Here is a 112,877-nt window from a genome sequence, read left to right as displayed (position 1 = left end):
GCCAAGCAGGCGGTCATGCGTGCTGGCCAGTACGCATACCGCGATCGCCGCAACAAGAAGCGCGTGTTCCGCGCTCTCTGGATTGCGCGTATCAATGCTGCTTCGCGTGAGCATGGCATGACCTACAGCGTGTTCATGAACGGCCTGAAGCGGGCTTCGATTGAGCTGGACCGCAAGGTGCTGTCGGACATGGCTATTCATGACAAGCCTGCCTTTGCCGCCATCGTCAACCAGGTGAAAGCCACCGTTGCCTGATGCCGGCTCCGGGGTGCCACGCTAGTGTCTAGTGTGGTTTCCCGGGCAAGCACCGACCGCAAGGTCGACAGCATTTCCGCCAAATTTGCCTGAGCAGCGCTTGTCGCCGCGATGGCGATTCGGCCGGACATGCAGAAACGGGGCTCCTCACCGAGCCCCGTTTTCATTTCGGATACCGTTTCGCGCGCCGTTCCTGGTTCGATGCAAGACGACATCCGAAACGAAGCCCGCCACGCCCCCCGGTGCCGCGCGGGCTCTGCACCTACATCGCACTTAGTGCCAACCCACGCCCGGGCCCAGCGTGACCCGGACGCCAAATTTATCGCCGACCGCCGCCATGTCTCTGGATCCGGATCAAATCGTCGCCGACGCCCAGGCCGCCTTCGCTGCAGCCAACGACAACGCCACGCTGGAAAACGAAAAAGCCCGCTTTCTCGGCAAGACCGGTGCGCTCACCGAGCTGCTCAAGAGCCTCGGCAAGCTCGACCCGGAAACGCGCAAGAGCGAAGGCGCGCGCATCAACCAGGCCAAGCAGCAGGTCGAGGCCGCGCTGCAGGCACGCCGCCAGGCGCTGGCCGATGCGCTGATGAACGCGCGGCTGGCCGCCGAAGCCATCGACGTCACGCTGCCGGGCCGCGCGGTTGCCCGTGGCAGCCTGCACCCGGTGATGCGCACCTGGGAGCGCGTCGAGCAGATCTTCGGCTCGGTGGGCTTCGATGTGGCCGATGGCCCCGAAATCGAAACGGACTGGATGAACTTCACCGCGTTGAACAACCCGGACAACCATCCGGCCCGTTCGATGCAGGACACCTTCTATGTGGACGGCCGTGATAGCGACGGCAAGCTGCTGCTGCTGCGTACCCACACCAGCCCGATGCAGGTGCGCTACGCGCGCATGCACGTGGAGAAGTACAAGGGCCGCGAGATGCCGCCGATCAAGGTGATCTGCCCCGGCCGTACTTACCGCGTCGACAGCGACGCCACGCACTCGCCGATGTTCAACCAGGTCGAAGGCCTGTGGATCGGTGATGACGTGAGCTTTGCTGACCTCAAGGGCGTGTACACGGACTTCCTGCGCAAGTTCTTCGAGCGCGATGACATCCAGGTGCGTTTCCGCCCCTCGTACTTCCCGTTCACCGAACCGTCGGCGGAAATCGACATGGCCTTCGGCAACGGCAAGTGGCTGGAGATTTCCGGCTCGGGCCAGGTGCACCCCAATGTGCTGCGCAATATGGGCCTGGACCCCGAGCGCTATATCGGCTTTGCCTTCGGTTCCGGCCTTGAACGCCTGACCATGCTCCGCTACGGCATCAACGATCTGCGCCTGTTCTTCGAAGGCGACGCGCGTTTCCTGCGCCAGTTCGCCTGAGGCGCGTATCCGCGCCAGAGCACATCGTCACCGACACCCCAGAACAGAATACTTACCGGATCAGAAGCGCCATGCAATTCTCGGAATCCTGGCTTCGCAGTTTCGTCAATCCCGACAAGATTTCCACCGATGCGCTCTCGCACAGCCTGACCATGGCCGGGCTGGAAGTGGAAGAGGTCGGCCCGGTCGCGCCGCCTTTCAACAAGGTGGTGGTGGCGCGCGTGCTTTCCACCGAGCGCCATCCCAACGCGGACCGTCTCAACGTTTGCCAGGTCGATGCCGGCACCGGCGAGACCCTGCAGATCGTTTGCGGCGCGCCCAATGTGGCGCCCGGCGTCCTGGTGCCTTGCGCGCTGGTCGGCGCGGTGCTGCCGCCGTCCGAGGCGGGCGGCAAGCCGTTCGAGATCAAGGTGGGCAAGCTGCGCGGCGTGGACAGCTTCGGCATGCTCTGCTCGGCGCGCGAGCTCAAGCTGTCGGAGGACCACGGCGGCCTGATGCTCCTGCCCGAAGATGCCAAGATCGGCATGGACATTCGGGAGTACCTGGACCTGGACGACCAGGTCTTCGTCATCAAGCTCACCCCCAACAAGGCCGACTGCCTGTCGATCCACGGCGTGGCGCGCGAAGTCGCCGCGCTGACCGGTGCCGCGCTGCGCCTGCCGGAGATGAAGCCGGTTGCCGTGACGCTGGCCGACAAGCTGCCGGTGAAGATTTCCGCCCCTGACCTGTGCGGCCGTTTCTCGGGCCGTGTGATCCGCGGCGTGAACGCGCACGCGGCCACGCCGGCATGGATGGTGCAACGCCTGGAGCGGGCAGGGCAGCGCAGCATCTCCGCGCTGGTCGACATCTCCAACTACGTGATGCTTGAGCTCGGCCGTCCCTCGCACGTCTTCGACCTGGACAAGATCCACGGCGGGCTGGATGTGCGCTGGGGCCGCAAGGGCGAACAGCTCAAGCTGCTCAACGGCAATACCGTGGAGCTCGACGAGCAGGTCGGCGTGATCGCCGACGACAAGGAGATCGAGAGCCTGGCCGGCATCATGGGCGGCGACAGCACCGCCGTGACGCTCGACACCACCAACATCTACCTCGAAGCCGCCTTCTGGTGGCCGGAAGCCATCCAGGGCCGCTCGCGCCGCTTCAACTTCTCGACCGATGCCGGGCACCGCTTCGAGCGTGGCGTGGACTACGCCACCACGGTTGAGCATATCGAGCGCATCAGCGCGCTGATCCTCGATATCTGCGGTGGCCAGGCCGGCCCGGTCGACGACCTGATTGTCAACCTGCCGCAACGCAAGCCGGTGCAACTGCGCGTGGCGCGCGCCGAGCGCGTGCTTGGCATCGAGCTGTCGCCTGCAGTCATCGCCGACGTGTTCCAGCGCCTGCAGCTGCCGTTTACCCGCGAGCAAGGCGCGGACGGCGAAGTGTTCGTGGTTACGCCGCCGAGCTATCGCTTCGATATCGAGATCGAGGAAGACCTGATCGAGGAAGTGGCCCGCATCTACGGCTTCGAGCGCATTCCGGCACGTCCGCCGATCGCCGAAAGCGAGATGCGCCCGACCGACGAAGCACGCCGCTCGACCCACGCTGTGCGCCACGCGATTGCCGCGCGCGATTACCAGGAGGTGATCAACTTCGCCTTCGTTGAAGAGAAGTGGGAGCGCGATTTTGCCAGTAACGACAACCCGATCCGCCTGCTGAACCCGATCGCCAGCCAGTTGGCGGTGATGCGTTCCACGCTGATCGGTGGCCTGCTCGACAAGGTGCGCTACAACCTCAACCGCAAGGCATCGCGCGTGCGGATGTTCGAAGTGGGCCGCGTGTTCCATCGCGACGCCTCGGTTGCTGATGGCGGCCTGACGGTGGCCGGCTATCGCCAGCCGATGGTTGCAGGCGGCATTGCCTACGGCCCGGCCTTCGAGGAGCAGTGGGGCATCGCCACCCGCCCGGTGGACTTCTTCGACGTCAAGGGCGATGTCGAGGCCTTGCTGTTCCCGCGCATTGCGCGCTTCGAGCCGGTATCGCATCCCGCGCTGCATCCAGGCCGTGCCGCGCAAGTGGTGATCGACGGCAAGGTGGCCGGCGTGATCGGCGAACTGCATCCGCGCTGGCTGCAGGAGTACGAACTGACGCAAGCGCCGGTCGTGTTCGAGCTGGACCTGCAGGCGTTGCGTGAAGTGGGCCTGCCCGGCTACACCGAAATCTCCAAGTTCCCGGCCGCCGTACGCGACCTGGCGCTGGTGGTAAAGCAGTCGGTGCGCGTGCAGGACCTGCTCGACGCCATGCGCGAAGCCCTGGAAAAACAGGGCTCCGCCCGCTATTGCCAGAGCCTGGTGCTGTTCGACGAGTTCCGTCCCAAGGCGGCTTCGGCGGCCATTGGCGCGGACGAGAAAAGCCTTGCGTTCCGCATGACCTTGCAAGATACTGGGGCGACCCTCCAGGACGAAACCGTCGACAGCGCGGTGCGTTGCATGGTCGAAGCCGCCAGCGCTGCATTCCAGGCGCGGATGCGCGGCTGATCCACCAGCTGACATGACAATGGAGCGCCCGGACTTCCGCATCCGGGCGGATCGCCACACCGAATGACAATGAACGATCGACACGCGTATCTCATGGCCTCTGCAATGGGTGAAGCAGGCGACCGCCAGGCAGCCTCGCTCGACGACGATACGTCCGACGCTCGCGCCGCTGAGGTGCCGACCCTCACGAAGGCCGAGCTCGCTGAAATGCTGTTCGACCAGGTTGGTCTCAACAAGCGCGAGTCCAAGGACATGGTCGAAGCTTTCTTCGACGTGATTCGCGAAGCGCTGGAACAGGGCGACAGCGTCAAGCTCTCCGGCTTCGGCAATTTCCAGCTGCGCGACAAGCCGCAACGTCCCGGCCGCAATCCCAAGACGGGCGAAATCATTCCTATCACGGCACGACGCGTGGTGACGTTCCATGCCAGCCAGAAGCTCAAGGGCCTGGTGGAAGAGCGTGCCGGCCTGGTAGCAGTGCCCGGCTGATGGTTTGCCAGCAGCGTGACGACTCGTTATCCTGCTGAATCCGTGTATCACGCTTGTTTGCGCGCTAGCCCGCGCGAGCACCACAACCTCTCCCGGCACGGCCTGAAGCCCGCCCATTCACCGTATGTCGGAAAGATCCAGCGAACGCATCTTGTTGCCGCCGATTCCCGCCAAACGCTACTTCACCATTGGGGAAGTCAGCGAGCTTTGCGCCGTCAAGCCGCATGTGCTGCGCTACTGGGAGCAGGAGTTCACGCAGCTCAAGCCCGTCAAGCGACGCGGCAACCGGCGCTACTACCAGCATCATGAAGTCCTGCTGATCCGGCGCATCCGCGACCTGCTGTATGAGCAGGGCTTCACGATCAACGGTGCTCGCAATCGCCTCGACGAAGGGCGGCAGCACAGCCATGCCGCCACCGAGGACGAACAAGCGCTGGCAGCAGAAGCCGCCGGTGAAGCGCCGGTTTTCTCGCTCGACCTCAACAACCTGCGCAACGAACTGGTAGAAGTGCAGCACCTGCTCGCGCAGCTTCAACAGATCGCGAAGCACGAATAAAAAGTGCACTAATGACTAGCCATTTTTAAAAAGCTTCTGATATAATCTTTTTCTTTCGGGGCGTAGCGCAGCCTGGTAGCGTACCTGCATGGGGTGCAGGTGGTCGGAGGTTCAAATCCTCTCGCCCCGACCAGTATTAAGAAAAACCCGCACAGCATTTGTTGTGCGGGTTTTTTGTTGCCTGTTCAAAACGCCAACATTTAGCCCGACAAAAACACGCGGCAACAAGCATCATCGAATTCGCCTTAATCTCTTCGAATCGACGCAGCCTCCGCTGTCGCGCAGTCACCCCTTCCCTAAATCGCCGGCGAGTCACGCCAGGCCGATGAAGCTGCCTTGCCCCACGTGGCCCAATACGGATCGGCCGGCTCTTCGCGAGTGGCATAGTGGCGCTCGCCCCGTGTGCGCACGCGTAACGATCTCGCATCGAGAAAGTCGATGCCTTCCGCTAGTGCGAAGCGCAGCCGTGCCCCATCGTGCTCGATCACCAGGCTGTCGATAGGACGGGGCAGGGCCTTGAGTGCGGCGGTGTCGATGCCCATCAGATAGAGCGTTGCACCGGCGGCCTGCGCGGCGGCCTCGGCTTCCGGGTTCCAGGTATCCGCCGTGAGCAGTGGGTCGTCCACGGTCAGGGTCTGGCACGCGATGGCCGCGCCGTGGGTGTTGCCGGTGTTGCGGGTGTAGAGATAGATGACGCCAGGATCGCAGGTGAACATAGCTTCACTCAGAAAACACTGTATGGATATACAGTATAGCTGGGCTGTTGGCGTCCGGCTAGGCCGTCCGTGGCCCGTGCTAACGTAGCGGCGTCCAGACTATCCGGCGAGTGAGAATGGGTGGGTTTCTAGCTTTTCTAGGAGCACAGGTTGCTGACGCCGTAGTCAATTACATTGGCTACACGCGGAGCTGGGCGAAGCATCTCTACTTCCGGATATCTGGACTGATCATCCTCGCCTGCCTTGCCGCGCTAGTGGTGGCACGCGGGTAGCGCTAAGCGGACTAATGCATCTGTCCGATGCTCTTGCCGGCAAGATGTTTCACCATTGGATGATGGCTGCCGCTGGCGATCCCAGCGGGGGCTGAGCAGCTCCTTACAGCACGGAGCTCGCTCCACAGTGGAGAGCGCCATGATGCCACCCGTGAAAACCAAGCACACCAACCTCGTGGTCGGCGAGCCCCTTGACTGGGATGCAGCCAGGGACGGGGAATTCTCGGGGCTGCCGGTGCACCTCGATGCGGCGCATGGCGTGATGCACTCTTTCTGGCAGCCCACGGAGCAGGACATTGCCAACATACTGGCAGGCATGCCCATTCGCTTGTCCGTGTTCGGTGAGGTGCACCCGCCCGTTGCGGTCGCGGTGACCAATGACGTGGTGGGTTAGCGAAGCCTTTTTCCGATCAATCAGGTCAATCTGGTTTGTCGTGAAGGGGCGGCGGACTCTACAATCAAACCATCGACCGTGCGGTGTGCATGTCTTTTCAGGCAGACGTTTGCGATGCGCAGGGTCCCGGGGGCACTGGTTTGGCCGGATGCCGTTTACCGCGTGGAACGCATAGGATAGGAGTAGGGGATGGCCAAGCGCGAACGTGCTGCCAGGGCCTTGCAAGACGAGGTGAGCCGGCGCATCCAGCGTATTGATGACATTGTGGAGGACGGCGCGAAGATCCGGGTGCCGGCACCGCAAGCGCATGCGCGCGATGCGCGCGGGCGCAACTGGGATATGAAGGCCTTCGGCAATGCCGCGGGTTATGAAAGGAGTATCCGGGCCGTGGTGGACAAGGCGCGTGACGAGTTCGACCTGACCGAGGTGCCGGGCCAGCAGAGCGCTGATCCCTTTGGCACTCCGCCCTCGCTGGAGTGAGCGTTTTGTTGGAGTAAGGCATGCACGCTTGCGATCTCTGCCATCTTCTCGTTGGTGCGCCGACCACGGTGGAGCCGCATGAGAACCTGGCCGCATCGGGTGCGGCCGCACTTGGCATGGACATCAACTCGCGCTGGGTGGACCGGCCCTGGCGCTGCACGGTCTGCGGCGCCTGGATGTTCCAGAATGCCGCCCACGGCGAGCCGCCCAATGTCTGGCGCATGGGGCGCCGCCCACAGGATCGCCCGCAGGACCGGACCTAGGCCCGGCAGCCCCTTGCCCCGGCTGGCCGGACGCTGCGCTGCGGCATGCTACGATGGCCGGCAAAGGGAGACGCAATGAATGAATCCAGAACACAGCATTACCGAGGCTACGTGATTTTGATCTCGGTACAGCAGCATGAGCGCGGATGCCTGGTGAGTGCCTCGATCGTCCAGGAGGCCAAAGGCGCGGTGCGCAATCCGTCGCCGCTACAGTCGTGGGTGGGGCATGAGCAGGGCGAACTCATGGAAGTCGCTGACCGGGCGCAGGCGCGCGCTTGCCGGCTGATCGATGCGACGGTCGACCATGTTGCCTATGCCGCGGGCTGACTGATTGATCCTGGTGGCCTGGCAGGCCGTCCTGGCCATGCATTGGCTCGGGCAGAAGTTTCTCCGGCCAGCCTACATGGCGCGGGATCGCTGTCGTTAATCCGGGTATGAACTCATTCGATGCTTCCGAAGAATGCGCCGCAAATGCCGATGCCATGGGGTGGGGTTCGTCATCGCCCCATGTGCTGGCCGCGGTGCTAAACACCGCCCTGGCCGCCGAGGACCTGAGCGGCTTTGCCGCGCTGCTGTCCGACATGGCCCGCGATCGCGGCCTCAAAGGTGCGCGTGGCTCGCACCAGTCCATCTACGACATGCCCTATGCCAGCTTGTTGCCGCGCCAGCAGCATCTGCTGGCGGATGCGTTCGAGCTGCTCATCCGCCTGGGCCTGGAGTTGCAGCCGCGCAGGCCGCGCATGCTCGGCGACAGCCCAGGGAGCCTGCTGGCGCACGGCAGCCACGAGATCCCTGTCGACTAGATACCCCACGATCGGAGCAGTAGTGCGCCATGGCGGACACGGCGGCGAGGCTGCGTGCTAGCATCTCGCGATCAACCAGATCGCCGCACCGACGGCGACGTATCACCCGGCCCGACGCCGATCCCGACCGGGCGATGATGCTGACACGGCACGCGCGCGCACTGCCGTGGTGTTCGAGGGGAGCGATCGCGTGTTGTGGAGGTTGCAATGAACGAAGACGAGCCTTTCGGGGTAGTGTTCGAGGATTTTCGCGTCATCTGGGTGGCCGAGCGTTTGCAGGATGGCTCATGGACGGCGCGCTATTGCTGGAGTCCGGGCACGTCGGAGGCATCCGGCAAGGCGCTCCAGGCGGCAGTGCTCAGCGGCAAGTCCAAGCGGCTGCTGGGCGATTTCAAGACCGAAGAGGAGACCATCGACGCCATCAAGGCGGCGGTGCTGCTCGAGGCGAAATGGGGCCGGTGAATCCTGGCATCAAAGCCTAAGGTCCAAAAGGGGCCTAAGGTCCAAAAGAGGCCTTAGGCCAAATATGGCCTAAGGCTTGGAAAGCTCCGGCAGCACGACGCTGCTCCATTTCCACGTCCATATGCCTTGGCGCGTCAGGCCAATGAGAATGCGGTCGCCATTGTCCTTGGTGGCCGAGGCTTCCACGGTGTTCAGCGCGCGATAGGACAAACTGTACTTGAGCGCGTCCTTGGCGGCTTCCTCCTTGGCGGGCCCGGCCGGTTCGCCCTTGTTTTCCGCAGGTGCGGGGGCAGGGCGCACGCGGGGTGCTGGCTGCGGCGCCGTGGCGGGCTTCTCGCCGGCCATGAGCGCCATGACGCCGGCGGGCGACACCATGGTGTCGATCATGGTGTTGATGACCGCCAGGCCGATTGCCTGCCCGATGCCGGCAAAGGGCATGTTCTGCAAGGCGGGCGTGCCGAGCTTTTGCTGCAGGGACAACGTCAGCTGCGCCTTCAGGCTTTCCCGCAGGGCCGGATAGTCGACATAGCGGGAGAACTTGTCGGCATCGCGCATTTCGATGGCAGCGCGCATCTGGTAGAGCGTCCAGTAGGGGCTGGCGTAGCTGGTGGCAGCGACGACGATCGCCGCAGCAATCGCGGCTTTGACGGGTTTGTTCATCGGGGGTCCGGTGCAAGCGCGCTGGCTAAGGCCCCCATTGTCGCCAATCGGCCGTGCCTGCGTCTACCCGGCTTGCTGGCTGCGTTCCAGCAAGCCGATTTCCCGCACCGCCACCGACAGCATCGACAAGCCGGCCGCACCCGATGCACGCTGATCCGCCAGCATGCGCGAGAAACGCTCGATCTGCGCCTGGCGCCCGCCGCGCCATGCCTCGATCAGTTGTGCCGGCGTATCCAGTGCCTGTGGCTGCGCCAGCACGCTGACCGTGAGCGCGCGCTTGAGGCGGCCGAGGTCTTCGAGTGTCGTGGTGCGCGCCAGCAGGTCCCAATGGCTGTCGGCTGGCAAAGCCAGGGCGCGTTCGCGCAGCCAGCCAAAACTGAACTCCGTATCGAGCGCGAAATAGACACCTGCCACCAGCGCCAGGCTGCGCTGCGTGGCCGCCGCCACCTCGGCGATATCCAGTGCCGCCGCGGAGATTTCTCCCGCAGCCACGCGCAGGGCCAGTTCATCGTCCACGCCGGACTGAGTCAGGTCTTGCCGCCATTGCGCCAGCGCGGTGGCCTCTGGCCCGGCCAGCAGTGCGGGTAGCTGCGGTGTGAGCCAGGCCGCGGCTTCGGCGTAGCGCGCACTGTCGCCATCGGTGGGGCCGCCCGCGTGCGGATGCCGCAGGAACCACAGGCTGGCGTGGTCCAGCAGGCGTCCCACGGCGACGAACATGCGCGCCTGCACGTCATCGTCGACCTGGTTGTCCAGCGCGTCGATGCGCAGCCAGAGCGGGTCAAGGCCGAATACGTCGCGCGCAATCAGGCAGGCGCGTACGATGTCCGCGGGCCGCGCATCGGTTTCTTCCTGCATGCGGTGGACAAAGGTGGCGCCGATGCGGTTGACCAGCGTGTTGGTGAGGTGCGTGGCCAGGATCTCCCGGCGCAGCGGATGGCGCAGCATGGTGTCGGCGTGCCGCTCACGCAGCGGCTGCGGGAAATAGGCGGGCAGGAGGCCGGCCACCAGTGGGTCCTCTGGCAGCGCCGACGTGAGCAACTCGTCGTACAGCCACATCTTGCTGTAGGCCAGCAGCACCGCCCGTTCGGGCGAGGTGAGGCCCAGCCCGGCGGCCTTGCGCTCACCCAGTTCATCCTCGCTCGGGAGGAATTCCAGCGCGCGCTTGAGGCGGCCGGCGCGCTCCAGCCACCGGATCAGCCGGCCCTCCGCATCAAGCAGCGCGGCGGCGTTGCGCCCGGCAACCGACAGCGCCTGGCTTTGGTAGTAGTTGTCCTCGAGCACCAGCAAGCCGACTTCGTCAGTCATTTCCGCGAGCAGCTTGTTGCGTTGCTTCTCGGTCATCTCGCCGTCCGCCACCACCAGCCCCAGGAGGATCTTGATATTGACCTCATGGTCGGAGCAATCGACGCCGGCAGAGTTGTCGATCGCATCGGTGTTGATGCGCCCGCCATTGAGTGCGAACTCGATGCGGCCAAGCTGCGTGAAGCCAAGGTTGCCGCCTTCGCCCACCACCTTGCAGCGCAGCTCGGCGCCGTTGACGCGCACCGCGTCGTTGGCGCGATCGCCCACTTGCAGATGGCTCTCGCGGCTGGATTTGACATAGGTGCCGATGCCGCCGTTATAGAGCAGGTCGACCGGCGCCAACAGGATCGCGTGGACCAGTTCGGCGGGCGAGAGCACGCTCGCGCTGATGCCAAGGCTCGCCTGCACCTCCGGCGTGATCGCGATGGTCTTGGCGGAGCGCGGAAACAGCCCGCCGCCGGCGGAGACCAGGCTCATGTCGTAGTCCGCCCAGCTCGAGCGCGGCAACTCGAACATGCGCTGGCGCTCGCGCAAGCTGGCGGCGGGGTCGGGGTTGGGGTCGAGGAAGATATGGCGATGGTCGAACGCGGCCACCAGCTTGATATGGGGCGACAGCAGCATGCCGTTGCCGAACACGTCGCCCGACATGTCGCCGATGCCGGCGACGGTGAAGTCCGCGGATTGGATGTCGACGCCCATCTCGCGGAAATGGCGCTTGACCGATTCCCAGGCGCCGCGCGCCGTGATGGCCATCTTCTTGTGGTCATAGCCGACCGAGCCGCCCGAGGCAAACGCGTCGCTGAGCCAGAAGCCGTACTCCGCGGAGATCGCGTTTGCGTAGTCGGAGAAGCTGGCCGTGCCCTTGTCGGCGGCGACCACCAGATAGGGGTCGTCGCCATCTTCACGCACCACTTCCGGCGGCGGCACCAAGGTGCCGGCGACGCGGTTGTCGGTGACATCGAGCAGGCCGCGCAGGAAGGTCTGGTAGCAGGCAATGCCTTCCTGCAGGAAGGCGTCGCGGTCGTTCGCTGGCGGCGGGCGCTTGACCACGAACCCGCCCTTGCTGCCCACCGGCACGATCACCGTGTTCTTCACCATCTGGGCCTTCATCAGCCCCAGCACCTCGGTGCGGAAATCCTCGCGCCGGTCGGACCAGCGCAGGCCGCCACGCGCCACCGGGCCGCCGCGCAGGTGCACGCCTTCCACGCGCGGGGAGTAGACCCAGATCTCGAACATCGGGCGCGGCTCGGGCAGGCCGGGCACCAGCGCGGGGTTGAACTTGAACGACAGGTAAGGGCGCGGCCCGCCGTCGGGGCCGTGGCGAAAATAGTTGGTGCGCACCGTGGCGTTGATCACGCCCAGGAACAGGCGCAGGATGCGGTCTTCGTCGAGGTTGGGCACCTGGTCCAGCTCCGTGCCGATGGCTTGCTGCAGGCGCGCGCAGCGCGCGGCGCGGGCGCTTTCCGTGGCGGGGTCGAAGCGCGCGACGAACAGTTCCACGAAGCGCGAGGCGATAGCCGGGTTGCCGGTCAGCGCCCGCTCGATATAGGCATCGCTGAAGGTCGACCCGACCTGGCGAAGGTAGCGGGCATAGGCGCGCAGGATGGTCACGTCGCGCGCGGCGAGCTCGGCGCGCAGCACCAGGCGGTTGAAGTCGTCGTTCTCGATCTCACCGTTCCAGGCGCGCGCGAAGGCGTCCTCGAACAGCGCCTTGATGCGCGCTATATCGGCGCCAAGGTCGATGCCGGCCGCGACCCCATCGGCCATTTCCAGTCCGAAATCATGGACCCACACCGGTGCCGCGCCGTTGGGCTCGATCAGGTAGGGACGCTCTTCGTCCACGCGCACGCCAAGGTGCTCCAGCATCGGCAGGCTGAGCGACAACGCGATCGGCTCGCGGGCGCGGTAGACCTTGAAGCGGAATGCGCCGGGCGCGGCTTCGATGGGCCGGTACAGGTTCATGGCGATGCCGCCGGTGGCCTGTGCCGCCTCCATCAGCTCGATGTCGCGCACGGCGATGCGGGCCGGGTAGTCCTCGCGGTAGCCGGCCGGGAAGGAGTCCCCGTAGCGGCGCAGCAGGCGGTTGCCTTGCTCCTCGCCGGTGCTGTCGAGCAGGGCGGCGGCAAGGTCGTCCTGCCAGCGGCGGGCGGCTTGCACGATGCGCTCTTCCAGCTCGTCCGGGTTGACCTCGGGCATGGTGCCAGGCTCGCCGCGCACGATCAGCTGGATGCGCGCGAGCGGTGACTCGGAGAGTTGCGGCGTGAACTCGCAGCTGTTGCCGCAAAAGGCGGTCATCAGCAGCTTCTGGATGCGCTGGCGCAGATCCGTGTTGTACTTGTCGCGCGGCACGAACACCAGGCAGGAGACGAAGCGGTCGAAGCGGTCGCGTCGCACGAACAGGCGGATGCGCTGATGTTCCTGCAGGCGCAGGATGCCCAGCGTGATGTGGAACAGTTCGTCTTCCTCGGCCTGGAACAGTTCGTCGCGCGGGTATTGCTCAATGATGGTCACCAGCGACTTGTAGAGATGACCCTTGGTCAGGAAGCCCGCGCGCGCCAGGATGTTGCCGAACTTGCGCCGCACCAGCGGGATGTCCTCGCACGACATCATGTAGGTGGTGGAGGTGTAGAGGCCCACGAAGCGCCGCTCGCCAAAGAGCTTGCCGTTGGCGTCCGTCAGCTTGATGCCGACGTAGTCCAGGTAGCCGGGCCGGTGCACGGTGGAGCGCGAATTGGCTTTGGTCACGAAGATCGGCGACCTGTCTTCGATGACCGAGGTGGCCGCCGCGGGCAGCTCGGTCAGTGTGTCCTCCTCGGGCGGGTGCAGGCTTTCGCTCAGGATGCCGGTGCCGGAGCCGGGCACGCCGCGCAGGAAGAAGCGGTCGTCCTGGGTGACCAGTTCATAGTCGCGCTGGCCGAGGAAGGTGAAATGCTCGTCCAGCATCCACTGCAGGAAGGCGCAGGCCTCCTGTGTATCGGGCCGGTTGCCATCCGGGCCCTGCGCCAGCGTGTCGATGGTGGCGCGGGTGATGGCGGTCATCGCCGGCCAGTCCTGCACCGCGGCGCGCACGTCGCCCAGCACGCGGGCGATGCCGTTGCGCAAGGCCTCCTGCGTGGCGGTGTCGCCGCAGCGGTCCACTTCGAAATGGATGAAGGATTCGAGCCGGGGACCGCCGGCGGGCTCGCTCGCCGTGGTGTCGCCCTCGCCACCCAGGCCCACCTTGGCGATGGTGCCATCCGCGTTGCGCCAGACCCGGAAGACCGGGTGGATCGCGGAATGCAGGGCCAGCCCCAGCCGGTTGATCTCCATGGTGACGGAGTCCACCAGGAACGGCATGTCGTCGTTGACGATCTCCACCACCGAGTGGTCGGAGTGCCAGCCGTGCTGCTCGAGGTTGGGGTTGTAGACGCGCAGCCGCGCATTGCCCGGGACAAAGCGCTGGGCGGTCTGCCAGTGCGCCATGACCGCGCCATAGAGATCGGCCACGTTGCGCTTGAGCAGGTCTTCGGCGTCGGCCAGGTCGTAGTAGTGCCGCAGGAATGGCTCGGCCTGGACGAACACGTCGCCGGGCAGGCGGCCCTGGGCGAACTGCATCAGGTCGGCCAGCAACTGGGCCTGTCGCGCTTCGCTTTCCGCCAGCATGGTGTCTCTCCCCCAGACGGCTGTTTTGGCAGTCCGTTGCCGCCACAGGCACCGCGCGACGCGCGTCGTGTGTTGCCTGCGTCCTGGCAGCATGACCGTGCTAACTACTGTAGAGCATAAAGGGCGGCACCGCGCACAATGTGCGCGGGCTGGCTTTGCCCGCTCCGGCCTGGCGCGGGCGTTGGGATGTATGAGATTTACGACTGGTTTTCATGATTTTATATCGCCGCAGGAATGTGCCTGCCGTGGCTACACTGCCTATCTGCGCCTTACCCGCCGGTAGGAAGCGCGAGCCGAACTGGGCGCCTGGCCTTGTCGCGGCGCGCGGCGCGGCCTCACGGGCCGGGACGGGCATCATGGAGACATAAGATGTACAAGGAACGTATCCGGCTGGCCAGCCTGCTCGACAAGGTCATGCCGGCCGAGGCCGCGGCGGCGATGATCCGGGACGGCATGACCGTAGGCATGAGCGGCTTCACCCGCGCCGGCGACTGCAAGGCGGTGCCGCAGGCGCTGGCAAGGCGCGCGGCGCACGAGCCGCTGCGCATCACGCTGATGACCGGCGCCTCGCTGGGCAACGATACCGACAAGATGCTGGCCGAGGCCAATGTGCTGGCGCGGCGCCTGCCGTTCCAGGTGGATGCCACCTTGCGGCGCAAGATCAACGCGGGCGAGGTGATGTTCATCGACCAGCATCTGTCCGAAACCGTGGAACAACTGCGCGGGCGCCAGATCGCGCCGGTAGACGTGGCAGTGGTGGAAGCGGTCGCGATCACCGAATCCGGCGGCATCGTGCCGTCGACTTCGGTCGGCAACTCCGCGAGCTTCGCGATGCTGGCGCAGAAGGTGATCGTCGAGATCAATCTCAGTATGCCGGCCGGCCTGGAAGGCCTGCACGACATCTACCTGCCGACGGCGCGGCCACATCGCCAGCCCATTCCGCTGGTCTCGGTGGACCAGCGCATCGGCTTGCCCTTTATTCCGGTGGACCCCGCGAAGATCGCCGCCATCGTGATCACGCAAAAGGACGATAGCCCGTCCAATGCGCTGCCGCCCGACCAGGAAACGCGCCAGATCGCCGGGCACCTGAACGATTTCCTGTCGCATGAAGTACGCTCAGGCCGGCTGGCACCTTCGCTGCAGCCGCTGCAGGCCGGCATCGGCACGATCGCCAACGCCGTGCTGCATGGCCTGATCGATTCCCCGTTCCGCGATCTCACGATGTATTCGGAAGTGCTGCAGGACAGCACGATCGAGTTGCTGGACGCCGGGCGGCTGCGCTTTGCCTCTGCGTCATCGGTGACGCTGACCAGCGCCGTCTACGCGCGCTTCCTGGCAGACCTGGATCGGTACAAGGAGCGTGTGATCCTGCGCCCGCAGGAGATCAGCAACCATCCGGAGCTGCTGCGCAGGCTCGGGCTGATCACCATCAACACGGCGCTGGAGTGCGATATCTACGGCAACGTGAACTCCACGCACGTGGGTGGCACACACATGATGAACGGCATCGGCGGGTCGGGAGACTTCGCGCGCCATGCGCATTTGTCGGTGTTCGTCACCAAGTCGATGGCAAAGGCCGGCGCCATCTCCAGCATCGTGCCGATGGTGTCTCACGTGGATCACACCGAGCATGATGTCGACATCATTGTGACCGAGCATGGCCTGGCCGATCTGCGCGGCCTGGCGCCGCGCGAGCGCGCGCAGCAGATCATCGCCAACTGCGCGGATCCGTTGTATCGGGAGTTGCTGCGTGATTACGTGACGCGCGCCACGCGCCGCGGCGGGCATACCCCGCACCTCATCGAGGAGGCGCTGGCCTGGCACGTGCGCTTGCGCGAGGAAGGCACGATGGGCGGCACGAAGGCGGCCCTGGCCGCAGCCTGAAGCGGCTTGCGCTTGGACCTTCCCTGTTGTCTTCCGGCCTTCATCCCTTTTCGGTATCCCTTATCCCTTGAAGATGAGCACGGCCAGCACCAGGGAGGAAGCCATTAGGATCAGCAGGTCTAGCATGATGGTCTCCGAAAGGGAGAGGTCCGGGATCGCGAAAGGGTAAGCCTGCGCTACGGTTCACGCTGTAGGCGGCCTTCCGAATCCATTCTCGGACATTTCTCACATTTCCACATGCGGTGCCATCTGGCTCAGATGGCGTTTCAAGCGGGCGTTGGGCATTGCCGTGTTCGATCCCGCTGGCTGATCTTGCCTGTTCCCTGCGGCCCGGATGGTGCGCTGGCGCACCATCCGGCGGGACAGGCTGCTTGCTGCCTGCCGCTTCCGCTTATTGTTTGGCCTTGGCGCCGTCGGTATAGGGATCGAACTTGCCGGCCTTGGCGCCGTCCGTGTACGGATCGGGCTTGCCAGCCTTGGCCCCGTCCGTATAGGGATCGGCCTTCTTCTTGGCGCCGGAAGCGTTCAGGTTCGACTTGGTCGATTTCTTCGCGCCATCCGTGTACGGATCGAACTTGCCGGACTTGGCGGCGCTCTTGTTCGGGTCCGTCTTGTTGGTATGGGCGCCGCCATAAAGGTCGCCGCCATCGGTGTAGTTCTTCTGGGCGTGCGCCAGCTGCACGCCGCCAAAGGCGGTGAGGGCGGCGATGATCAGGGCGGGTACGGTCTTGTTGCGCATTTTCATCCTCGTGAGTAAAGCTTGGGTAGTGCGAGAGCAATGGCCACGGGCAGGGGGCATGGCCGCAAAAATGGTCGTCAGACCAGGGTGACTCTACCGACTTGGGATGACCCTGCGAAGTTAATCTTTCTTCCCACTGTATTGAACCGCTTATTGGCCTGGCCGGCTATGCGCCAGATCAAGGCAAGCGTTGTTTTTGGGGAGGGGCTTATGGAAGGGAGGGGGGCGGGTTTGCCGAAGGCGCGAGCCCTGGCAAGGCCCGGCTGCAGGCAGCCGGGCCGTTGCGACGTTACTCGTTACTGGTCGCCGGTTACTCGAGCGTAATGTTCTGGTCGCGCGCGATCTTCTTGCGCATTTCCAGCTCGCGCTTGATCTGCGCGGCGTATTGCTGCGGCGTGTTGCCGTCAGGGTAGGCGCCGCTTTCCGCCAGGCGGCGTTTCACGTTCGGGTCCTGCAAGGTCTTCACGGCAGCGTCATGCACCTTGGCGATGATCGCGGCAGGCGTGCCGGCGGGTGCCACCAGGCCGTACCAGGCCATGTTGTTCATGTCCTTCATGCCGGCTTCGGCAAAGGTCGGCACGTCGGGCAAGCCATCCACGCGCTTGGGCGCCGCTACCGCGAGGGCGCGCAGCTTGCCGGCCTGGATGTGCGGCATGGATGAGGGCAGGTTGTCGAACTGGCCGCTCACCTGGCCCGCCAGCGTGTCGTTCAGGGCGGGGCCCGATCCACGGTAGGGGATGTGGACCATGTCGGTCTTGGTCAGGAACTTGAACAGTTCGCCGTCGAGGTGGGAGATGCTGCCTTTGCCTGCCGACGCATAGCTGTACTTGCCGGGGTTGGCCTTGACCAGCGCGATGAACTCCTGCAGGTTCTTGGCCGGCACCTTGGGGTTGATCGTCAGCACGTTCGGCACATTGACCAGGTTGGTAATGGGCGCGAAGTCCTTGATCGGATCGTAGGGGTTGCGGGCGTTGGTGGCGGGGTTGGTCGCCATGGTGCTGACCGTCGCAATGCCCAGCGTGTAGCCATCGGGCGCGGATTTGGCCAGCGCATCGGCGCCGATCGCGCCGCCGCCGCCGCCGCGGTTCTCCACCACCACGACCTGGCCAAGCTCACGGCCGATGCCGTCGGCCACCGCGCGGCCCACGATGTCCGTGGTGCCGCCCGCGGCGAACGGCACGATCAGGCGGATCGGCTTGGTCGGGTAGGTTTGTGCAAAGGCGCTGTGGCACAGGCCAAGAAGGGCCAGGCAAGCTGCGCTGCCGACATTCAATACTGCTTTCAAGAGAGGCTCCCGAGGGTTCTAGGTCTAATGACGGCCCGGGCGGGCGCGGGTTGGGGCACGGCGATCTGCGTCGCGCTGCTGCCCTTGTTCCTGCTTGCCGCGGGACGCTGGAGATGTCGGATGGGTTCCGTGATGCGGAACCATGTTCCGCATTATGCTCCAGGCGCAATTCAACCGTGAAAGCGTAGCCGGCGGAATTGGTATCAACCCGCGTATGCGCCGTTGTGTGGGAGGAGGTTGGCCCAGGGTTGCCACGCCCACGGAGAGACCCAGCAGGGTTGGCGCGCCAATGGAAAAAGCCGGAAGCATTGCTGCTTCCGGCTTTTAGAATTCGCTGGTGGGGCGTGAGTGACTCGAACACTCGACCTACGGATTAAGAGTCCGCTGCTCTACCAACTGAGCTAACGCCCCAACGAAGTCCAAGATTATAGAGGACGATTTTTGACTTTGCAATAGCTGTTTTGCTTTTGGATTTTAGATATGTGCCTCCGGTCCGAGCGCGAATTTGCGGCAGTGTTCGAGGTAGCCCACCTCATGGCTGGCGATCAGGTCCAGCACGCTGGTCCATAGCCAGGACGGCGCATCCAGTTGCCTGGAGCGATTGCGCGCCAGCTCGCCAAGCCAGCTGCGCTGGGTGGCCAGGTCCATCTGGCGCGCATGGGCGTTGCCGACCACCTCACCCAGGTACCTCGCGACGCGGCTGGCTTCTTCCTGTGGCAGCGTATCGATCTCCAGTTTCAGGTCCTGCGGCAGCAGCTCGCGGATGAAGACCGCCTTGTCGAGCAGCTGCGCAGAAAGAATGCGATCGCCCAGTGCCGGCGAGAGATGGCGGGCGCCTTCCACTACCCGCTCGCCATTGCCGCGTGGCATGTTCACCTTGGGGTAGCCCGGCGCCGCAGCGTTTACCGCTTCTTTGATATCGATCAGGCAGATTTCGGGATCGGGGCTGTCATTGCTGCCAACGGACAGCAATACGGCGAAGCGCAATCGTCCCAGCGAGCTGCAGCCCTTGACCCAGTAGGCGGCGTCCATCACCTCCACGCGCGCGCCTTCGTCACGGGAGGTCAGCAGCGTGGCGAGGTGGGCGATCTCGCGCCGCTCGAAGAGGGCGCCGATTGCGCGCCGCTCGTCCGCGGCGAGCCGCCAGAACCGTTTGCCGAGTGGAATGGAGGGGGCGGTGTCCCGCAGGCGTTCGTGGGCGAGATGCTTCCATTGGCGCCCCAGGGCCTGGCGCATCACGGTACGTACCGCGGCAGGCCGGCGCGAAGTCAGGCCGGCCGCGGCCTCGGGATTATCGAAAGCGCTTTCATAGCCCACCATCAGGCTTTCCAGCATGCGCGCGGTAATCACGCCGGGCAGGTCCGAGCCGCGCGCTGCGGTGGCCAGCGACAGCGCCAGGCGGATCAGGTCGTGCGCCGGGTTGCCGATCACGGTCTGGTCAAGGTCGCGGATCTGGATGTCGACGTGGCCCTGGATATCGGCGATCGGACCAAGGTTGCCCACATGACAGTCGCCGCAGATCCAGATCGCCGGGCCCTCGGGCAGGGCGTGCGGTTGCTTGGCCTCCAGCCATTCGTAGAACTTGCGCGTGTTGCCGCGCACGTATGCGTGGGCGGAGCGCGCCATCTTCAGGTTCCGGCACCGCATCAGTGCATCCTGGCGTTTTGCCGGGCCGGGCGGGCGGGGTTCGCCGCCATGCTTTGCACCGCGCTTCGTGACGGGCTTCTTGCTGCTTGTCTTCGTGGCCATGGAAGTCGGAGCGCCGGGCGCTGGCAGGATATCGAGGTGGGCCGGGTCGCCATCGGCCGGCAACTGATGCCAGCGTACTCCATGTCGCCTGAAGAGACTGTCAGCGCGACACGGATTTCGTGCGCCTTGCCAGCGGCTACAATGCGCTCGTCTTCCCAGGCGCGGAATGTCGCTTCCGCGCTGAATCCAACGCCCGAATCCGGAGCCCGTCATGCACGCCAGAGTCCTGCGCTACCTCGATGAGGTGGTGAGCCGCGGATCGATCCGCCAGGCCGCGCTGCATCTGCACGTGGCGCCGAGCGCAATCAACCGGCAGATCCTGGACCTGGAGACGGAACTGGGCGCGCCCTTGTTCGAGCGCATCAACAAACGCCTGCGCCTGACCCCGCTGGGCGAAATGGTGCTGGCGCACGTGCGCCAGACGCTGCGCGAGCACGAACTGCTGCGCAGCCGTATCGAAGCCGTGAAGGGTGTGCGCCAGGGCGAAGTCACCGTGGCGACCACGGCCGGCCTCGCCGGCTCGCTGATGCCGTCGCTGGTGCATGCCTTTCGCCAGCAGTACCCGGGCATTCTGGTGCGCCTGCTGGATCTGCCCGTGGCCGACATCGTCAGCGCTGTCGAGCGCGGCGATGTCGATCTCGGCCTTGCCTACGACCTGCCCGATATCGCTGCCTTCCGCATCCTGGCCAGCAACGACTGGCATATCGGCGCGGTGGTGCCGCCCGGGCATGCGCTGGCCGCGCAGCCGTCGACGCTGCTCAGCGAGTGCCTGGCCTGCCCGGTGATCCTGCCCGCGCCGTCGATGTCGATCCGCGCCATCCTCGATGAGGCCTTCGCGCGAGCCGCGGTCGCGGTGTCGCCGGTCACCGAGACCACTTCGACCGCGCTGATGCGCCGCCTGGTCATGCTTGGGGCCGGCATCGCCTTCCTGAATCCGCTCGACGTGCTGGAGGAGCGGGAGCGCGGGGCGCTGGCCTGGGTGCCGCTGCGCGACGGCCAGCTGCCGTGTCAGACGCTGCGGCTGGTCGCGCGCGCGCGCAATCCGCTGAGCGCTGCGGCGGAACTGATGGCCGAGCGGATTGGCGAGGGCCTGGTGGTGTTGTTTGCTGGCGTGCGTTAGCGGCGCAGTGCTTGGTTGTGCTGTTTTTGCGTACACCGTCGGTGGAAATCGATGCTTTGCCAAGGCCTGCCGGCGTCTTAGACTGTGTGGGCCTGGCCGCATGACGTGCCGGGTATTTTCGCCACCAACCTGAAGATCCTGCCATGCCCCTCATCCTGATCAATGCCGACATCCTGGTGACCATGGATGCGCAACGCCGCGAGATCCCGGATGGCGCGCTGGTGGCGCAAGGCCCGACGATCGAATGGGTGGGCGCCACCACCGAGCTGCCGCCGCCATACCGCCGGCTGATCGACGAGGGCGGCGCCGAGGTGATCGATATGCGTGGCAAGGTGGTGATCCCCGGGCTGGTCAACACGCACCACCACATGTACCAGAGCCTGACCCGCGCCGTGCCGGCGGCGCAGGACGCCGAGCTGTTCACCTGGCTCACCAACCTCTATATGTTGTGGTCGCACCTGACGCCGGAAATGATCGACGTGTCGACCCGTACCGCGATGGCTGAGTTGATGCTGTCCGGCTGCACTACCACCAGCGATCACCTGTACCTGTATCCCAATGGCTCGCGCCTGGACGATTCCATTGAAGCCGCGGCGGCAATGGGCATGCGGTTCCATGCCGCGCGCGGATCGATGAGCGTGGGCCGCAGCAAGGGTGGCCTGCCGCCCGATTCGGTGGTGGAGGAGGAGCACGCCATTCTGAAGGACAGCCAGCGGCTGATCGAGCGGTACCACGACGCTTCGCGCCACGCGATGCTGCGGGTGGTGGTGGCGCCGTGTTCGCCGTTCTCCGTCTCGCGCGACCTGATGCGCGAGTCGGCACTGCTGGCACGCAACTATGGCGTGTCGATGCACACCCACCTGGCCGAGAACGACAACGACATCGCCTACTCGCGCGAGAAGTTCGGCCTCACGCCGGCCCAGTACGCCGAAGAACTCGGCTGGGTCGGCCCCGATGTGTGGCACGCCCACTGCGTCAAGCTGGATGATGAAGGTATTGCGCTGTTTGCCCGCACGGGCACGGGCGTTGCCCATTGCCCTTGCTCGAACATGCGCCTGGCGTCAGGCATTGCGCCGGTGCGCACAATGCGCGATGCCGGCGTGCCGGTCGGGCTGGGTGTGGATGGCAGCGCGTCGAACGATGGCGCGCATATGCTGGGGGAGGTGCGCCAGGCCATGCTGCTGCAGCGCGTGGGCTACGGGCCCGCCGCCATGAGCGCGCGCGAGGCGCTGGAGATCGCTACGCTGGGCGGGGCGCGCGTGCTGGGGCGCGACGATATCGGTGCGCTTGAGCCTGGCATGTCGGCCGATTTCGTGTCGTTCGACATGGCGCAGGTGGGCTACGCCGGTGCAGGCCACGATCCGGTGGCGGCGCTGGTGTTCTGCACGCCGGGCAATGTCGCCGCCAGCGTGATCAACGGCAAGGTGGTGGTGCGCGATGGCGAGTTGCAGACGGTGGAGTTGCCGCGCGTCCTTGCGCAGCATCGCGGGCTCGCGCGTGAACTGTTCGAGCGCGCCAGGCAAGGGTGAGGCAACAATGGAATGTGCCGCGCGTGCGACCCCTCTGGAGAGGGGTCGCGGCATGTCTGTAATGTATTCACACTAGGCCTCGGGTCGTTCCCTGAACGCCCCTGACCCTTCCCCAGCCCGCCATCGATAGCGGGCTTTTTTTTGTGCGTGTTTTTCGACGGATGGATCGCCGCAGACGTAGGGCGGGCGACGACAGACCTGGAGAGCCAATGGAAAAAGCCGGAAGCATTGCTGCTTCCGGCTTTTAGAATTCGCTGGTGGGGCGTGAGTGACTCGAACACTCGACCTACGGATTAAGAGTCCGCTGCTCTACCAACTGAGCTAACGCCCCAACGAAGAAAAAGATTGTATCATGGTTTTTGAGTTTGTCAAACACCCTGCGTAATTTTTCCCGCATGAGGGTGCTCTGGAAATGCCGTGTGCGATTTCGCCGTCGTACGTGCAATTCCCGGGCAGCCTTATTCCTTCTCCTTGCACCGAACTCAGGCACTCACGCCGTGGGAACTCGCCCGGGGTTTCGGCAGTCTTGCTTGGGGTGAGCGGAGCGTAGGCCTTTGCGGACGAGTCGGGCCGACCCATGTTAGGATGATTCTTCACTTGCAATGGAGGGCTGTACCGATGGATATCAAGTTCCAAGAGCAAGAGCGTTACGATATCAACAATGAAGGCTTGCTATTTCACGCCGTTGTCGACGGCCAACCAGTCACTTGCGTGGTGACCCGTGAAGCGCTGTGGGAAGGCTTCAGTGCCGACCAGGTGTTATCGCTGGAAGAGGCATTCCGCGCCGGACGTGAAACCATCGAGCGTGCTGCGGTGGTGCTGATCGAGCAGGGCGCCGCCCAGCCAGTGGTAGTCAAGCGCGCCCATGTGGCGCCGCTCTGAAGCGGATCCCAGTCCGGGCCGGTCATCGGTCCGATCCCGGGCTACCGCTTCAAGTCGTTGCGGCTTCTCGCCGCCTGACGCCGGTTTCCCGCCGGCGTTTCTCTTTTTAATTCCCCGCGCTCATCACTGAGCTTCCCGATCGCACCGATCGTGCCGATCACGTTGATCGCGCTCAAGCCGGTTTTGCCGGGTAGCCTGGCCCGCCAGGGCGGCTAGCGCATTCTTCGAAGATGCGTGCCTGGCATTGCGCACAGCCTGCGGGATCGAGGCGCGCAATGATGGTGTGCAGCGCCTGCCGCTTGGTGGAAAAGATGTGCCCTTCGCCCAGCTTCAGCGCGAAGCCGGTCTGGTCCCACGTCTGCAGCACCTGCGTGCGCGGACGATGGAAATACAGGTCGCCGCCGGTGGCGCGCCGCTCGCTCAGCTCGCTTTCCCACATCTCAGCGCCGGCCAGGTCGATGAAGTTCATGCTCTTGGTCATGGCCAGCAGATGGATCTGGCCGGGATGGGCGTTGCGTGCTTCGTGCAGGCGGTCCGTCACGTACTGGACCGCGCCGAAGTAGATCGCGCCTTCCATGCGCAGCAGCTTGAGCTGGGGGCATTCCGGTTGCGGGCGATGCAGTTCGTCGAGCGGCGTAAAGCGCCGGTCGGGGTCGTCGGCGTCTGGCACCAGGCTGCGCACCGCCGGCCGCGAGGTGCGATAGAGATAGGCCACCAGTGACAGGATGGTGCCGAGCAAGACCGCCATCTCCAGGCGGATGGCCAGCGTGGCGACAAAGGTGCTGATGGCGATGGCGAATTCCGTGCGGCTCAGGCTGGCGATGCGGCGCAGCCGGCCGAAATCGAACAGGCCCCAGGCCACCAGCAGCAACATCGCGGCGATGGAGGCCAGCGGGATCTGCGCCAGCAGCGAGGCGCTGGCCGTGACCAGCACCACCAGCAGCAAGGCCGAAAAAATGCTGGCCAGCGGCGTCTGCGCGCCGGCCTCGTAGTTAGGCATGGAGCGGTTCAGCGAGCCACAGGAGATATAGGCGGAGAACAAGCCACCTGCGATGTTCGACAGGCCCTGCCCGATGAATTCGCGGTTGGCATCGATATGCTGGCCCGAGCGCAGCGCCACCGCCTTGGCGATCGAGATCGACTGGCCGAGTGCCACGATGGTCAGCGCGGCGGCGATGCCAAGCAGGTCGGGGATCGCCTGCCAGGAAATATTCGGCAGGTGGAAGGGCGGGATGGCCGACGGGATCGGCCCGACCACATTGACGTGGTGCGCGCCTGCGCTCCAGCCCGGCGCGTTGAGCAGCAGGGCGACGCCGTAGCCCGCCAGCAGGCCGATCAGCATGAAGGGCAGGCGGCGCGAGACGCGCTTCACCGCGATGGTCACCGCCAGCGTGATCGCCGCTACCGTGAACGCGCTCCAGTTGATGCCGTCGGCATTGTCCAGCAAAAAGCGCACCACACCGAAGGCGCTCGTACCCGTCGGCACGGCCAGCCCGAACAAGTCCTTGAGCGCATAGAGGCCGATCAGCATTGCCGCGCCGCAGGTGAAGCCAAGCAGCACCGAGGGCGAGATGAAGTTGGCCAGCGTGCCAAGGCGCAAGGTGCCCACGGCAAGCTGCAGCAAGCCAACCATGATGGTGACGGCGAGCGCCAGATTGATGTACTCGGGACTGCCGGCAAATGCCACCGGGCTCAGCATGGCGAACAGCGCCAGCGAATTGGCGTTGGTCGGGCCGGACATCACATGCCAGCTGGAGCCGAACAAGGCCGCCACGATGCAGGGAATCACGGCCGCGTAGATGCCGTATTGCGGCGGCAGGCCGGCTAGCGTGGCAAAGGCCACGCCCTGCGGCAGCACCAGCACCGCGCCAAGCAGGCCCGCGACCAGGTCCGCACGCAAGGAGGCGCGGCTCACGCGGTGACGCCATGCCGGCAACAGGCGCCCGAGCATCCGGCCGGTTGTGCCCTGCGCAACCGGAGCGGTCATGCTTGCGGGTCTCGTTCGCTGAGGCTCACCAGCAATTCGTCGATCGCGCCATAGACCTTGCCCAGCCGCTCCGCGCCGATCATCTGCTCGAGCTCCTCATAGCGGCGGTCGATCAGCGGCTCCATCTCGGCGATCAGGGCACGGCATTTGTCGGTCAGCGAGATCAGCTGGCGGCGCTGGTCCGTGGTGGAGCGCGAGCGCAGGATCAGGCCCGCTTCCTCCATGCTCGACAGCATGCGGGTAAGGCTCGGGCTCAGGATCAGGCAGGCATCGGCGAGCTGGTTAGGCTCCATCTCGCCTTGCTCGTTGAGGGTGCGCACCACGCGCCATTGCTGCTCGGTCATGCCGTGCTGGCGCAGGATGGGCCGGAAGCCCGCCATCAGCGTTTCGCGGGCTTGCAGCAGCAGGTGGGGGAGGTTGCGGTGGCGGAAGGTAGCCGGTTTCATGCCCGCAAGTGTAGCCGTGCAGACGCCCGGACGCGAGCCGGTGGCTACCCGGATATGCCGACCGCCGGCTTGGTGGCCGGCGCCCTGGCGCAACGCCTCAGCCCAGGTCGAGCGTGGCCACCACCGGCGTGTGGTCCGAGGGCTGCTCCCAGGTGCGCGGCACGCGATCGATCACGCAGGCGCCGCACGCCTCGCGCAGGGCCGGCGACAGCAGGATGTGGTCGATGCGCAGGCCGGCGTTGCGGCGAAACGCAAACATGCGGTAGTCCCACCAGGAGAAGCTCTTCTCCGGCTGCTCGAACATGCGGAATGCGTCGGTCAGCCCAAGTGCCTCCAGCGCCCGGAACGCATCGCGCTCCGGCGGCGACACCAGGTTCTGCCCCTCCCACTTCTTGGGATCGTGCACATCCCGGTCTTCGGGTGCGATATTGAAGTCGCCCAGCAGCGCGAGCTTCGGGTACTTCACCATTTCCTCCTGCAGCCACGCGGTGATCGCCTGCAGCCAGCCCAGCTTGTAGGTGAACTTGTCGGAGTCCGGCGCCTGCCCGTTGGGGAAGTACGCGCATACCAGGCGCACGTCGCCATAGGTCGCCGCCACCACGCGCTGCTGGGGGTCGTCGAAGCCAGGGATATTTCGCACCACGTCGGTGGGCGTCGCCATGGTGGCATTGCGCGCCAGGATCGCCACGCCGTTGTATGTCTTCTGGCCGGTGAACACGCTGTGGAAGCCCGCGCTTTCCAGTTCGGCCAGCGGGTACTTGTCGTCCGGCATCTTCAGCTCCTGCAGGCACAGGGCATCGATCGGCGTATCGGCCTTTTCCTGCTCGCTCAACCAGTCCAGTACCTGCGGTAGCCGGACCTTCAGCGAGTTGACGTTCCAGGTTGCGATTCTCATGTTCAAATGGCTTGTTGATTGACGGTTGCCTGGGCGACATTGGAATTCGTCCCGGTGTCACCCTGGTTTGCCTGCACATTATGAACGACCGCTGCGGCCACAGGCACGTCGGGAGGCAGGTGTCCTCAGGCCCAGGTCTCATGCAAGTGTCGCCAAGTGACAAGCGCATCGTTCCCAGTCACGAACAGCGCCGAGGCACGCCGCTCGGAAGCGCCCGCGTTCCAGGCCTGCGTCTCCCGGTAGCTGACCGTGGCCGAGCGCGCGTCCTCATGCACGAGCGTCAACTCATCGATCCTGATTTGCAGCCCGGGCCGGGCGCCGCGCAGTCGTGCGAACAGCGCGGGAAAGCCGCCTGCCTCCATGCGCGCACCGGTTGGCGAGATCATGCTGAAGTCCGGACCAAACCGTTGCAGCAGCGTTTCCAGTACGGCTTCCGGGCAAGCGGGGTTCGACAGCCATTGCTCGATCAGCACATGGGTGTCGGCGATTTCACGCAGGCAAAGCGCGGCGATGTCAGGCATGGATGGTGTTTCCTTCAGGAGTTGGCAGGGCGGGTTGCCCCGGAGTTAGGGAAGCGTTGTCGATGCTGCCGGCTGGCGATCATGCCGGTCGTCCAGACGCCAGACGACAAGCAGCGGCACGAGGGTGCATAAGCCGGCGACGAGAAAACACCCATGGAACACCTGCGTCACGATCGTGGTGTCGCGCGCGAGGGCAAGGTCGGCCATGCCTTGCCGGGCCAGCCACTGGCCCAGTAAAAGACTGGCCATGGCGACGCCAGCGCAAAACGACAACTGACGATTCAGATTCCATATTGCGCTGACGGGGCCCATTCCCGCTGGGGACACATTCAGCAGCGCCAGGGTTTGCGCAACGCTCGAGCAGATGCCGCCGCCGGCTCCCATCAGCAAGAAGGCGGCCACCATGCCCGGCCATTCGCCAGGTTCGCTCACGGTCGCCAGCATGGCGATGCCGGTCGCGTGCACCGTCATGGCCGGCAGCAGCAGGGCGCGGGGCCCCAGCCGGTTGAAGAGGCGCCCGGCCAGCGTCATGCCCGCAGCGGCGGCCAGGGCGTAGGGAATCATCAGCGCCCCCGCGCTGACGGCCTTCAGGCCTAGCACGCTGCGCAGGAAGAACATATTGAGCAGGCTGACGCCGGTAAACACGCCGGGCACGAACAGGTAGACGACCATGGCTGCCCGAAGCAGCGGATCCCGCAGAACGCGGAAATCCAGGACTGGATGCTCCCGCCGGCGTACATGCCGCAAAAGCAGCAAGCCCGCGGCGACGCCGCTTGTGACAAGGGCGGCGCCCACGCGGGTCTGCCCGGTGTGCTCGAACCGGGACAAGCCGATCAGCAGCAGCGCAAGCGCCAGGCTGACCAGCCCGATGCCGGCAACGTCCGGCCTGTGTCCCCGGGTGGTTTCGCCGGAGCGCAGCCAAAGCACGGCAAGCACGAGCGCAACCAAGGCCAGCGGGATGTTGAGCCAGAATACCCAGCGCCATCCCAGGCTGTCCACGACGTAGCCGCCCATCAGTGGCGACAGCGCCGGCGCGAGCAGCGCGCAGGCCATCACGATCACTGACAGTTGCGCGCGCTCGTCCTGCGAGTAGAGACGATAGGTCATGGCTTGCCCGACGGGAATCAAAAGCCCACCCCCCAGGCCTTGCAGCAGGCGCCAGGCGATCAGCGCCTCAATGCTGCCGGCGAATCCGGCGCCGGCCGCGGCTGCGGAAAAAATCCCCAGCGATGCCACGAAGATCGCTTTGTCTCCGTAGCGGCCGGCCAGCCAGGTGCTTGCCGGAATGACCAGCGTCAGCCCCAGCGTGTAGGCACTGGCCACCCATGCAACGGTCCCCACGGACGCCTGCAGTGACTGGCCGATATCGGGGAACGCGACCGATGCCATGAACATATTGACCAGGTCGATAAATAAGCCGAGGAGGTAGACCGACGCAACGCGTGATTTGTAGGGCATGGAAAGTCGAGCAATGGCGGCAAGCGCCATGCAGGTGCAGGCTGGAAGACGGCATTCTAGAAACCATGGAGGAATAAGAAAACAGCCTAGTGGCCGATATACTGTTCTCTGATTTTTGACAATGGAGCGCTGAGAACGTGATCAATCTGAACCGTCTGGCCATGTTCGTGGCCGTGGTGGAGTGTGGCTCGTTCACGGCGGCAGCCGGCACGCTGGGCACCACCAAGGCCGTGGTCAGCTTCAACGTGAAGCAGCTGGAGCAAGATCTATCGGTGGCATTGCTCACGCGCAGCACGCGGCGCCTGGCACTGACGGAGGCGGGCGAGCGGTTCTATCGCGACTGCTCGGTCTTGCTGCGGCAGGCTGAATCGGCCGTGGAGCAGGTCCGGTCTGGTCATGCGTCCTTCTCGGGCAGCTTGCGCGTCACGGCATCGGTGGATTACGGCAACCTCGTCGTCGCTCCCGCGCTGGCCGGGTTTGCCCGCCTGCATCCCGATCTGCGGGTGAGCTACCAGGCCAGCTCGACCCACGCGGACCTGATCGCAGAGCGGCTGGACGTAGCCATCCGGGTGGGGCCGCTGGAGGACTCGCGGCACCGCGCTAAGCCGATCGGGCATTTCAACCTGGTGATCGTGGCAAGCCCGGCGCTGCTGAGTGCAACCGGCGCGCCCGATTCGCTGCAGGCGATGGCGGCGCTGCCGTGGCTTGCCAATCGCGCGGGGCAGGGCGGGCAATGGACCCTGGCTGACCCACACGGCAAGCCGCACACGATCCGGGTCCGCAACGTGGCCCACGCGGATACGGCCTCGGCCTTGCTAGCGTTTGTGCTGGCCGGCTGTGGCGTCGCAGCGCTGCCCGAGTGGCTGCTTGACGACCATCTCAAGGGCGGACGGCTTCAGGTCCTGATGCCGGACCATGTCTTGCCAAGGGCCGAGGTCTTTGCGGTCTATCCGGATACGCGGCACGTCAGCGCCAAGGTCCGCGGGTTTATCGACCATCTGCGCGCATTGCGGCCCGGCCGTGCCTAGGGCTTGAACGAGCCCTCGATGGTATAGCGCGACCCCGGATGCACCAGCCGTGCCAGCGTGATCGGCGAGCCCTGGCTTTCGGTGCGGCGGATCACGATCAGGCAGGGCTCGCTCGGCTTGACGCCCAGCAGCTCGGCCTCCTGCTCGGTGGGCAACTGCGCCTCGATGGAGTATTGCGCTTCCCATAGCGGTGCCACAGTCAGCAGGTAATTGGTAGGCGTGGTCTTGGTGAAGTCCACGTCGAGATAGTCAGGCGCGCGGGCGGGGTTGACGTAGCGGTCCTCGCACAGCAGCGGCACGCCGTTCTCGCTATGCACGATCAAGGTGTGGAAGACCTCGCTGCCGACGGGCAACCCGATGCGCGGCGCCAATGCCTCGGTGACGACTTCGGCGCGCGCCATGTGCACGTCGGAGCGGTGGCGGTGGCCCCGCTCCGTGATCTCGTCGTGCAGGTCGCGGATGGTCAGCGTGGACGACGCACGATAGGGCTGGGTGGCGAACGTGCCGACGCCCTGCACACGCTCCACCAGGCCTTCGGCCTGCAGTTCCCGCACCGCCCGGTTGGCGGTCATGCGGCTGACGCGGAACTGGGTGACCAGCTCGGATTCCGACGGCATCAGCGTGCCAGGCGGCCAGCGTCCGGCGCTGAGTCCGTCCTTCAGGTAGTTCTTGATGTGTGCGTAGGCGGCGGCGGGTGGCAGGTAGGTCATGGCACGCAGTTTACTTGACCGCGCTTGTCTAGCCAATTTCCATTGGTAGCGATTTTTCGTTTCAAGGTCGGCATCCGCCAGAAAAAAGGGGGCGGGTTTTGGCTTCGGGTGTGGCTCCGATCAGGGTAATCCCGGCTCGCTGATTTGTTGTCTTATCTTGTATATACAAGAATATGTGCCGCAATCGATGATTCCAGGATGCTGGAATCGCGGGCGGGCAGGCGAGAGGGCGACCGGAGACAACATGGCAAAGGTGAGCGCAAGGGGGAATGCGGGGATGAACATATTCCCGGGCTGGTATGTGGTTGGCGCGACGCACGTGCTGCTGGCGCTGATATTTGGCGCCGCGTACTCGTTTGGCGCATTTTTCGCGAGCATCCAGGAAGGCTTCGGGGTGGGCAGTTCGTCGGCGGCTTCCGTGTTCTCGTTCACCGCGCTGATTTACTACGTGGTGGGCGTATTCTCCGGGTCCCTGGCCGACCGGATCTCCACCCGCCGGGTCATTGCGATGGGCATTGTCTCGCTGGCGCTGGGATTTGCCATCGCCAGCGTCGTCACGGATTCGCTGGCGGGGTTCCTGGTGGCCTTCTGCTCGCTGGTGGGCCTGGGTGTAGGCCTGGTCTACGTGCCGGCGGTGACGGCGGTGCAGCGCTGGTTCGTCAGGCATCGCAGCCGGGCGTCGGGCCTTGCGCTGGCGGGCACCGGGCTTGGCACGTTCATCGGACCGGTGGTGGCGGGCCTGCTGATGGAGCATATGAGCTGGCAGGCGACAATGCGTTGCTTCGCGCTGGCCATCGCCGTGGTCGGGTTGGCAATGGCAATGCTGCTAAAGGGGCGCCCGGAAGAGGCCGGCCTGTATCCCGATGGCGCGCCTGCGGCGCCTGGCGTTGCCCATTCTCCCCCGCCATCCGGGCTCAGCCTGGCGCAGGCCGTGCGCGGCGGGCGATTCTGGTGGTACTTCGGCGCCATCCTGCTGGGCTCGGTTGGCCTGTTCGCCGCGCTGGTCCATATCCATCCGTACGCGCGGCAGCATGGCTTGTCTTCCACGGCCGGGAATCTGCTGATCGGGCTGGTGGGCGCCGGCAATATCCTGGGGCGCCTGTTGCTGGGCGGGCTCGGCGACAGGCTGGGTCCCGGGCGGCTGCTCATGTGCCTGACGCTGATGCTCGCGCTGCTCAACGGCGTGTGGCTTGGGGCCACAAGCTTCCCGGCGCTGGCGCTGTTTGCTGTCCTGTTCGGTGCGGCCAACGGCGGTTGCATCTCCTTGTACCCGGCGCTCGCTGCGACCTGGTTCGGCACGGCAAACCTCGGGGCGATCCTTGGGGGGTTGTACATCGCGGTGGGCATTGCCGCGATGGCGGGCGGCAGCCTCGCCGGCTGGCTCTTCGATGCCTACGGCAGTTACTCGGTGGCGATTGCGGTGAGCGGGGGCTGCGCGTTGCTGTCGACCACCTGCATTGCACGCGCGAGCCGCCATGAAAAAAGCGGCTCAGACCGAGCCGCTTAACCTCTTCTATTCTTCTATTAACGACGTGCTGCGTTAAGCCACCGCCATGCCGCCGTGCCGCAGCAGTGCGTCAATCTGCGGCGCGCGGCCGCGGAACGCGGTGAACGATTCCATGGCCGGGCGGCTGCCGCCCACCGACAGGATTTCCCTGCGGTAGCGTGCGCCGGTCTCGGCGTCGAGCACGGTGCCGGAGAGCTTCGCGGCTTCCTCGAAGGCCGCATAGACGTCGGCGGACAGCACTTCGGCCCACTTGTAGCTGTAGTAGCCCGCCGCATAGCCGCCGGCAAAGATATGGCTGAAGGTGTTCGGCCAGCGTGACAGCGGGTGCTGCGGCACCACATGGGCGCGATCGTTGATCTCCCTGGACAGCGCCAGCACGGACTTCTCGCCCGCGGGGTCGAAGCTGGTGTGCAGGTGCATGTCGAACGACGAGAACACGATCTGGCGCAGCGTCATCATGCCGTTCTGGAAGTTCTTTGCGGCCAGCATGCGCTCGAACAGCTCGCGCGGCAGCGGCTCGCCGGTGTCGACGTGCGCGGTCATGTCGGCCAGCACTTCGTACTCCCAGCAGAAGTTCTCCATGAACTGCGAGGGCAGCTCAACGGCATCCCATTCCACGCCATTGATGCCGGACACGCCCAGCTCGCCCACCTGGGTGAGCATATGGTGCAGGCCGTGTCCGAACTCGTGGAACAGCGTGATCACTTCGTCGTGGGTGAAGACCGCGGGCTTGCCGCCCACCGGCGCCGTGAAGTTGCAGGTCAGGTAGGCCACCGGGGTTTGCACGCGCCCGTCGTCCAGCAGCTTGCGGCCTCGGGCATCATCCATCCACGCGCCGCCGCGCTTGCCTTCGCGGGCGTAAAGGTCGATGTAGAACTGCGCCAGCAGCTCGCCCTCGGGCGATACCACGCGAAAGAAGCGCGCGTCTTCGTGCCACGTCTGGGCCTGGTCGGCTTCGATGCGCACCGAGAACAGCTTCTCCACCACGCTGAACAAGCCCTTGAGCACCTGCGGCTCGGGGAAGTATTGCTTTACCTCCTGCTCGGAGAAGGCGTAGCGCTGCTCGCGCAGCTTTTCCGACGCGTAGGCCACGTCCCAGGGCGAAAGGTCGCTCAGGCCCAGCTCGCTTGCGGTGAATGCCTTGAGCTCGTCCCAGTCCTTCTCGGCATACGGACGCGCTTTGGCGGCCAGTTCGTCCAGGAAGCGCAGCACTTCGGCCGGGGATTCTGCCATCTTGGGCACCAGCGAGACCTCGCCGAAGGAGGCGTAGCCGAGCAACTGCGCTTCTTCGCGGCGCAGCGCGAGCTGCTCGCGCATATTGGCCGTGTTGTCCCACTCGGCCTTGCCCTGGCCGTACTGCTCAGCCAGTTCCGAGGCGCGGGTGACGCTGGCCTCGTACATGGTCTGGCGCAGCGCGCGGTCGTCCGCGTATTGCAGCACCGGGAAGTAGGAGGGGAAGTGCAGGGTGAATTTCCAGCCCGGCTTGCCGTCCTTTTCAGCGGCATGGCGCGCGGCTTCCAGCGCGTCTTCAGGGATGCCGCTCAGGCGGCTTTCGTCCTCGATCAGCAGCGCGTAGGCATTGGTGGCATCGAGCACGTGGTCGGAGAAGGCCTTGGACAACTGGGCCTGCTGCTCCTGGATCGCGGCAAAGCGGGGCTTCTTGTCTTCGGGCAGTTCCGCGCCGCCCAGGCGGAAACCGCGCAACTCGTTTTCCATCAGTTGGCGCCGAGCCGCGCTCATGGTGGCGAATTCGGGGCTCGCGGCGATTGCCTTGTACTTGTCATAGAGCGCCAGGCTCTGGCCCAGCGACGACCAGAACTCGGTCATGCGCGGCAGGTTGTCGCTATGCGCCTGGCGCAAGGGCGGCGTATCCGCCACCGCGCTCAGGTGACCCACCACGCCCCAGGCGCGTCCCAGCGGCTCGGTGGCGGCTTCCAGCGCTTCCACGGCATTGGCCCACGTGGCTTCGGTGGCCGGGTCTTCGGCACGGTCGACGGCGGCTTGCGCGGTCGCCAGCAGCACGTCCAGCGCCGGGCCGATGTGCTCGGGGCGGATCTCGGAGAAACGCGGCAGGTCGGTGAAATCCAGCAGCGGATTGTCGCCGTTTGCGTGATTTGCAGCGTTGGCTTGGTTGGCGGCTTGGTCCATGACGTCTCTCTTGGCAGGGCCAGTAAGGGCAATGCCCCGCACATTGGGGCGGGGCAGCGGGATTTCCAGTGCCAGGCAGCACCCGGCGCGCAAGGCGCCGGCGCTGTCCGCGGCAGGCCGATACGACGTTCAGCCGGCCGCGCGCTCGGCGGCTTCCAGCGTATTGATCAGCAGCATCGTAATGGTCATCGGGCCAACGCCGCCCGGCACAGGGGTGATGTAGCCGGCCACTTCCTTGACGCCGTTGAAGTCGACATCGCCGCACAGCTTGCCATTGTCGTCGCGGTTCATGCCCACGTCGATCACGGCCGCGCCGGGCTTGACCATGTCAGCGGTGATGATGTTGCGCCGGCCCACGGCGGCCACGATCACGTCCGCGTCGCGCGTATGGGCGCCCAGGTCACGCGTCTTGCTGTTGCAGATGGTGACGGTGGCGCCGGCCTGCAGCAGCAGCATCGCCATCGGCTTGCCGACGATATTGGAGGCGCCGACCACCACCGCGCGGGCGCCGCGCAGCGGGAAATCGACCGATTCCAGCATCTTCATGCAGCCATAGGGCGTGCACGGGCGGAACAGCGGGGCGCCGGTCATCAGGGCGCCGGCATTGGCCACGTGGAAGCCGTCCACGTCTTTTTCCGGGGCGATCGCTTCGAGCACTTTGTGGCTGTCGATATGCTTGGGCAGCGGCAACTGCACCAGGATGCCGTGGATGTGCGGGTCGCGGTTCAGGGCGTCGATGCGGGCCAGCAGGTCGGCCTCGGACAGGTCGGCGGGGTAGCGGTCGAGCGAGGAATGGAAGCCATTGTCGTCGCAGGCCTTGACCTTGTTGCGCACATAAACCTGGCTAGCCTGGTCTTCGCCCACCAGGACCACGGCCAGGCCGGGCCGGTGGCCGCGTTCGGTCAGGCGGGCGGCGCGCTGGGCGGCTTCGGTGCGGAGTTGCTTGGCAAGGGCGTTGCCGTCGATGAGTTGGGCTGGCATGGGGATGGGCGCTGGAGAGCTGGAGGTGGTCAAAGCGGAATTATAAAGGTTGACGCAACCCGGGGCGCAGGAGAGTAGGGCGCTGGTAGCATGGCCGCATGGATGCCCCGAACCCTTTCGCCATGGCCGCCGCGGCCGAACCAGCTGTCCTCATCGTGCTCAGCCTGGCCGCCATGGCCTGGGCGCTGAGCCGCCGGCCTTGGCAACTGCTGCAGCGCGACGATTTGCAGCACGGCTGGCTGGGCGCGCTGGTGCTGCTGGCGCTGCTATGGACGGCCCGTGCGACGCTGCCGGGCGGGCTGGCGATCCAGCTGTTCGGCGCCACCCTGATGGTGACCCTGTTCGGGCTGCCGCTGGCCCTGCTGTCGCTGTTCGTGGTGGATCTGGTGTCGTTCCTGGGGCTGGGCTACCTGGCTGGCGACACCTGGGCCCGGCTGGACTGGGCGGCGCTATGGCCGCGCTATGTCTGGATGGGGTTGTTGCCCGCCTTGTTGTCGGCCGCGCTGCAGGGGGCCATGCGCCGGCTGCTGCCGCGCCATCCCTTTGTGTTCATCCTCGGCCATGGCTACTTTGCCGCTGGGCTGGCCGCCCTGGGCGCGGGGGCGGCGCGCGCGGTCTGGCGTAGCTACAGCGTGGGCGACGGGGTGCTGTCGCTGCCCGATACGCTGACCGCCGTGCTGATCCTGGCGTTTGGCGAGGCCTTTCTCACGGGCATGCTGGTGGCGGTGTTCGTGGTCTACAAGCCGCAATGGGTTGTGACCTTTCGCGACGAGGAGTACCTCGGGCGTTGAGCTGGCACCCCCCCGCAAGCTCGGCGGGGGGCTTCGGCGCCGGCTCGGCTGTTTCGGCTGTTGCTTCAGCTGTTTTTGGACAGGGCCAGGCGCAGCAGGTCGGCCACGGTGTTGACGTTGAGCTTTTCCATGATGTTGGCGCGGTGCGCCTCCACGGTCTTGATGGAAATGCCCAGGTCGTCGGCAATCTGCTTGTTCAGCCGGCCGGCCACGATGCGCTCCAGCACCTGCTGCTCGCGCGTGGTGAGCTTGCCCAGCAGGTCCTTGGCGGCGCGCTGCTCGCGGGCGGCGGAATGGTCGGTGCGGGCCTTTTGCAGCATGCGCTCCACCAGCGATCGCAGTTCGGACTCATCGAACGGCTTTTCGATGAAGTCGATTGCGCCCTTCTTCATGGTGGAGACTGCCATCGGCACGTCGCCGTGGCCGGTGATGAAGACGATCGGGATATTGATGTTCTCCGCGATCATGCGTTCCTGCAGCTCGGGCCCGCTCATGCCCGGCATCCGCACGTCCAGGATCAGGCAGGAGACCTGGCCCGAGTCGTAGGCGGAAAGGAACTGTTCGGCGCTGGTAAAGCTGCGAACCTGGTAGCCATTGCCCTCCAGCAGCCAGGTCAGCGAGTCGCGCATGGCTTCATCGTCGTCGACGATGAAGACGGTCTCGCCGCGGTGGGAGGTGGGGTTTGGCGTTACGGTCATGAAGTCTCCTGGGACATCAAAGTCATTTGCCGCCAAGTGTAACCGGGCCGGGCGGCAAGCGACAGGGGCGGCCCTGGCGCGCCTGATCCTGTCTTGGCAATGCCGGGCGGCCCGCCCGGCGCCTTATTGGTCGGTTATTGGTCGATCAGCGCCGGCTGCAGCGGCAGCATGATCTTGAACGTGCAGCCGATGCCGTCGGCATTGTTCTCTACCCACAGGCGCCCCTGGTGGGACTCGATGATGGAGCGGCAGATATTCAAGCCCATGCCCATGCCGTCGGACTTGGTGCTGAAGAACGGTTCAAACAGGCGTTCTTTCGTGGCTTCGTCAACGCCAGGGCCCTGGTCGATCACGTCGATGCGCATGTTCGGGCCGATCTCGCCCGGCTCGATGCGCGCGTGCAGGCGCACCACGCCGGTGGCGCGCAGCGCCGGCAGCCCGGCCATGGCCTCGACGGCGTTCTTAAGCAGGTTGACCAGCACCTGCTCGATCAGCACCGGATCGACGAACAGCACCACCGGCGGCGCCGGCAGCCGGGTCAGGATGGTGACGCGGCGGCGGGTGGCCTCCAGGTCGGCCAGCCCGACCGCGTCGGCCACGATGTCGTGCAGGGCGGCTTCGCGGCGCTGGGGCTGGCTTCGCTTCACGAAGCCCCGGATGCGGCTGATGATGGTGCCGGCGCGCACGGCCTGCGCCGAGGTCTTCTCCAGGATCGGGATCAGGTCCTCGGCAGTGCTGCGCCCGGAGCGCAGCCGGGCCACCGCGCCCATGCAGTAGTTGTTGATGGCCGCCAGCGGCTGGTTCAGCTCGTGCGCGAGCGACGACGCCATCTCGCCCATGGTGGTCAGGCGGCTGGTGAACTGCAGCCGTTCCTCATGCTGGCGCGCCATTTCCTCGGCGGCCTTGCGCACCGTGATATCGGTGGCGATCTGCATCTGCGCCAGATGGCCGTCGACCCACTGAATGTAGCGGCGGCGCACTTCGAACCATTTCTGCATGTCGGGCACGAAGACTTCCCGCGCGTCCGAGGAGTAGGGCATCAGCTCCGAGGCTGGCAGGCCGGCGTAGGCGTCGACGAAGTCGGTGGCGTCGCTGGAGACCTGCTCCTTGTCGACCTCGCCGCCGGCCAGCTTCAGGTGGCCCTCGGCTTCCCAGCCGAACAGCTGGCGGTAATAGCGGTTGGCGAACAGCAGCTCGGGCTTGTCGGTGGCCAGCACGGACACCGCGGCGTCCAGGCTTTCCAGCACCGTGGTGAAACGGTCGTGGGCGGCGGCGAGCTCCTCGCGGGCGCGCTTGGGCTCGGTGATATCCGTCATCGAGGCCATCCAGCCGGTGTGCCTGCCGCGGCTGTCCACCAGCGGCGAGACATACATGCGGGCGTAGAAGCTGCTGCCGTCGCGCCGCATGGCGCGCATCTCATAGCCGCTGGCCGGGGATTTGCCCTGCAACGTCAGGTCGATCTGCTTTTGCATCTCCTGATGGTCATTGGGCGGCCAATAAGGGAATGGCGGCACGCGGCCGACCAGGTCGCTGTCCTGCCAGCCGGTCATGCGGCAGAAGGCGGGATTGACGTAAGTGATGCGGCCATTCAGGTCGAGTGCGCGCAACCCGATCAGCATCGAGTTTTCCATCGCGCGGCGAAACGACGTCTCAGCCAGCAAGGCGCGCTGCGCCTCGGAGCGCCGGCTGGTGTGGCGCCACATGCTCCACAGGCTCCACAGCAGGAAGCACGACAGCCCCACCACCAGCCACAGCAGCATGTTGTTGGGCAGGTTGGAGGCGGGCGGGTAGGCGTCGGCGCGCAGCGACAACGAGTGCCCCGGCGGGTCCAGCAGCACCTCGTAGGACAGCGCGTTGCCCGGCACCGGCCGCAACGAAGTGCTGGCGCGGATCTGGTTGTTCTTGTCGATCAGCGAGAAGCGGTAGCGCTCGGTCAGCTCCGGCGGCAGCAGGTGGGTCAGGATGCCGTTGATGGAGTAAAGCGCGCCGAGGGTGCCGAGGAACTCGTTGTCCCGTACGATCGGCACCTCCATCAGCATGAAGCTGTCGCCGCGGTCGTTGACCAGCGGGCGCGAGTACACCACGCGCTGGGTTTCGCGCGCTGCGTCGAAGGTATCGAGCACCTCGGGCTCCAGCGGCTGGTCCTGGGTTTCGCGCAGCCGGCTGGCGAATTCGGAGGTGGACGGCAGCGACCAGCGCCCGCGCCGGGTCGCATCCAGCCAGTTGACGAAGACGATTTCCGGGTTCTCGCGCAGGATTTCCTGCGCGGCGGTGCGGTAGGCGCCCTGGTCCAGCTGGGCGGCGGCGATGTCGCGCGCCAGCGAGGCTAGCTGATCCTGGTTGCTCAGCAGGGACAGGCGCACGCGCTGCTGGGCCCAGGCAGCGTCGCGATAAAGCGCGTCGCGTTGCTGCTGGCGCTCGGTTTCATGGAGCGACCACAGGATCACGCCCATCGCCACCGTGAACAGCACGATCGCTATCAGCGGGATGAACATGAACCAGCTGGTCGCCACCAGGTTGCGCCAGCGCAGCCACCACAATCCGCGCGGCGGCCCGTTGACGGCGGCGGGCTCGTCCACGTGGCCAAGCGTATCGAGGGGCGTCAGCGGGTTGGGCGGGGCGACCAGCGTAGGGTCGCTGCCGCTCGCCTTGGCGGAGCCGGAAGCGGAGGGAGGGACGACTGCGGCGCGGAGGTGGGAAAAGAAATCTTTGAGGGACGGCATGGTGGGATTGACGACTGACCGACCAGTGTAGCGGGATTGCGGCGCCCCGTCGCTTGGGGTAAGCGCCAATGCGGCACTGCGGCATTCCTGCCGAAGGCGCGGCGGGTCGGCGGCGTTTGGTGGCAAGGGCTGGCGCAGTTTTGTGGTGCGCTGCCGCAATATTTCGCATTGTAAGAAACCATATCGCAATTTGAAAATTGGGCTTGTCTTGCCCAATGTGCTTCCATAGAATCGGTCCGACCGAAAAGTGCGGACGGCAGTGCTGCGTCCGGTCCTGCCAGCCTCGCTGGCAAGCCCGGGCGAAGCGCTAGCGAAGGACCGTGCGAAGACACTCGCGGCCCGCGCGCCGTACCGTAGTCACACCGTCAGGCCGGGGCTCCCACCACAAGAATCAGGGGGCACCGAGGCAGGAATTCACCAGGAGACAGTCATGTCAGCTGTACCAGAGCAGATCCTCGGCGCAAGCAGCGCCAACGACGCCGATCCCCAGGAAACCCACGAGTGGCTTGATGCCCTGCAGGGCGTGATCGCCGCCGAAGGCACCGACAGGGCCGCCTTCCTGATCGACAAGCAAATCGAATACGCACGCGTGAACGGCGTCACCCAGCCGTTCCACGCTGAAACGCAGTACATCAACACCATCCCGGTGGAGCAGCAGGCCCGCATTCCCGGCGACCAGGACATCGAGCACCGCATCCGCTCGTACACCCGCTGGAACGCCATGGCGATGGTGCTGCGCGCCAACAAGCACACCAACGTTGGCGGCCATATTTCCTCGTTTGCCTCGGCGGCCACGCTGTATGACGTCGGCTACAACCACTTCTGGCACGCTCCGTCCGAGAAACACGGCGGCGACCTGGTGTTCGTGCAGGGCCACTCGGCCCCGGGCGTGTATTCGCGCGCCTTCCTGCTCGGCCGCCTGAGCACGGAACAACTCGACAGCTTCCGCCAGGAAGTCGACGGCAAGGGCATCTCGTCCTACCCGCACCCGTGGCTGATGCCGGACTTCTGGCAATTCCCGACGGTGTCGATGGGCCTGGGCCCGATCATGGCCATCTACCAGGCCCGCTTCATGAAGTACCTGCACAGCCGTGGCCTGGTGCAGACCGAAGGCCGCAAGGTCTGGGCCTTCCTGGGCGACGGCGAGACCGATGAGCCGGAATCGCTGGGCGCCATCGGCATGGCCGGGCGCGAGAAGCTGGACAACCTGGTGTTCGTGATCAACTGCAACCTGCAGCGCCTGGATGGCCCGGTGCGCGGCAACGGCAAGATCATCCAGGAACTCGAATCCGAGTTCCGCGGCGCCGGCTGGAACGTGATCAAGGTGGTGTGGGGCAGCCGCTGGGACCAGCTGCTGGCACGCGACAAGAAGGGCCTGCTGATGAAGCGCATGATGGATTGCGTGGACGGCGAGTACCAGACCTTCAAGGCCAAGGACGGCGCCTACGTGCGCGAGCATTTCTTCAATACCCCTGAGCTCAAGGCGATGGTGGCCGACTGGTCCGACGAGGACATCTGGCGCCTGAACCGTGGTGGCCACGATCCGCACAAGATCTACGCCGCCTATAGCGCCGCCAACGAACACAAGGGCCAGCCCACGCTGATCCTGGCCAAGACCATCAAGGGCTATGGCATGGGCGATGCCGGCCAGGCCATGAACATCAGCCACCAGCAAAAGAAGATGCCGGTGGACGCGATCCGCCGCTTCCGCGACCAGTTCAACATCCCGGTCTCCGACGACAAGATCGAGGAAGTGCCGTACATCACCTTCGAGGAAGGCTCGAAGGAACTGGAATACATGCGCGCCCGCCGCATGGATCTGGGCGGCTACCTGCCGGCCCGCCGCCAGAAGGCAGAGGCCCTGAAGGTGCCTGAGCTGTCCGCCTTCGACGCGCTGCTCAAGGCCACCAGTGAAGGCCGTGAAGTGTCCACCACCATGGCCTTCGTACGGATCCTGAACACGCTGCTCAAGGACAAGCAGATCGGCAAGCACGTGGTGCCCATCGTGCCCGACGAGTCGCGTACCTTCGGCATGGAAGGCCTGTTCCGCCAGATCGGCATCTGGAACCAGCAAGGCCAGAAGTACGTGCCGGAAGACCACGACCAGCTGATGTTCTACAAGGAATCGCAGACTGGCCAGGTGCTGCAGGAAGGCATCAACGAAGCCGGCGCCATGTGCGACTGGATCGCCGCCGCCACGTCGTACTCGACGCACGGCATCCAGATGATCCCGTTCTACATCTATTACTCGATGTTCGGCATCCAGCGTATCGGCGACCTGTGCTGGGCGGCCGCCGACATGCGCTCGCGCGGCTTCCTGCTGGGCGGCACCTCGGGCCGCACCACGCTCAACGGCGAAGGCCTGCAGCACGAAGACGGCCACTCGCATGTGTTCCATGCCGTGATCCCGAACTGCATCTCGTATGACCCGACCTTCCAGTACGAGCTGGCGGTGATCATGCAGGACGGCCTGCGCCGCATGTACGCCGAGCAGGAAGACGTCTACTACTACCTGACGGTGATGAACGAGAACTACGAGCATCCGGAAATGCCGGCTGGCGTAGAGGGCGACATCGTCAAGGGCATGTACCAGTTCAAGAAGGGCGTGGAAAACAGCAATGCGCCGCGTGTGCAGCTGCTGGGTTCGGGCACGATCTTCCGCGAGGTGATTGCCGCTGCCGACCTGCTCAAGAAGGACTGGGGCGTGGAATCGGACCTGTGGGGTTGCCCGAGCTTTACCGAACTGGCCCGCGAAGGCCACGACGTGGAGCGTTGGAACTTGCTGCACCCGAGCGAGCCGCAACGCGAGTCGCACGTGACCAAGAGCCTCAAGTCGGTGCGCGGCCCGGTGATCGCCTCGACCGATTACGTGCGCGCCTTTGTCGACCAGATCCGTCCCTTCGTGCCGCGTCGTTTCGTGGTGCTGGGCACCGACGGTTTCGGCCGCTCGGACACCCGCGAGAAGCTGCGTCACTTCTTCGAGGTGGACCGTCACTGGGTGACGCTGGCTGCACTGAAGGCGCTGGCTGACGAAGGTGCCATCGGTCGCGACAAGGTGGCCGAAGCCATCAAGAAGTACAACCTCGACCCCAACAAGCCGAACCCGATGTCGGTCTAAGCAGGCCGACTGCACGAACCCCCGCAGGAGCGGCAATGCCGCGTGCGCGGGCGCCGGGCTGATTCCCGGCGCCTTGCGGCGCGGCGGCGTGACAGATCACGGCGGTGAGGGTAACCTCACACGCTCGTGTTTGTCGTGCGCGCCGGCCTGCCCAGGAGACACTGAATGAGTCAAGCGATTGAAATCAAGGTGCCGGATATCGGCGATTACGACGCCGTTCCCGTCATCGAAGTGCACGTGAAACCGGGCGACACCATCAACGCGGAAGACGCGCTGGTGACCCTGGAATCGGACAAGGCCACGATGGACGTGCCTTCGCCCCAGGGCGGCACTGTCAAGGAAGTCAGGATCAAGATTGGCGACAACGTCGCCGAAGGCACCGTGCTGGTGATGCTGGAGCCTGCCGGTGCGGCTGCCGCCGCGCCCGCACCGGCCGCAGCCGCACCGGCTCCCGCAGCCGCCGCCGCCGCGCCGGCTCCCGCCCCGACGCCGGCCCCGGCCCCGGCGGCAGCCAGCGCTCCCGCGCCGGCCGCTGCCGCAGGCCCGGTCGAGGTCAAGGTGCCGGACATCGGCGACTACGACTCGGTCCCGGTGATCGAAGTCCACGTCAAGCCGGGCGACACCATCAACGCCGAAGACGCGCTGGTGACGCTGGAGTCCGACAAGGCCACCATGGACGTGCCGTCGCCGGCCGCCGGGGTGGTCAAGGAAGTCCGGATCAAGGTCGGTGACAACGTCGCCGAAGGCACGCTGATCCTGATTCTCGAAGGCGCCGCCGGTGCTCCGGCCAGCGCGCCTGCCGCTGCTGCCCCGGCTGCCCCGGCTGCTGCTGCTCCGGCTGCCGCTCCCGCTCCCGCAGCCAGCGCTCCGGCCCCGGTCCCTGCGGCCGCGCCCGCCGCGGCTGCTCCGGTAGCCGGCGTGACCGGCACCGCTGCCCATGCCAGCCCCTCCGTGCGCAAGTTCGCGCGTGAGCTGGGTGTGGATGTGTCGCGCGTGCCGGGCACCGGCCCCAAGGGGCGGATCACCCAGGACGACGTGCAGGCCTACGTCAAGGGCGTGATGAGCGGTCAGGCCGCAGCCCCGGCAAAGGCAGCCGCTGCCCCGGCTGGTGGTGGCGAGCTGAACCTGCTGCCGTGGCCGAAGGTGGATTTCACCCGTTTCGGCGAGGTCGAAAGCAAGCCACTGTCGCGCATCAAGAAGCTCTCGGGCGCGAACCTGCATCGCAACTGGGTGATGATTCCCCACGTCACCAATCACGACGAGGCCGACATCACCGAGCTGGAAGCCTTCCGCGTGCAGCTCAACAAGGAATACGAGAAGCAAGGCGTCAAAGTCACCATGCTGGCCTTCATGATCAAGGCCACCGTCGCCGCGCTGAAGAAATTCCCGAATTTCAACGCCTCGCTCGATGGCGAGAACCTGGTGCTGAAACAGTATTTCAACATCGGTTTCGCCGCTGACACGCCGAACGGCCTGGTTGTGCCGGTGATCAAGAACGCCGACAAGAAGGGCGTGATCGAGATCGGCCAGGAAATGAACGAACTGGCCAAGCTGGCGCGCGACGGCAAGCTCAAGCCGGACCAGATGCAAGGCGGCTGCTTCTCGATCTCCTCGCTGGGCGGCATCGGCGGCACGTATTTCACGCCGATCATCAACGCGCCGGAAGTGGCCATCATGGGCGTGTGCAAGTCGTACCAGAAGCCGGTGTGGGATGGTAAGCAGTTCGTGCCACGCCTGACGCTGCCGCTGTCGCTGTCGTGGGATCACCGCGTCATCGACGGTGCGGAAGCGGCTCGCTTCAACACCTATTTCGGTCAGTTGCTGGCCGATTTCCGCCGCATCCTGCTGTAAGGCGGGCAGGGCGCGCCCGGCCTCGCGGCCATGCGCGCCCTTACCTGCAACGTCTGCAACCTGCAAACAGGAAGCGAGCCCATGACTACCTGCGTTGTCGTCAAGAAGGCCGGCGAAGTGGCGATTGCCGCCGACGCGCTGGTGACGTTTGGCGACACCCGGCTCACGCGCGCCTACGAGCGCAACCAGAAGGTGTTCCCGGTGGGTGACAGCTTCGTGGCGCTCGCCGGCACCACCGCGCACTTCCCGGTCATGCGCAGCCTGTTGGCCGGACTGGGCGAGGATTGCCGGCTGGGTTCGCGCGATGACGTCTTCCGGACCTTCCTCAAGGTGCATGAAAAACTCAAGAACGAGTATTTCATCAACACCAAGGAGGACGAGGACGATCCTTACGAGTCCTCGCAGATCGTCTGCCTGATTGCCAATCCGGCCGGCATCTTCGGCGTGTATTCATACCGCGAAGTCTTCTCGTTCGATCGCTTCTGGGGCATTGGCTCGGGGCGCAACTACGCGTTGGGCGCCATGCACGCGGTCTACGACCAGCCGGGCCTGGCTGCCCGCGAGATCGCGCGGATCGGGGTGGATGCAGGGGTGGAGTTCGACAAGAGTTCGGCAGGCCCGGTCGAGGTGCAGGTGGTGCAACTGGCTGACATGGCTGGCGACGGAGCAACCAATAACGATGGCGCGCCCCGCATCTGAAGCGGAGTGCGTTCTTGAGGAGCAAAACATGAGTGTGATCGAAGTCCAGGTGCCGGATATCGGCGATTTCGACGCGGTGGAAGTCATCGAGGTGCTGGTCAAGGCTGGCGATACGGTCGAGCAGGAGCAGTCGCTGATCGTGCTCGAGTCCGACAAGGCCAGCATGGATGTGCCGTCATCCGCCGCCGGCAAGGTGGTGGAGGTGCGCGTCAAGGTGGGCGACAAGGTCGCCAAGGGCGCCGTCATCTGCACGCTGGAGAGCGAAGCCGCGGCCAAGCCGGCGGCCGCGCCGGTCCCTGCGCCCGCGCCTGCGCAGGCATCCGCGCCCGCGGCGGCTCCAGCTCCGGCTGCGGCTCCCGTGGCCGCCGCGCATGCGGGCAGCGCGGATATTACCTGCGACATGCTGGTGCTCGGCGCCGGCCCTGGTGGCTACTCGGCCGCCTTCCGCAGTGCCGATCTCGGCATGAACACCGTGCTGGTCGAACGCTACAGCACGCTCGGCGGCGTCTGCCTGAACGTGGGCTGCATCCCCTCGAAGGCGCTGCTGCACAACGCCGCCGTGATCGACGAAGCCAAGGCCCTGGCGGCCCACGGCATCCTGTTCGGCGAGGCCAAGATCGACCTCGACGGGCTGCGCCACTACAAGGAAACCGTGGTCGGCAAGCTGACCGGCGGCCTGGCCGGCATGGCCAAGGCACGCAAGGTACAGGTCGTGCGCGGTATCGGCACCTTCCTCGACCCGCATCACCTCGAGGTGCAGGAAACCGAAGGCGACGCCAAGGAGACGACGGGCAAGAAGACGGTGATCCGCTTCGAAAAAGCCGTCATCGCCGCCGGCAGCCAGGCGGTCAAGTTGCCTTTCATCCCCGAGGACCCGCGCATCGTCGACTCCACCGGCGCGCTGGAACTGCCGGAAGTGCCCAACAAGATGCTGGTCATCGGCGGTGGCATCATCGGGCTGGAAATGGCCACGGTGTACAGCACGCTGGGCGCCAACATCGACGTGGTGGAAATGCTCGATGGCCTGATGCAGGGCGCCGACCGCGACCTGGTCAAGGTCTGGGACAAGATGAACAAGAAGCGCTTCGACAAGGTCATGCTCAAGACCAAGACGGTCGGCGTGGAAGCGAAGCCGGACGGCATCTACGTCAAGTTCGAAGGCGAACAGGCGCCGGCCGAGCCGCAACGCTACGACCTGGTGCTGGTGTCGGTGGGCCGCGTGCCCAACGGCAAGCGCATCGGCGCGGAGAAGGCGGGGGTGGCGGTCACGGATCGCGGCTTTATCGACGTCGACAAGCAGATGCGCACCAATGTGCCGCACATCTTCGCTATCGGCGACATCGTCGGCCAGCCCATGCTGGCCCACAAGGCGGTGCACGAAGCGCACGTGGCAGCGGAAGCCGCGCACGGCGAGAAGGCCTACTTTGATGTCAAGCAGATTCCGTCGGTGGCCTACACCGATCCGGAAGTGGCCTGGGCCGGCGTGACCGAAGACCAGTGCAAGGCGCAGGGGATCAAGTACAGCAAGAGCGTGTTCCCGTGGGCAGCTTCCGGCCGTGCTATCGCCAATGGCCGCGACGAAGGCTTTACCAAGCTGATCTTCGACGAGGAAACCCACCGGATCATCGGCGGGGGCATCGTTGGCATGCATGCCGGCGACCTGATCAGCGAAGTCTGCCTGGCAGTCGAGATGGGTGCCGATGCAGTGGATATCGGAAAGACCATCCACCCGCACCCGACGCTGGGCGAATCCATCGGCATGGCAGCCGAGATCTACGAAGGTGTCTGCACCGACGTCCCGCCGCCGCGCAAGCGCTAAGCCCGGACGTTAGCGACACGAGTGAGGCCCGCCGTATGGCGGGCCTTTTTACATCTCGATCCGCAATTAACCGCCAGATTTTTTCCGCATACGCTTGCGGCTACGCCGGTCAAAGCTTGCTTGCACAGGGGAGGGCGTGTGTCAGTGTGTCCGCTTGCCCATGTGTCGCGGGCAAAAAAATCCCGGCGCATGGCCGGGAATGAATCGATATTGGAATACATGGAAACCAGATACCGAGGAGACACCGTAGGAGGCAGAGCGGCTTGGGTAGCCTTCCGTGCTGCCTTCGTTGGCAAAATGCGCTGGCCATGCCAGGCGCGCTTTGCCAACGAACCGGCCGAAGCCGGTCCGTTTCCTGCCGTCGCGGATTAGGCGGCGGTGGTGGCCTTCTTGGTCGCGGTGCGAGCCGTGGCGCTGGCTTGCTGTGCGGCCTTGGTGGCGGCGCTGGCGGCTGCCTGGAAGTTGGTCTCAGCGATTTCAACAGCTTGCTTGGTGGCCTTCTGGACCGACTCGTAAGCGTTGTTGGCGGCGCTGATCGCGGACTTCACGATGGCAACGGTCGACTCGGAGCCGGCCGGGGCGTTCTTGGCGAGGTTCTCGACCAGGGTTTGCACCTTCTTCGAGTTCTCGGCCAGCTGGGCTTCGGCGACCTTGGTGAATTCAGCCTGGGTTTCCGAGGCGATTTCGTACACGTGGCGGCTGTAGGCCAGGGCCTTTTCGGCAACCGGCTGGACCAGCGAGGTCTGGAGGGCCAGGAATTCCTGGGCGTCCTTGGCCGAGAGGGCCTTCTTGGCGTTGTCCACGTTTTCAGCGAACGTGGCCTTGACGACTTGCAGGTTCAGCTCGACCAGCTTTTCGATGCCTTCAAAAGCTTTGGTGGTCAGGCCAAACAGGGTTTCGAGGTTGGCTTTTTGCGCTGCGGCGACTTGTTCCGGGGTGAAGCTCATGCTGGTCTCCAATAATGAAGTTCAAGGTCATGCAAAATTAGGCCGCCCAGATGTCAAAGCCATGACGAAATCAAGGTTAAACCTGTTTTCTCGTCAGCCAGCCCCAGGCGTAAGGGGGTTATCGGCGCGCTCCGCTTGCTCTGCAAAATCGATGGTGCGCCGCAACAATTCCAATTGTAGGGAAAAGAAAAACGGTGTCAAGGGCTTCTTGTGCATTGCACAAATAACTGTTGTTGAAGTCGGTGCGCTGTCACATTTTGGCTGCGTAGCATCGGCAGGCGTGCCACGCCCGGCACCTTGCAGGGAGGAGGGACGGGAGGGGCCGCGCACCCTGGAGCCAGCACAGTGCTACCATCGCGGTCTGCCGGAATCGCCGTCTCCCAAGGGCGCAACCCGCCGGCCGATGCACGGCCAAGTTGCCGCGACCGGCCGCCCGCCTATGTTTGCCCTCATGCTCGCTTTTTACGCCGATCATTTTGTCCTGCCCCTACCTGAGGGCCACCGCTTCCCGATGCGCAAGTACAGCATGTTGAGGGAGACGGTCGAGCGCGACGTGCCAGGGCTGGTGCTGGTCGAGGCGCCGCGGGCCGGGGACGATGCCTTGCTGCTGGCGCACACGCCTGAATATGTCGCGAGCGTCTCCCTGGGCGAACTGGACCCGGCGCGCCAGCGCGAGATTGGCTTTCCGTGGTCGGACGCCATGGTCGAGCGCTCGCGGCGCTCCGCTGGTGCCACCATCGAGGCCTGCCGCGTAGCGCTGCGTGAGGGTATCTCGGTCAACCTGGCGGGCGGCACGCACCACGCCTATGCCGATAAGGGCGGTGGCTTCTGTGTCTTCAACGACGCGGCCATCGCCGCGCGCCAATTGCGTGGCGACGGCCGGGTGGCGCGCGTGGCCGTGGTCGACCTCGACGTGCACCAGGGCAACGGCACCGCCTCCATCCTGCGTGACGATCCCTTCGTCTTCACGCTGTCCTTGCATGGCGAGAAAAACTATCCCTTCCGCAAGGAGGCCAGCGATCTCGACGTGGGCCTGCCCGATGGCTGCGACGACGAGGCTTACGCCCAAGCGCTTCAGGGCGCACTCGATACGCTGTTCGCGCGTTTCGCTCCCGACCTGCTCATTTATCTAGCCGGGGCCGATCCGCATGAGGGCGACCGGCTTGGACGCCTGAAACTGACGCTGGCCGGGCTGGCCCGGCGCGACTGCCTGGTGTTTGATGCGGCCCTGGAACGCGGCCTGCCCATTGCCGTGGCCATGGCCGGCGGCTACGGCAACCAGATCGAGAATACCGTCGCGGTGCATGCGCAGACCATCGCACTCGCCGCGCAATATCACGAACGCTATGCCCGGCGCGACAAGCCGGACGCCGCTGGTGCAGGTGCGGGTGCAGGTGCGATCCTGCCCACTGGCGATACGGAGAAGGCGCAACGATGAGTGCAACCAGCCAGGCCCACGCGGCACGCGGCACCTTGTGGATGGCCGCCATGCCGTGGCTGTTCGTCATGATCTGGAGCACGGGATTCATCGTAGCCAAGTACGGCATGCCGCACGCGGAGCCGATGACCTTCCTGTTTCTGCGCTTTGTCGGTGTGCTGGTGCTGATGGTGCCCTTCGTGTTGATGGCGCGCGTCCCGCTGCCGCAGCGCGCCGGGGCGACCGACTGGCGCATGGTCGGGCACATCGCGCTGGCAGGGCTGTTCCTGCAGGCGGGCTACCTGGGTGGCGTGTGGGCAGCGGTCAAGCTTGGCATGCCGGCGGGCGTCTCCGCGCTGATCGTCGGCATGCAGCCGATCCTGACCGCGCTGGCGGCCTCGCGCATGGGTGAGACCATCGGGCGGCGCCAGTGGCTGGGGTTGCTGCTAGGCATCCTTGGCGTGGGTCTGGTGGTGGCAAACAAACTGTCGGCCAGCGGGCTGTCCGCGCCAAGCCTGCTGCTGGCGCTGGGCGCCTTGTTCTCGATCACCTTCGGCACGCTATACCAGAAACGCCATTGCCCGATGTTCGACCTGCGCATGGGCTCGGTGATCCAGTTCGCGGCGGCGGCGCTGGCCTGCCTGCCGTTCATGTTCCTGACCGAAACCCGTCACGTTGAGTGGAATGCCGAGATGGTTGGCGCGCTCGCCTGGTCGGTGGTCGCGTTGTCCATCGGGGCCATCTCGCTGCTGTTCCTGTTGATCCGCCAAGGCGCGGCCACCAAGGTATCCAGCCTGATGTATCTCACCCCGCCGACCACCGCCGCCATGGCGTGGCTGCTGTTCGGCGAGAGCTTCCCGCTGCTGGCCGCGCTTGGCATGGCCCTGGCCGCCGGTGGCGTTGCGCTGGTGATCCGCCGCTAATTTCCCCATTTCGCGCTTTTCGATGAAACCGACCGCAGATACCCGCAGCGCCTATCGCCATTTCCAGCCCATCACCACGCGCTGGATGGATAACGACGTCTATGGCCACGTCAACAACGTCATCTACTACAGTTATTTCGATACCGTGGTGAACACCTACCTGATCCGGGAGGGCGTGCTGGATATCGAGTCCGGCGACACCATCGGGCTGGTGATCGAGACGCAATGCAATTATTTTGCCGCGCTGAGTTTTCCCGACACGGTGGTGGCGGGGCTGCGCGTGGCGCGGCTGGGCAATTCGAGCGTGCGCTACGAAGTGGGCCTGTTCCGTAACGATGAAGACGTCGCTGCGGCGCAGGGCCATTTTGTTCATGTCTATGTGGATCGCGCCACGCGCCGCCCGGTGCCGCTGCCGCCCGCGTTGCGCGATGCCCTGCAGGCCCTGGTGTGCGAACCCGCGGATGCCGGTGCATGATCCGGCCCGCGCAGAGGAGTTAACAACCATGGATTCGCTGCAGAAACGGAGCGCCGCCCTGATCGATCAGGCCATCATCACGCGCCGCTCGGTGCGCGCGTTTCTCGATACGCCGGTGCCGCGCGACGTGGTCAACGAGATCCTGGCCGTGGCCAGCCGGGCGCCGTCGGGCACCAACGCACAGCCATGGCGGGTCTATGTGCTGACTGGCGATGCCAAGGTGAAGCTGTCGGCGGACGTGCTGGCCGCTTACGACGATCCGCAGCGCGACAGCAAGTATCGCGAGGAGTATCCCTACTATCCACGCGAGTGGGTGGCGCCGTACATTGACCGCCGCCGCAAGGTAGGTTGGGACCTGTACAGCCTGCTGCAGATCAGCCGCGAGGACAAGGCGCGCATGCATGCGCAGCACTCGCGCAACTTCACGTTCTTCGGTGCCCCGGTGGGCATGATCTTCACGATCGACCGCATCCTGGAGCTGGGCAGCTGGCTGGACTACGGCATGTTCCTGCAAAGCATCATGGTGGCGGCGCGGGCGCGCGGGCTGGATACCTGTCCGCAGGCGGCGTTCACCCAGTTCCACGCGGTCATCGGCAATCACTTGCGCCTGCCGGCGGATGAAATGGTGGTGTGCGGCATGGCCCTGGGCCATGCTGACCCCGCCGCCATAGAGAATACCCTTAGTACCGAGCGTGAACCGGTAAGCGGGTTCGCGCGTTTCTTATCTTAAGAAGCTGTCGGCGGCGAAGGCCCGCTTTGTGCCGTCGCTGCCGCTGCATGTTGGCTCGGGGCAACCCCACGGGCGGGTGAGAAAGATGAAACAGTGTGGAATTACCACAGTCGACGTCGGTCTTAATGCACGTGTCATGTGATGCGTGCCCCGCATTTGCCGTAATGTGGAATTGTTTGCAAATCGAACTTTAAAGAGGCTTCGTAAGTCTTTAATCTTGCTAACAATTTCTTTTTTTCCTAAACTGGCGCAATCCTAGTTGCGCGCTGAATGAATCATGTTCCGGTCTGATTCCCCCCTATTTTTGCGATTCTTCGGCTCTACCCCTCTTACTTCGGTTGCGGCCTCTGTGCTGTTGACCGTTTCCATGCTGGCCGCCCCTGTGGCCGATGCCGCGACGAAAACGTCGGACACCGCTAAAACCAGCAAAAAGTCGGCAAAAGTCGCCAAGTCCGAAAAAAAATCGGCAAATTCCCCCTCTAAATCCGCGAAATCCAAGCAGGTCGCGACCAGCGGCAAGGCCGAGCGCGCCACTACGCGCAAGGTCGTGGTACTGAAAAACGGTAAGCGCACCGTGGTGGCGCAGCGCCAGGCGGTACCGGTTCGTGCGGCGTTCATCCCCGCGAAACCCTCGCTGGGCGAGGCGCTCGGCCTGCGTGACACCGAAGACGCGCTCGCGCTGCGCTCCAGCGTGGCGCTGGTGATGGATCAGAACTCCAACGAAGTGCTGTTCCAGAAGAACGCCGCCGCGGTTCTGCCGATCGCCTCGATCACCAAGCTGATGACGGCCCTGGTTGTGATGGACGCGCGCCAGCCGATGGACGAGGTGCTCACCATCAACGAGGAAGACCGCGACAACGAAAAGCACAGCAGTTCGCGCCTGCGCTTTGGCGCGCAGCTCTCCCGTCAGGAGGCGCTCCTGCTGGCGCTGATGTCCTCGGAGAATCGTGCGGCATCGGTGCTGGGCCGCAGCTACCCGGGCGGCCTGCCGGCCTTTGTGCAAGCCATGAACCGCAAGGCACGCGAGCTCGGCATGAACGACAGCCACTTTGTCGATTCGAACGGCTTGTCGAGCAGCAATGTGTCGAGCGCGATGGACCTCGTGCGCATGGTCAACGCGGCGTACCGCAACCCTACCATCCGCGAGTTTTCGACGCAGACCGAGCATGAGGTCAATGTACTGGGCCGCACCCAGCACTACGTCAGCACCAACCGTTTGGTTCGCGGCGGCAACTGGGAGATCGGCCTGCAGAAAACAGGCTTTATCTCCGAGGCTGGCCAGTGCCTGGTGATGCAGGCACGCGTAAATGGCCGCAATGTGGTGATGGTGTTCCTGGATTCCGTTGGCAAGCTGTCCCGCTTCGCCGATGCCAACCGCGTCAAGGACTGGCTGGAACACGTGCAGACCGGGCCTGGCCGCCCTTTTCCGACGTCCCCAAACCTGACGCAGGGGCCTGGCAGCCCAACCAGCCCCCAGGCAATCCTGACCGCCCAGCAGCCTCGCGGCATCTGATGGCGGCGCCGGAGTGATCTGGCCGCCTGCTGCTTGAAATCAAAAAAACGCGCCGTCACCGGCGCGTTTTTCTTTGGGGCGTGGGCGGCGCGCTTAGAGCAGCTTGCCCGGATTCATGATGCCGGCCGGATCCAGCAACTGCTTGATGCCCCGCATCACGCGCAGCTCGAGTGGGTCCTTGAGGCGCAGGAAATCATCGCGCTTGAGCTGGCCGATGCCATGCTCGGCGCTGATGCTGCCGCCGTAGCGCGCCACTTCATCCAGCACTTCGGCGGTCAGCGCCTTGCCATGCTGCGCGGTCCAGTCGCGCTCGGCGCCCGCGGGGCGCGACAGGTTGTAGTGCAGGTTGCCGTCGCCGAAATGCCCGAAGATAAACGGGCGGATGCTGGGGCTGATGGCCTTGAGGCGCGCCTCCATCGACACCATGAAGGCCGGGATCTGCTCGATCGGCAGCGACACATCGTGCTTCAGGTGCGGCCCGTCGGCGCGCTGGGCCTCGGAGATTTCCTCGCGCAGCTTCCACAGACTCTGCAGTTGCGATAGCGACGCAGAGACGGCGGCGTCCATGCACAGCTCGCGCTCCAGTGCCTCGCCAATCACGCGCTCCAGCAGCACGTTGAGGGCGGCTTCGTCGGTGGTGTCGGCCAGCTCCACCAGCACATAGGCGGGATAGCGTTGGCTGAAGGGTTCCTGCACGCCTTCCGCATGCTTGAGCACGAGGTCGACACAATCGCCGGTGAAGAATTCGAAGGCTTGCAGGCGAGCGCCGCACTGCGCGAACAGCAGCTCGAAGAGCTCCAGCGCCTGCAGCGGGGAGGCCACTGCCGCAAGCACCACCGAGCGTGCGTCGGTGCGCGGAAACAGGCGCAGCGCTGCCGCGGTAATGACGCCCAGCGTGCCCTCGGAGCCGATCAGTAGTTGCTTGAGGTCGTAGCCGGTGTTGTCCTTGCGCAAGGCGCGCAGGCCGTGAAAGATCTCGCCGTTGGGCAGCACGGCTTCCACGCCCAGCACCAGCTCGCGGGTCATGCCGTAGCGCACCACATTGACCCCGCCGGCGTTGGTCGCGAGATTGCCGCCGATCTGGCAGGAGTCCTCGGCTGCCAGGCTGAGCGGCAGCAGGCGATGCGCCTCCTGCGCGGCGCGCCGCAGGTTGCCCAGGATGCAGCCCGCTTCGGCGACGAGCGTGTTGGCGATGGTATCGATCGAGCGGATCGCGTTCATGCGGTCCATGCTCAGCACCACGTTGGCGGGGCTGCTGTCCGGCGCGGCACCGCCGCACAGGCCGGTGTTGCCACCCCGCGGCACCACCGGGACCGCGGCCTGCTGGCACAAGGCCAGGCAACGTGCCACTTCATCCACCGAGCGCGGGCGCACCACGGCCTGCGCGTTGCCACGGTAAAGGCCGCGCCAGTCGGCGAGCCACGGCGCAACCTGGTCTGGCTCGGTAGCGACCACGTCGGTGCCTAGCGCTTCGATCAGGCGGGGCAGGAAAGCTGAATTTTGCATGATGGGTCTATCCGGAGTGGCAATGCGGCTTCAGGCCGCGGAATGAGTGGGGTCCTGGCCGCTGGTGAGGGGCTTGCCGCGCGCTGCCAGTTGCAGGCCCAGGCGTGCCGCCGCGCCGCGCAGGTGGGCTACCGCCGCGGCGCGCGCTTGTTCAGGGTCGCCGGCGCGGATCGCGTGGAAGATGGCCAGGTGTTCCTGGTGGACCTGTTCGGACAGGCCTTCCTGCTGGCGGGTATTGAGCCGCGCCACATGCACGGCCTGGTGCAGTTGCAGGTTCAGGTACTGCAGCAGCTGCAGGTAGTACTTGTTGTGGGTGGCGGTGGCGATCGCCACATGGAAGGCCGTGTCTGCCTCAGCGCCGCGGTGCGGGTCGTGCAATTGCGCCGCGAGCCGGTCCAGCAGCGCCTGCATGCCGGAGACATCCTGCGCGGTACGCCGCAGCGCCGCCAGCGCGGCGGCAGCGCTCTCCAGATCGAGCCGCAGCTCGTAGATGCTGGCCAGTTCGTCGCGATCGATGCCGATCTCCTGCGGCAGCTGGAAGCCGGCATTGCCCACGCGCGAGCGCACCGTGCTGCCCACGCCCTGGCGGCTTTCGACCAGGCCTTGGGAGCGCAGGTGCTCGGTCACCTCGCGGATGACGGCGGGGCTCACACCGTATTGCTCGGCGAGCTGCTTGCCGGTCGGCAGCCGGGCGCCAACGGGGTAGGTGCCGCCGGCGATCTCGGCGCGCAACTGCTGGGTTACCTGTTCGGTGAGGGTAATGGCTTTGGTCCGCATGCCCAGCAGGATATAGCTATTCAGGTTATCTGAAAACTAAGGGTATATACCTAGTTGTCGATTGAGGCCCTGCGTGAGGGAAAGGAGAGAAGGGAAAGGAGAGAAGGGGAAGGGAGAGGGGAAGGGAGAGGGGAAGGGAGCGAGGTAAGGGTTCGGCGCGAAGGGCGCGTGGCTTCCCGCGCCGTTCACCCCGCCATGTTCAGGCTGCGACGTCGGTCGCGTAGCCCATGCCGCGCGAGATCTGCAACGCGGTGTCCTTCAGGTTTTGCAGCCAGCTGTCCTGCAGGCGGTCGGCCGGGGCCGAAAGCGACAACCCGGCCACCAGACGGCGCGAGTCGTCGTAGATGCCGGCGGCGATGCAACGCACGCCGAGTTCCAGCTCTTCGTTGTCGCGCGCATAGCCGTTGGTGCGCACCCAGTTGAGTTCGCGCTCGAGCTTGATCAGGTCGGTGATCGAGGTGCGGGTGTGGCCGGCCAGCCCGGTGCGGGTGGCGTAGTTGCGAACGCGCGCCACTTCGTCGGCGGCCAGAAACAGCTTGCCGACCGAAGTCAGGTGCAGCGGGGCGCGGCCGCCAATGGCGCGCACCACCTGCATGCCGGAGCGCTCGCTATAAGCACGCTCGATGTAGACGATCTCGTCGCCTTGCCGCACCGACAGGTTCACCGTCTGGCCCGTCACGCGGTGCAGGGCCCGCATCGGTGCCAGCGCGGCGTCGCGTACCGACAGCCGGGCCTTGACCAGGTTGCCGAGCTCCAGCAGCCGCATGCCAAGCCGGTAACTGCCCGGATCGGAGCGGTCCACAAAGCGGCAGGCCACCATGTCATTGAGGATGCGGTGCGCGGTGGACGGGTGCAGCCCGGTGGTCAGCGACAGCTCCTTGAGGCTGACCGGATCAGCGTGCTGGGCGAGCGCATCCAGCAGGGTCATCATGCGTTCGATGACCTGGATGGACGTCTTGCCGGGGGCTTTGTCTGCTTCTGCCATGGGGAAATGTTGCCGTGCGGCAAATTAAGCGGTTGCCTGATTCTATCTCGCATTGTGAAAATTTCAATAGGTGAAATGGCATTGCCGAAAGAATCTTCTGATTTTGCTGATGACGAATGTGTCGAAAAAGGCATGCAAAAATGCGGCGAATTCACCCCTGCCGTGCACGCTTTTGTATGCTGGCCGGTGCGCAAGGGCGCATAATTGCGGGGTTTCGGGGTCTGGAAAAGGGAAACAATGCGAGTTGGTCTGTTCGCCACCTGCCTGGTGGACCTCATGCGTCCGGAAATCGGCTTCTCGGTGCTCAAGTTGCTGGAGAAGGCTGGCTTCGAGGTGATGGTGCCCGAAGCCCAGACCTGTTGCGGGCAACCTGCCTACAATTCGGGCGAGCGCACGGCATCGCGCGACCTGGCGGAAAAATTCCTGCGTGAGTTCGAAATGTTCGACTACGTGGTGATTCCGTCCGGATCCTGCGGCGGCATGGTGCTGCACCACTATGCGGACCTGCTCGGCGACGATCCCGAGTTGAATGGCCGTTACGAAGGCCTGCGCTCCCGCGTGTTCGAGCTGACCGATTTCCTGGTCAATGTGGCCAAGCTGGGCGAGTTCGATTCAAAGTTCACGGGCCGCATTACCTACCATGACTCTTGCTCCGGCTTGCGCGAACTGGGCGTCAAGAGCCAGCCCCGCGCTCTCCTGGCGCAATTGCCCGGTGTGCAGCTGAGCGAGATGAAGGACTGCGAGGCTTGCTGCGGATTCGGCGGCACCTTCTCGGTCAAGTACGGCAATATCTCCACGGCCATCGTCGATGAGAAGTGCGCCAACATCAAGGCCAGCGGTGCCGATGCCGTGGTGCTGGGCGACCTCGGCTGCATGCTCAATATCGAGGGGCGCCTGCGCAGGACCGGCGACACGCGTACCCAGGTGCTGCATATCGCGCAAGTGCTCGCCGGTGATGCCTGATCCCGGCCAGCTGAAAAACAAACCTTAGCGAGATCCCCGCTATGCAAGTTCGCAGCATGGAGTTCAAAGCGCGCGCGGGCCAGAAGCTGGCCGACCAGCGCCTGCAGCAGAACCTCAAGAAGCTCTCCACCAAATTCGTCACGGCGCGCGCCGACGCCATCCGCGACATCGACTTCGAAGCCACCCGCGAGGCACTCAAGGAGCGCCGCGACCGCGCGCTGCAGAACCTCGACGTCTGGCTCGCCACCTTCGAGGAAAACGCCACGCGCCGCGGCGCCACCGTGCTGTTTGCCGAGACCACGGCCGACGCCGCGCGGCTGGTAGCCGAGATTGCGCACAAGCACGGCGTGAAGAAGGTCATCAAGAGCAAATCGATGGTGACCGAGGAAATGCGCCTGAACCAGGTGCTGGGCGAGATGGGCGTGCAGAGCATCGAGACGGATCTGGGCGAATACATCCTGCAGATCAACGATGCCGAGCCGCCGTCGCACATCATCGCCCCGGTAGTGCACAAGGACAAGGAAGAGATCGCCGATCTCTTCGCCAAGGTCCACCACAAGCCGCGCCTGACCGATATCTCGGAGATGACGCGCGAGGCGCGTGAAGTGCTGCGGCCGGAATTCCTGTCGGCCGACATGGGCGTGACCGGCGGCAATTTCATCATTGCCGAAACAGGCTCGGTGGCGGTGGTGACCAATGAAGGCAACGAAGGCATGTGCACGGTGATGCCGCGCGTGCATGTGGCCGTGACCGGCATCGAGAAGGTGCTGCCGACGCTGGAAGACCTGGCTACCGTGATGCGGCTGCTGCCGCGCTCGGCCACCGGGCAGGCCATCTCGAATTACTTTTCGCTGCTGACCGGCCCGCGCGCCGAGGGCGAGCGTGACGGCCCGGAGCATATGTATTTCGTGCTGGTCGACGGCGGGCGCAGCGGCCTGATCGGCGGCGACTTCCAGGACATGCTGCGCTGCATCCGCTGCGGCGCTTGCATGAACCATTGCCCGGTGTACCAGAAGATCGGCGGCCATGCCTATGGCTGGGTCTACCCGGGCCCGATGGGCAGCGTGCTGACGCCGAGCTATGTCGGCATTGCCAATGCGCTGGACCTGCCGCAGGCTGCCACGCTGTGCGGAGAATGCAACCGCGTGTGCCCGGCTTCGATCCCGCTGTCGGACCTGCTGCGCAAGCTGCGCGAGAAGCAGATGGAGCGTGGCCTGCGTCCCTGGCAGGAGCGGCTCGGGCTGCAAGTGTGGGGCTACGTGGCGCGCCGCCCGGGGCTATACGCCTTCGCCACTCGCGTCGGCGCGCGCTTGCTTGCGCGCATGGGCGGCAGCAGCAAGCTGATTGCCAGCTTGCCGATGGCGGGCCGTGGCTGGACCGAGACCCGCGACCTGCCGGCACCGAGCGGACGCACGTTCCGCGAACTTTACAAAGAAAGGAGGGCGCGTTGATGGCCACGACCATGAACAATGCACCGGCGCTGGCAACCATGCGCGCCGCACTTGAACAACACGTCGGCGGCCAGCTCGCGGCCGATGGCCTGGTGCGCAGCTGGCGCGAGGCAGCTCCCGGCCTGGTGCTGCCGCCGATGTTCGGGCAGGCGATGGAAGAGCTGCTGCGCCGGCTGGAGATGGCGGCGGTATTCGCGCAGGATAGCTGCTCGTTCTCGAGCACCGCCGTCACCGACCAGCTCAAGCGCTGGCTGGACAAGGCGGCCACAGCCTGAGCAGCCACACGCCGTGCCCGAATGCAAAAGGCCCCCGCTCAAGCGGGGGCCTTTTGCATGGGTGCGTGGCTAAGCGAACGAAGCGCGAGGCTCAGCCCAGCAGCAGGGCATCATCATCCAGTTGCTCATGCCGTGTCTGCTCGAACATGCGCAGCAGGTCCGGCACGTCCAGCCCGGCGCGCTGGTCGCCCGACACGTCCAGCACCACCTGGCCCTGGTGCAGCATCACCGTGCGTTGCCCGTAGTCCAGCGCCTGGCGCATGCTGTGCGTGACCATCATCGTGGTGAGCTTGGCTTGCTCCACGATCTTGGCGGTCAGCTCCAGCACGAAGGCGGCGGTCTTCGGGTCCAGCGCAGCAGTGTGCTCGTCCAGCAGCAGGATCCGCGAGGGCTGCAGCGAGGCCATCAGCAAGCTCACGGCCTGGCGCTGGCCGCCCGACAGCAGGCCGATGCGGTCGGTCAGGCGGTTTTCCAGGCCGAGGTTGAGCAGGCGCAGCTTGTCGCGGAATAGCTCGCGCGAGGGCTTGTTCAGCGCCGCGCGAAAGCCCCGGCGGCTGCCGCGTGCCATGGCCAGCGCCATGTTTTCTTCGATCGTCAGTGCCTCGCAGGTGCCCGCCATTGGGTCCTGGAAGACGCGCGCCACCAGCGGGGCGCGGTCCCAGGCCGGCTTGCGCGTGACGTCGACGTCGTCGATCGTGACGCGCCCGGTGTCCACCATCTGATCGCCGCTGATGGCATTGAGGAAGGTGGATTTACCGGCGCCGTTGGAGCCGATCACGGCAACGAACTGGCCCGTCGGGATATCCAGGCTGAGGCCGCGCAGCGCGCGCGTCTCGATCGGGGTGCCGGGATTGAAGGTGAGTTTCAGGTCTTGTGCGCGCAGCATCTCAGGCACCTCCGTTCTTGCGGCCGAACAGCTTCTTGCGGGTCCCGGGCAACACCAGGGCACCGGTCACCAGTACGGCAGTGACCAGGTTCAGGTCTTGTGCCTTGAGGCCGATGAACTCGCTGTTCAGGGCCAGCGCAATGAAGAAGCGGTAGAGGATGGCGCCCAGTACCACGGCCAGCGTGGTGTACACCAGCCGGCGCGCCGGCAGGATGCTCTCGCCGATGATCACCGCGGCCAGGCCGATCACGATGGTGCCGATGCCCATGGAGATATCGGAGCCGCCCTGGGTCTGCGCGAACAGCGCGCCCGCGAGGGCTACCAGGCCGTTGGACAGCGCCATGCCCGCCAGCGTGGCGCGGCCGGTGGCGATGCCCTGGGAGCGCGCCATGCGCGGATTGGCGCCGGTGGCTCGCATGGCCAGGCCGAGCTGCGAGGAGAAGAACCAGTCCAGGCCAACTTTGGCCACGACCACCACGATCAGCAGCAGCGCGGGGCGCAGCATGTAGTCGGGCAGCCAGTCCGGCTGCAGGATGGTGAAGATGGTCGACTCGGTGATCAGCGGCACATTGGGCTTGCCCATGATGCGCAGGTTGATCGAGTACAGCGCGATCATCATCAGGATACTGGCCAGCAGGTCCATGATCTTGAGGCGCACGTTGAGCCAGCCGGTGACGAAGCCGGCAAAGGCGCCCGCAACAATCGCCAGCGCGGTGGCGATGAACGGATCCTGGCCCGAGGCGATCAGCGTGGCCGCCACGGCGCCACCCAGCGGGAAGCTGCCATCGACCGTCAGATCGGGGAAATTGAGGATGCGGAAGGAGATCAGCACCCCCAGGGCGACGAGGCTGAAGATCAGGCCGATCTCCAGGGCGCCCAGCAGGGAAAAGAGGGACATGGGGGAAATCCAGTTGCTTGTGTCCGGCACGGGAGGCCGAATCTGAAAACGCCTGGCACGCTGCCCGGGTCAGGCGGCGCGGCGCAGGCGTTTCCGGGGGCGGGCTCGGATAGAGCCACCTGCGCGAGAACGCGCAGGGTCAGCGTGCCGTGATTACTTGATGACGGTCTTCGCTTCCTTGATCAGCTCGGGCGACAGCGTCACGCCTTGCTTCTCGGCCGCGCCGGTGTTCACGAACAGCTCCAGCTTGTCGCTGGTTTCCGAAGCGATCGCGCCGGGCTTCTCGCCCTTCAGGATACGCACCACCACCTTGCCGGTCTGATGGCCGAGGTCGCCGTAGTTGATGCCAAGCGCGGCAATGGCGCCACGCTTGACGCTGTCGGTATCGGCAGCCACCAGCGGGATCTTCGACTCGTTGGCAACCTTGACCAGGGCTTCGTACGCCGACACCACGTTGTTGTCGGTGTTGGTGTAGATCACATCGACCTTGCCGATCAGGCTCTTGGCGGCGGCGCCGATGTCGACCGTGCGCGGTGCGGCGGCTTCCTTCAGCGTCATGCCTTCCTTGGCCAGCATCGCCTTCAGCTCCTTGACCACCACCACCGAGTTGGCTTCACCGGGGTTGTAGACCATGCCGACCGTCTTGGCCTTGGGCACCACGCGCTTGATCAGGGCAACCTGGCGGTCCAGCGGCAGCTTGTCCGACACGCCGGTCACATTGGTGCCCGTTGCGCTCCAGCTCTTGACCAGCTGGGCGGCGACCGGATCGGTCACGCCGGAGTACACCACCGGCACCGACTTGGTGGCGGCCACCACGGCCTGGGCCGACGGCGTGGCGATGGCCACGATCACGTTGGGCTGGTCGCCAACGAACTTGCGGGCGATCTGCGCGGCCGTGCCGGTATTGCCCTGCGCGCTCTGGTATTCCCACTTCAGGTTCTTGTCGGCGTCAAAGCCGGCGGTCTTCAGCTCGTCGCGCACGCCATCGCGGATGGCGTCCAGCGCGGGATGGTCGACGATCGAGAGCACCTTGACGGTCTGGGCCTGCACGGCGCCACCGTACAGCAGCGCGAGGGCGACGGCGCTGCCCAGGATGGTCTTGGTCGATGTCTTGAGACACTTCATAATTTTTAATCTCCCCCGGATATGGGTTCTGGGTGATGAGCCGCGTTTCGTTCTCGATAAGAACTGGTCCGCCGTCTTGCCCGGCGGCGCGCTGCGCCAACCGGCCGGTCCGTTGTGTGGGCGATACACCAGGCGGCAGGCTGGAGGACGCTCTTGTACAGCGGATACGACGGCGATAAGCCTGCGAGGATACCATTTTCGAGGCGAAATTTGCCCGGTTTTGCCCTGTTCCAGTGCGTCAGTAGGGGAAAACGGCAGGCCCGGAGCGCGCCATGGGCGGCGCCGGGCGGCGCACCGTCGCTGGTGCCTGGAACGCGGAAACGTTACTGCGCCGGATTGTGGATTTCGGCGTGGATGCGGGCGATGGCCGCGGTGATCGCCTCAGGCAGCGGCGTTTGCCAGGCATCGATGTTCTCGCGCAGTTGTTCCAGCGAGGTGGCGCCGATGATGGTGCTCGCCGCGAACCAGCGCGAGTAGCTCCAGGCCAGCGCCAGCGTTGCCGGCGAGAGGCCGTGCTCGCGTGCCAGCGTCACATAGCGGGCTGCCGCGGCCAGGCTTTCCGGGCGCAGGTAGCGCGGGCTCCAGTCGGGCGGGAAGCGCGTCAGGCGGCCCTTGGCCTGCGCGTCAAACACGGGGTGGGCGAGGTCGCCGCCGAGGTACTTGCCGGTGAGCTGGCCAAAGGCCAGCGGGCTGTATACCAGCAGGCTCACGTCGGTGCGAAAGCACGCCTCGTCCAGGCCCTGCTCGAAGCTGCGGTTGAGCAGGTTGTACGGGTTCTGGATGGTGGCGATGCGCGGCAGGCCGTGCAGCTCCGCCTGCTTGACGAACTCGGCCACGCCCCACGGCGTTTCGTTGGACACGCCGACATAGCGGATCTTGCCCGCGCGCACCAGCTCGCCCATGGCTTCGAGCTGCGCCTGGATCGAGGCGCACTCGCGCTCATTGGCCGGATCGAACTGCTTTTGCCCGAAGATGGGCGCGTTGCGAGCGGGCCAGTGGATCTGGTACAGGTCGATGTAATCGGTCTGCAGGCGCGCCAGCGAGGCGTCCACCGCCGCGCGGATGCTGTCCGGGGTCAGGTCGCCACCATTGCGGATCCACGGCATGCGCGCCGGGCCCGCCACCTTGGTGGCCAGCACGACGCGCTCACGCTGCTGGCGCTTGAGCCAGGTGCCGACGATGCGCTCGGTGCTGCCATAGGTCTCGGCACGCGGCTTGACCGGGTACATCTCTGCGGTGTCGATGAAGTTGATGCCGCGCGACACCGCGTAGTCGAGCTGGCTGTGGCCTTCGGCTTCGGTGTTCTGCTCGCCGAAGGTCATGGTGCCCAGGCAGATGCGCGAAACCTGCAGGTCGCTGCGGCCAAGACGGGTGGTTTCCATGGCTATCCTTGTGAGGCTGGGGTGATAAGGCGCAAAAAACGGGTTTGGGCCGGGGCCGTCAGGCGCGCAGCGCGGCGGCGCATTCCTTGACCAGCACCGGGCCGCGGTAGATCAGCCCGCTGTACACCTGCACCAGTTGCGCGCCGGCCGCGATCTTGGCTTGCGCATCGGCACCGCTGAAGATGCCGCCCACGCCTACGATGGGCACCGCGTCCCCAACCACCGCGCGCAGGCTCTTGACCACGCGCGTGGAGGATTCGAACACCGGCCGGCCCGACAGGCCGCCGGCTTCCTCGCCGTGCGGCAGGCCCTTGACGGCGTCGCGGGCGATCGTGGTGTTGGTGGCGATCACGCCGTCGATCCGGTGGCGGACCAGCGCATCGCCGATATTGCCGATCTGGTCGGCATCGAGGTCCGGCGCGATCTTGAGCGCGAGCGGCACGTAGCGCTTGTACTTGTCGGCCAGGCGCTGCTGTGCGTCCTTGAGCGTGGAGAGCAGGTGGTCGAGCTCGCTGGCGCCCTGCAGCTGGCGCAGGTTCTTGGTGTTCGGCGAGGAGATATTGACGGTGACGTAGCTGGCGTGCGGGTAGACCCGTTCCAGGCAGTGCAGGTAGTCGTCCACCGCGTGCTCGATCGGCGTATCGGCATTCTTTCCGATGTTCAGGCCCAGCACGCCGCCTTCGGCCTTCCAGCGCGACGCGTTCACATTGGCGATAAAGGCATCCACGCCGCCGTTGTTGAAGCCCATGCGGTTGATCAGCGCATCCGCCTGCGGCAGGCGGAACATGCGCGGCCGCGGGTTGCCCGCCTGCGGGCGCGGCGTTACGGTGCCTACCTCGATAAAGCCGAAGCCGAAGGCGGCCAGCCCGTCGATGTAGGCGCCATCCTTGTCGAGCCCGGCGGCCAGGCCAACCGGGTTGGGGAAGCGCACGCCCATCACCGTGCGCGGGTCATCGGCGATGGTATTGCCGATGCAGCCCGCCAGCCCCATGCGCTTGGCGCGGAGCAGGTTGTTGAGGGTGAAATGGTGAGCGTCCTCCGCATCCATCGAGAACAGGGCGGGGCGAAACAGGGGGTAGAGCGCGTTCAGCACAGGGAATCAGCTTGGAAGTCGGGACCAAGGCGGCATTGTAACGGTTGGGCCGGATCGGGTACTGCGCCGCTGGCGCGGGCATGACTTGCGCAGGCTGTCCGCTACAGGCTGTTTTCCGGGGCTTCGTCGCCAGGCTGCGGCGGCACGACGGGCACAGCGGTGGGCGATGTCACGGCGGGTGCCGCATCCCGCAGCGACGCCGGCGCCGCATCGAACGCGCGCCACTGGTTTGCGGTCAGCACCTGCAGCGGCTGGTAGCGCGCCTTATAGGCCATTTTTCGGCTATCGGCGATCCAGTAGCCCAGGTACAGGTGTGGCAGGGCGAGTTCGCGGGCCTGTTGGATCTGCCACAGGATGTTATAGGTGCCGTAGCTGGCGTGCACCTCCAGCGGGTCGTAGAAGGTGTAGACCGAGGACAGGCCATCGTCGAGCACATCGATCATGCTGACCATGCGCAGCCGCCCGGCCTCGGCCGAGCCCGGCGGCTCGCGGAATTCCACCAGCCGCGAATTGACCCGGCTTTGCAGCAGGAACTGCTCGTACTGGTCGCGGCTGTCCTGGTCCATGCCGCCGCCGGCGTGGCGCATCGACTGGTACAGCAGGTAGAGCGAATAATGCTCTTCCACGTAGGTGAGCGGCGCCACCAGCGCCTGCAGGCTGCCGTGCTGGCGCCAGGCCCGGCGCTGGCTGCGGTCAGGGCGGAACTGGTCGACCACCACGCGGCACGGCGTGCAGGCGTGGCATTCATCGCAATAGGGGCGGTAGGTAAAGATGCCGCTGCGCCGGAAGCCGGCGCGCACCAGCCGCGAATAGACATCGGCATTGATCAGGTGGGCGGGCGTGGCCACCTGAGAGCGCGCCATGCGGCCATCGAGGTAGCTGCAAGCGTAGGGTGCCGTAGCGTAAAACTGCAACGCGGAAAGGGGGAGTTCCTTTAGCTTGCTCATGTGTCTGCAACGGCCAGGGATGAAACAGCAACGCGGGAAAGCCGATGGCGCAGCGACCAGGCCTTGCGGCGAGTGGCCAATGCGGTGCGCCCTACGGCTGCACCTGAGTCCATCTCTGCAGCACCGTCTTGTCAAAACCCCACGGCACGATATCCGGCTGGCGGGTGGCAATGCGGATATGGGCCGCGAACTCCGCACGCGGGATGGGGCTCGCCCCGAGCGAAGCCAGATGATCGGTTTCCTGCTGGCAGTCTATCATCGCCACGCCGTGGCTGCCGAGGAACGCGCACAGCGCGGCCAGGGCGATCTTGGAGGCATCGGTGCGCCGCGCGAACATCGATTCGCCATAGAACATCCGCCCGAGCGCCACGCCGTACAGGCCACCCGCGCGCTCGCCCTGGTACCAGGTCTCCACGCAATGCGCCAGGCCATTGCGGTGGAGTGCGCCATAGGCGGTGATGATGTCCTCGGTGATCCAGGTGCCATGCTGGCCATCGCGCGGGGTTTCGGCGCAGGCCTGCATGACGGCGATAAAGTCGTCGTCGACGCGGACTTCCCAGTCGGGGTCGCGCAGCACGCGCTTGAGGGTCTTGCGAAAGGTGCTGGAAACGCGCAGCGCCTGCGGCGGCAGCACCATGCGGGGATCGGTGCTCCACCACAGCACCGGCTGGCCTTCGGCATACCAGGGAAAGATGCCTTGGCGGTAAGCCAGCAGCAGGCGCTGCGCCGACAGCTCGCGGCTGGCCGCAAGCAGGCCGGGCGCGTCGGAGCCCGGGCCGAGCGCACGCTCGACCGGCGGGAACGGATCATGCGGATCCAGCCAGGTGATCATGCGGGCAGTGCGGGCAACGTGCCCGGGTTCAGGGTTCGACCGTGGCCCGGGTGGTCAGCGGGCGCATCGGCTTGTCGATATCCAGGCTGTGCAGGCGGAAGGTGCCGTCGGCTAGCCGTCCCGCCGCGCGATCCGCGAAGAAGCAGCGCAACGAATGGATTACGGTGGGGAAGGCCAGTTCGTCCCAGGGTACGTCGGCTTCCTCGACCAGCTTTACCTCCAGGCTTTCCTCGCCCGCCGAGATGTCCAGGTCTTCCAGCGTTGCCAGGTAGAACATGTGCACCTGATGCACATGCGGCACATTCAGGATCGAGAACAGTTCGCCGACCTGCACCCGTGCCCCGGCCTCCTCCAGCGTCTCGCGCGCGGCGCCCTGCGCGGTGGTCTCGCCGATCTCCATGAAGCCGGCCGGCAGCGTCCAGAAGCCGTAGCGCGGCTCGATGGCGCGCTTGCACAGCAGGACCTTGTCCTCCCACACGGGAATGGTGCCGACCACATTGCGCGGGTTGACGTAGTGGATGGTGCTGCAGTTGTCGCACACTGAACGCAGGCGCGAGTCGCCTTCAGGGATGCGCAGCACGACCGCATGGCCGCAGTTCGAGCAGAATTTCATGAGGGGCGTCCGGGAGGAATGGCGAAAGTGTATCACCGCCGATGGGGGCTGCCGGGGGTGGGGTGCGAGTTTGGGGTGGGCTAGCGCGCGGGACCGCACCGAAGTCGAGCACCCGGCGCACAAAACAAAAAACGCCCGGAATTGGGCGTTGGGGCGTTGGTTTGCTTTGCATTCGACCGTGACTGCATTGGCATGCAGGCGTTTGGTTGCGGGGGCAGGACTTGAACCTGCGACCTTCGGGTTATGAGCCCGACGAGCTGCCAACTGCTCCACCCCGCGTCCGTCGAAGAAAAAGATTATAAGGCAAATCCTACCGCGGTGCAACAGCCAATTGCGCCAGAATGGCGAAGGGCGCAAGAACTCGCCCCGATAAGGATCGCGGCCGCAATGGCGCGCGGGGGTTCAGGCAGGGGCGGGACTGGCCTTGCTGCGCTGCCAGACGCTGGCGGCAAACTGGAAGCTGTCCCGCTGCAGCAGGTCGTCGCGTTGCCAGATGACGCGGTCAGGCCGCACGGTCAGCATCCAGGTGGTGGTGACGCGTGGCTGGGGTTCGGCGAAGGCGCGCGGGGTTAGCAGTGCGGCGCAGGCGCCGTGCTCCGGGTCGCGCACCGAGGTGTAGCGGATCATGCCGAGGCCAGCTTCCCGGGCCGTGCGGGCCAAGGCCTGGCAGGCATCATAGTGGTCGGGATCGGTCCACTTCGTTGCGTCTTCGGCAAAGGGCGGGGCGTCGAGCGCGATGCCTTCGGTGCGCACGCTCACCTGGAACAAGGTATGGGGCCGGGCGTCGATGCGGGGCAGCGCCGGGCTGTCGAGCAGGAAGCGCCAGCGCCAGTAGCCCAGTTCCGCGCAGGCGGTGCGAATATCGTCCGCGCCGTAGAACACGCCAGGATCCTGCTCGGCGCGAAAGCGCGAGCCCCAGGGCGAGGGCGGGTAGCGAAAGGGCGTGAACAGAAGGTAGTGCAGGTGGCGTGCGTCGGCGGGCACCGCGGGCTTGCCGGCGTCCAGCACGGCTTCCAGCACGGCCTGCTCCTCCAGGCTGTCGACCAGCGGCATGGTCGATACCACATGCTGGGCCTCAACCGCGCGCCAGAGCGTGAGCGCAAACGGCTTGCGCTCAGACGCGACCGCGGGTGGCATCCAGATAGTGAACGACACGTACCAGGCCCTCTGTTGTGCGGATCAGGTCGAGCGGCTTGCCACCCAACGCCAGGTTTTCGTTGGCCAGCCAGAGGCGGGCCTGGTCGCTGTGGCCGAGGATGGCGTCGAGCGAGCGGAACAGGCGCACGAACAGCACGCCGAACTCCCATTCCTTGCGATGCGCATCGAGCACATAGCCCCCGGAAGCCATTCGGGACACAGAGGCGGTGCTGATGCCCAGCACGTTGGCCACGCCTGCCTGGCTGATGCCAAGAAAGCCGGCTGCACGCATGACCGCCTTGGTGAGGGTGGTGCCGGGGTCCGGACTGCCGGCAGGAAGATGCTCCGGGACTTGCTTGGGTTGCATCGCCTCGCTCCTGTTTCTTCAGAAACATTATAGGCGGTTCGTTTCGTAAGGGAAGCGGGAAAACACCATCTTTATCCGCATGGTTTGGTGGCCTCGCCCACTGCAGAATGCGCACTTGTCCTGTATACGACATTTCTGCGGCGCTCTGCGTTGCGAGGGTGTGGGGCGCAACGGAGCGAGGCCTTCCGCCGGATCAGTATGTCTCAGTACGTCTCAGTACGTCTCAGTACGTCTCAGTACGTCTCGATATGCAGCCGTCCCTCTGTCTTCATGGCAACCTCCAGTTCACCCCAGGCCAGCCCGGTGCTGGCGCAGACCTCTGCGAACGCAGCCAGCACCCCGTCTTCCATTCCCTTGAGGCCGCAGATGTAGACATGGCCGTGCGGGTCGTTGAGCAGCGCCGCCACGCGGGCGCCGGCTTCGCGGATGGCGTCCTGCACATAGCGTCGGGGCTGGCCGGGATCGCGCGAGAAGGCGAGATGGATATCGAGGAAGCTCGGCGGCAGTTTCATCAACGGGCCGAAGTAGGGTAGTTCCCGCGCGTTGCGGGCGCCGAAGAACAACAGGCGCTGTCCGTCGAATTGCTCGACGTTGCGCCGCATGTGCTCCGTCATGGCGCGCATCGGGGCCGAGCCGGTGCCGGTGCAGATCATCATCACGCTGGCTTCACGGTGGTTGGGCATCAGGAAGGTGGTGCCGAACGGGCCGACCACGCGCACTTCGTCGCCGCGCGCGAGATCGCACAGGAAGTTGGATGCCACGCCGCGCACAGGCTGCCCGTCATGATCCTGCTCGACGCGCTTCACGGTGAGCGCCAGGTTGTTGTAGCCCGGCCGCTCGCCGTCGCGCGGGCTGGCGATCGAGTACATGCGGATGTAGTGCGGCTTGCCGTTGGCGTCGGTGCCGGGCGGCACGATGCCGATGGCCTGGCCTTCCAGCACCGGGAAATAGTGCTGCCCGAAATCCAGCACGATGTGATGCACATCGCTCGATGCGTCGTCGGCGGTCAGGCGGTAGTTGCCGGCCACGGTGGCGGTGACGGGGGCGCGCACGCCGTGCAGGTTGACATACGGATGCGCCGCCGACCACGGCGCCTTGGGCGAGGTATGCCGGCTGGTTTCCACCTGCTGGGTTTGCGGCTCCTGCCCGGTCTGCGGCGGTGAAGCCGGATCCGGCGCGCTATCGAGCCCCGCGTCCGCCGGCAAGGGCAGGCTGGCGGGGAGTTCGTCCCATAGCAACTGCGCCTCGATCGGATAGGCCGCGCTTTTGAGCATCGTGCGCCAGTTGTCGATCGCGCCGGTGGGGCACGGCCCCAGGCAGGCGCCGCAGCCGTTGCACACGTCGGCCCTGACCACGTAGTTGCGGTCGTCATGGGTGATCGCGTCGATCGGGCAGGTGTCTTCGCAGGTGTTGCAGCGGATGCAGATCTCGGGGTCGATCAGGTGCTGCTTGATGATGTCGGGGGCGCCCATCTCTTTGGTCTCCTTGGCGCGCGGCCGGTCTGTCGCCGGTGCTGCGCCGCATGTTGCCCGTGGGTCAGTCCGGGCTGGTCAGGGTCAGTTGAAGCGCACGTACTCGAAATCCATCGGCTGGCGGTTGACGCCCACCACCGGCGGAGCGATCCAGTTGGCGTACTTGCCGGGCTCGGTGACCCGGCCCATCAGCGAGGCCACGAAGGCGCGGTCCTCGTCGGTTGCCAGCCACTCGCGCTCGCCGGCCTGCCATTGCGCTTCGGTGAGCAGTTCGCCAGCCGGCGAGACATGGACGTTGGCCAGGCTGCCGATCTTGCGGTTGAATGCCTTGTGCGGCACTGTCATGCGGAATGCGATGCCGTGCTTTTCGATCACCTTGTTCCAGCGCGCCACGCCGCCGAGCGTGTCCTTGACGTAGTCGTCGCGCAGCACCTCGTTGAGCGCGTTGAGCATGGGCACCTCACGCTCGCCCAGGCGGCCGTCGGTGACGTCGAGGATGCGGTACACCTCGCCCTTGAGCACGTGGTCGTCGCCACGCTTGCCTTCCTCGAAGCGGCCCTTGAGCCCGGCGCTGTAGAAAGTGGCGGCGTTGGACGACTGGTCGGCGCCGAACAGGTCGATGGTCACGCTGTAGTGGAAGTTGAGGTAGCGCTGGATGGTATCGAGATCGATCACGCCAGCAGCACGCACGTCCGCGGGATCCTGGATGTCGCGCTCGCGCATGACTTCGCAGGTGCGCTGGATCACGCGGGAGATGCCGGACTCGCCGACGAACATGTGGTGGGCTTCTTCGGTCAGCATGAAGCGCGTGGTGCGCGCCAGCGGGTCGAAGCTGGATTCGGCCAGCGCGCAGAGCTGGAACTTGCCGTCGCGGTCGGTGAAGTGGGTGAACATGAAGAAGGCCAGCCAGTCGGGCGTGCGCTCATTGAAGGCGCCCAGGATGCGCGGGTTGTCCTCGTCGCCGGAACGCCGTCCCAGCAGCGCCTCGGCCTCTTCGCGCCCGTCGCGCCCAAAATGGCGATGCAGCAGGTACACCATGGCCCACAGGTGGCGGCCTTCTTCCACATTGACCTGGAACAGGTTGCGCAGGTCGTAGAGCGAGGGGCAGGTCATGCCCAGGTGGCGTTGCTGCTCCACCGAGGCCGGCTCGGTGTCGCCCTGGGTGACGATGATGCGCCGCAGGTTGGCGCGATGCTCGCCCGGCACTTCCTGCCAGGCCGCTTCGCCCTTGTGCTCGCCGAAATGAATGCGGCGTGCAGGGTCGGCGGGCTGGAGGAAGATGCCCCAGCGATAGTCGGGCATCTTGACGTGGTCGAAATGCGCCCAGCCGGAAGGATCGACCGAGACCGCCGTGCGCAGGTAGACATCGTGCTGGTGCGAGCCTTCGGGTCCCATGTCGCGCCACCAGTCGAGAAAGGCGGGCTGCCAGTGCTCGAGCGCGCGTTGCAGCGCGCGGTCGTCGGACAGGTTGACGTTGTTCGGGATCTTCTGGCTGTAGTCGATGCTCACGGGGTTGTCTCCTTGTCTTGTTTCTTGTTTTTTGTTTCTTGTTGCGCGGACGGCTGGCCCGGATGGGCAAACGGGCTCAGACGCGGTCCCAGTCGAAGCGGGCGTTGTTGCCCGAGCCGAACACCTTGAGCGCGCCTTGCTCGCCCACCGCATTTGGCCGGTTGAAGATCCAGTTCTGCCAGGCGGTGAGGCGGCCAAAGATGCGGGTCTCCATGGTCTCCACCGGCCCGAAGCGCAGGTTGGCTTCGAGTCCCGTCAAGGCGTCCGGCGACAGGCTGGCGCGCTCCTCGATGGCAATGCGGATCTCGTCTTCCCAGTCGATGTCGTCGGGCGTGGCGGTGACGAGGCCGAGCGAGGCGGCGTTGATGGCGTCGAGCGGCGCGCCGATATGGTCCTGCACGGCCTGGACCGCCACCTCGTCCTGGTAGAAACGCGCGGCCAGCCGGGTCAGCCCGTTGACGGCCGGATAGCGGCCGAAGTTGGCGGCGCTGGCGAACACGCGCGGTGCATCGTCCGGCGCGTCGGGCAGGTGCAGCATGTAGCTGCGGTCGGCGGCCAGGGCCAGCTCTAGCAACGTGCCGGCAAAGCAGGAGTCCGGCTCGATCAGCGCAAACAGCGTGCGCGACGACACCTCCAGGCGCGCCAGCGTGCGGCGCAGCATGCCGATGGTTTCGCGCACGAACCAGTGCCCGGCATGCGCATCCAGCAGCGCATCGGTGGCCAGCACCTGATGGGGATCGCCTTCGGTCTTGAGGATCCACATGCCAATGTCGAGATGGTTGGCGCGCAGCGTGAGGATGGCGTCGTCGAGCTCGCGCGCCATCTTCAGCGGCCACCAGTCGGCGCCGGCGGCAAGGATCGCGGCCAGCGCCTGCGGCTGGTGCTTGGTCGGGCCGAAGACCGTCAGCGTGGCCTTGCGGGCATGCGGGTCGATATGCACCTGGACCGTTTCATAGCGGTATCCGTGCGCATCCTGGCTGCGCGACAGTGGCGTGAGCTTCACGCCATCCTGGCCGGCGGGCCGGTCGCTCTGCGCGGCAAGCGCAAGCGCGCGCTGTTGCACATGTTCCGCGAAGCGCGCCGGCTTGACCACGGCATCGACCAGTTTCCAGTCGTGCGCCCGCTGCCCACGCACGCCCTCGGTGGTGGTGCAGAAGATGTCGGCGTGGTCGCGCCGCACCCGGCGCTTGTCGGTGATGCGCGTGAGCCCGCCGGTGCCAGGCAGCACGCCCAGCAGCGGCACTTCGGGCAGGCTGACGGCGGAGGAACGGTCGTCGACCAGCACGATCTCGTCACAGGCCAGGGCCAGCTCATAGCCGCCGCCGGCGGTGGTGCCGTTGCAGGCCGCGATGAACTTCAGGCCAGAGTGGCGGCTGGCGTCCTCGATGCCATTGCGGGTTTCGTTGGTGAACTTGCAGAAGTTCACCTTCCAGGCGTGCGATGACTTGCCGAGCATGAAGATGTTGGCGCCTGAGCAGAAAATGCGGTCCTTGGCGCTGGTGAGGACCACGGTGCGCACTTCCGGGTGCTCGAAGCGGATGCGCTGCACGGCGTCGTGCAGTTCGATGTCCACGCCGAGGTCGTAGGAGTTCAGCTTGAGGGCATAGCCGGGGCGCAGGCCGCCGTCTTCGTCGACATCCATGGACAGCGTGGCCACCGGGCCCGCGAACGTCAGTTTCCAGTGGCGGTACTGCGCGGGGTCGCGCTCAAAGGTGACGGGGGCTTGCTCAATCGTCGTGGCGGTGGGAGTGGCCGGGGCGGACATCGTGGTCTCCTTTATGCATTATATTGTCGATCATCCCTTGTGATGAAATATAGTGCACAAATCTGGCCGACGCAATCCTTGCTCGATGTTCAGGCGCCAAACAGGTACCAATCACGCGCCAATCACGCGAAGATGGGCGCGCAAAGCCTGCAGGGAGGTGGTGGGATCCTGGCCGCTGGTGTCGATCGTCACGTCCGCGCGGGAGTACAGCGGAGTGCGCGCCAGCAGGATCCGGCGCAGATCGTCCATGGCTTCACGGTTGCCTTCCATCGGGCGCATGTCGCCCTGCGCTACCACTCGTGCCATGTGTTCCTCGGGCGAGGTCTTTACCCAGACTGTGTAGCAGCGTGCCAGCAGCAGGTTGAAGGTGGAGGGCTCCGAGACCAGGCTCCCGGGTGTGGCCAGCACCATGCGGTCGTTCTCCCGCAGCACGCGTTCAAGTGCGCGCATCTCGTAGCGGCGGTAGGCGGCCTGCCCGTAGAGGGAGTGGATTTCGGCCAGGCTGGCACCGGCTTCCTGCTCTATGACACCGTTGAGCTCGACGAAGGGCACTTCCATGGCCGCGGCCAGCGCCCGCCCGAGTGTGGATTTGCCGGCGCCGCGCAGCCCGATCAGCGTAATGCGGCGATGGCGCGCGTCATGGGAGGCGGAGGGCGCCAGGGCATGGCGGCAAGCCTCGCGCACGCGTGACAGGTCGGCCGCGGGCAGTTGCGCCAGCCACTGCACCAGCTGCGAGAACTCCGAGGCAGGCTGGCCACCAGCAGCGTGCTGGGTCTCCATCTCCGCCAGCACCACCGGCAGCGGCACATCCAGCGCGCGCGCCACCTGGCGCAGCAGCAGCACGGACGCATTGCCGGTGCCGGTCTCCAGGTTGGCGAGGTAGCGCTCGGACACCTCCGCGCCGCGCGCGAGGTCCTTGCGCGACATGCCCCGCGCCGCGCGCAGCGAGCGGATGCGCTCGCCGAGTTGCGTCAGGTAGGGATCGCGCTCGCCGGCAGGGCGGGCGTCGGAGGAATCGGGGGCCAGCAGTGGGTCTGGGTCGCGGCGCATGGCGGGCGGGTTTGGATAGGGAATGGGAGCGGTTGGGGCCAGGATCGGGGTTGCGATTATAAGGGACGCGGCCTTCGTGTCATATAGTGCATTTCTCTGCTTGCATAATAGGCGATATGCAATAAAATGCATCGACAAATGCAGGTCAAGAAAAAACAAAAAATCACGACAAACCTGACTCCGTTCCCACGGCGAAGTGCGACCCCGGGGACGGCATCGAGGAGTGGAGACATGACGCCCCCCATTGCATCCCCGTCCCCGGCGGCCGATGCGACTCATGCCGCTACAGCGGCGGCCATTTCCGTACTGCCGGCCCGCTACAACGCCGCCGCCGACTTGCTGTCGCGCAACCTGGCGGCAGGCCGCGCCGACAAGGTCGCCTATGTGGACGATGCCGGCCTGCTCAGCTTTGCCGCGCTGGACCAGCGATGCCGGCGCTTTGCCGCCGCCCTGCTGCATGCCGGGATCCGCCCCGAGGAGCGCCTGCTGCTGTGCGCGCTGGACACCATCGATTTCCCCACGGTGTTCCTCGGCTGCCTGCTCGCCGGCGTGGTGCCCGTGGCCGTCAACACGCTGCTGACCGTCGACGACTACGCCTACATGCTGGACCACAGCGGCGCGCGCGCGGTCGTGGTCTCGGCACCGCTGGCCAGCGTCATGCGCGATGCCATCGGCAAAGCTGGCACCGCGCCCGCGCTGATCCTCGCCGCACCGGATGCCGGCAGTGCCGGCCCGGGGCCGAGCGTGGCCGAGATGGCCGGGCAGGGCATGGCGCTGGAAGGCGCTGCCGCCACACGGCCGGACGACATCGCCTTCTGGCTGTATTCGTCCGGCTCCACGGGGCGCCCAAAGGGCACCGTGCACACGCATGGCAACCTGTTCCATACCGCCGATCTCTATGCGCGCCAGGTGCTTGGCCTGCGTGAAGACGACGTGGTTTTTTCCGCGGCGAAGCTGTTCTTCGCCTACGGCCTGGGCAATGCGCTGACGTTTCCGCTTGCCGTTGGCGCCACCACCGTGTTGATGGCCGAACGTCCCACGCCGCAAGCGGTGTTCCGCCGGCTGCGCGAGCAGCGCCCGACGGTTTTCTGCGGCGTGCCCACGTTATATGCCGGCATGCTGGCCGCGGGCGACCTGCCGCGTCGGCCGGAGGTTGCGCTGCGCGTTTGCACGTCGGCGGGCGAGGCACTGCCCAAGGATATCGGTGATCGTTTCCGCGCGCATTTTGGCTGCGACATCCTCGACGGCATTGGCTCCACCGAGATGTTGCACATCTTCCTGTCGAACCGTCCCGGCGACGTGCGCTACGGCACCACCGGCAAGCCGGTGCCCGGCTACGCGCTGAGGCTGCTGGATGAAGCGGGCCAGCCCTGCGCGCAGGGCGAGATTGGCGACCTCTTTATCAAGGGCCCGAGCGCCGCGCTGATGTACTGGGGCAACCGCGACAAGACCCGCGACACCTTCGTGGGCGAATGGACCCGCAGCGGCGACAAGTACCAGCAGGATGCGGATGGCTATTTCATCTACGCCGGGCGCAGCGACGATATGCTCAAGGTGGGCGGCATCTATGTATCGCCATTCGAGGTCGAGGCCGTGCTGGCCTTGCATCCGGCCGTGCTGGAGGCAGCGGTGATCGGCGTGGCCGATGCCGACGAACTGGTCAAGCCGAAAGCCTTCGTGGTGCTGCGCCCCGGCCAGTCCTGGCATGAGGGCATGGCGGCCGAGCTGCAGGCGTTCGTCAAGTCGCGGCTGGCCCCGTATAAGTATCCGCGCCAGATCGAGTGCGTGGCTGAACTGCCGAAGACGGCCACCGGCAAGATCCAGCGCTTCCGGCTGCGCCAGCGTGAGCAGGCTGCGCACGCGGCTGCCGATGGCGCGGCTCCGGAGTCGGCAATCGCGCCGGCGACGACAGACCGATGATGAAGGGCAAGGGCATGCAAAGCGAATTGGTGGAAATTCCGTTCGACGGCCGCCGTATCCAGGTAGAGATCCAGTGGCTGCGGCCGCAGCGGCAGGAGCGCCCGCTGGTGGTCTTCCTGCACGAGGGGCTGGGTTCGATCAGCATGTGGCGCGACTATCCCGCCGCGCTGTGCGAGGCTGGAGACTTTCGCGGGCTGGTGCTGTCGCGTTATGGCTATGGGCGCTCCACCCCGCGTCCCGCCCCGGAAAAGTGGGGCGTCGACTACATGCATCGCCAGGCGCGCGAGGCACTGCCGGCGCTGTTCGACACACTCGAGATCGGGCCGGGACGCAAACGTGGCAAGCCCTGGCTGTTCGGCCACAGCGACGGCGGCTCGATCGCGCTGATACATGCCGCGAGTTTCCCTCAGGCGGTCGATGGCATCACCGTGCTGGCGCCGCACATCCTGGTGGAGGATATCTCGGTGAGCAGCATCCGGGCCGCCCGCGAGGCCTATCTGCAGGCGGACCTGCGCAGCAAGCTGGCGCGCCATCACGACGATGTGGATTCCGCCTTCTGGGGTTGGAACGATATCTGGCTCGATCCCGCGTTCCGCGCCTTCGACCTGCATCCGCTGCTGTCGCAGATCCAATGTCCCGTGCTGGCGGTGCAAGGCGAGGACGATGAATACGGCACCATGGCGCAGATTGAGGGTATCCATCGATATGCGCCACAAACCGTCCTGCTTAAACTCCCGCGATGCGGCCACTCGCCTCACCGCGACCAGCCCGGGCCGTTGACGGACGCGGCAGTCAGGTTTATAACGGCACATACTTCATACCTAAAATAATTCCGCGCCCCCTGCGCGTTGGCCTGCAGTTCCCCCCCGTCCGGCAGCTCGCGAGGTCTGCGAATGCCGCGCACGGATGGGAGTCCCGCAGGCTGGCGATGCCGGCCCAGGCGACGGAAGTCGGCTTGACCACCAGGAGACATCCATGCATCGCTTCACATCGCGCGGGCTGGCCCCCGCATGCCTAGCCATCGCTGCATCCCTTGCCTTTGCCGCGGGCGCCAATGCCCAGGGCACCGGCAAGATCAAGGTTGGCTTCATGCTGCCTTACACGGGCACCTATGCGTCGCTGGGCAACGCCATCGAGAATGGCTTCAAGATGTACGTGCAGGAGCAGGGCGGCAAGCTGGGCGGGCGTGAGATCGAGTACTTCAAGGTGGACGACGAGTCCGATCCGGCCAAGTCGCCGGAGAACGCCACCAAGCTGATCAAGCGCGACCAGGTCGACGTGGTGGTGGGCACGGTGCACTCGGGCGTGCAGATGGGCATCGTCAAGGTGGCCAAGGAAAACAACACGCTGCTGATCATTCCCAATGCGGGTGTGGATGAAGCCACCGGCCCGCTGTGCGGCCCCAATATCTTCCGCTCCTCGTTTTCGAACTGGCAGCCGGGCTACGCCATGGGCCATGTGCTGGCCGAGCGCGGCATGAAGAAGGTGGTCACGCTGACGTGGAAATACGCGGCCGGCGAGCAGTCGGTCAAGGGCTTCAAGGAAGCCTTCGAGGCCAAGGGCGGCAAGGTGGTGAAGGAGTTGAGCCTGCCGTTCCCCAACGTGGAATTCCAGGCGTTGATCACCGAGGTCGCATCGATCAAGCCCGATGCGGTCTTCGTGTTCTTCGCCGGCGGCGGCGCCGTGAAATTCGTCAAGGACTGGGCCGCGGCGGGCCTCAAGGACAAGATTCCGCTCTACGCGTCGGGCTTCCTCACCGACGGCACGCTGGAAGCACAGGGCGCCGCGGCGCAAGGCATCGAAACCACGCTGCACTATGCCGATGGCCTGCCCAACCCGCGCGACAAGAGCTTCCGCCTGGAATACGCCAAGGCCTACAAGCTGCAGCCCGACGTGTACGCCGTGCAGGGCTACGACGCCGCGCAGTTGCTGGCCGCAGGCGCCGGCGCGGTCAAGGGCGACATGAGCAAGAAGGCCGAGGTCATCAAGGCGATGGAGCAGACCAAGGTCGATAGCCCGCGCGGGACTTTCACGCTCTCGAAGGCCCACAATCCGGTGCAGGATTTCTACCTGCGCAAAGTCGATGGCCGGGAGAACAAGCTGGGCGCCGTTGCAGTGAAGGCGTTGGCCGATCCGGCGCGCGGCTGCCGGCTCTGAGCGGGTAGTCGCCGTGGCCCGCCGCCGCCAAGGCGCCGTGCCGAAGTCCGGCCCGGCGCCAGCCGGGCCGCATACCGCAACCGAGTTGCCGCTTTGCCGCATGGATATCCATGGATATCGTTTCCTTCTTCATTCAGTGCCTCAATAGCATCCAGTACGGCCTATTGCTCTTTCTTGTCGCGAGCGGCCTGACGTTGATCTTCGGCATCATGGGCGTGATCAACCTCGCCCACGGCAGCTTCTACATGCTGGGCGCCTACCTGGCTTTCACGCTGGCCGGGCTGACCGGCAGCCTGCTGATCGCCATTCCGCTGGGCATCGTGCTGGCGGTGGCGTTCGGCTACGTGCTGGAATGGGTGTTCTTCAGCTATCTCTACGAGCGCGAGCATCTGCAGCAGGTGCTGATGACCTACGGGCTCATCCTTGTGTTCGAGGAACTGCGCAGCATCCTGGTGGACGACGACGTACATGGCGTGACCGTGCCGGCCATGCTCGACTGGGCCCTGCCGATCGGCAATGACATGACCTATCCGGTCTATCGCCTGTTTATCTCCGCGATCTGCCTGCTGGTGGCCGCGGCCATGTACCTGGTCATCCGCCGCACGCGCCTTGGCATGATGATTCGCGCCGGCGCCACCAATCGCGAGATGGTGCAGTCGCTGGGCATCAACGTCACGGTGCTGTACCGCTTCGTGTTTGCGCTGGGCGTGGCCCTGGCGGTGCTGGCCGGCATGATCGCCGCGCCGGTGTCCTCGGTCTATCCGGGCATGGGCAGCCAGGTGCTGATCGTGTGCTTCGTGGTGGTGGTGATCGGTGGCATCGGCTCGGTCAAGGGGGCCATGGTGGCCTCGCTGCTGCTGGGTTTCGTCGATACGTTCGGCAAGGTGTTCTGGCAGGAGGCCTCCGGCGTGCTGGTCTACCTGCTGATGGCACTCATCCTGCTCTGGAAACCCCAGGGCTTGTTCAAGGCGGGGTAGGGATATGCCAAGCGATACCAATGCATTGGAGGGGCCGGCGCGCGCGCGCAGCCAGCCCATGCCCTGGCTGGGCGGCCTGGGCTGGCTGGCCGCGTTTGCGGTGCTGGCGGTGCTGCCGCTACTGCTGAACTCGGACGGGCAGCGTTTTTACATCGAGCTGGTCAGCAAGGTCATGATCATGGCCATCTTCGCGCTGTCGCTGCAGTTGCTGATCGGCTACACCGGGCTGGTCAGCTTGGGCCATGCGGCTTACTTTGCCATGGCCGCCTACGCCACCGCGATGATGGCGCCGCAGGCCGGTCCGGGCAACGGCTGGCTTTTGCTGATGGGCGCGCTTGGCGCGGCCGCGCTGCTGGCGCTGGTGGTGGGCGCGCTGGTGCTGCGCACGCGTGGCATCTATTTCATCATGGTCACGCTGGCATTCGCGCAGATGGTGTATTTCGTCTTTCACGACACCAAGATCGCGGGCGGCAGCGACGGTACCTATATCTATTTCCGACCGGAGTTCGGCTTGTTGGGGGCGCACCCGTTCGACGTCAACGACGTCACGCATTTCTACTGGCTGGTGCTTGGCGCGCTGGTGCTCACGGTGGCCGGGCTGGCGGTGGTGCTGCGCTCGCGCTTCGGCCATGCGCTGGTGGGCATCAAGCATAACGAGCAGCGCATGCGTGCTGCCGGTTATGCCACCTATCGCTACCAGCTTGGCGCCTTCGTGGTGGCCGGCACCTTTGCCGGCCTGGCCGGCTACCTGTATGCCATCCAGTACGGCTTCGTCAATCCGGAGATCGCATCCTGGCACCAGTCCGGCAACGCCATGCTGATGGTGATCCTGGGCGGGGCCGGCAGCCTGGCGGGCGCGGTGCTGGGGGCCTTCTCCTTCGTCTTGCTCGCGGAGTGGTTCAGCACGCTGACCAAGCACTGGCAGTTGCTGATGGGCGGCTTTGTCATCCTGGCGGTGGCTTTGCTGCCGCATGGGCTGATCAGCCTGGCCCGTGGTGCCGCGCGCCGGCGCCAAGGAGGATCACGATGAACGCACCTGTACCTGTCGTACCTGCGCCGGTCCTGTCGGCCCGCAAGCTGACTCGCCGCTTTGGCGGCCTCACCGCGGTGGGCGACGTGGACCTGGACCTGGCCTTGCATGAGATCCACGCGGTGATCGGCACCAATGGCGCGGGCAAGTCCACGCTGATCAATATGTTGTCGGGCGAGCTGCCGCCATCGTCTGGCGCGCTGCAATTGCAGGGGCGCGACGTGACCGGCTGGTCGCAGCCGCGCCTGGCGCGCGAAGGCGTGGGCCGCAGCTACCAGCGCAACAATATCTTCCTGCCGCTGACGGTGCGCGAGAACTGCCGCCTGGCGGCACAGTCGCGCGCGCAGCGGGCCTGGCGGCTGTGGGAGGGCGCGCAGCGATGCCGCACCAGCCGCGCGCTGGGCGACGAAGCCTTGGAGTGCGCCGGCCTGGCAGGCTGCGCGGATACCGTTGCCACGGCGCTGTCGCATGGCCAGAAGCGCCAGCTCGAGGTGGCGATGTGCCTGGCCACCCAGCCCACCGTGCTGCTGCTGGATGAGCCTTTGGCCGGCATGGGCGCGGAGGAGTCGGCACGCATGCTTGCGCTGCTGCGTTCGCTGCGCGATGGCCACGCGGTGCTGCTGGTCGAGCACGACATGGAGGCGGTGTTCTCCGTGGCGGACCGGATCACGGTGATGGTCAACGGCACTGTGATCGCCTCTGGCGATCCCGAAGCGATCCGCGTCAATCGCGAAGTCCAGCAGGCTTACCTGGGCGAGGAGGCTGAGAAGGACGAGGAGGGGGCAGCCTCCCACCAGGCGGCCCTGCATAGGGAGCAGGCAGCATGAGCGCGCCAAGCGAGATGATTGCCGCACGCGGCGTCCATGCCTGGTATGGCAGCAGCCACGTCCTGCGCGGGATCGATTTCAGCGTCGGCACGGGCGAGACCGTGGGCTTGCTGGGGCGCAACGGCATGGGCAAGAGCACGCTGCTGCGTACTCTCCTGGGCCATGTGCGGCAGCGCGAGGGCACCATCCTCGCCGGCGGGCGCGACGTCTCCCGCGCGCAGCCGTATGAAGTGGCACGCCTGGGCGTGGCCTATGTGCCCGAAGGACGGGGCATCTTCCCCAATCTCTCAGTGCGCGAGAACCTCTTGATGGCGGCGCGCAAAGGGCCGTCTGGCCGGATGGACTGGGACGAGGCAAGGGTGCTGGACCTGTTCCCGCGCCTCAAGGAGCGCCTTGGCCACGGTGGGCAGCAACTGTCCGGCGGCGAGCAGCAGATGCTGTCGATCGGCAGGGCCCTGATGACCAACCCGGACTGCCTGATCCTCGATGAGGCGACCGAAGGCCTGGCGCCACGCATTGTCGCCGAGATCTGGCAGGTCATTGCCACCGTGCGCGCCACCGGCATTGCATCCGTGGTGGTGGATCGCAACTACCGCACGGTGCTGGCCAATGCCGATCGCGTGGTGGTGCTGGAGAAGGGCATGGTCGTCATGAACGGGCCTGCGGCCGAACTGGCGGTGCAACCCGGCTTGCTGGATCGCTATCTTGGCGTTTGATCCGCACACGATCCATGTTCAATTGTGACTAAATGTGCACAGTTTGTGGCGGTGCAGCAACGTGCGTATCCCCCTATTCGTGGGCGATTTGGTGGTCCACCCCGCGCAAGCGCTTGACCGGGCGGGACTTCCCTCGCATGCTTGCCACGTCACCAGCACGAGGCAGGTTCCTCAAGGCGGGATGCTCCCTAGTGGTCGTCACCCGGCACTTCATCTAGAATGGCGCGCGTTTGTGCAATGCAATAGCGGCGCGGTGCCGTTGCGCCATCTCAGGCGCACATATCCGTGCGCCGATGCCGTTGCGCGAGCCTTTCAACCTTACCCTTATCCATGACCCAGCCCGCATCCAGTCATTATTTCGTCGAAAGTCCCAGCAAGCGTGCGCTGGTGATCGGGGCGATCGGCGTCGTCTTCGGCGATATCGGTACCAGCCCGTTGTACGCCCTGAAGGAGTGCTTCAGCACCGAGCACGGCATCCCATTTAGCGACGCCGCCGTCATGGGGATCATCTCCATGTTGTTCTGGGCGATGATCATCGTGGTTTCGCTCAAGTACGTGATGTTCGTCATGCGCGCCGATAACGACGGCGAGGGCGGCATCCTGGCCCTGATGGCGCTGGCGCTGCGTACCGCGGCACCGCGCTCGCGCATGGCAAAGCTGCTGATGATGTTCGGCATCTTCGGCGCCTGCATGTTCTATGGCGATGCGGTGATCACCCCGGCGATCTCGGTCCTGTCCGCAGTGGAGGGCCTGGAGATCGCTGCGCCCGGGCTGTCGCACTTCGTCATACCGATCACGCTGGTGATCCTGGTGGCCTTGTTCATGATCCAGCGCAGCGGCACCGCCGCGGTGGGCAAGCTGTTCGGGCCCATCATGATGGTGTGGTTCGCCGCGCTAGGCGCGCTGGGCGCCTACCATATGATGCATGTGCCCTCGATCCTGATGGCGGTCAACCCGTACTACGCGGTCACCTTCCTGATGGAGCATTCGCTGCAGGCATTTGTGGTGCTTGGCTCGGTGTTCCTGGTGCTGACCGGCGCGGAAGCGCTGTACGCCGATATGGGTCACTTTGGCATCCGGCCGATCCGCACGGGCTGGTTCGCGGTGGTGATGCCTTGCCTGATGCTGAACTACTTCGGCCAGGGCGCGATGCTGCTGCAGAACCCCGAAGCCATCAGCAACCCGTTTTACCTGATGGTGCCGCAACCCTTGCTGCTGCCGATGGTGTTGCTGGCCACCTTTGCCACGGTGATCGCCTCGCAGGCTGTCATCTCCGGTGCTTTCTCGCTGACCAGCCAGGCTATCCAGCTGGGCTTTGTGCCGCGCATGCGCATCCGCTATACCTCGGACGCTGAAATCGGCCAGATCTACCTGCCGGTCATCAACTGGCTCCTGCTGGTGCTGGTGGTGATCGTGGTGGTGGCCTTCAAGAAGTCCGACAACCTGGCGGCCGCCTACGGTATCGCGGTGACGACCACCATGGTGATCACCACGTTCCTGGCCGCCGTGGTCATGCGCAACGTGTGGAAGTGGAACCCGATCCTGGTGACCCTGATTGGCCTGACCTTCCTGCTGGTTGACCTGGCGTTTTTCTCGGCCAACCTGCTCAAGATCGCCGAGGGCGGCTGGTTCCCGCTGCTGATGGGCGGCACCGCCTTCTTCCTGCTGATGACCTGGCACAGCGGGCGCAAGCTGCTGCGCGCACGCAGCCTGGAAGATGGCATTCCGCTCGAGCCGTTTATCGGTGGCCTGCTGGCGCACCCGCCGCATCGGGTCGAAGGCACGGCCGTGTTCCTGACCGGCAACACCGAGTCCGTACCGGTTTCGCTGCTTCACAACCTCAAGCACAACCGCGTGCTGCATGAGCGCGTGGTGTTCCTGAGCTTCGTCACGCGCGACGTGCCCTATGTGGACGATGACCATCGCCTGACCTGCAAGGATCTTGGCGGCGGCGTGTTCATCCTCAAGTCCGAGTACGGTTTCAAGGAAACGCCGGATGTGCAGCGGGTGCTGGATCTGGCCCAGCGCAAGCTCAACATGCAGTTCGAGCTGATGGAAACCTCATTCTTCATCGCCCGCGAATCGGTGATTCCGTCGAAGCTGCCGGGCATGTCGATGTGGCGTGAAAGCCTGTTCGCGTGGATGCATCAGAACGGTGCCAAGCCCTCGGACTTCTTCCAGATTCCAGCCAACCGTGTAGTTGAGCTTGGAACCAAGGTGGAAATCTGACGGCACCCCCCGGCTCGCATGCCGCAGTAGCGGCTGGGATAGCCTCACTGGCCCGCAGAAAGTAAAAAAGCCCCTGTGCACATGGCACAGGGGCTTTTTTACGTCGGTCCCGCGAGGCTCAGCGCTTGAGCTTGGCGAAGGCTGCCGCCATGGCGCCTGACGGTTCATCGCGGCGCTGATTGCCGCCGAACCCCTTGCCCTGGCCGGGCCGCTGGCCCTGACCCTGGCGCGGCGCGTTGCCGCGGTCGGTCTGGCCCGCGCGGACCGGGCCCTGGCCGGGTTCGTCGTCCAGCCGCATGGTCAGGCCAATGCGGTTGCGCTTGACGTCCACTTCCATCACCTTGACCTTGACGATCTGGCCAGCCTTGACCGCCTCGTGCGCATCCTTGATGAACTTGGTGGACAGGGCGGAGATATGGACCAGTCCGTCCTGATGCACGCCGATATCGACGAACGCGCCAAACGCGGCAACGTTGGTGACCACGCCTTCGAGCACCATGCCCGGCTGCAGGTGCTTGATGTCTTCCACGCCGTCCTGGAAGGTGGCGGTCTTGAACTCGGGGCGCGGGTCGCGGCCGGGCTTTTCCAGTTCGGACAGGATGTCGCGCACGGTCGGCAGGCCGAAGGTCTCATCCGTGAAGGATGTCGGCGAGAGGCCACGCAGCGCTTCGCGATTGCCCATCACTTCCGGCAGGCCCTTCTTGATCTGGTCGAGGATCCGCTTGACCACCGGGTAGGCTTCCGGGTGGACCGAGGAGCGGTCCAGCGGGTTGTCGCCATCGTTGACGCGCAGGAAGCCCGCGGCCTGCTCGAACGTCTTGTCACCCAGTCGCGGCACCTTCTTCAGCGCAGCGCGATTGGGGAAGGCCCCGTTGGCATCGCGGTACTCGACGATATTGCGCGCCAGCACCGTGTTCAGGCCGGACACGCGGGCCAGCAGCGGGGCCGAGGCGGTATTCACGTCCACGCCCACGGCGTTCACGCAATCCTCCACCACGGCGTCCAGCGCGCGGGCCAGCTCGCGCTGGTTCACGTCATGCTGGTACTGGCCCACGCCGATCGACTTGGGATCGATCTTGACGAGTTCCGCCAGCGGATCCTGCAGGCGCCGCGCGATCGAGACCGCGCCGCGAATCGACACGTCGAGGTCCGGGAATTCCTTGGCGGCCAGCTCCGATGCCGAGTACACCGAGGCGCCGGCTTCGCTGACCACGATCTTGGTCAGCTTGGCTTCGGGCAATGCCTTCATCAGGTCCAGCACCAGCTTGTCGGTTTCGCGGCTGGCGGTGCCGTTGCCGATCGAAACCAGCATGACATTGTGCTGCTTGGCCATGCGCGCCAGCGTGGCGAGCGAGCCGTTCCAGTCGCGGCGCGGCTCGTGCGGGTAGATGGTGGCGGTGTCGATCAGCTTGCCGGTGGCGTCGACCACGGCCACCTTGCAGCCGGTGCGGATGCCCGGGTCGATGCCCATCACGGACTTCGGACCCGCCGGCGCGGCCAACAGCAGTTCGTGCAGGTTGCGGCCGAACACCTTGATGGCTTCACTTTCCGCGGTTTCACGCAGCTGGGTCAGCAGCTCGGTTTCCAGGTGCGGCTGCACCTTGACGCGCCAGCACCAGCGGCAGACATCGGCCAGCCACTTGTCAGCCGGGCGGTTCTGGTTCTGGATGCCGACATGGCGCGCGATCATGCCTTCGCACGGGTGCGGCACCATCGCGTCCTGTTCCTCGCCCAGGCCGAGCTTGACCATCAGCACGCCCGCATTGCGGCCGCGGAACAGCGCCAGCGCGCGGTGGGACGGAATGGTGCGGATGGTTTCGCTGTATTCGTAGTAATCGCGGAATTTCTCTTCTTCCGCGCCTTCCTTGCCTTCCATCACGGAGGAGGTGACCAGGCCATGGCTCCACAGGTGCTCGCGTACTTTGCCGAGCAGCTCGGCGGTTTCGCCAAACTGTTCCGACAGGATGTCGCGCGCGCCATCCAGCGCGGCCTTGACGTCCGGCACGCCGCCCTCGGCGGTGGGGTTGCCGTTGACGTACTTGGCGGCCTCGGCCTGCGGGTCCAGCGTGGGGTCGGCCAGCAGCGCCAGCGCCAGCGGTTCCAGCCCGCATTCGCGCGCGATCTGGGCGCGGGTGCGGCGTTTGGGCTTGTAGGGCAGGTAAAGGTCTTCCAGGACCTGCTTGGTCTCCGCGCCTTCGACGGCTGCGCGCAGCTCGGGCGTCAGCTTGCCCTGTTCCTCGATCGAGGCGAGGATGGTGGCGCGGCGCTCTTCCATCTCGCGCAGATAGAGCAGGCGTTCTTCCAGATTACGCAGATGCGTGTCGTCCAGGTTGCCGGTCACTTCCTTACGGTAGCGCGCAATGAACGGCACGGTCGCGCCTTCGTCGAGCAGTTCTACGGCCGCCGCCACCTGGCGGGGTTGGACGGACAGTTCGGCCGCGATGAGCGACACGATCTTTTGCATGACGGAAGCTGGCAGAGTGGACATCAGGAAAACAGTCGGTCGAAAGCGGGGCATTTTGCCACAAGCTTGCCGCCACGCGGCGAGGCGCTTGGGAGTGGGGCTGCCTGCGTGGCCCCGGGGTGCCCGCGGGGGCGGTGGCGCCGCGCCGGGATGCCGGCCTGCCCGTATGTCAACAAGCGTGGCAACAAGCACGGCAACCGGCAGGGCGGATGTTAGAATCCAAGCATGATCGTCAAGCCACATCCGACCGCCCTTGCGGCCGCGTTCCCCGACCGCCTCGCCACTCCGGCTGTGCTCCGCGCGGCCCGCTTCCTGCCTGCGCAGGTGCGGCTTGCCGTGCTTGCCACTGGCCTGGCGGCGTTGTTCCTGCCAACGCTCGGCCAGGCGCAGGCGGCCCCTGGTGCCGCGCAGCCTCCTGCCGCTGCCGGCGCGGCGCAAACGCCGCCCCGGGATTTCGCCGCGGAGCGCAAGGCCATCAGCGACTCGCGCGCCTGGACCACCTATCGCTATGGCACGGCCGAGCACGATTGCTACAACAAGTTCTTTGTCACGCATTGCATCGACAAGGCCAAGGACGCGCAGCGTGCCGAGTTGCAGGTGCTGCGCAAGCGGGAGCTTGAGGTCGGTGACGCTGAGCGCGCATTCAAGGCGGCCGAGCGTGACCGGCAACAGGCGATCCAGCGCGCCCAGTACGAAGCGGAGCAGCCCAGCCGCGACGCCAACGAGCGCGCCAGCCGCGAAAGCTACGAGCGCAAGCAGCAAGAGCAGAAACTGCGCGATGCGCAGCACGAGGCCGATGCGCCGCAGCGCGCCGCCAATGCCCAGGCCTACGACAAGAAGCAGGCCGACTTCGATGCCCGCGTCAAGGCCGCCCAGGAGCAGGGCGCGCAGCAAGCCAAGCAGCGGCAGGAAAATGTCAAGGCTTACGAGCAAAAGCAGCGTGACGCCGAGCAACGGCAGAAAGACGTCGACGAGCGTCGTGCCAAGGCCAAGGAGCAGCAGGGTCAGGCGTCCGCGCCACGTCCCTTCGGTTTCTGAGCGGCTAAGCGCCGCGCCCACAGCCGGGGGCAATACCGGCGACAATAGCCGGTGCCAGACGTCGGCGCGATGCATCTGGCCGCGCCCACGTCATTTGCCGTACCGGCCCGCCGGCGCCCAGCGCCGGCTTTGAGCGGGGGAGCCCATGGACCGCAACCTGAATACCTTATCGCGACAGATCATGGAATTGCAGATCGAGCATCGCGATCTCGATTACCTGATCGACCGCATGGCGGCTGATGCCGCGCACGATGAGCTGCAACTGCGCCGACTGAAAAAGCGCCGTCTCAAGCTCAAGGACGCGATTACCTTGCTACAGCTTCAGCTCGAGCCGGACGTGCCCGCCTGATTCCCCGATTCCCCTTGCCCCGGGCCGCTCTTGAAGTGGCTCGCCAAAAAGCCTCGCCTTGCCCGACTCCGAAGACCTGCCCGCCGCCAACGTAACGTCAGATCCGTCTGATCAAGCCGCTACGCCCGACACGCCTGACTCGCCCGAAGCACCGGCGGCCAGCGCTGCCGGGCCGTCCGGTACGGCGGCTTCGCACGCCGCTCAACTGGCCACTATCTTTGCCGAGACCGGGACACTGGCCACCGGCATCGAAGGCTATCGCCCGCGCGCGGCGCAAGAGCAGATGGCTGCCGCCGTGGCCGGGGCGATCGAGCGCGCAGACACGGTCATCGTCGAGGCCGGCACGGGCACGGGCAAGACCTTCGCCTACCTGGTTCCGGCCATGCTGTGGGGCGGCAAGGTGATCCTCTCCACCGGCACCAAGAACCTGCAGGACCAGCTTTTCCTTCGCGATATCCCCACGGTGCGCAAAGCGCTCAACGTGCCGGTGTCGGTGGCGCTGCTAAAGGGGCGGGCCAACTACCTCTGCCATTACCACCTGGAGCGGGCCGAGATCCAGGGCCGCCTGGCTTCGCGCCAGGATGCCGCCTGGCTGCGCGAGATCGCCCGCTTTGCCAAGGTCACGTCGTCGGGCGACAAGGGCGAGCTGGCCTCGGTGCCGGAAAACGCGCCGGTCTGGCAGCTGGTTACCTCGACCCGCGACAACTGCATGGGCACGGAGTGCCCGAGCTACAAAGAGTGCTTTGTGATGCGCGCCCGCAAGGAAGCACAGCAGGCGGACATCGTGGTAGTCAACCACCACCTGTTCTTTGCCGACGTGGTGCTGCGTGACACGGGCATGGCCGAGCTGCTGCCAGCGGCCAATACGGTGATCTTCGACGAAGCGCACCAGTTGCCCGATACGGCGACGCTATTCTTCGGCGAGAGCCTATCCACCAGCCAGTTGCTGGAGCTGGCGCGGGACACCGTGGCCGAGGGCCTCTCGCACGCGCGGGACGCCGCCGACTGGGTGCGGATCGCGGCCCCCCTGGAGCGCGCCGCGCGGGACCTGCGCCTGGCCTTCACCCGGGACAATTCCCGCCTCGCGGTGAGCCAGATCGAGGCGGATCCCCGCATCGGCAAGCCATTCTTCGAGACGCTGGATGCGCTCGAAACCGCGCTGGCGGAATTCGTGACCCTGCTGGAAAGCCAGGCCGAACGTGCCGAGTCATTGGAGCAGTGCCATCGCCGCGCGGTGGAGCTCGACCAGCGCCTGGCCGCCTGGCGCAACGATGCCAAGGCGGTGCCACCGCCCGCCGCAGTCGAGGGCGATGAAAAGTCCCCGGCCAGCGTGGCCTTCGGGCCGGAAACCGTGCGCTGGGTCGAGGTGTTCTCCCAGACCGTGCAGTTGCACCGCACGCCACTGTCGATCGCGCCGATCTTCACGCGCCAGCGCGAAGGGCACCCTCGCGCCTGGATCTTCACCTCGGCTACGCTATCCGTGAAGGGCAATTTCACGCACTATGCGGCCCAGCTTGGCCTGGACAAGGACAAGTCGCTGACGTTGCCCAGTCCGTTCGACTACGCCACCCAGGGCCTGCTCTACGTGCCGCGCGACCTGCCGGCGCCGCAGTCGCCGCAGTTCACCGACGCCGTGGTGCAGACCGCGCTGCCGCTGATCGAGGCCGCCGGCGGCCGCGCTTTCCTGTTGTGCACCACGCTGCGGGCAGTGCAACGTGCCTCCGACCTGCTTTACGAGGCCTTTGCCGAACGCGGCCTGGAACTGCCCTTGCTGGTGCAGGGACAGGCCAGCCGTACCGAATTGCTGGATCGCTTCCGCGAGCTTGGCAATGCGGTGCTGGTGGGCAGCCAGAGCTTCTGGGAAGGCGTCGACGTGCGCGGCGAGGCGCTCTCGCTGGTCATCATCGACAAGCTGCCGTTCGCCCCGCCCGACGACCCGGTGCTGGCGGCGCGCATGGAAGTACTGCAAAAGAAGGGCCTGAGCCCGTTCGCTGTGCATCAGCTGCCGCATGCCGTGATCACGCTCAAGCAGGGCGCGGGGCGGCTGATCCGCTCGGAATCCGACCGTGGCGTGCTGGTGATCTGCGATACCAGGCTGGTGGAGAAGCCCTACGGCCGCCAGATCTGGCAGAGCCTGCCGCCCTTCAAGCGCACGCGCGAGGCCGAGACGGTGGTGCACTTCCTGGAGTCGCTGCGCAATGGCGAAAGCGCGCCGGCGGCCGACGACGCCGGAGGGGAAGCCGCACCCGATTGACCGCCTGGCGCGGGCGGCGGCCAACAAACAAAAAACCCGATCTTCCGATCGGGTTTTTTGTTGCCAGCGCACTCAAGCGCCGTGCCTGACGTTCAGAACACTTCCCACCAGGACTTGTCCTTGCGGCGTTCCCCGTACTTGATGTAATCGCTGTTGGGGAAGTTCTTTTCCATCACGCGGGCGGTATCGTCGCGCAAGTCCTTCATGCCCAGCGAATCGTACGAGCGGATCATGATGTACAGCGCTTCCTCGTTGGCCGGTGCGCCGTCATAGTCCTTGAGCGCCTGCTGGGCCCGGTTTGCCGCAGCCAGGTAGGCGCCACGGCGGTAGTAGTAACGTGCCGCATGGACCTCGTGCTGGGCCAGCGAGTTCACGATGTATTGCATGCGCGCGGCAGCGTCCGTGGTGTACTTGCTGTCCGGGAAGCGCGTGACCAGCGTGTTGAAGGCGTCATAAGCAGCGCGCGCGGCCTTGGGGTCACGCTCGCTCAGGTCCTGACCGGAAAAACGGCCGAGCCAGCCCAAATTGTCATTGAAGTTGATCAGGCCCTTCAGGTAATAGGCATAATCCACGTTCGGGTGATTCGGATGCAACTGGATGAAGCGGTCGACCGAGGCAAGCGCGGCGGCGGTTTCGCCGTCCTTGTAGTTGGCGTAGGCGGTATCGATCTGTGCCTGCTGGGCGAAACGGCCGAAGGGATAACGTCCCTCAAGCTTCTCGTACAGCTTCACAGCTCGGGTAAAGTCGCCGGAATCTAGTGCGTCCTTGGCTTCCGAATATAATTTGTTAGCCGACCAGCCGGCAGTTTCGTCTGGTTGATCCGACAGCAGGCCGCACGCCGATAGCATGACGCAGCCGCCTGCGAGCAGAATCGCTCCAATTCTTGCGCGCCAGCTGGCGCGCTTCATGCTCATCAATTGCATGGGCAACGTATCCCGGATGAAAAATAGCGTCAAGCATTATAGCCCAAGCCCCTTGTCGGAAACCGCCGCCAAGGGCATCGAGCAGCAAGCTGCCGATTCAACCGACATCTTGAACGAGGTGGAGGACCTGGAAGACCTGACCGATGTGGCCGCGCTAGGCGGCCTGGAGGCAGGAGCGGAGGCATCTCCAATCGAATTGGAAATGCAGCCGGTAGAGATCGAAGTCGATGGTGCATCACACGGCGAGCGCCTCGACAAGTTGTTGGCACGCCACCTCAGCGGCTTCTCGCGCAGCCGCCTGCAGCAATGGATCGAGAACGGGGCGGTGCTGGTCGACGGCGAGGTGCGCCGCTCCAAGTCCTCCGTGCAGATGGGCGAACGCGTCGTGGTCCGTCCGCAGGCGGCGGCAGAATCGCGCGCCTTCGTGGCCGAAGACGTGCCGCTCAACGTCGTGTACGAGGACGCCACGCTGCTGGTCATCGACAAGCCCGCCGGCCTGGTGGTGCATCCTGCCGCCGGCAACTGGGGCGGCACGGTGCTAAACGGCCTGCTGCACCGCTACCCGGAGGCTGCAAGCCTGCCGCGCGCGGGCATCGTCCACCGGCTCGACAAGGAAACGTCGGGGCTGATGGTGGTGGCCCGCACGCTGACCGCCCAGACCGACCTGGTGCGCCAGCTGCAGGCGCGTACTGTCAAGCGCAGCTACCTGGCGCTGGTGTGGGGCGTGACGCCCGAGTCCGGCACGATCGACGCGCCGATCGGCCGTGATCCGCGCGAGCGGATCCGCATGGCGATCGTGCTCACCAACAGCGGCAAGCCCTCGCGCACCCATTTCCGTACCCTTGGCACGGTGCCGCTCGGGCGCGGCCATGTTTCCATGGTGATGTGCCAGCTCGAAACCGGCCGCACCCACCAGATTCGCGTCCACTTCGAGTCGATCGGCCATCCGATGGTGGGCGACCCGGTCTATCACCGCGCCGCCACCCAGCGCGGCCAGCGTCCGGCCATCAAGGCACCGCTGCCGGTGCCGCTGGCGCGCCAGGCGCTCCACGCCTTCCGGCTTGGGCTGGTGCACCCGGCCACCGGCAAGCTCGTATCTTGGGAAGCGCAGCCGCCCGATGACTTGCAGGCGCTGATCGAGGCGCTCGACTTTGACCGTGCCGACGACGAAGAGGAGGACGACGGCTGGACCGAAGGCGAGGACGGCGCATGGGAATACGGCGATGACGACTGAGGCGCCTTGGCTAGTCCCGGACTGGCCGGCTCCGGCGCGGGTGCGCGCGTTGTCCACCACCCGCCAGGGCGGCGTCAGCGAGGCCCCCTACGGCCTGGCTGACGGCAGCCCGGGCGGGCTGAACCTTGGCACCCATGTGGGCGACGAAGCCGCCGCGGTCGCGGCCAACCGCGCACGGCTGGCCGCGCGGCTGCCGGCCGTGCCCGGCTGGCTAGAGCAGGTGCACGGCTGCGCGATCGCCACCGAGGACCAGTTTGCCGCCGATGGCGTGGTTCCGCAGGCGGACGCCAGCATTGCCACGACCGCTGGCCGGGTCTGCGCCGTGATGACCGCCGATTGCCTGCCCGTGCTGCTGTGCGACCGTGCCGGCACCGTGGTTGGCGCCGCGCACGCCGGCTGGCGCGGGCTGTGTGGCGGCGTGATCGAGGCAACCCTGGCGCGTATGGGCAAGCAGGTTGGCGCGCAGGCGCAGTGGCTGGCCTGGCTCGGGCCGGCGATCGGCCCGGATGCCTTCGAGGTTGGCGCCGAAGTCCGGCAGGCGTTCCTGGCCCAGGCGCGGCCTGACGAGATGGCGCAGGTGGATCTTGCCTTCCGCGCCGGCGCAGGCGGCAAGTACTTCGCCGATATCTACACGCTGGCCCGCATCCGCCTGGCCCGCGCCGGCTGCACCGCGGTGTACGGCGGCAACGCCTGCACCGTTGGCGATGCGCAGCGCTTCTACTCCTACCGGCGCGACGGCGTCACAGGGCGCATGGCCAGCCTGGTCTGGCTGGCCGCCTGAAACTTTCCCAGCGTCAATCCCGGGCAGGCGGCTGTTCCTGTCCCGCGGATTCTGCAGGTTCCACGGAGCCGGAGGGCGCTTGCGCGCTCTTCGCCTGCCTCGCTTCCTCTGCCTTGCGCCGGCGCAGGCGCCCCGGGGTGCCCATGATGTACACGAGGATCGCCACGGGGAACAGGCCGTAAAAGACGAACGTGGCCAGTCCCGCGACCACGGTATGCTCGGTAATGGCCATCATCAGGACCACATACAGCCAACCGATTGCAACGATGTACATCAGGAAGTCATCCTTCTCGGGCAAGCTAGCCCCGTGGCCGGAGTGGCGCCAAAGGGAGGCTCGCAGGTTCGCGCTGAGCGCATTTTGCCGTTAGCGCCGGTCCGCGCATTTTTCCGCATTGACAGGCATAACATTGCAAGGCAACAATGGCCTCGAATGCACTGCAAGGCAGTGTGCTGGCAGGCATTCGCAGGCTCCGCCGGGACGTTCAGGTCCGCGGCGCGGCGTGTCCGGCAAGCATACCGCATGACGTCACCAGCCGAGGGCGTCAGCGCGGGCCGGTTCCGAGGCTGGCGGCGGGGGAGAGCCCCGCGGTGGTGGTACGCCGCCCAGCCAGCTTTCAAATAAGTGACGGCAGAGAGACGAAACATCATGGCAACCGGCAAAGGTGCGGCAGCTTCCACCAAGGAAGACAAGTCCCAACCGTTTTCATTTGCTTCGGGGCCATTTGATCCAGCGACATGGCTGGAATGGTCCCGTCAGGCACAGGCTAACGGTGCGACGACCCAGCAGGGCATGCCTGGCATGCCATTTATCCCCGGTTTCGAGGCATTGAAGGGTTCCGCCATGGCGGGCGTGAAAATCGCGCCCGATCAACTGGCCGACATCCAGCAACGCTACATGAAGGACTTCACCGCGCTCTGGCGAAGCATGGCCGAGGGCGGCGCCAATCCCGCCACGGCCCTGGCTGATCGCCGCTTTTCCGGCGATGCCTGGCGCAGCAGCGCGGCGTTTCACTACGCTGCCGCTTTCTACCTGATCAATGCGCGTGCCATGAATGAGCTGGCGGGCGCGGTCGAAGCCGATGCCAAGACCCGCCAGCGTATCCGTTTCGCGATCTCGCAATGGGTCGACGCCATGTCGCCGGCAAATTTCCTCGCCACCAATCCGGAGGCGCAGAAAAAGCTGATCGACTCCGGCGGCGAATCGCTGCGGGCCGGCGTGCGCAACATGCTCGACGACCTTGGCCGCGGCAAGATCTCGCAGACCGACGAATCCGCCTTCGAAGTGGGCCGCAACGTGGCCGTGACCGAGGGCGCGGTGGTCTACGAGAACGCCTATTTCCAGCTGCTTCAGTACAAGCCCGTCACCGAGAAGGTGTTTGCGCGCCCGCTGCTGCTTGTGCCGCCTTGCATCAACAAGTACTACATCCTCGACCTGCAGCCGCAGACCTCGCTGGTGCACTACATGGTGGAGCAGGGCCATACCGTCTACATGGTTTCCTGGCGCAATCCGGATGCCTCGATGGCCGAGCTCAGCTGGGATGACTACATCGAACATGCCGCCATTCGCGCCATCGAAGTCACGCGCGAGATCAGCGGCCAGGACCAGATCAACGTGCTGGGCTTCTGCGTGGGCGGCACCATCGTCTCCACCGCGCTGGCGGTGCTGGCCAAGCGCGGCGAGCATCCCGCCGCCAGCCTGACGCTGCTGACCACGCTGCTCGATTTTGCCGATACCGGCGTGCTCGATGTGTTCGTCGACGAAGCCCACGTCAAGCTGCGTGAAAACACCCTGGGTGGTGCGGCGGGCACGCCCTGCGCGCTGCTGCGTGGCGTGGAACTGGCCAACACGTTCTCGTTCCTGCGTCCCAACGACCTGGTCTGGAACTATGTCGTCGACAACTACCTGAAGGGCAATACGCCGGTCCCGTTCGACCTGCTGTTCTGGAACGGCGACGCCACCAACCTGCCGGGCCCCTGGTATTGCTGGTACCTGCGCCATACCTACTTGCAGAACGAGCTCAAGGTGCCGGGCAAGCTGACCGTGTGCAACGCGCCGGTGGACCTGGGCAGCATCGACGTGCCAACTTACATCTATGGCTCGCGTGAAGACCACATCGTACCCTGGATGTCGGCCTATGCTTCCACCGCGTTGCTCAAGAACAAACTGCGTTTCGTGCTGGGCGCGTCGGGCCATATCGCCGGCGTGATCAACCCGCCGGCCAAGAAGAAGCGCAGCCACTGGACCAACGACAAGCTCCCGGCTTCGGCGCAGGAGTGGTTCGACGGCGCCGCCGAGCACGCCGGCAGCTGGTGGCCGGACTGGGCGGCCTGGCTGGCCAAGCACGCCGGCGCGCGCAAGGCGGCCCCCACCGACTACGGCAACAAGGATTACCGCGCGATCGAGCCGGCACCGGGCCGCTACGTCAAGGCGAAGGCATAGGATTTGTCCGGGCCGGCGCCCTGCGGGGCCGGCCTCTTTCACCCCTTATTTGCATCCAACTCGAGAGGACCTCCCAATGACTGACATTGTCATCGTATCCGCTGCCCGTACCGCGGTGGGCAAGTTCGGCGGCTCGCTCGCCAAGATTCCCGCGCCTGAGCTGGGCGCCATCGTCATCAAGGCTGCGCTTGAGCGTGCCGGCGTCAAGCCCGAGCAGGTCAGCGAAGTGATCATGGGCCAGGTGCTGACGGCCGGCTCCGGCCAGAACCCGGCGCGCCAGGCAGCGCTGAAGGCTGGCCTGCCCGTGATGGTGCCGGCCATGACCATCAACAAGGTCTGCGGCTCCGGCCTGAAGGCCGTGATGCTGGCCGCCAACGCGATTGCCGCGGGCGATGCCGAGATCGTGGTGGCCGGTGGCCAGGAAAACATGAGCGCCGCGCCACACGTGCTGCCGGGCTCGCGCGATGGCTTCCGCATGGGCGACGCCAAGCTGATCGACAGCATGATCGTGGACGGCCTGTGGGACGTCTACAACCAGTACCACATGGGCGTCACCGCCGAGAACGTGGCCAAGGAATACGGCATCACGCGCGAAGCCCAGGACGCGTTCGCGGCCGGTTCGCAGAACAAGGCGGAAGCCGCGCAGAAGGCCGGCAAGTTCGATGAAGAAATCGTGCCGGTGCCGATTCCCCAGCGCAAGGGCGACCCGGTGATGTTCGCCACCGATGAGTTCGTGCGCCACGGCGTCACGCAAGATGCGCTCGCTGGTCTCAAGCCGGCCTTCGACAAGGCTGGTTCCGTGACCGCTGCCAACGCCTCGGGCCTGAACGACGGCGCCGCCGCGGTGGTGGTCATGTCGGCGGCCAAGGCCAAGGAACTCGGCCTGACCCCGCTGGCCACGATCCGCGCCTACGGCACCGCCGGTGTCGATCCCAAGGTGATGGGCATGGGTCCGGTGCCTGCGTCCAAGCGCTGCCTGTCGCGCGCCGGATGGAGCGTGGAAGAGCTCGACCTGATGGAAATCAACGAAGCCTTCGCCGCCCAGGCCCTGGCCGTGCACAAGCAGATGGGCTGGGATACGTCCAAGGTCAACGTCAATGGCGGCGCCATTGCGATTGGCCACCCGATCGGTGCGTCGGGCTGCCGCATCCTGGTCACGCTGCTGCACGAAATGAAGCGCCGCGACGCCCACAAGGGCCTGGCCTCGCTGTGCATCGGCGGCGGCATGGGTGTGGCGCTGGCTGTGGAACGCAAGTGACGATTTGCCGGGCTTGCCGCAGCGAACAAGCGCGCAGGCCGGTCTGAGGGGTGTGCCGGCGCGGGGGGCTTCCCGCTTGCCGGCGTCAATAAAAACTAGCCATCAAGGAGTAGATATGACTCAGCGCATTGCATACGTAACCGGTGGCATGGGTGGCATTGGAACGGCCATCTGCCAGCGTCTGGCCAAGGATGGCTACAAGGTCGTGGCCGGTTGCGGCCCCAACTCGCCGCGCCGCGAAAAATGGCTCGAGCAGCAGAAGGCCCTGGGCTTCGATTTTGTCGCCTCGGAAGGCAATGTTGCCGACTGGGATTCGACCAAAGCCGCGTTCGACAAGGTCAAGGCCGAAGTGGGCGAGGTCGACATCCTGATCAACAACGCCGGCATCACGCGCGACGTGGTGTTCCGCAAGATGACGCGCGCCGACTGGGATGCCGTGATCGACACCAACCTGACCTCGCTGTTCAACGTGACCAAACAGGTCATCGACGGCATGGCGGATCGTGGCTTTGGCCGCATCGTCAACATCTCGTCGGTCAACGGCCAGAAGGGCCAGTTCGGCCAGACCAACTACTCCACCGCCAAGGCTGGCCTGCACGGCTTCACCATGGCGTTGGCGCAGGAAGTGGCGACCAAGGGCGTGACCGTGAACACGGTGTCGCCGGGCTATATCGCCACCGATATGGTCAAGTCGATCCGCCAGGACGTGCTGGACAAGATCGTCGGCACGATTCCGGTCAAGCGCCTGGGCGCGCCGGAAGAAATTGCCTCGATCTGCGCGTGGCTGGCGTCCGAAGAGTCGGGCTTCTCGACGGGCGCGGACTTCTCGCTGAACGGCGGCCTGCACATGGGGTGATGAACGGCAAGCCATCCCTGGTTTTCCTGGATGGTTTCTTGTCTTGGGAAGGTCCTCTGCCGAGGGCCTTTTTTATTTCCGCGGCCGCTCGGGAGGCCTCTCACCCCGCAGCAATATTGCATCGCACACCCCGCACCGCACCAACGCGCGGGCGTGGCGCGGCATTGCGGGCCCCAAACACCCGCAATCCTTTGCCCCGTGCGGGTTTTCCTTAACGGGTCCGGCTTTCAATAGTGCCTTGTTGGGCATAGAATCAGGGCAGCGGCTAGCCCGCACCAAAATAGATCATGCGTTGCAGGTCAACACGTTGTATCCCCCGCTGGCGGTCCCGATTTGCGCACCGCACAGCATGCGGTGCAGCAGCATGCAACAGCGACGATAAAAGGATAGAGCACGATGGCTACCACCAAGAAAGGCGCAGAGCGACTGATCAAGAAGTATCCAAACCGCCGGCTCTACGACACGCAGACCAGCACCTACATCACGCTAGCCGACGTCAAGCAGCTCGTGATGGATACCGAAGACTTCAAGGTGATCGACGCCAAGTCCGGCGACGAGCTCACGCGCAGCATCCTCCTGCAGATCATTCTCGAAGAAGAGACGGGCGGTGTGCCGATGTTCTCAAGCTCCATGCTGTCGCAGATCATCCGCTACTACGGCCATGCAATGCAGGGCATGATGGGCACCTACCTGGAAAAGAACATCCAGGCCTTCATCGACATCCAGAGCAAGCTGGCCGAGAACTCCAAGGGCCTGTACTCGGGCGAGCCGTTCAGCCCCGATATGTGGTCCCAGTTCATGAACATGCAGGGCCCGATGATGCAAGGGATGATGAGCAACTACATCGAGCAGAGCAAGAACCTGTTTGTGCAGATGCAGGAGCAGATGCAAAGCCAGGCCAAGAACATGTTTGGCACGTTTCCGTTCAATCAGCCGGACAAGAAATAAGCCGGCGCACGCCTCGCCGGCCTGTTGCGCGTTCCCAATCCCCCGGGAACGCATGGAACCCTCGCGGCGCCGGCAGCCTCCTTTCCTGCAAAGTGGCTTCAGGCCGGGCTGGCGTGGAGGCGAATTCCCAGCGCTCGCATGACCTTCCTTCGCTGATCGGGGCGATCGGTTAAAATCACGCATATTCGGGTAACGCGCGGAATCACCGCGGCTGCTACCCCTGTCAAATGTGGCGATTCATACTGCGGACTCGCCTGCACAGCGCGAATCCCAATGCCCTCCGCAATCCAAGACATTCGCCAGGCGCTCGCCGCCGAGGCCACGCCCGTTCCGACGGTGGGTTTGGCGTTTTCTCGTTTTCCGGCATCGACGCCAGCTTTGCTATGAGCCGGCTGTTTCTTGCCCCCATGGAGGGGCTTGCTGATTACGTGCTGCGCGACGTACTGACCGGCTCGGGAGGATACGATGGATGTGTATCCGAGTTCGTCAGGGTGACGGGCTCTTTGCTTCCCGAGCGTGTCTACGAGAGGGACACGCCTGAGGTCCTCCACGGCGGCCATACTCCAGGCGGCACGCCGATGGTGATCCAGCTGCTCGGGAGCGATCCTGAATGGCTGGCGGTCAATGCCGCACAGGCAGCGACCTTGTCGCCGCATGGCATTGACCTGAATTTCGGCTGTCCTGCCAAAGTCGTCAACCGGCACGGTGGCGGGGCCATGCTGCTGGCGGATCCTGAACTGCTGAACCGGATCGTTTCGTCCGTTCGTGCTGCGGTGCCTGCGAACATCGCCGTGACAGCCAAAATGCGGCTGGGCGTGTCCGATACCTCGCTGGCGATCGACTGCGCCACGGCGCTGGCGGAAGGCGGCGCGGCGTCCCTGGTCGTGCATGCCAGGACCCGGGATCATGGCTACCGGCCGCCGGCCCACTGGGAATGGATCGCGCGTATCGATGCTGCGGTGGACGTGCCGGTCACTGCCAACGGCGAAGTCTGGACGGTGGCCGACTGGGAGCGCTGCCGGGCGGTCAGCGGCTGCGCCGACGTGATGATCGGGCGGGGTGCCGTGTCGGATCCATTCCTGGCCTTGCGGATACGCGGACTGATGGACAGAACGCCCTGCGCCGAGGAATGGCCGTCGGTGCTCCGCCATATCGCCGGCTACCTGAAGAAGCTGCAGGCCAATGACGAATGCGCTCACGAGCACGGACGCGTCAAGCTGTGGCTCAGCTACCTGAAACGGACCTGGCCGCAGGCCGCAGAGCTGCATGCAGCTATCCGGCGCCTGCAAGGGGCGCTGGAGGTTCAGGCGGTGATCGAGAGCGCCCTGGAGGGCATGCCGGGGACATCACCCTCGTTGCAATAGGCTCGCGAGCAGACGCGGCCATCAGACGCGCATGCGCGCGCATCGTTCAGAAGTCCATCGTGGCCGAGAGCATGAAGGTGCGCGGGGCGCCCAGGGCCAAACTGGACAACAGCGGCATGCCCCAATAGGCCTTGTTTGTCACGTTATTGACGCTGGCCCGCACGGTCAGCGGATGGCTGGAGACCTGGGTAGCATAGCGTGCGCCCAGGTCATACACCGTGTGGCTCGGCACCGACAGCGAGTTGTCGGCACTGATGTATTGCTTGGATACGGCGGTCGCATTGGCGGTCAGCGTCAAGCCCGGCACGGCGGAGGTGTCCCACTCCACGCCCAGCTTGCCTTGCAGCTTGGGCACCCCGGTCGCCTGCTTGCCCTGGTTGACGCCACCGGCGGTCTTGGTGAGCTTGGGGTCCACATAGGCGATGCCACCCATCAAGCGCACGCCGCGCAGCGGCGAGCCAAAGAAGCCCCACTCGACACCCCGGTTGCGCTGCTCTCCGCCAAAGGAAAAGACGTTGGTGGAAATGTCGGTATAGCTGCTTGGCCGCTCGATTTGATACAAGCTGAGCGTGTGGGCGAATTCGCCGAGATCGAGCTTGAGGCCGATTTCCTTCTGCTTGGTCTTGGACGGCGGAAACAGCTCTCCCGCATTGGCGGCAGTTGCCGGCGCGGTCTGACCCTTGCTCAACCCTTCAATGTAATTGCCGTACACGGAAATATGGTTCGTGGCTTTGACCAGCAGCGCGGCCGCGGGTGTCATGGCGCTTGCGTCATAGCGGGCACTGCGCGCCCCGGTCGTGAGGCTGAAGGTATCGGTGAGTACTTCCTGGTGACGCACGCCCAGCGTCAGTTGCACCCTGTCCTGTGCAAAGGACAGGGTATCCGCTACGCCGTAGCTGGTCAGGCGCGTTTCCGTGTGGAGGGTCGGCGGCCAACGCATTCCGGCGGCTGGGCCCCAGACCGGGTTGTAGATGTTGGTGGTCCAGTCCGCGCCCGGGACCGATCTGCGGCCATAGTCCCTTTCGGTGTCCGAGTAGTGCGTAACGTTTAAAGCCCATTGATGCTTGACGCTGCCGGTTTGGAACTTGCCCTTCAATCCAGCTTCCCCCGATGTCTTTTCAATATCGAAGGCCAGTTGGCCCATGCTGTGCCGAACATCGCCCGCCGCGTTGAGCACCTGGGCCGACATCGTACCGTTGTACTTGTAGTTGGTCCTGCTGGTGCCGAAGGCTGCATAGGCCATCAGGTTTTCGCTCACGTCGAATTCGCCGCGGACGATCGCACCCTTGTCCCTGGTGTTGACGAAGGACCAATCCGGGTTCAGCAGGGTCTCGGGCCTGGGTGGCTTGGGCACTGCCACGCCGGGGGCTAGATTGATGCCTCGGGTCACGCCGTCCACGCGGTCATCGCTGCTGTAGAGGTCGGCAGAGACGCGAGCGCGCTCGCCCCGCCAGTCCAGCCCGAGGGACGCGAACTGGGTTTTCTTTTTCTGCCGGTTGACGGCCCCCTCTCCATCCCGATAGACCCCGTTGAAGCGGATGCCGAACTGCTTGTTCTCACCAAAGCGCCGCCCAAGGTCCACATGTCCGCCGAACTGCGCATTGGACATGTAGGTCGCCGTCAGTCGCGTCAGCGGCTCATCGCCCGCGCGCTTGGGCACCAGATTGACGGTGCCGCCCACCGAGCCGCCCGGAGGCATGCCATTGAGCAGGGTCGATGGGCCTTTCAATACCTCGATACGCTCGAACATTTCGGGGGTGGTGCGGTAGTACGGCGCCATGCCGAACAGGCCGCCGATGGTGATATCGCTGGTGTTGGAGGCGAAGCCGCGGATGGAGTAGTTCTCGCTCCAGGCGCCGGTGACGCCGTTGCTGAACACCGTGGGATCGGTGGCGGCGATCACGTCGGTGATGTCCTTGGCCTGCCGGTCTTCGATGAACTTGTCCGTGTAGCTGATGGTGGAAAACGGCGTTTCCATGAAATCCTTGTCGCCCAGCAGCCCCACGCGGCTGCCGGACGCCACCTGCCCGCCGGCGTAGGCGTCGATCGCTGAGCTCGCCTGTACCGTCACCGCCGGCAACGTAACCCCGCTTTCTGCGGCTGGGCTTTGCGTCTGTTGGGCCGTCCGGCTTAGCGTGTAGCGGCCGTTGGCCTCGCGCACTGCCTGCAGACCGTGCCCGCGTAGCAGTTCGGTGAAACCCTCGCGCACGCTGTAGCTGCCGGACAGCCCCTGGCTGTTCCTGCCTTGGAGCAGGCTCGCATCCACGGTCAGTTCGACACCGGCCGCAGCGGCATAGGCATTGAGCGCCTCGCCCAGCGGGCCGGTCGGCACGTTGAAGCGGCTCCGGGCGTCCACCGCCTGGCCGGTGCTTTGTGCGAGTGCCGGCGGGGCGGCCAAGGCCAGGGCGCCCACGGTCAGCCCCAGCAGCAGCACCGTCGGCACGGCAGCGGCGCGGTTCAGGGCAAAGGCGGGTTGGGGGCGCACCGCCTGCTGTGCAGATCGCGCGATGCGATGGTGACGTTTGGTCATTACAAGCTCTTTTCAGTTGAGATCGGGTTGGTTCTCAGCACGTCTTGCGAGTGAGAAAGCTATGGCGAATACGAATCATTACGTTTTTGGCTTAGGGCCAGGGACAGGCCCTGGAACAAATCAGTGCTGATAGCCCTTGATGACGTCGTCGATCACGAGTTTCAAAGAGGTCGGGCTGGCGGCGGTGACGTACCAAGCTTCAGCATCAACGAAGACCACACGGCCGTTCTTCCAGGCGTTGGTCTGGCGCAGCAGCGGGTTGCCCATGCTCCCGGCGTCCATGACCGGACGGCGCTCCATGACGGCCGTCCGGTCCACCACGAAGATGATGTCGGGGTTGGCTTGTTGGATGAATTCGCTGGAAATCGGCTGGCCATGCAGGCCGGTCTCGACAGTCGGGCTGGCCGGTTTCACGCCCAGGGCATTGAAGACGAACCCGTAACGGGAATGCACGCCAAAGGAACTGAAGGCGCCGTTGTTGTGCAGAACGACAAGCGCCTTCTCGAGACGGCCCCGGGTCATGCGCCTGGCCTCCTCGACCTTGGCGTCCAGTTCAGCCGCTTTCTGGCGGGCGAGGCCTTCCTTGCCAAAGATTCGCCCCAGGGTCATGAGGTGGTCCTTGATGACCTCGATGTGCTTGACCTCGCTATCCCGGTAGTCCACATCGAAATGAATCGTCGGAGCGATCTCGCTCAATTCCTTGTAGTGGTTCGCCTGGAGCGAGGTGATCAGGATCAGTTCAGGCCTGGCGGCATGAACCCGCTCCAGATTGGGCTGAACGATCGAGCCCAGATCCTGAACGTCCGGGGCGTCCTTGTACCTGGCGAGGAAGTGCGGGACGAAATCCTTCGGCATGCCAACGACAGGGACACCCAGTTGGTCGAGGAAATCGACTTCATTCATGTCGAGGGCCGCCGCGCGTTGCGGAAGGTGCTCGACGACGGTCGTTCCCAGCTTGTGCTGAACCGTGACGGGCGCGAACGCTTCCTGCGGGGGCCGGCTGGCAGAATCCGGCTGTGCGGTTGCCTTTGGCGGTTCGGCTGGTTTCTGGCCGCACCCCTGTACCGCGACGGTTGCGGCCATCAGCAGGGCTAACGCCCAACGCCTGTTTCTGTGATTCCGGGTCATTTCAGTTTTCCTGATGGATTGAAGTAGTTGCATACGCATCCTCGATCGCTGCGCACGATTTCGAAGTCCAGTCCATACAGTTCCTGCAGCCGTGTCTCGGTCACAGCCTCCACGACGGGGCCGCAGAAGCGAACCATGCCGCCCTTCAATGCGACGATGTGATCGGAGTAGTTGGCCGCGAAATTGATGTCATGGATCACCAGGATCACGGTGCGCCCGTGCTCGTCACACAAGCGGCGAAGCGCGCGCATGATCTGGACGGCATGCTTCATGTCGAGGTTGTTGAGTGGCTCGTCCAGCAGCAGAACGTTCGTCTGCTGGGCAATGGTCATCGCCAGGAAGGCCATCTGGCGCTGCCCTCCGCTGAGTTCGTCGATGTAGGCCCCGCGCAGCGCTTGCAGCGACAGGAACGCGATGGCCTCGTCGATCACGTCGTGGTCTTCGGGGGTGAGCGCGCCGCGGCTGTAGGGGAAGCGCCCGAAAGCGACGAGTTCCTCGACCGTCAGGCGCAGGTTGAAGTCGGGCGCCTGGCGCAAGGTGGCGACGTGCTTGGCGTATTCGCTGATGCCGATGCTTGAAACCCTGCGATCCCCGATCAGGATGTCGCCCTGGGTCGGCTCCAACAGGCGCGCGATCATCAGCAGCAGCGTCGTTTTGCCTGCGCCGTTGGGGCCGATGAGAGACGTCACGCGCTGCGCCGGGAATTGCGCGCTGACGCCGGAAAGTACGGTCTTGGCGCCGTAGGCCTTGTGAAGGTTGTGAACGGTGATCATGCGGTGCCTCGGGTGCGAACCATCAGCGCGAGGAAATACGCGCCACACACCAGGTTGACGAGAATGCTGACGGTGGTCTTGTAGTTGAAAACGTGTTCGACCAGGAGCTGGGCCACGATGAAGATGCCGATGGCGATCGCGCAGCCGATGGGCAGCGTGACCCGATGCCTGGAAGTCCGGGCCATCGCATAGGCGATGTTCGCCACGAAGATCCCCATGAAGGCCGTGGGCCCGAGCAAGCTGGTCGAGACCGCCACGAGAGCCGCGATCAGCGCGAAGTAGAGCCTCACGTACCGCTGGTAATCGACCCCTAGGGAAATGGCCTGGTCGCGGCCCAGCGAGAGCACGTCGAGGATCGGCAGGGTCTTCAGCCCTGGCAGGCACACGGCCGCGACCAGAAGGGCCGAATAGAGCAACGGCTCGGGTTGTGCCCTGTTGAAGGATGCGTAGCCAAAGCCCTGGAGAACGGCGAACTCGCCCGGGCTGATCCTGAGCTGGACGAACTGTGTGACAGTGCCGATCACCATGGTCAGCACGAGTCCCAGCAGGAGGAGGAAATACACGTTGTACCTGCCGTTGCGCAAAAGCCACCGATGGATGGCCCACGAATAGGCGAGCATCAACAGGATGGAGAGGAAGAAGTTGCCGCTCTGGCCGAGTACCACCTGGCCATGCGTGCCCATGGCCAGGATCAGCAGCGACTGCAACAGCAGATAGACCGCCTCGTATCCCATGATCGCCGGCGTCAGAATCCGGTTGCCCGCGATGGTCTGGAACGTGATCGAGGAGAAGGCGACGCAGATTCCGCCGATGACGATGGCGGCCAGCCGGGCGAGCCGTTTGGGAATGACGTAGTCGAGGTCGAAGCCGGATCGCACGAGGACGAAAGCCGCGGCCAAGGCGAGGACCACCATCCAGAGGGCATATCGGGGGGCCGCGCGCCTCATTGCTTCTTCCAGATGATGAGCACGAGGAACAGCACGCCGCCCACGCTGCCTGCGGTCAGGCCGATGGGCACCTCGAACGGGTAGATGAGCAGGCGGCCGAGAATGTCGCAGGCCAGCAGCAGCGACGCGCCGCCCAGAGCGACGATGGGCAGCGTCCGGCCCAGGTTGTCGCCCTGATGCAGCGCGACCAGGTTGGGGATGACCAGCCCGACGAAGGGGATCGCGCCGACGGTGATGACCGTGGCCGACACGGTGACCGCCACCAGCATCAGGCCCAGCGCCGCCGTTGCCGAATAGCTCAGCCCCAGGCTGGTGGCCATGCCTTCGCCCATGCCGAGCACGGTGAAGCGGTGCGCATACAGGTAGGTGAGCGCGACGATCGGCAGGATCAGGTAGATGATCTCGTAGTTGCCCTGGACGACCTTGGAGAAATCGCCGAGCAGCCAGCCCTGCATGCTCTGCAGGATGTTGTAGCGGTAGGCGTAGAACTCGGCCACGGCACTCAGCACGCTGCCGTACATGAGGCCGATGACCGGCACGAGAACGGTGTTCTTGAACTTGATGCGGCGGATGATCGCCACATAGACCAGGCTCGCGGCGAAGCAGAAGACCAGCGCGAACAGCATCCGGCCCATCGTGCCGGCGGCGGGCGCCAGCGTCATCGACACCAGGATGCCGAGCTTGGCCGCATCCAGTCCGCCCGAGGTGGCCGGTTCGACGAACCTGTTGCGGACGATCTGCTGAAGGATCACGCCGCAGATGGACAGGCCTACGCCGGTCAGAACAAGCGCCGCCAAGCGGGGCAGGCGGCTGGCTGTCACCGTCAGCCAGGCATCGCCCGACAGCGAGAACACCTGCGACCATGCCATCTGCCGGGCGCCGACCAGCAGCGAGGCGCAGCAGAGGATGGCGAACAACCCAAGCCAACGTGCGCGCATCAGCAGCGCTCTCCGTTCGACGCCGCCGCGATACGCCAGCCTCTGGCGGCCCGGCGCTGGGCCAGGAAATGCGCGTAGCGCCCCTGGCTCGCGCGCAATGGCGCGGGCGAACCCTGCTCGACGACCTTGCCGCCATCGAGCACCACGATCTGGTCGGCCATTGCCACCGTCGAGAGTTGGTGCGCGATGACGATCAGCGTGCGCTTGCCGCGCAGACGCGCCAGCGCCTCGGCGATGGCGGCCTGGTTCTCCGCGTCCAGCGCGGCGGTGGCTTCGTCCACCAGCAGGATGGGCGCGTCCTTGATCAGCGCGCGGGCGATGGCGATGCGTTGGCGCTCACCGCCCGACAGGCGTGCGCCGCCTTCGCCGACCGGGGTGTCGATGCCCTGCGGCAGGCGCTCGATGATCTCGGCCACGCCGGCCTGCCGCGCAGCTTGCATGATCTCGACATCGTTGGCATTGGGTTTGCCGATGCGGATGTTGTCGGCAATGCTGCCCGCAAACAGGTAGTTGTCCTGGAAGATCTGACTGATCTGGCTGGCCAACTGCGCGTTGGACATCTGCCGCACGTCCACGCCACCGACGAGTACGCTGCCCTGGCTCACATCGAAGAAGCGTGCGATCAGCCGCACCAGTGTGGTCTTGCCCGACCCGGAGGCGCCAATCAGCGCGGTCATGCTGCCCGGCTCGATGCGCAGGTTCACGCCCTTCAGCACATCGGGTTGATCCGGTGTGTAGCGCAAGCTCACCTCGCGCAGCTCGATCGACGCATCACGCGGTGCCTGCGGCTGGTCCGGTTCCGGCAAGGGCTTGACCGCAAGGATCTCGCGCACCGCGTCGAGCTGGCCACGCGCGCCGCGCAGGACATCGCCATAGCCGGCCACGTCCAGCAGCGGATCGATGTAGCGGTTGGCCAGCAGCAGGGCCACGATGACGGCGACGACCGAGTCCGCTTCCAGCGCGCCGCCCAGGCAGGCGTTGAGCCACAATGCGGCGGCGATCAGCAACGCGGCGAAGACGGCCTGCACGACCCAGGCGTTGAGCGCCGTGGACGCCGCCGACAGATAGATCAGCCGCGTGCCGGAATGGCGTTGCTGGTCGATGGCCTGTTCAAGCAAGCGCGTGCTGCCGCCTCCACCGCTGAATGCGCGCAGTGCCGACTGGGCCTGGGCGAACTCGACCATGCGCTGGCTGGTGTGGGCGAAGTGGCGATGGAAGGTGTGGTCGGCGCGCCGGCCCAGGCGCGCGGCGATCAGGAACGTGCCGATCAGGATCGGCAGCGCCGCCAGCGCGATCAGGCCCATCGGCCAGTGCCGCGCAAACAGCGCGGCCACGATCACCACCGGTGTCACGGCGCCGCTGATCACCGGCGTGAGCACGTGTGCGGGAAGCTGGGCCACTGCCATCATGCCGTTCGTGATGACATGGCCAAGCCGGGCGCTGTTCTCCGGCGTGAACCAGCCGACGGGCAGGCGTGCAACGTGGTCGCCGATCCGCTGGCGCGCGCCCTGCAGGACGGCAACCCCCACGCGCACGCCGGCCTTCTCCACCTTGCGCCGCCAGCCCCAGCAGGCCGTCATGCCGGCCAGCAGCACGATGAGCCACAGCGCCGCGCCGCGCGTATCGCCGGCCAGAAGGCGGCTGAGAATGGGCACCAGCGTGGTGATGGTCAGCCCGCTGAGCAGGCCATAGAACACGGCCATCCAGGCGTAGCGGCGCAAGACGTGCGCATCGTCGCCCAGCAATCGAATGAAGGTTTTCAGCATGACGGCACCGCCAGCTCCTGGGGTTCTTCGTAGCCGCCCAGCGTCCATAGCCGTGCATAGCGGCCTTTGCGCGCGATCAGCTCGGCGTGGCGGCCTTGCTCGTGGATCGTGCCGTTCTCGATCACGATGATGTGGTCGGCGTGCATCACCGTGTCGAGCCGGTGTGCAATGATCAGCAGCGTGCGGCCTTGCGCGAAGCGCGACAGCGCGTCCTGGATCGCCACCTCGTTCTCGGCATCGGCGGCCGCGGTGGCTTCGTCGAGCACGAGCACGGACGGATCGAGCAGCACGGCACGGGCGATGCTCACGCGCTGCTGCTCGCCACCGGAGAGCAGCGCGTCCTCGCCGATCATCGAGTCGTAGCCGCGCGGCAGGCCCAGGATGCGCTCATGAATGTTCGCGGCGCGCGCGGCGTCCTCGACCTCCCGCTGGCTGGCCGAGGGCCGGCCCAGCGCGATGTTCTCGCGTACGCTGGCGTGGATGAGGCGCACCTCCTGCAGCACGAAACCGATGCGCTGGTACAGATCCGAGGTCTCGATATGCCTCAAATCCACGCCGCCGAGCGTGATGCGCCCATCGGTCGGGTCGAAGAAGCGCAGCAGCAGCCGGGCCAGGGTCGATTTGCCAGCACCGGACGCGCCGACGATGGCGGTCACCGTGCCGGGCTTGAGGGTGAAGCTGACGTCCGACAGCACCTTGTTCTGTGCGTCGTAGGCGTAACCGACGTGCTCAACGCGGATTTCGGTACCCGTGGGCAACTGTCGCCTATCGGGCGCCGGCTGCTCCAGCACAGGCGTCTCCAGCAGCGCCTGCACGCGCTGGGCGGCACCGGTGGCATGGTTCAGGTCATGGATGATGTAGTGCAGCAGCAGCAACGGCGCGCAGAGGCCCGGTGCCACCAGAGCGAACGGCAGCACGTCCACTGGGGTAATCCAGCCCAGGCTAACGAACAGCGTGCCGAAGACCAGCACCACGCCCAGCACCGCCACCGGCGCGATCATCGCGTTGGCGTTGGCCATCGAGCCCACGAGGGGACGGGTGAAACCGACAAAGGCTTGGGCGAAGGCATCGACTGCCTCGCGGTAGCCGCCGTGCGCCTTGCCGCTGGCCCCGAAGGACTTGACCACGGGAATGCCGTTGACGAACTCGACTACCGCGTTGTTGATCCGCCCCAGCCCGTCGACGAATGCCTTCATGTTTGCCCCGCTGGCCTTCATGGCCCTGCCGAAGAACAGGAAGAAGCCCGGGAACGGCAGGATCGAGACGATGGTCATGCGCCAGTCCATCGCGAACAGGTAGATGACCGAGATCAGGATGGCGCCGACGGTGCGCCCTAGCGTCGTGTAAAAGTGCGCGGTCAGGCTGTGCAGCGTGCCGATGTCGTCCTGCATCGCCTGCTTGACCTCGCCCGATGCGCGGCTGGTGAACCAGCCCAGCGGCACGCGGGCCAGCCGCTGCGTGGCCGCCAGGCGCAGGTGATGGGTGATGCGGTTGTCGGCCAGATGGGCGGTCAGTTCCCCGGCGGACACCAGCGCCATGCCGACGAACAGGCTCACCACGCTGGCAATGACGGTCCACCAGACTTCGCCCTGCACTTGCGTGCGTGCCGCTGCCGCGATGTCGGCGCCGCCGAGGACGATCTTCGCGATATGCGCGATGCCGGCCAGCGGCACCAGCGTGAACATGGCACCCACGCCGGCCAGTGCCGCGGCGGCGATCAGTTGCCCACGGATGGGGTTCAATACTTGGCTGAGCGGTCCGGGTCCCTTGGGTTTGGCCGCAGCCGCGTCACGAGTGTTCATGAAAAAGAAACGTCCAGAGATTCAGAAAGGTGGGATGGGGCGGTCATGGAGGAGTCCCGTGAATCGAAATGATAATTAGTTGCATGACTATAAACTAATTGACGAAAGGCTGGCAAGGCGGCTACATGGCTGTCACCAGCGATCAAGGAACAAAGATGAAATCGCCACAACAACCTTCGGCGCGCGGGCGCCCTCGTACCATCACGCGCGAACGGATCGCCGACGCGGGCATCGAGATCGGCTTGCCGAACATCACCTTCGTCGGCGTCGCTGCCGCACTCGGGGTCAGCCATATGGCGCTCTACAAGCATGTGCCGAGTCTTGAGGAACTCAAGCGCCTGGTCGCTGAGGAGATCTTCAGCCGCTGGCAGATTCCGCAGGCTTGCGGCAAGGGACGTGGCGGATTAAAGGATTACCTGATCGCGTTCACCACATCGGTACGGGAGTTCGTCAAGGCACACCCTGGGCTGACGCCGTACGTGATCCGCAGGTTGGCTGCGACACAGCCCATGCTCGCCAAAATCGACGGGCACCAGAGCCATATCGCGCATGCCTACGGCATCTCGAAGGAACAGGCACGCTGGCTGCTTGCGACGGTCGCATTCCACTGCATTGCCGTGGCCGACACGGTGTATTCGGTAGCAGGCCGAGAACCCCTTGTGGAGGCGGACCGCGCGGCGGAAGAAGCCGAGATGGAGGCGGAGCTTGTTCAGGGCATGCACGCGCTTATCGTCGGCGCGCTTGCCATGCTGGAGGAAGACGCCCACCGTGACAGCTCGGCATTGCGGATCAGGTCATAGGCGTTGCGAAACGCCAGGCCCACACCGCTCGAATGCCAGCGAAGCGTTGGGTCTTGACCGGACGTCGTAGGCGGCATTGGCCCGCGCGATAGCCTGCAGCCGCAAACGGCCGGCCATGTTCATGTCTGCCATGAGGCCCCGGCAAACTCCCGCGAGCGGTTAAAATGCGCGATTGGCTTTGAACCGCCGGGTGGCCATGTCCCGCCCCGCTCGCTCCACATTTGGAAGTAACCGTGAAAAACCCTTCAGAATCAACGATCAAGAAAGACCATATTCCAAATGTGGGATTCGTAAGCCTTGGATGTCCAAAGGCACTTGTGGATTCCGAGCAGATCATTACCCAGCTGCGCGCCGAGGGCTATGCCATCAGCGGCACCTATGACGGCGCCGACCTGGTGGTCGTCAATACCTGCGGTTTTATCGACGAAGCCGTGCAGGAAAGCCTGGATGCGATCGGCGAGGCACTGGCCGAGAACGGCAAGGTGATCGTCACCGGCTGCCTGGGCGCCAAGAAGAACGCCGCGGGTGAGGACATCATCACGTCGGTGCACCCGAAGGTGCTGGCCGTGACCGGCCCGCACGCGCTGGGCGAGGTGATGCAGGCCGTGCACACGCACCTGCCCAAGCCGCATGACCCGTTCATGGACCTGGTGCCGGCCGCCGGCATCAAGCTCACGCCCAAGCATTACGCCTACCTGAAGATCTCCGAGGGCTGCAACCATCGCTGCTCGTTCTGCATCATCCCGTCGATGCGCGGCGACCTGGTCTCGCGCCCGGTGGCGGACGTCATGCTGGAGGCCGAGAACCTGTTCAAGTCAGGCGTCAAGGAACTGCTGGTGATCTCGCAAGACACCAGCGCCTATGGCGTGGACGTGAAGTACCGCACCGGTTTCTGGGACGGCCGCCCGCTCAAGACGCGCATGACCGAGCTGGTCGGCGCGCTGGGTGAGCTGGCTGCCAAGTACGGCGCCTGGGTGCGCCTGCACTACGTGTACCCGTACCCGCACGTCGACGAGATCATTCCGCTGATGTCGCAAGGGCACGTGCTGCCTTACCTGGACGTGCCGCTGCAGCACGCCCACCCGGATGTGCTCAAGCGCATGAAGCGCCCGGCCAACGCCGAGAAGACCATGGACCGCATCCGGGCCTGGCGCAAGATCTGTCCCGAGCTGACCATCCGCAGTACCTTTATCGCGGGCTTCCCCGGCGAGACCGAGGAAGAGTTCCAGACGCTGCTGGACTTCATCGCCGAAGCGGAACTGGACCGCGTGGGCTGCTTCGCCTATTCGCCGGTGGACGGCGCCACGGCCAACGACCTGCCGGGCGCCTTGCCCGACGAAGTCCGCGAAGAGCGCCGCGCCCGCTTCATGGAAGTGGCCGAGGAAGTGTCCGCCCGACGCCTGCAGCGCAAGGTCGGCCAGACCCTGCGCGTGCTGGTCGACGAGATCAACCAGGACGGTGGCATTGGCCGCTCGTCGGCCGACGCGCCGGAGATCGACGGCCTGGTCTATATCGACCCGCCGGCGCAGGGCGCGCCGCGCTACAAGGTCGGCGAATTCGTCTCGGTGAAGATCACCGGCGCGGATGGCCACGACTTGTGGGGCGAAGTCTGAGGCTGGTAGCAGCCATCGGTCCGGATAGGTAAAAGTACGATCGTTCGTTTTGGCGTGCGCGCCGCTATACTGTGCGCTGCAACATCAGCCCAGGAGACACAAAATGACACGTGAAGTGGTGGTGGTGAGCGGCGTTCGGACCGCAATCGGTACCTTCGGCGGCAGCCTGAAGGATCTTTCCCCGACCCAGATGGGCGCCATGGTCGTGCGCGAAGCGCTGGCCCGCGCGCAGGTCAGCGGAGACGACGTCGGCCATGTGGTGTTCGGCAACGTCATCCAGACCGAGCCTCGGGACATGTACCTTGGCCGGGTGGCGGCAGTGGAGGGCGGTGTCACCATCGACGCGCCGGCCCTGACCGTCAACCGCCTGTGCGGCTCGGGCTTGCAGGCCATCGTCAGCGCCGCGCAGACCATCCTGCTGGGCGATGCCGATGTGGCCATCGGCGGCGGCGCGGAGAGCATGAGCCGCGCACCGTACCTGGCGCAGTCGGCCCGCTGGGGCGCACGCATGGGCGACGCCAAGATGCTCGACATGATGCTAGGTGCGCTGCATGACCCGTTCCACGGCATCCACATGGGCGTCACTGCCGAGAACGTGGCCAAGGAATACGACATCTCCCGCAACCAGCAGGACGAAGCCGCGCTGGAATCGCACCGGCGCGCATCGGCGGCGATCCGCGCCGGCCACTTCAAGGACCAGATCCTGCCGGTCACGCTGAAGGGCCGCAAGGGCGACGTGACCTTCGACACCGACGAGCACGTGCGCCACGACGCGGTCATGGAAGACATGACCAAGCTCAAGCCGGTCTTCGTCAAAGAGAACGGCACGGTAACCGCGGGCAACGCCTCGGGCTTGAACGATGCCGCTGCCGCGGTGGTGCTGATGGAGCGCGCCGAGGCCGAGAAGCGCGGCCTCAAGCCGATGGCGCGCCTGGTCTCCTATGCGCATGCCGGCGTCGATCCCAAGACCATGGGCATCGGCCCCGTGCCGGCCACCAAGAAGGCGCTGGAACGTGCTGGCCTGACCGTG

Annotated in this window: 97 protein-coding genes and 4 tRNA genes (2 of these 101 running past the window's edge); 53 read left to right on the top strand and 48 right to left on the bottom strand. The window is 65.4% G+C overall.

The window, feature by feature from the left end:
• From rplT to AC1RQK_RS03660, 6 genes are all read left to right on the top strand, one after another.
• Window positions 1-255, top strand: partial view of a 50S ribosomal protein L20 gene (gene rplT, locus AC1RQK_RS03685; RefSeq protein WP_006163216.1) — the 3' portion only. 102 nt of this gene lie to the left of the window's left edge; the window shows 255 of its 357 coding nt (coding positions 103-357); its start codon lies beyond the left edge, outside the window; the stop codon is at window positions 253-255.
• Between the two features lie 337 nt (window positions 256-592).
• Window positions 593-1,624, top strand: a complete 1,032-nt coding sequence (gene pheS, locus AC1RQK_RS03680; RefSeq protein WP_043345035.1) for a phenylalanine--tRNA ligase subunit alpha — start codon at window positions 593-595, stop codon at window positions 1,622-1,624.
• A 71-nt stretch (window positions 1,625-1,695) separates the two neighbouring features.
• A complete protein-coding gene (pheT, locus tag AC1RQK_RS03675; RefSeq protein ID WP_492807713.1) occupies window positions 1,696-4,143 on the top strand; it encodes a phenylalanine--tRNA ligase subunit beta in 2,448 nt (815 codons plus the stop codon).
• Window positions 4,144-4,212: 69 nt separating this feature from the next.
• Complete coding sequence (locus AC1RQK_RS03670) at window positions 4,213-4,629, top strand: integration host factor subunit alpha (protein WP_267606194.1); 417 nt, start codon at window positions 4,213-4,215, stop codon at window positions 4,627-4,629.
• Between the two features lie 124 nt (window positions 4,630-4,753).
• Window positions 4,754-5,185 carry a MerR family transcriptional regulator gene (locus AC1RQK_RS03665; RefSeq protein WP_492374726.1) on the top strand — a complete coding sequence of 144 codons (432 nt, stop codon included), beginning with the start codon at window positions 4,754-4,756 and terminating at the stop codon, window positions 5,183-5,185.
• Between the two features lie 56 nt (window positions 5,186-5,241).
• Window positions 5,242-5,318 (top strand) — tRNA-Pro (locus tag AC1RQK_RS03660).
• A gap of 163 nt (window positions 5,319-5,481) precedes the next feature.
• On the opposite strand, the gene AC1RQK_RS03655 is transcribed toward AC1RQK_RS03660, so the two are convergent.
• The gene (locus AC1RQK_RS03655) at window positions 5,482-5,901 is read right to left on the bottom strand and encodes a hypothetical protein (RefSeq protein WP_492807711.1); all 420 of its coding nucleotides are present in this window, start codon (window positions 5,899-5,901) and stop codon (window positions 5,482-5,484) included.
• Window positions 5,902-6,312: 411 nt separating this feature from the next.
• Between AC1RQK_RS03655 and AC1RQK_RS03650 the strand changes: the two genes are divergently transcribed.
• From AC1RQK_RS03650 to AC1RQK_RS03625, 6 genes are all read left to right on the top strand, one after another.
• Window positions 6,313-6,567 (top strand): hypothetical protein, encoded by a 255-nt coding sequence (locus tag AC1RQK_RS03650; RefSeq protein WP_492374724.1) that lies wholly within the window; start codon window positions 6,313-6,315, stop codon window positions 6,565-6,567.
• 189 nt (window positions 6,568-6,756) lie between these two features.
• Window positions 6,757-7,047, top strand: a complete 291-nt coding sequence (locus AC1RQK_RS03645) for a hypothetical protein (protein WP_492374723.1) — start codon at window positions 6,757-6,759, stop codon at window positions 7,045-7,047.
• A 20-nt stretch (window positions 7,048-7,067) separates the two neighbouring features.
• Window positions 7,068-7,310 carry a hypothetical protein gene (locus tag AC1RQK_RS03640; RefSeq protein WP_492807709.1) on the top strand — a complete coding sequence of 81 codons (243 nt, stop codon included), beginning with the start codon at window positions 7,068-7,070 and terminating at the stop codon, window positions 7,308-7,310.
• Between the two features lie 75 nt (window positions 7,311-7,385).
• Window positions 7,386-7,637 carry a hypothetical protein gene (locus AC1RQK_RS03635; protein ID WP_150983934.1) on the top strand — a complete coding sequence of 84 codons (252 nt, stop codon included), beginning with the start codon at window positions 7,386-7,388 and terminating at the stop codon, window positions 7,635-7,637.
• A gap of 107 nt (window positions 7,638-7,744) precedes the next feature.
• Window positions 7,745-8,113, top strand: a complete 369-nt coding sequence (locus AC1RQK_RS03630; protein ID WP_492374721.1) for a hypothetical protein — start codon at window positions 7,745-7,747, stop codon at window positions 8,111-8,113.
• Window positions 8,114-8,320: 207 nt separating this feature from the next.
• Window positions 8,321-8,575, top strand: coding sequence for a hypothetical protein (locus AC1RQK_RS03625; RefSeq protein WP_441630569.1), 255 nt, complete (start codon window positions 8,321-8,323; stop codon window positions 8,573-8,575).
• 69 nt (window positions 8,576-8,644) lie between these two features.
• On the opposite strand, the gene AC1RQK_RS03620 is transcribed toward AC1RQK_RS03625, so the two are convergent.
• Both AC1RQK_RS03620 and AC1RQK_RS03615 read right to left on the bottom strand, forming a co-directional pair.
• A complete protein-coding gene (locus tag AC1RQK_RS03620) occupies window positions 8,645-9,235 on the bottom strand; it encodes a DUF2939 domain-containing protein (RefSeq protein WP_492807708.1) in 591 nt (196 codons plus the stop codon).
• Window positions 9,236-9,298: 63 nt separating this feature from the next.
• A complete protein-coding gene (locus AC1RQK_RS03615) occupies window positions 9,299-14,179 on the bottom strand; it encodes an NAD-glutamate dehydrogenase (RefSeq protein WP_492807706.1) in 4,881 nt (1,626 codons plus the stop codon).
• A 369-nt stretch (window positions 14,180-14,548) separates the two neighbouring features.
• Between AC1RQK_RS03615 and scpC the strand changes: the two genes are divergently transcribed.
• Window positions 14,549-16,063, top strand: a complete 1,515-nt coding sequence (scpC, locus tag AC1RQK_RS03610) for a succinyl-CoA:acetate CoA-transferase ScpC (protein WP_492374718.1) — start codon at window positions 14,549-14,551, stop codon at window positions 16,061-16,063.
• Between the two features lie 391 nt (window positions 16,064-16,454).
• Here the strand turns inward: scpC and AC1RQK_RS03605 are convergent, their stop codons facing one another.
• The 4 genes from AC1RQK_RS03605 to AC1RQK_RS03590 all read right to left on the bottom strand — a co-directional run bounded on the left by AC1RQK_RS03605 (window position 16,455) and on the right by AC1RQK_RS03590 (window position 19,836).
• On the bottom strand, window positions 16,455-16,802 hold the full coding sequence (locus tag AC1RQK_RS03605) for a hypothetical protein (RefSeq protein WP_492374717.1): 348 nt from the start codon (window positions 16,800-16,802) through the stop codon (window positions 16,455-16,457).
• A 310-nt stretch (window positions 16,803-17,112) separates the two neighbouring features.
• Complete coding sequence (locus AC1RQK_RS03600; protein WP_174422736.1) at window positions 17,113-18,087, bottom strand: Bug family tripartite tricarboxylate transporter substrate binding protein; 975 nt, start codon at window positions 18,085-18,087, stop codon at window positions 17,113-17,115.
• 335 nt (window positions 18,088-18,422) lie between these two features.
• Window positions 18,423-18,498: transfer RNA gene (locus AC1RQK_RS03595), tRNA-Lys, on the bottom strand.
• Window positions 18,499-18,561: 63 nt separating this feature from the next.
• Window positions 18,562-19,836, bottom strand: coding sequence for a DUF2252 family protein (locus tag AC1RQK_RS03590; RefSeq protein WP_492807704.1), 1,275 nt, complete (start codon window positions 19,834-19,836; stop codon window positions 18,562-18,564).
• Window positions 19,837-20,047: 211 nt separating this feature from the next.
• On the opposite strand from AC1RQK_RS03590, the gene AC1RQK_RS03585 reads away from it, so the two are divergent.
• Both AC1RQK_RS03585 and AC1RQK_RS03580 read left to right on the top strand, forming a co-directional pair.
• Window positions 20,048-20,956 carry a LysR substrate-binding domain-containing protein gene (locus AC1RQK_RS03585; RefSeq protein WP_492376219.1) on the top strand — a complete coding sequence of 303 codons (909 nt, stop codon included), beginning with the start codon at window positions 20,048-20,050 and terminating at the stop codon, window positions 20,954-20,956.
• A 143-nt stretch (window positions 20,957-21,099) separates the two neighbouring features.
• Window positions 21,100-22,485 carry an 8-oxoguanine deaminase gene (locus tag AC1RQK_RS03580; protein WP_492807702.1) on the top strand — a complete coding sequence of 462 codons (1,386 nt, stop codon included), beginning with the start codon at window positions 21,100-21,102 and terminating at the stop codon, window positions 22,483-22,485.
• A 255-nt stretch (window positions 22,486-22,740) separates the two neighbouring features.
• On the opposite strand, the gene AC1RQK_RS03575 is transcribed toward AC1RQK_RS03580, so the two are convergent.
• A tRNA-Lys gene (locus tag AC1RQK_RS03575) sits at window positions 22,741-22,816 on the bottom strand.
• 287 nt (window positions 22,817-23,103) lie between these two features.
• Between AC1RQK_RS03575 and AC1RQK_RS03570 the strand changes: the two genes are divergently transcribed.
• Window positions 23,104-23,367: a DUF1488 family protein gene (locus AC1RQK_RS03570; RefSeq protein WP_006159541.1), complete on the top strand. Its 264-nt coding sequence runs from the start codon at window positions 23,104-23,106 to the stop codon at window positions 23,365-23,367.
• A gap of 41 nt (window positions 23,368-23,408) precedes the next feature.
• On the opposite strand, the gene AC1RQK_RS03565 is transcribed toward AC1RQK_RS03570, so the two are convergent.
• From AC1RQK_RS03565 to AC1RQK_RS03540, 6 genes are all read right to left on the bottom strand, one after another.
• Window positions 23,409-23,543, bottom strand: a complete 135-nt coding sequence (locus AC1RQK_RS03565) for a hypothetical protein (protein ID WP_492807700.1) — start codon at window positions 23,541-23,543, stop codon at window positions 23,409-23,411.
• Window positions 23,540-25,354 (bottom strand): SulP family inorganic anion transporter, encoded by a 1,815-nt coding sequence (locus AC1RQK_RS03560; protein ID WP_492807698.1) that lies wholly within the window; start codon window positions 25,352-25,354, stop codon window positions 23,540-23,542. Before AC1RQK_RS03560 ends, AC1RQK_RS03565 begins: the two co-directional genes overlap by 4 nt.
• Window positions 25,351-25,800: a homoprotocatechuate degradation operon regulator HpaR gene (gene hpaR, locus AC1RQK_RS03555; RefSeq protein WP_492376222.1), complete on the bottom strand. Its 450-nt coding sequence runs from the start codon at window positions 25,798-25,800 to the stop codon at window positions 25,351-25,353. The genes AC1RQK_RS03560 and hpaR overlap by 4 nt, the downstream gene beginning before the upstream one ends.
• Before the next feature lie 97 nt (window positions 25,801-25,897).
• Window positions 25,898-26,695, bottom strand: a complete 798-nt coding sequence (gene xth, locus AC1RQK_RS03550; protein ID WP_492376223.1) for an exodeoxyribonuclease III — start codon at window positions 26,693-26,695, stop codon at window positions 25,898-25,900.
• A gap of 125 nt (window positions 26,696-26,820) precedes the next feature.
• Entirely contained in the window at window positions 26,821-27,216 is a 396-nt protein-coding gene (locus tag AC1RQK_RS03545; RefSeq protein ID WP_492376224.1) for a hypothetical protein, read from the bottom strand.
• 45 nt (window positions 27,217-27,261) lie between these two features.
• The gene (locus AC1RQK_RS03540; protein WP_492807697.1) at window positions 27,262-28,674 is read right to left on the bottom strand and encodes an MFS transporter; all 1,413 of its coding nucleotides are present in this window, start codon (window positions 28,672-28,674) and stop codon (window positions 27,262-27,264) included.
• A 137-nt stretch (window positions 28,675-28,811) separates the two neighbouring features.
• On the opposite strand from AC1RQK_RS03540, the gene AC1RQK_RS03535 reads away from it, so the two are divergent.
• Window positions 28,812-29,702: a LysR family transcriptional regulator gene (locus tag AC1RQK_RS03535; RefSeq protein WP_492807696.1), complete on the top strand. Its 891-nt coding sequence runs from the start codon at window positions 28,812-28,814 to the stop codon at window positions 29,700-29,702.
• Here AC1RQK_RS03535 and hutC read toward each other — a convergent pair.
• On the bottom strand, window positions 29,699-30,412 hold the full coding sequence (gene hutC, locus AC1RQK_RS03530; protein ID WP_174422728.1) for a histidine utilization transcriptional repressor HutC: 714 nt from the start codon (window positions 30,410-30,412) through the stop codon (window positions 29,699-29,701). The two genes, AC1RQK_RS03535 and hutC, sit on opposite strands and share 4 nt — an antisense overlap.
• Before the next feature lie 277 nt (window positions 30,413-30,689).
• Between hutC and AC1RQK_RS03525 the strand changes: the two genes are divergently transcribed.
• The gene (locus AC1RQK_RS03525) at window positions 30,690-31,919 is read left to right on the top strand and encodes an MFS transporter (protein ID WP_492376227.1); all 1,230 of its coding nucleotides are present in this window, start codon (window positions 30,690-30,692) and stop codon (window positions 31,917-31,919) included.
• A 33-nt stretch (window positions 31,920-31,952) separates the two neighbouring features.
• On the opposite strand, the gene AC1RQK_RS03520 is transcribed toward AC1RQK_RS03525, so the two are convergent.
• Both AC1RQK_RS03520 and folD read right to left on the bottom strand, forming a co-directional pair.
• Window positions 31,953-34,067, bottom strand: coding sequence for a M3 family metallopeptidase (locus AC1RQK_RS03520; RefSeq protein ID WP_492807693.1), 2,115 nt, complete (start codon window positions 34,065-34,067; stop codon window positions 31,953-31,955).
• A gap of 129 nt (window positions 34,068-34,196) precedes the next feature.
• A complete protein-coding gene (folD, locus tag AC1RQK_RS03515; RefSeq protein WP_043345220.1) occupies window positions 34,197-35,048 on the bottom strand; it encodes a bifunctional methylenetetrahydrofolate dehydrogenase/methenyltetrahydrofolate cyclohydrolase FolD in 852 nt (283 codons plus the stop codon).
• Between the two features lie 98 nt (window positions 35,049-35,146).
• Here folD and AC1RQK_RS03510 point away from each other — a divergent pair, with 98 nt between their 5' ends.
• Window positions 35,147-35,839, top strand: a complete 693-nt coding sequence (locus AC1RQK_RS03510; protein ID WP_492807691.1) for a hypothetical protein — start codon at window positions 35,147-35,149, stop codon at window positions 35,837-35,839.
• A gap of 65 nt (window positions 35,840-35,904) precedes the next feature.
• Here the strand turns inward: AC1RQK_RS03510 and AC1RQK_RS03505 are convergent, their stop codons facing one another.
• Both AC1RQK_RS03505 and AC1RQK_RS03500 read right to left on the bottom strand, forming a co-directional pair.
• Entirely contained in the window at window positions 35,905-36,537 is a 633-nt protein-coding gene (locus AC1RQK_RS03505) for a response regulator transcription factor (RefSeq protein ID WP_006155997.1), read from the bottom strand.
• Window positions 36,538-36,671: 134 nt separating this feature from the next.
• Window positions 36,672-39,260 carry a PAS domain S-box protein gene (locus AC1RQK_RS03500; RefSeq protein ID WP_492807689.1) on the bottom strand — a complete coding sequence of 863 codons (2,589 nt, stop codon included), beginning with the start codon at window positions 39,258-39,260 and terminating at the stop codon, window positions 36,672-36,674.
• 430 nt (window positions 39,261-39,690) lie between these two features.
• Here AC1RQK_RS03500 and aceE point away from each other — a divergent pair, with 430 nt between their 5' ends.
• The 4 genes from aceE to lpdA all read left to right on the top strand — a co-directional run bounded on the left by aceE (window position 39,691) and on the right by lpdA (window position 46,747).
• Complete coding sequence (aceE, locus tag AC1RQK_RS03495; RefSeq protein ID WP_492375929.1) at window positions 39,691-42,378, top strand: pyruvate dehydrogenase (acetyl-transferring), homodimeric type; 2,688 nt, start codon at window positions 39,691-39,693, stop codon at window positions 42,376-42,378.
• A 165-nt stretch (window positions 42,379-42,543) separates the two neighbouring features.
• Window positions 42,544-44,229 carry a dihydrolipoyllysine-residue acetyltransferase gene (aceF, locus tag AC1RQK_RS03490; RefSeq protein WP_492807687.1) on the top strand — a complete coding sequence of 562 codons (1,686 nt, stop codon included), beginning with the start codon at window positions 42,544-42,546 and terminating at the stop codon, window positions 44,227-44,229.
• An 81-nt stretch (window positions 44,230-44,310) separates the two neighbouring features.
• A complete protein-coding gene (locus AC1RQK_RS03485; protein ID WP_150987807.1) occupies window positions 44,311-44,928 on the top strand; it encodes an Ntn hydrolase family protein in 618 nt (205 codons plus the stop codon).
• A 28-nt stretch (window positions 44,929-44,956) separates the two neighbouring features.
• Window positions 44,957-46,747 (top strand): dihydrolipoyl dehydrogenase, encoded by a 1,791-nt coding sequence (lpdA, locus tag AC1RQK_RS03480; RefSeq protein ID WP_492375931.1) that lies wholly within the window; start codon window positions 44,957-44,959, stop codon window positions 46,745-46,747.
• A gap of 368 nt (window positions 46,748-47,115) precedes the next feature.
• Here lpdA and phaP1 read toward each other — a convergent pair whose 3' ends face one another.
• Window positions 47,116-47,694 carry a TIGR01841 family phasin PhaP1 gene (phaP1, locus tag AC1RQK_RS03475; protein ID WP_150987801.1) on the bottom strand — a complete coding sequence of 193 codons (579 nt, stop codon included), beginning with the start codon at window positions 47,692-47,694 and terminating at the stop codon, window positions 47,116-47,118.
• Between the two features lie 451 nt (window positions 47,695-48,145).
• Between phaP1 and AC1RQK_RS03470 the strand changes: the two genes are divergently transcribed.
• The 5 genes from AC1RQK_RS03470 to pbpG all read left to right on the top strand — a co-directional run bounded on the left by AC1RQK_RS03470 (window position 48,146) and on the right by pbpG (window position 52,752).
• Window positions 48,146-49,132: a histone deacetylase family protein gene (locus AC1RQK_RS03470; RefSeq protein ID WP_492375932.1), complete on the top strand. Its 987-nt coding sequence runs from the start codon at window positions 48,146-48,148 to the stop codon at window positions 49,130-49,132.
• The gene (locus tag AC1RQK_RS03465; RefSeq protein WP_492807685.1) at window positions 49,129-50,034 is read left to right on the top strand and encodes a DMT family transporter; all 906 of its coding nucleotides are present in this window, start codon (window positions 49,129-49,131) and stop codon (window positions 50,032-50,034) included. The genes AC1RQK_RS03470 and AC1RQK_RS03465 overlap by 4 nt, the downstream gene beginning before the upstream one ends.
• A gap of 22 nt (window positions 50,035-50,056) precedes the next feature.
• A complete protein-coding gene (locus AC1RQK_RS03460; RefSeq protein WP_150987792.1) occupies window positions 50,057-50,509 on the top strand; it encodes an acyl-CoA thioesterase in 453 nt (150 codons plus the stop codon).
• Between the two features lie 28 nt (window positions 50,510-50,537).
• Entirely contained in the window at window positions 50,538-51,239 is a 702-nt protein-coding gene (locus tag AC1RQK_RS03455; protein ID WP_492375934.1) for a nitroreductase, read from the top strand.
• A gap of 367 nt (window positions 51,240-51,606) precedes the next feature.
• On the top strand, window positions 51,607-52,752 hold the full coding sequence (gene pbpG / locus AC1RQK_RS03450; protein WP_492375935.1) for a D-alanyl-D-alanine endopeptidase: 1,146 nt from the start codon (window positions 51,607-51,609) through the stop codon (window positions 52,750-52,752).
• Between the two features lie 93 nt (window positions 52,753-52,845).
• Here pbpG and AC1RQK_RS03445 read toward each other — a convergent pair whose 3' ends face one another.
• The 3 genes from AC1RQK_RS03445 to AC1RQK_RS03435 all read right to left on the bottom strand — a co-directional run bounded on the left by AC1RQK_RS03445 (window position 52,846) and on the right by AC1RQK_RS03435 (window position 56,020).
• Window positions 52,846-54,258 carry an FAD-binding oxidoreductase gene (locus AC1RQK_RS03445; RefSeq protein ID WP_492807683.1) on the bottom strand — a complete coding sequence of 471 codons (1,413 nt, stop codon included), beginning with the start codon at window positions 54,256-54,258 and terminating at the stop codon, window positions 52,846-52,848.
• Between the two features lie 30 nt (window positions 54,259-54,288).
• Window positions 54,289-55,035 carry a FadR/GntR family transcriptional regulator gene (locus tag AC1RQK_RS03440; RefSeq protein ID WP_492375937.1) on the bottom strand — a complete coding sequence of 249 codons (747 nt, stop codon included), beginning with the start codon at window positions 55,033-55,035 and terminating at the stop codon, window positions 54,289-54,291.
• A 199-nt stretch (window positions 55,036-55,234) separates the two neighbouring features.
• Entirely contained in the window at window positions 55,235-56,020 is a 786-nt protein-coding gene (locus AC1RQK_RS03435) for an IclR family transcriptional regulator (protein WP_150987776.1), read from the bottom strand.
• Window positions 56,021-56,095: 75 nt separating this feature from the next.
• Here AC1RQK_RS03435 and AC1RQK_RS03430 point away from each other — a divergent pair, with 75 nt between their 5' ends.
• The 4 genes from AC1RQK_RS03430 to AC1RQK_RS03415 are packed head-to-tail and all read left to right on the top strand — an operon-like array spanning window position 56,096 to window position 58,709.
• A complete protein-coding gene (locus AC1RQK_RS03430) occupies window positions 56,096-56,224 on the top strand; it encodes a hypothetical protein (protein WP_492807681.1) in 129 nt (42 codons plus the stop codon).
• 33 nt (window positions 56,225-56,257) lie between these two features.
• Entirely contained in the window at window positions 56,258-56,983 is a 726-nt protein-coding gene (locus AC1RQK_RS03425; RefSeq protein WP_150987773.1) for a (Fe-S)-binding protein, read from the top strand.
• Between the two features lie 41 nt (window positions 56,984-57,024).
• Window positions 57,025-58,434 carry a LutB/LldF family L-lactate oxidation iron-sulfur protein gene (locus AC1RQK_RS03420; protein ID WP_492807679.1) on the top strand — a complete coding sequence of 470 codons (1,410 nt, stop codon included), beginning with the start codon at window positions 57,025-57,027 and terminating at the stop codon, window positions 58,432-58,434.
• Entirely contained in the window at window positions 58,434-58,709 is a 276-nt protein-coding gene (locus AC1RQK_RS03415; protein ID WP_492807678.1) for a hypothetical protein, read from the top strand. The genes AC1RQK_RS03420 and AC1RQK_RS03415 overlap by 1 nt, the downstream gene beginning before the upstream one ends.
• A 91-nt stretch (window positions 58,710-58,800) precedes the next feature.
• Here AC1RQK_RS03415 and AC1RQK_RS03410 read toward each other — a convergent pair whose 3' ends face one another.
• From AC1RQK_RS03410 to AC1RQK_RS03340, 15 genes are all read right to left on the bottom strand, one after another.
• Entirely contained in the window at window positions 58,801-59,595 is a 795-nt protein-coding gene (locus AC1RQK_RS03410; protein ID WP_492807676.1) for an ABC transporter ATP-binding protein, read from the bottom strand.
• Window position 59,596: 1 nt separating this feature from the next.
• Complete coding sequence (locus tag AC1RQK_RS03405; RefSeq protein WP_492375942.1) at window positions 59,597-60,493, bottom strand: ABC transporter permease; 897 nt, start codon at window positions 60,491-60,493, stop codon at window positions 59,597-59,599.
• 153 nt (window positions 60,494-60,646) lie between these two features.
• Window positions 60,647-61,618 carry an ABC transporter substrate-binding protein gene (locus tag AC1RQK_RS03400; protein WP_492807674.1) on the bottom strand — a complete coding sequence of 324 codons (972 nt, stop codon included), beginning with the start codon at window positions 61,616-61,618 and terminating at the stop codon, window positions 60,647-60,649.
• Window positions 61,619-61,941: 323 nt separating this feature from the next.
• The gene (locus tag AC1RQK_RS03395; RefSeq protein WP_492807672.1) at window positions 61,942-63,000 is read right to left on the bottom strand and encodes an aldo/keto reductase; all 1,059 of its coding nucleotides are present in this window, start codon (window positions 62,998-63,000) and stop codon (window positions 61,942-61,944) included.
• 58 nt (window positions 63,001-63,058) lie between these two features.
• The gene (locus AC1RQK_RS03390; protein WP_492807670.1) at window positions 63,059-64,093 is read right to left on the bottom strand and encodes a quinone-dependent dihydroorotate dehydrogenase; all 1,035 of its coding nucleotides are present in this window, start codon (window positions 64,091-64,093) and stop codon (window positions 63,059-63,061) included.
• A gap of 101 nt (window positions 64,094-64,194) precedes the next feature.
• Window positions 64,195-65,040, bottom strand: a complete 846-nt coding sequence (locus tag AC1RQK_RS03385; RefSeq protein WP_492807668.1) for an arginyltransferase — start codon at window positions 65,038-65,040, stop codon at window positions 64,195-64,197.
• Between the two features lie 91 nt (window positions 65,041-65,131).
• Window positions 65,132-65,872, bottom strand: coding sequence for a leucyl/phenylalanyl-tRNA--protein transferase (aat, locus tag AC1RQK_RS03380; RefSeq protein ID WP_492807666.1), 741 nt, complete (start codon window positions 65,870-65,872; stop codon window positions 65,132-65,134).
• 28 nt (window positions 65,873-65,900) lie between these two features.
• Window positions 65,901-66,485 carry an NUDIX hydrolase gene (locus tag AC1RQK_RS03375; RefSeq protein ID WP_174422706.1) on the bottom strand — a complete coding sequence of 195 codons (585 nt, stop codon included), beginning with the start codon at window positions 66,483-66,485 and terminating at the stop codon, window positions 65,901-65,903.
• Between the two features lie 203 nt (window positions 66,486-66,688).
• Window positions 66,689-66,764 (bottom strand) — tRNA-Met (locus AC1RQK_RS03370).
• Window positions 66,765-66,887: 123 nt separating this feature from the next.
• Window positions 66,888-67,640, bottom strand: coding sequence for an RES family NAD+ phosphorylase (locus AC1RQK_RS03365; RefSeq protein ID WP_492807665.1), 753 nt, complete (start codon window positions 67,638-67,640; stop codon window positions 66,888-66,890).
• Window positions 67,600-67,989 (bottom strand): MbcA/ParS/Xre antitoxin family protein, encoded by a 390-nt coding sequence (locus tag AC1RQK_RS03360; RefSeq protein ID WP_043345277.1) that lies wholly within the window; start codon window positions 67,987-67,989, stop codon window positions 67,600-67,602. The genes AC1RQK_RS03365 and AC1RQK_RS03360 overlap by 41 nt, the downstream gene beginning before the upstream one ends.
• A gap of 233 nt (window positions 67,990-68,222) precedes the next feature.
• Complete coding sequence (gene boxA, locus AC1RQK_RS03355) at window positions 68,223-69,461, bottom strand: benzoyl-CoA 2,3-epoxidase subunit BoxA (protein ID WP_492372779.1); 1,239 nt, start codon at window positions 69,459-69,461, stop codon at window positions 68,223-68,225.
• Window positions 69,462-69,545: 84 nt separating this feature from the next.
• Entirely contained in the window at window positions 69,546-70,970 is a 1,425-nt protein-coding gene (gene boxB / locus AC1RQK_RS03350) for a benzoyl-CoA 2,3-epoxidase subunit BoxB (protein WP_174422703.1), read from the bottom strand.
• A 76-nt stretch (window positions 70,971-71,046) separates the two neighbouring features.
• Complete coding sequence (gene boxC / locus AC1RQK_RS03345) at window positions 71,047-72,735, bottom strand: 2,3-epoxybenzoyl-CoA dihydrolase (protein WP_492807662.1); 1,689 nt, start codon at window positions 72,733-72,735, stop codon at window positions 71,047-71,049.
• Window positions 72,736-72,846: 111 nt separating this feature from the next.
• A complete protein-coding gene (locus tag AC1RQK_RS03340) occupies window positions 72,847-73,785 on the bottom strand; it encodes a helix-turn-helix transcriptional regulator (protein ID WP_492372781.1) in 939 nt (312 codons plus the stop codon).
• Between the two features lie 231 nt (window positions 73,786-74,016).
• Between AC1RQK_RS03340 and AC1RQK_RS03335 the strand changes: the two genes are divergently transcribed.
• The 8 genes from AC1RQK_RS03335 to AC1RQK_RS03300 all read left to right on the top strand — a co-directional run bounded on the left by AC1RQK_RS03335 (window position 74,017) and on the right by AC1RQK_RS03300 (window position 83,641).
• Window positions 74,017-75,705 carry a benzoate-CoA ligase family protein gene (locus AC1RQK_RS03335; protein ID WP_492807661.1) on the top strand — a complete coding sequence of 563 codons (1,689 nt, stop codon included), beginning with the start codon at window positions 74,017-74,019 and terminating at the stop codon, window positions 75,703-75,705.
• A 14-nt stretch (window positions 75,706-75,719) separates the two neighbouring features.
• The gene (locus AC1RQK_RS03330; protein WP_492807659.1) at window positions 75,720-76,535 is read left to right on the top strand and encodes an alpha/beta fold hydrolase; all 816 of its coding nucleotides are present in this window, start codon (window positions 75,720-75,722) and stop codon (window positions 76,533-76,535) included.
• Window positions 76,536-76,680: 145 nt separating this feature from the next.
• On the top strand, window positions 76,681-77,862 hold the full coding sequence (locus tag AC1RQK_RS03325; RefSeq protein ID WP_183030966.1) for an ABC transporter substrate-binding protein: 1,182 nt from the start codon (window positions 76,681-76,683) through the stop codon (window positions 77,860-77,862).
• 110 nt (window positions 77,863-77,972) lie between these two features.
• Window positions 77,973-78,839, top strand: a complete 867-nt coding sequence (locus AC1RQK_RS03320; protein ID WP_150987739.1) for a branched-chain amino acid ABC transporter permease — start codon at window positions 77,973-77,975, stop codon at window positions 78,837-78,839.
• Between the two features lie 58 nt (window positions 78,840-78,897).
• Window positions 78,898-79,869: a branched-chain amino acid ABC transporter permease gene (locus AC1RQK_RS03315; RefSeq protein WP_492372842.1), complete on the top strand. Its 972-nt coding sequence runs from the start codon at window positions 78,898-78,900 to the stop codon at window positions 79,867-79,869.
• The gene (locus AC1RQK_RS03310) at window positions 79,866-80,696 is read left to right on the top strand and encodes an ABC transporter ATP-binding protein (protein ID WP_492372783.1); all 831 of its coding nucleotides are present in this window, start codon (window positions 79,866-79,868) and stop codon (window positions 80,694-80,696) included. Before AC1RQK_RS03315 ends, AC1RQK_RS03310 begins: the two co-directional genes overlap by 4 nt.
• Window positions 80,693-81,412 (top strand): ABC transporter ATP-binding protein, encoded by a 720-nt coding sequence (locus tag AC1RQK_RS03305; protein WP_492807656.1) that lies wholly within the window; start codon window positions 80,693-80,695, stop codon window positions 81,410-81,412. Before AC1RQK_RS03310 ends, AC1RQK_RS03305 begins: the two co-directional genes overlap by 4 nt.
• Window positions 81,413-81,742: 330 nt before the next feature.
• Complete coding sequence (locus AC1RQK_RS03300) at window positions 81,743-83,641, top strand: potassium transporter Kup (RefSeq protein WP_492372785.1); 1,899 nt, start codon at window positions 81,743-81,745, stop codon at window positions 83,639-83,641.
• 118 nt (window positions 83,642-83,759) lie between these two features.
• Here AC1RQK_RS03300 and AC1RQK_RS03295 read toward each other — a convergent pair whose 3' ends face one another.
• Window positions 83,760-86,129 carry a Tex family protein gene (locus AC1RQK_RS03295; protein WP_492372786.1) on the bottom strand — a complete coding sequence of 790 codons (2,370 nt, stop codon included), beginning with the start codon at window positions 86,127-86,129 and terminating at the stop codon, window positions 83,760-83,762.
• Between the two features lie 201 nt (window positions 86,130-86,330).
• On the opposite strand from AC1RQK_RS03295, the gene AC1RQK_RS03290 reads away from it, so the two are divergent.
• From AC1RQK_RS03290 to yoaA, 3 genes are all read left to right on the top strand, one after another.
• Window positions 86,331-87,143 carry a hypothetical protein gene (locus AC1RQK_RS03290; RefSeq protein WP_492372787.1) on the top strand — a complete coding sequence of 271 codons (813 nt, stop codon included), beginning with the start codon at window positions 86,331-86,333 and terminating at the stop codon, window positions 87,141-87,143.
• Window positions 87,144-87,288: 145 nt separating this feature from the next.
• Window positions 87,289-87,492 (top strand): DUF465 domain-containing protein, encoded by a 204-nt coding sequence (locus AC1RQK_RS03285; protein ID WP_150987726.1) that lies wholly within the window; start codon window positions 87,289-87,291, stop codon window positions 87,490-87,492.
• Between the two features lie 76 nt (window positions 87,493-87,568).
• Window positions 87,569-89,746 carry a DNA repair helicase YoaA gene (yoaA, locus tag AC1RQK_RS03280; protein ID WP_492807861.1) on the top strand — a complete coding sequence of 726 codons (2,178 nt, stop codon included), beginning with the start codon at window positions 87,569-87,571 and terminating at the stop codon, window positions 89,744-89,746.
• Window positions 89,747-89,838: 92 nt separating this feature from the next.
• Here the strand turns inward: yoaA and AC1RQK_RS03275 are convergent, their stop codons facing one another.
• Window positions 89,839-90,669, bottom strand: coding sequence for an outer membrane protein assembly factor BamD (locus AC1RQK_RS03275; protein WP_183031633.1), 831 nt, complete (start codon window positions 90,667-90,669; stop codon window positions 89,839-89,841).
• Here AC1RQK_RS03275 and AC1RQK_RS03270 point away from each other — a divergent pair.
• Window positions 90,593-91,903, top strand: a complete 1,311-nt coding sequence (locus AC1RQK_RS03270) for an RluA family pseudouridine synthase (protein WP_492372788.1) — start codon at window positions 90,593-90,595, stop codon at window positions 91,901-91,903. The two genes, AC1RQK_RS03275 and AC1RQK_RS03270, sit on opposite strands and share 77 nt — an antisense overlap.
• Entirely contained in the window at window positions 91,893-92,684 is a 792-nt protein-coding gene (gene pgeF / locus AC1RQK_RS03265) for a peptidoglycan editing factor PgeF (protein WP_492807653.1), read from the top strand. The genes AC1RQK_RS03270 and pgeF overlap by 11 nt, the downstream gene beginning before the upstream one ends.
• A gap of 13 nt (window positions 92,685-92,697) precedes the next feature.
• On the opposite strand, the gene AC1RQK_RS03260 is transcribed toward pgeF, so the two are convergent.
• Complete coding sequence (locus AC1RQK_RS03260) at window positions 92,698-92,958, bottom strand: hypothetical protein (RefSeq protein WP_492372790.1); 261 nt, start codon at window positions 92,956-92,958, stop codon at window positions 92,698-92,700.
• Window positions 92,959-93,330: 372 nt separating this feature from the next.
• On the opposite strand from AC1RQK_RS03260, the gene phaC reads away from it, so the two are divergent.
• From phaC to AC1RQK_RS03235, 5 genes are all read left to right on the top strand, one after another.
• Window positions 93,331-95,124, top strand: a complete 1,794-nt coding sequence (gene phaC, locus AC1RQK_RS03255) for a class I poly(R)-hydroxyalkanoic acid synthase (protein ID WP_492807651.1) — start codon at window positions 93,331-93,333, stop codon at window positions 95,122-95,124.
• A gap of 76 nt (window positions 95,125-95,200) precedes the next feature.
• Entirely contained in the window at window positions 95,201-96,382 is a 1,182-nt protein-coding gene (locus AC1RQK_RS03250) for an acetyl-CoA C-acetyltransferase (RefSeq protein WP_043345333.1), read from the top strand.
• Window positions 96,383-96,497: 115 nt separating this feature from the next.
• Window positions 96,498-97,238: a 3-ketoacyl-ACP reductase gene (locus AC1RQK_RS03245; protein WP_043345337.1), complete on the top strand. Its 741-nt coding sequence runs from the start codon at window positions 96,498-96,500 to the stop codon at window positions 97,236-97,238.
• A gap of 396 nt (window positions 97,239-97,634) precedes the next feature.
• Window positions 97,635-98,186, top strand: a complete 552-nt coding sequence (gene phaR, locus AC1RQK_RS03240; RefSeq protein WP_006155938.1) for a polyhydroxyalkanoate synthesis repressor PhaR — start codon at window positions 97,635-97,637, stop codon at window positions 98,184-98,186.
• 383 nt (window positions 98,187-98,569) lie between these two features.
• Complete coding sequence (locus AC1RQK_RS03235) at window positions 98,570-99,550, top strand: tRNA dihydrouridine synthase (protein ID WP_492807649.1); 981 nt, start codon at window positions 98,570-98,572, stop codon at window positions 99,548-99,550.
• Between the two features lie 46 nt (window positions 99,551-99,596).
• On the opposite strand, the gene AC1RQK_RS03230 is transcribed toward AC1RQK_RS03235, so the two are convergent.
• The 7 genes from AC1RQK_RS03230 to AC1RQK_RS03200 all read right to left on the bottom strand — a co-directional run bounded on the left by AC1RQK_RS03230 (window position 99,597) and on the right by AC1RQK_RS03200 (window position 109,434).
• The gene (locus tag AC1RQK_RS03230; RefSeq protein WP_492807647.1) at window positions 99,597-102,080 is read right to left on the bottom strand and encodes a TonB-dependent siderophore receptor; all 2,484 of its coding nucleotides are present in this window, start codon (window positions 102,078-102,080) and stop codon (window positions 99,597-99,599) included.
• Window positions 102,081-102,200: 120 nt separating this feature from the next.
• Window positions 102,201-103,208, bottom strand: a complete 1,008-nt coding sequence (locus tag AC1RQK_RS03225) for a siderophore ABC transporter substrate-binding protein (protein WP_492807646.1) — start codon at window positions 103,206-103,208, stop codon at window positions 102,201-102,203.
• Window positions 103,205-103,981 (bottom strand): iron ABC transporter ATP-binding protein, encoded by a 777-nt coding sequence (locus tag AC1RQK_RS03220; RefSeq protein ID WP_492807645.1) that lies wholly within the window; start codon window positions 103,979-103,981, stop codon window positions 103,205-103,207. The genes AC1RQK_RS03225 and AC1RQK_RS03220 overlap by 4 nt, the downstream gene beginning before the upstream one ends.
• A complete protein-coding gene (locus AC1RQK_RS03215) occupies window positions 103,978-104,928 on the bottom strand; it encodes an iron chelate uptake ABC transporter family permease subunit (RefSeq protein WP_492807644.1) in 951 nt (316 codons plus the stop codon). The genes AC1RQK_RS03220 and AC1RQK_RS03215 overlap by 4 nt, the downstream gene beginning before the upstream one ends.
• Window positions 104,925-105,866 (bottom strand): ABC transporter permease, encoded by a 942-nt coding sequence (locus tag AC1RQK_RS03210; RefSeq protein ID WP_492807642.1) that lies wholly within the window; start codon window positions 105,864-105,866, stop codon window positions 104,925-104,927. The genes AC1RQK_RS03215 and AC1RQK_RS03210 overlap by 4 nt, the downstream gene beginning before the upstream one ends.
• Window positions 105,866-107,632, bottom strand: coding sequence for an ABC transporter ATP-binding protein (locus AC1RQK_RS03205; protein WP_492807641.1), 1,767 nt, complete (start codon window positions 107,630-107,632; stop codon window positions 105,866-105,868). Before AC1RQK_RS03205 ends, AC1RQK_RS03210 begins: the two co-directional genes overlap by 1 nt.
• Window positions 107,626-109,434, bottom strand: a complete 1,809-nt coding sequence (locus AC1RQK_RS03200) for an ABC transporter ATP-binding protein (protein ID WP_492807639.1) — start codon at window positions 109,432-109,434, stop codon at window positions 107,626-107,628. Before AC1RQK_RS03200 ends, AC1RQK_RS03205 begins: the two co-directional genes overlap by 7 nt.
• A 125-nt stretch (window positions 109,435-109,559) precedes the next feature.
• Here AC1RQK_RS03200 and AC1RQK_RS03195 point away from each other — a divergent pair, with 125 nt between their 5' ends.
• The 3 genes from AC1RQK_RS03195 to bktB all read left to right on the top strand — a co-directional run.
• Complete coding sequence (locus AC1RQK_RS03195; protein WP_492807637.1) at window positions 109,560-110,234, top strand: TetR/AcrR family transcriptional regulator; 675 nt, start codon at window positions 109,560-109,562, stop codon at window positions 110,232-110,234.
• A 233-nt stretch (window positions 110,235-110,467) separates the two neighbouring features.
• A complete protein-coding gene (gene rimO, locus AC1RQK_RS03190; RefSeq protein WP_492807635.1) occupies window positions 110,468-111,847 on the top strand; it encodes a 30S ribosomal protein S12 methylthiotransferase RimO in 1,380 nt (459 codons plus the stop codon).
• A gap of 103 nt (window positions 111,848-111,950) precedes the next feature.
• On the top strand, window positions 111,951-112,877 hold the 5' portion of the coding sequence (bktB, locus tag AC1RQK_RS03185) for a beta-ketothiolase BktB (protein ID WP_492372801.1). The gene runs 258 nt beyond the window's last position; 927 of the gene's 1,185 nt are visible here — the first part of the coding sequence; it begins with the start codon at window positions 111,951-111,953; its stop codon lies off the right edge, out of view.

Source organism: Cupriavidus sp. GW822-FHT02D05 (assembly GCF_058802485.1).
Note: the sequence above shows the minus strand (reverse complement) of the source record. Positions and strands in the feature narration are given on the sequence as shown.

What these genes read in the sequence shown, in the direction of transcription:
- pheS (WP_043345035.1), top strand. Translation starts at nt 593, where the DNA reads ATGTCTCTGGATCCGGATCAAATCGTCGCCGACGCCCAGGCCGCCTTC.
- pheT (WP_492807713.1), top strand. Translation starts at nt 1,696, where the DNA reads ATGCAATTCTCGGAATCCTGGCTTCGCAGTTTCGTCAATCCCGACAAG.
- AC1RQK_RS03670 (WP_267606194.1), top strand. Translation starts at nt 4,213, where the DNA reads ATGAACGATCGACACGCGTATCTCATGGCCTCTGCAATGGGTGAAGCA.
- AC1RQK_RS03665 (WP_492374726.1), top strand. Translation starts at nt 4,754, where the DNA reads ATGTCGGAAAGATCCAGCGAACGCATCTTGTTGCCGCCGATTCCCGCC.
- AC1RQK_RS03655 (WP_492807711.1), bottom strand. Translation starts at nt 5,901, where the DNA reads ATGTTCACCTGCGATCCTGGCGTCATCTATCTCTACACCCGCAACACC.
- AC1RQK_RS03650 (WP_492374724.1), top strand. Translation starts at nt 6,313, where the DNA reads ATGATGCCACCCGTGAAAACCAAGCACACCAACCTCGTGGTCGGCGAG.
- AC1RQK_RS03645 (WP_492374723.1), top strand. Translation starts at nt 6,757, where the DNA reads ATGGCCAAGCGCGAACGTGCTGCCAGGGCCTTGCAAGACGAGGTGAGC.
- AC1RQK_RS03640 (WP_492807709.1), top strand. Translation starts at nt 7,068, where the DNA reads ATGCACGCTTGCGATCTCTGCCATCTTCTCGTTGGTGCGCCGACCACG.
- AC1RQK_RS03635 (WP_150983934.1), top strand. Translation starts at nt 7,386, where the DNA reads ATGAATGAATCCAGAACACAGCATTACCGAGGCTACGTGATTTTGATC.
- AC1RQK_RS03630 (WP_492374721.1), top strand. Translation starts at nt 7,745, where the DNA reads ATGAACTCATTCGATGCTTCCGAAGAATGCGCCGCAAATGCCGATGCC.
- AC1RQK_RS03625 (WP_441630569.1), top strand. Translation starts at nt 8,321, where the DNA reads ATGAACGAAGACGAGCCTTTCGGGGTAGTGTTCGAGGATTTTCGCGTC.
- AC1RQK_RS03620 (WP_492807708.1), bottom strand. Translation starts at nt 9,235, where the DNA reads ATGAACAAACCCGTCAAAGCCGCGATTGCTGCGGCGATCGTCGTCGCT.
- AC1RQK_RS03615 (WP_492807706.1), bottom strand. Translation starts at nt 14,179, where the DNA reads ATGCTGGCGGAAAGCGAAGCGCGACAGGCCCAGTTGCTGGCCGACCTG.
- scpC (WP_492374718.1), top strand. Translation starts at nt 14,549, where the DNA reads ATGTACAAGGAACGTATCCGGCTGGCCAGCCTGCTCGACAAGGTCATG.
- AC1RQK_RS03605 (WP_492374717.1), bottom strand. Translation starts at nt 16,802, where the DNA reads ATGCGCAACAAGACCGTACCCGCCCTGATCATCGCCGCCCTCACCGCC.
- AC1RQK_RS03590 (WP_492807704.1), bottom strand. Translation starts at nt 19,836, where the DNA reads ATGGCCACGAAGACAAGCAGCAAGAAGCCCGTCACGAAGCGCGGTGCA.
- AC1RQK_RS03585 (WP_492376219.1), top strand. Translation starts at nt 20,048, where the DNA reads ATGCACGCCAGAGTCCTGCGCTACCTCGATGAGGTGGTGAGCCGCGGA.
- AC1RQK_RS03580 (WP_492807702.1), top strand. Translation starts at nt 21,100, where the DNA reads ATGCCCCTCATCCTGATCAATGCCGACATCCTGGTGACCATGGATGCG.
- AC1RQK_RS03570 (WP_006159541.1), top strand. Translation starts at nt 23,104, where the DNA reads ATGGATATCAAGTTCCAAGAGCAAGAGCGTTACGATATCAACAATGAA.
- AC1RQK_RS03560 (WP_492807698.1), bottom strand. Translation starts at nt 25,354, where the DNA reads ATGACCGCTCCGGTTGCGCAGGGCACAACCGGCCGGATGCTCGGGCGC.
- hpaR (WP_492376222.1), bottom strand. Translation starts at nt 25,800, where the DNA reads ATGAAACCGGCTACCTTCCGCCACCGCAACCTCCCCCACCTGCTGCTG.
- xth (WP_492376223.1), bottom strand. Translation starts at nt 26,695, where the DNA reads ATGAGAATCGCAACCTGGAACGTCAACTCGCTGAAGGTCCGGCTACCG.
- AC1RQK_RS03545 (WP_492376224.1), bottom strand. Translation starts at nt 27,216, where the DNA reads ATGCCTGACATCGCCGCGCTTTGCCTGCGTGAAATCGCCGACACCCAT.
- AC1RQK_RS03540 (WP_492807697.1), bottom strand. Translation starts at nt 28,674, where the DNA reads ATGCCCTACAAATCACGCGTTGCGTCGGTCTACCTCCTCGGCTTATTT.
- hutC (WP_174422728.1), bottom strand. Translation starts at nt 30,412, where the DNA reads ATGACCTACCTGCCACCCGCCGCCGCCTACGCACACATCAAGAACTAC.
- AC1RQK_RS03525 (WP_492376227.1), top strand. Translation starts at nt 30,690, where the DNA reads ATGAACATATTCCCGGGCTGGTATGTGGTTGGCGCGACGCACGTGCTG.
- AC1RQK_RS03520 (WP_492807693.1), bottom strand. Translation starts at nt 34,067, where the DNA reads ATGGACCAAGCCGCCAACCAAGCCAACGCTGCAAATCACGCAAACGGC.
- folD (WP_043345220.1), bottom strand. Translation starts at nt 35,048, where the DNA reads ATGCCAGCCCAACTCATCGACGGCAACGCCCTTGCCAAGCAACTCCGC.
- AC1RQK_RS03510 (WP_492807691.1), top strand. Translation starts at nt 35,147, where the DNA reads ATGGATGCCCCGAACCCTTTCGCCATGGCCGCCGCGGCCGAACCAGCT.
- AC1RQK_RS03505 (WP_006155997.1), bottom strand. Translation starts at nt 36,537, where the DNA reads ATGACCGTAACGCCAAACCCCACCTCCCACCGCGGCGAGACCGTCTTC.
- AC1RQK_RS03500 (WP_492807689.1), bottom strand. Translation starts at nt 39,260, where the DNA reads ATGCCGTCCCTCAAAGATTTCTTTTCCCACCTCCGCGCCGCAGTCGTC.
- aceE (WP_492375929.1), top strand. Translation starts at nt 39,691, where the DNA reads ATGTCAGCTGTACCAGAGCAGATCCTCGGCGCAAGCAGCGCCAACGAC.
- aceF (WP_492807687.1), top strand. Translation starts at nt 42,544, where the DNA reads ATGAGTCAAGCGATTGAAATCAAGGTGCCGGATATCGGCGATTACGAC.
- AC1RQK_RS03485 (WP_150987807.1), top strand. Translation starts at nt 44,311, where the DNA reads ATGACTACCTGCGTTGTCGTCAAGAAGGCCGGCGAAGTGGCGATTGCC.
- lpdA (WP_492375931.1), top strand. Translation starts at nt 44,957, where the DNA reads ATGAGTGTGATCGAAGTCCAGGTGCCGGATATCGGCGATTTCGACGCG.
- phaP1 (WP_150987801.1), bottom strand. Translation starts at nt 47,694, where the DNA reads ATGAGCTTCACCCCGGAACAAGTCGCCGCAGCGCAAAAAGCCAACCTC.
- AC1RQK_RS03470 (WP_492375932.1), top strand. Translation starts at nt 48,146, where the DNA reads ATGCTCGCTTTTTACGCCGATCATTTTGTCCTGCCCCTACCTGAGGGC.
- AC1RQK_RS03465 (WP_492807685.1), top strand. Translation starts at nt 49,129, where the DNA reads ATGAGTGCAACCAGCCAGGCCCACGCGGCACGCGGCACCTTGTGGATG.
- AC1RQK_RS03460 (WP_150987792.1), top strand. Translation starts at nt 50,057, where the DNA reads ATGAAACCGACCGCAGATACCCGCAGCGCCTATCGCCATTTCCAGCCC.
- AC1RQK_RS03455 (WP_492375934.1), top strand. Translation starts at nt 50,538, where the DNA reads ATGGATTCGCTGCAGAAACGGAGCGCCGCCCTGATCGATCAGGCCATC.
- pbpG (WP_492375935.1), top strand. Translation starts at nt 51,607, where the DNA reads ATGCTGGCCGCCCCTGTGGCCGATGCCGCGACGAAAACGTCGGACACC.
- AC1RQK_RS03445 (WP_492807683.1), bottom strand. Translation starts at nt 54,258, where the DNA reads ATGCAAAATTCAGCTTTCCTGCCCCGCCTGATCGAAGCGCTAGGCACC.
- AC1RQK_RS03440 (WP_492375937.1), bottom strand. Translation starts at nt 55,035, where the DNA reads ATGCGGACCAAAGCCATTACCCTCACCGAACAGGTAACCCAGCAGTTG.
- AC1RQK_RS03435 (WP_150987776.1), bottom strand. Translation starts at nt 56,020, where the DNA reads ATGGCAGAAGCAGACAAAGCCCCCGGCAAGACGTCCATCCAGGTCATC.
- AC1RQK_RS03430 (WP_492807681.1), top strand. Translation starts at nt 56,096, where the DNA reads ATGGCATTGCCGAAAGAATCTTCTGATTTTGCTGATGACGAATGTGTC.
- AC1RQK_RS03425 (WP_150987773.1), top strand. Translation starts at nt 56,258, where the DNA reads ATGCGAGTTGGTCTGTTCGCCACCTGCCTGGTGGACCTCATGCGTCCG.
- AC1RQK_RS03420 (WP_492807679.1), top strand. Translation starts at nt 57,025, where the DNA reads ATGCAAGTTCGCAGCATGGAGTTCAAAGCGCGCGCGGGCCAGAAGCTG.
- AC1RQK_RS03415 (WP_492807678.1), top strand. Translation starts at nt 58,434, where the DNA reads ATGGCCACGACCATGAACAATGCACCGGCGCTGGCAACCATGCGCGCC.
- AC1RQK_RS03410 (WP_492807676.1), bottom strand. Translation starts at nt 59,595, where the DNA reads ATGCTGCGCGCACAAGACCTGAAACTCACCTTCAATCCCGGCACCCCG.
- AC1RQK_RS03405 (WP_492375942.1), bottom strand. Translation starts at nt 60,493, where the DNA reads ATGTCCCTCTTTTCCCTGCTGGGCGCCCTGGAGATCGGCCTGATCTTC.
- AC1RQK_RS03400 (WP_492807674.1), bottom strand. Translation starts at nt 61,618, where the DNA reads ATGAAGTGTCTCAAGACATCGACCAAGACCATCCTGGGCAGCGCCGTC.
- AC1RQK_RS03395 (WP_492807672.1), bottom strand. Translation starts at nt 63,000, where the DNA reads ATGGAAACCACCCGTCTTGGCCGCAGCGACCTGCAGGTTTCGCGCATC.
- AC1RQK_RS03385 (WP_492807668.1), bottom strand. Translation starts at nt 65,040, where the DNA reads ATGAGCAAGCTAAAGGAACTCCCCCTTTCCGCGTTGCAGTTTTACGCT.
- aat (WP_492807666.1), bottom strand. Translation starts at nt 65,872, where the DNA reads ATGATCACCTGGCTGGATCCGCATGATCCGTTCCCGCCGGTCGAGCGT.
- AC1RQK_RS03375 (WP_174422706.1), bottom strand. Translation starts at nt 66,485, where the DNA reads ATGAAATTCTGCTCGAACTGCGGCCATGCGGTCGTGCTGCGCATCCCT.
- AC1RQK_RS03360 (WP_043345277.1), bottom strand. Translation starts at nt 67,989, where the DNA reads ATGCAACCCAAGCAAGTCCCGGAGCATCTTCCTGCCGGCAGTCCGGAC.
- boxA (WP_492372779.1), bottom strand. Translation starts at nt 69,461, where the DNA reads ATGGGCGCCCCCGACATCATCAAGCAGCACCTGATCGACCCCGAGATC.
- boxC (WP_492807662.1), bottom strand. Translation starts at nt 72,735, where the DNA reads ATGTCCGCCCCGGCCACTCCCACCGCCACGACGATTGAGCAAGCCCCC.
- AC1RQK_RS03340 (WP_492372781.1), bottom strand. Translation starts at nt 73,785, where the DNA reads ATGCGCCGCGACCCAGACCCACTGCTGGCCCCCGATTCCTCCGACGCC.
- AC1RQK_RS03335 (WP_492807661.1), top strand. Translation starts at nt 74,017, where the DNA reads ATGACGCCCCCCATTGCATCCCCGTCCCCGGCGGCCGATGCGACTCAT.
- AC1RQK_RS03330 (WP_492807659.1), top strand. Translation starts at nt 75,720, where the DNA reads ATGCAAAGCGAATTGGTGGAAATTCCGTTCGACGGCCGCCGTATCCAG.
- AC1RQK_RS03325 (WP_183030966.1), top strand. Translation starts at nt 76,681, where the DNA reads ATGCATCGCTTCACATCGCGCGGGCTGGCCCCCGCATGCCTAGCCATC.
- AC1RQK_RS03320 (WP_150987739.1), top strand. Translation starts at nt 77,973, where the DNA reads ATGGATATCGTTTCCTTCTTCATTCAGTGCCTCAATAGCATCCAGTAC.
- AC1RQK_RS03315 (WP_492372842.1), top strand. Translation starts at nt 78,898, where the DNA reads ATGCCCTGGCTGGGCGGCCTGGGCTGGCTGGCCGCGTTTGCGGTGCTG.
- AC1RQK_RS03310 (WP_492372783.1), top strand. Translation starts at nt 79,866, where the DNA reads ATGAACGCACCTGTACCTGTCGTACCTGCGCCGGTCCTGTCGGCCCGC.
- AC1RQK_RS03305 (WP_492807656.1), top strand. Translation starts at nt 80,693, where the DNA reads ATGAGCGCGCCAAGCGAGATGATTGCCGCACGCGGCGTCCATGCCTGG.
- AC1RQK_RS03300 (WP_492372785.1), top strand. Translation starts at nt 81,743, where the DNA reads ATGACCCAGCCCGCATCCAGTCATTATTTCGTCGAAAGTCCCAGCAAG.
- AC1RQK_RS03295 (WP_492372786.1), bottom strand. Translation starts at nt 86,129, where the DNA reads ATGTCCACTCTGCCAGCTTCCGTCATGCAAAAGATCGTGTCGCTCATC.
- AC1RQK_RS03290 (WP_492372787.1), top strand. Translation starts at nt 86,331, where the DNA reads ATGATCGTCAAGCCACATCCGACCGCCCTTGCGGCCGCGTTCCCCGAC.
- AC1RQK_RS03285 (WP_150987726.1), top strand. Translation starts at nt 87,289, where the DNA reads ATGGACCGCAACCTGAATACCTTATCGCGACAGATCATGGAATTGCAG.
- AC1RQK_RS03270 (WP_492372788.1), top strand. Translation starts at nt 90,593, where the DNA reads ATGACGCAGCCGCCTGCGAGCAGAATCGCTCCAATTCTTGCGCGCCAG.
- AC1RQK_RS03275 (WP_183031633.1), bottom strand. Translation starts at nt 90,669, where the DNA reads ATGCAATTGATGAGCATGAAGCGCGCCAGCTGGCGCGCAAGAATTGGA.
- pgeF (WP_492807653.1), top strand. Translation starts at nt 91,893, where the DNA reads ATGACGACTGAGGCGCCTTGGCTAGTCCCGGACTGGCCGGCTCCGGCG.
- AC1RQK_RS03260 (WP_492372790.1), bottom strand. Translation starts at nt 92,958, where the DNA reads ATGTACATCGTTGCAATCGGTTGGCTGTATGTGGTCCTGATGATGGCC.
- phaC (WP_492807651.1), top strand. Translation starts at nt 93,331, where the DNA reads ATGGCAACCGGCAAAGGTGCGGCAGCTTCCACCAAGGAAGACAAGTCC.
- AC1RQK_RS03250 (WP_043345333.1), top strand. Translation starts at nt 95,201, where the DNA reads ATGACTGACATTGTCATCGTATCCGCTGCCCGTACCGCGGTGGGCAAG.
- AC1RQK_RS03245 (WP_043345337.1), top strand. Translation starts at nt 96,498, where the DNA reads ATGACTCAGCGCATTGCATACGTAACCGGTGGCATGGGTGGCATTGGA.
- phaR (WP_006155938.1), top strand. Translation starts at nt 97,635, where the DNA reads ATGGCTACCACCAAGAAAGGCGCAGAGCGACTGATCAAGAAGTATCCA.
- AC1RQK_RS03235 (WP_492807649.1), top strand. Translation starts at nt 98,570, where the DNA reads ATGAGCCGGCTGTTTCTTGCCCCCATGGAGGGGCTTGCTGATTACGTG.
- AC1RQK_RS03230 (WP_492807647.1), bottom strand. Translation starts at nt 102,080, where the DNA reads ATGACCAAACGTCACCATCGCATCGCGCGATCTGCACAGCAGGCGGTG.
- AC1RQK_RS03225 (WP_492807646.1), bottom strand. Translation starts at nt 103,208, where the DNA reads ATGACCCGGAATCACAGAAACAGGCGTTGGGCGTTAGCCCTGCTGATG.
- AC1RQK_RS03220 (WP_492807645.1), bottom strand. Translation starts at nt 103,981, where the DNA reads ATGATCACCGTTCACAACCTTCACAAGGCCTACGGCGCCAAGACCGTA.
- AC1RQK_RS03215 (WP_492807644.1), bottom strand. Translation starts at nt 104,928, where the DNA reads ATGAGGCGCGCGGCCCCCCGATATGCCCTCTGGATGGTGGTCCTCGCC.
- AC1RQK_RS03210 (WP_492807642.1), bottom strand. Translation starts at nt 105,866, where the DNA reads ATGCGCGCACGTTGGCTTGGGTTGTTCGCCATCCTCTGCTGCGCCTCG.
- AC1RQK_RS03205 (WP_492807641.1), bottom strand. Translation starts at nt 107,632, where the DNA reads ATGCTGAAAACCTTCATTCGATTGCTGGGCGACGATGCGCACGTCTTG.
- AC1RQK_RS03200 (WP_492807639.1), bottom strand. Translation starts at nt 109,434, where the DNA reads ATGAACACTCGTGACGCGGCTGCGGCCAAACCCAAGGGACCCGGACCG.
- AC1RQK_RS03195 (WP_492807637.1), top strand. Translation starts at nt 109,560, where the DNA reads ATGGCTGTCACCAGCGATCAAGGAACAAAGATGAAATCGCCACAACAA.